Annotated in this window: 119 protein-coding genes, 1 tRNA gene and 1 riboswitch (1 of these 121 running past the window's edge); of the genes, 70 read left to right on the top strand and 50 right to left on the bottom strand. The window is 35.8% G+C overall.

All coding sequences use genetic code 11. The features are described from left to right. The 3 genes from H6W52_RS01880 to H6W52_RS01870 all read left to right on the top strand — a co-directional run. Positions 1-1,433: the 3' portion of a hypothetical protein gene (locus tag H6W52_RS01880; protein ID WP_116096102.1), read on the top strand. Its footprint begins 91 nt before the window's first position; only the last 1,433 of its 1,524 coding nucleotides appear in the window; the start codon falls outside the window, past its left edge; it ends in the stop codon at positions 1,431-1,433. 93 nt (positions 1,434-1,526) lie between these two features. Further along, positions 1,527-1,949 (top strand): transposase, encoded by a 423-nt coding sequence (locus H6W52_RS01875; RefSeq protein ID WP_116096104.1) that lies wholly within the window; start codon positions 1,527-1,529, stop codon positions 1,947-1,949. Between the two features lie 2 nt (positions 1,950-1,951). Beyond that, the gene (locus tag H6W52_RS01870) at positions 1,952-2,275 is read left to right on the top strand and encodes a helix-turn-helix domain-containing protein (RefSeq protein WP_116096106.1); all 324 of its coding nucleotides are present in this window, start codon (positions 1,952-1,954) and stop codon (positions 2,273-2,275) included. A 102-nt stretch (positions 2,276-2,377) separates the two neighbouring features. On the opposite strand, the gene H6W52_RS01865 is transcribed toward H6W52_RS01870, so the two are convergent. Beyond that, positions 2,378-2,614, bottom strand: a complete 237-nt coding sequence (locus H6W52_RS01865; protein WP_116096108.1) for a hypothetical protein — start codon at positions 2,612-2,614, stop codon at positions 2,378-2,380. 127 nt (positions 2,615-2,741) lie between these two features. Continuing rightward, on the bottom strand, positions 2,742-2,936 hold the full coding sequence (locus H6W52_RS01860; protein ID WP_116096110.1) for a hypothetical protein: 195 nt from the start codon (positions 2,934-2,936) through the stop codon (positions 2,742-2,744). A gap of 113 nt (positions 2,937-3,049) precedes the next feature. Between H6W52_RS01860 and H6W52_RS01855 the strand changes: the two genes are divergently transcribed. After that, positions 3,050-3,565 (top strand): thioredoxin family protein, encoded by a 516-nt coding sequence (locus H6W52_RS01855; RefSeq protein WP_116096112.1) that lies wholly within the window; start codon positions 3,050-3,052, stop codon positions 3,563-3,565. Positions 3,566-3,616: 51 nt separating this feature from the next. On the opposite strand, the gene H6W52_RS01850 is transcribed toward H6W52_RS01855, so the two are convergent. From H6W52_RS01850 to H6W52_RS01840, 4 genes are all read right to left on the bottom strand, one after another. Beyond that, entirely contained in the window at positions 3,617-4,012 is a 396-nt protein-coding gene (locus H6W52_RS01850) for a hypothetical protein (protein WP_076395499.1), read from the bottom strand. A 51-nt stretch (positions 4,013-4,063) separates the two neighbouring features. Then, positions 4,064-4,195: a hypothetical protein gene (locus H6W52_RS21305; protein WP_256041157.1), complete on the bottom strand. Its 132-nt coding sequence runs from the start codon at positions 4,193-4,195 to the stop codon at positions 4,064-4,066. A gap of 79 nt (positions 4,196-4,274) precedes the next feature. Next, positions 4,275-4,631 (bottom strand): hypothetical protein, encoded by a 357-nt coding sequence (locus H6W52_RS01845; RefSeq protein WP_116096114.1) that lies wholly within the window; start codon positions 4,629-4,631, stop codon positions 4,275-4,277. 1 nt (position 4,632) lies between these two features. Continuing rightward, positions 4,633-4,797 carry a hypothetical protein gene (locus H6W52_RS01840; protein ID WP_165762972.1) on the bottom strand — a complete coding sequence of 55 codons (165 nt, stop codon included), beginning with the start codon at positions 4,795-4,797 and terminating at the stop codon, positions 4,633-4,635. A 208-nt stretch (positions 4,798-5,005) separates the two neighbouring features. Between H6W52_RS01840 and H6W52_RS01835 the strand changes: the two genes are divergently transcribed. The 4 genes from H6W52_RS01835 (at position 5,006) to H6W52_RS01820 (ending at position 10,301) form a co-directional block, all read left to right on the top strand. Continuing rightward, on the top strand, positions 5,006-6,019 hold the full coding sequence (locus H6W52_RS01835; protein ID WP_116096116.1) for a nucleoid-associated protein: 1,014 nt from the start codon (positions 5,006-5,008) through the stop codon (positions 6,017-6,019). Positions 6,020-6,400: 381 nt separating this feature from the next. Continuing rightward, positions 6,401-8,593 carry an ATP-binding protein gene (locus H6W52_RS01830; RefSeq protein WP_116096118.1) on the top strand — a complete coding sequence of 731 codons (2,193 nt, stop codon included), beginning with the start codon at positions 6,401-6,403 and terminating at the stop codon, positions 8,591-8,593. Between the two features lie 26 nt (positions 8,594-8,619). Continuing rightward, positions 8,620-9,171 carry a biliverdin-producing heme oxygenase gene (locus tag H6W52_RS01825; protein WP_087709151.1) on the top strand — a complete coding sequence of 184 codons (552 nt, stop codon included), beginning with the start codon at positions 8,620-8,622 and terminating at the stop codon, positions 9,169-9,171. Positions 9,172-9,374: 203 nt separating this feature from the next. Further along, complete coding sequence (locus tag H6W52_RS01820) at positions 9,375-10,301, top strand: malate dehydrogenase (RefSeq protein WP_029294870.1); 927 nt, start codon at positions 9,375-9,377, stop codon at positions 10,299-10,301. Positions 10,302-10,402: 101 nt separating this feature from the next. Here the strand turns inward: H6W52_RS01820 and H6W52_RS01815 are convergent, their stop codons facing one another. From H6W52_RS01815 to H6W52_RS01790, 6 genes are all read right to left on the bottom strand, one after another. Next, entirely contained in the window at positions 10,403-11,452 is a 1,050-nt protein-coding gene (locus H6W52_RS01815; protein ID WP_123891930.1) for a C-type lectin domain-containing protein, read from the bottom strand. Between the two features lie 21 nt (positions 11,453-11,473). Then, positions 11,474-12,520: a hypothetical protein gene (locus H6W52_RS01810; RefSeq protein WP_116096120.1), complete on the bottom strand. Its 1,047-nt coding sequence runs from the start codon at positions 12,518-12,520 to the stop codon at positions 11,474-11,476. Between the two features lie 473 nt (positions 12,521-12,993). Next, complete coding sequence (locus H6W52_RS01805; protein ID WP_116096122.1) at positions 12,994-13,749, bottom strand: ATP-grasp domain-containing protein; 756 nt, start codon at positions 13,747-13,749, stop codon at positions 12,994-12,996. An 85-nt stretch (positions 13,750-13,834) separates the two neighbouring features. Further along, positions 13,835-14,371 carry a GNAT family N-acetyltransferase gene (locus tag H6W52_RS01800; RefSeq protein ID WP_116096124.1) on the bottom strand — a complete coding sequence of 179 codons (537 nt, stop codon included), beginning with the start codon at positions 14,369-14,371 and terminating at the stop codon, positions 13,835-13,837. A gap of 3 nt (positions 14,372-14,374) precedes the next feature. Beyond that, entirely contained in the window at positions 14,375-14,698 is a 324-nt protein-coding gene (locus tag H6W52_RS01795) for a hypothetical protein (RefSeq protein WP_116096126.1), read from the bottom strand. Positions 14,699-14,860: 162 nt separating this feature from the next. Continuing rightward, positions 14,861-15,535: a hypothetical protein gene (locus tag H6W52_RS01790; protein WP_123891931.1), complete on the bottom strand. Its 675-nt coding sequence runs from the start codon at positions 15,533-15,535 to the stop codon at positions 14,861-14,863. A 142-nt stretch (positions 15,536-15,677) separates the two neighbouring features. Here H6W52_RS01790 and pafA point away from each other — a divergent pair, with 142 nt between their 5' ends. Continuing rightward, the gene (pafA, locus tag H6W52_RS01785; protein WP_185216392.1) at positions 15,678-17,324 is read left to right on the top strand and encodes an alkaline phosphatase PafA; all 1,647 of its coding nucleotides are present in this window, start codon (positions 15,678-15,680) and stop codon (positions 17,322-17,324) included. A 62-nt stretch (positions 17,325-17,386) separates the two neighbouring features. Here pafA and H6W52_RS01780 read toward each other — a convergent pair whose 3' ends face one another. The 7 genes from H6W52_RS01780 to H6W52_RS01750 all read right to left on the bottom strand — a co-directional run bounded on the left by H6W52_RS01780 (position 17,387) and on the right by H6W52_RS01750 (position 21,903). Then, positions 17,387-17,983, bottom strand: coding sequence for a Crp/Fnr family transcriptional regulator (locus H6W52_RS01780; RefSeq protein WP_123891932.1), 597 nt, complete (start codon positions 17,981-17,983; stop codon positions 17,387-17,389). Between the two features lie 188 nt (positions 17,984-18,171). Then, positions 18,172-18,483, bottom strand: coding sequence for a barstar family protein (locus H6W52_RS01775; protein WP_116096134.1), 312 nt, complete (start codon positions 18,481-18,483; stop codon positions 18,172-18,174). 1 nt (position 18,484) lies between these two features. Beyond that, positions 18,485-19,072: a Zn-dependent protease gene (locus H6W52_RS01770; RefSeq protein WP_116096136.1), complete on the bottom strand. Its 588-nt coding sequence runs from the start codon at positions 19,070-19,072 to the stop codon at positions 18,485-18,487. Positions 19,073-19,082: 10 nt separating this feature from the next. Then, on the bottom strand, positions 19,083-19,583 hold the full coding sequence (locus tag H6W52_RS01765; RefSeq protein WP_116096138.1) for a ribonuclease domain-containing protein: 501 nt from the start codon (positions 19,581-19,583) through the stop codon (positions 19,083-19,085). 299 nt (positions 19,584-19,882) lie between these two features. Beyond that, the gene (gene nadE / locus H6W52_RS01760) at positions 19,883-20,677 is read right to left on the bottom strand and encodes an NAD(+) synthase (protein ID WP_116096140.1); all 795 of its coding nucleotides are present in this window, start codon (positions 20,675-20,677) and stop codon (positions 19,883-19,885) included. Between the two features lie 58 nt (positions 20,678-20,735). Then, positions 20,736-21,263: a GNAT family N-acetyltransferase gene (locus H6W52_RS01755; RefSeq protein WP_185144386.1), complete on the bottom strand. Its 528-nt coding sequence runs from the start codon at positions 21,261-21,263 to the stop codon at positions 20,736-20,738. 4 nt (positions 21,264-21,267) lie between these two features. Beyond that, complete coding sequence (locus H6W52_RS01750) at positions 21,268-21,903, bottom strand: leucine-rich repeat domain-containing protein (protein ID WP_228457506.1); 636 nt, start codon at positions 21,901-21,903, stop codon at positions 21,268-21,270. A 54-nt stretch (positions 21,904-21,957) separates the two neighbouring features. Between H6W52_RS01750 and H6W52_RS01745 the strand changes: the two genes are divergently transcribed. The 10 genes from H6W52_RS01745 (at position 21,958) to H6W52_RS01700 (ending at position 29,351) form a co-directional block, all read left to right on the top strand. Then, the gene (locus H6W52_RS01745; RefSeq protein WP_116096144.1) at positions 21,958-22,941 is read left to right on the top strand and encodes a gliding motility protein GldB; all 984 of its coding nucleotides are present in this window, start codon (positions 21,958-21,960) and stop codon (positions 22,939-22,941) included. A gap of 62 nt (positions 22,942-23,003) precedes the next feature. Beyond that, positions 23,004-23,330 (top strand): gliding motility protein GldC, encoded by a 327-nt coding sequence (gene gldC / locus H6W52_RS01740; protein ID WP_076396489.1) that lies wholly within the window; start codon positions 23,004-23,006, stop codon positions 23,328-23,330. A 49-nt stretch (positions 23,331-23,379) separates the two neighbouring features. Then, positions 23,380-24,558, top strand: coding sequence for a cystathionine gamma-synthase (locus tag H6W52_RS01735; RefSeq protein ID WP_262511413.1), 1,179 nt, complete (start codon positions 23,380-23,382; stop codon positions 24,556-24,558). Between the two features lie 377 nt (positions 24,559-24,935). Next, positions 24,936-25,415 (top strand): nuclear transport factor 2 family protein, encoded by a 480-nt coding sequence (locus H6W52_RS01730; protein ID WP_116096148.1) that lies wholly within the window; start codon positions 24,936-24,938, stop codon positions 25,413-25,415. A gap of 61 nt (positions 25,416-25,476) precedes the next feature. Continuing rightward, positions 25,477-25,917 (top strand): GNAT family N-acetyltransferase, encoded by a 441-nt coding sequence (locus tag H6W52_RS01725; RefSeq protein WP_116096150.1) that lies wholly within the window; start codon positions 25,477-25,479, stop codon positions 25,915-25,917. Between the two features lie 69 nt (positions 25,918-25,986). Beyond that, positions 25,987-26,490 (top strand): DinB family protein, encoded by a 504-nt coding sequence (locus H6W52_RS01720; protein ID WP_116096152.1) that lies wholly within the window; start codon positions 25,987-25,989, stop codon positions 26,488-26,490. A gap of 72 nt (positions 26,491-26,562) precedes the next feature. Next, on the top strand, positions 26,563-26,871 hold the full coding sequence (locus tag H6W52_RS01715) for a GIY-YIG nuclease family protein (protein WP_116096154.1): 309 nt from the start codon (positions 26,563-26,565) through the stop codon (positions 26,869-26,871). A gap of 40 nt (positions 26,872-26,911) precedes the next feature. Next, positions 26,912-27,460 carry an L-threonylcarbamoyladenylate synthase gene (locus tag H6W52_RS01710; RefSeq protein ID WP_116096156.1) on the top strand — a complete coding sequence of 183 codons (549 nt, stop codon included), beginning with the start codon at positions 26,912-26,914 and terminating at the stop codon, positions 27,458-27,460. 100 nt (positions 27,461-27,560) lie between these two features. Further along, a complete protein-coding gene (locus tag H6W52_RS01705) occupies positions 27,561-27,905 on the top strand; it encodes a nuclear transport factor 2 family protein (protein WP_116096158.1) in 345 nt (114 codons plus the stop codon). 24 nt (positions 27,906-27,929) lie between these two features. Beyond that, a complete protein-coding gene (locus H6W52_RS01700; protein WP_116096160.1) occupies positions 27,930-29,351 on the top strand; it encodes a CCA tRNA nucleotidyltransferase in 1,422 nt (473 codons plus the stop codon). 377 nt (positions 29,352-29,728) lie between these two features. Here H6W52_RS01700 and H6W52_RS01695 read toward each other — a convergent pair whose 3' ends face one another. The 3 genes from H6W52_RS01695 to cdd all read right to left on the bottom strand — a co-directional run bounded on the left by H6W52_RS01695 (position 29,729) and on the right by cdd (position 34,407). Further along, complete coding sequence (locus H6W52_RS01695; protein WP_116096164.1) at positions 29,729-30,775, bottom strand: DUF5074 domain-containing protein; 1,047 nt, start codon at positions 30,773-30,775, stop codon at positions 29,729-29,731. A 16-nt stretch (positions 30,776-30,791) separates the two neighbouring features. Beyond that, positions 30,792-32,621, bottom strand: coding sequence for a TonB-dependent receptor plug domain-containing protein (locus H6W52_RS01690; RefSeq protein WP_116096166.1), 1,830 nt, complete (start codon positions 32,619-32,621; stop codon positions 30,792-30,794). A gap of 30 nt (positions 32,622-32,651) precedes the next feature. After that, positions 32,652-32,828: riboswitch (cobalamin riboswitch) on the bottom strand. Between the two features lie 1,096 nt (positions 32,829-33,924). Continuing rightward, entirely contained in the window at positions 33,925-34,407 is a 483-nt protein-coding gene (gene cdd / locus H6W52_RS01685; RefSeq protein WP_076396514.1) for a cytidine deaminase, read from the bottom strand. Positions 34,408-34,506: 99 nt separating this feature from the next. Here cdd and namA point away from each other — a divergent pair, with 99 nt between their 5' ends. The 3 genes from namA to H6W52_RS01670 are packed head-to-tail and all read left to right on the top strand — an operon-like array spanning position 34,507 to position 36,241. Further along, positions 34,507-35,559 carry an NADPH dehydrogenase NamA gene (gene namA, locus H6W52_RS01680; RefSeq protein ID WP_116096168.1) on the top strand — a complete coding sequence of 351 codons (1,053 nt, stop codon included), beginning with the start codon at positions 34,507-34,509 and terminating at the stop codon, positions 35,557-35,559. A gap of 38 nt (positions 35,560-35,597) precedes the next feature. After that, positions 35,598-35,891: a DUF2752 domain-containing protein gene (locus H6W52_RS01675; protein ID WP_116096170.1), complete on the top strand. Its 294-nt coding sequence runs from the start codon at positions 35,598-35,600 to the stop codon at positions 35,889-35,891. A 17-nt stretch (positions 35,892-35,908) separates the two neighbouring features. After that, a complete protein-coding gene (locus H6W52_RS01670; protein ID WP_116096172.1) occupies positions 35,909-36,241 on the top strand; it encodes a CCC motif membrane protein in 333 nt (110 codons plus the stop codon). 71 nt (positions 36,242-36,312) lie between these two features. Here the strand turns inward: H6W52_RS01670 and H6W52_RS01665 are convergent, their stop codons facing one another. Further along, positions 36,313-37,848, bottom strand: a complete 1,536-nt coding sequence (locus tag H6W52_RS01665) for an endonuclease (RefSeq protein WP_116096174.1) — start codon at positions 37,846-37,848, stop codon at positions 36,313-36,315. A 221-nt stretch (positions 37,849-38,069) separates the two neighbouring features. Between H6W52_RS01665 and H6W52_RS01660 the strand changes: the two genes are divergently transcribed. Further along, positions 38,070-38,384, top strand: a complete 315-nt coding sequence (locus tag H6W52_RS01660; RefSeq protein ID WP_116096176.1) for a hypothetical protein — start codon at positions 38,070-38,072, stop codon at positions 38,382-38,384. A 63-nt stretch (positions 38,385-38,447) separates the two neighbouring features. Here the strand turns inward: H6W52_RS01660 and H6W52_RS01655 are convergent, their stop codons facing one another. Both H6W52_RS01655 and H6W52_RS01650 read right to left on the bottom strand, forming a co-directional pair. Beyond that, complete coding sequence (locus H6W52_RS01655) at positions 38,448-38,972, bottom strand: DUF4136 domain-containing protein (protein WP_076396528.1); 525 nt, start codon at positions 38,970-38,972, stop codon at positions 38,448-38,450. A gap of 1 nt (position 38,973) precedes the next feature. Continuing rightward, entirely contained in the window at positions 38,974-39,156 is a 183-nt protein-coding gene (locus H6W52_RS01650; protein WP_029294953.1) for a DUF5522 domain-containing protein, read from the bottom strand. Between the two features lie 40 nt (positions 39,157-39,196). Between H6W52_RS01650 and H6W52_RS01645 the strand changes: the two genes are divergently transcribed. The 4 genes from H6W52_RS01645 (at position 39,197) to hemL (ending at position 43,093) form a co-directional block, all read left to right on the top strand. After that, positions 39,197-39,523, top strand: coding sequence for a hypothetical protein (locus H6W52_RS01645; RefSeq protein WP_076396530.1), 327 nt, complete (start codon positions 39,197-39,199; stop codon positions 39,521-39,523). Between the two features lie 231 nt (positions 39,524-39,754). Beyond that, positions 39,755-40,663, top strand: coding sequence for a 1-aminocyclopropane-1-carboxylate deaminase/D-cysteine desulfhydrase (locus H6W52_RS01640; protein ID WP_116096178.1), 909 nt, complete (start codon positions 39,755-39,757; stop codon positions 40,661-40,663). Positions 40,664-40,678: 15 nt separating this feature from the next. Next, positions 40,679-41,737 (top strand): glucosaminidase domain-containing protein, encoded by a 1,059-nt coding sequence (locus H6W52_RS01635; RefSeq protein ID WP_116096180.1) that lies wholly within the window; start codon positions 40,679-40,681, stop codon positions 41,735-41,737. 72 nt (positions 41,738-41,809) lie between these two features. Further along, positions 41,810-43,093 (top strand): glutamate-1-semialdehyde 2,1-aminomutase, encoded by a 1,284-nt coding sequence (gene hemL, locus H6W52_RS01630; RefSeq protein ID WP_116096182.1) that lies wholly within the window; start codon positions 41,810-41,812, stop codon positions 43,091-43,093. 103 nt (positions 43,094-43,196) lie between these two features. Here the strand turns inward: hemL and H6W52_RS01625 are convergent, their stop codons facing one another. From H6W52_RS01625 to H6W52_RS01615, 3 genes are all read right to left on the bottom strand, one after another. Next, positions 43,197-44,360, bottom strand: coding sequence for a hypothetical protein (locus H6W52_RS01625; RefSeq protein ID WP_194304368.1), 1,164 nt, complete (start codon positions 44,358-44,360; stop codon positions 43,197-43,199). A gap of 198 nt (positions 44,361-44,558) precedes the next feature. Further along, the gene (locus H6W52_RS01620) at positions 44,559-45,770 is read right to left on the bottom strand and encodes a hypothetical protein (RefSeq protein WP_116096186.1); all 1,212 of its coding nucleotides are present in this window, start codon (positions 45,768-45,770) and stop codon (positions 44,559-44,561) included. A gap of 25 nt (positions 45,771-45,795) precedes the next feature. Continuing rightward, the gene (locus H6W52_RS01615; RefSeq protein WP_116096188.1) at positions 45,796-48,264 is read right to left on the bottom strand and encodes a TonB-dependent receptor domain-containing protein; all 2,469 of its coding nucleotides are present in this window, start codon (positions 48,262-48,264) and stop codon (positions 45,796-45,798) included. A 187-nt stretch (positions 48,265-48,451) separates the two neighbouring features. Between H6W52_RS01615 and H6W52_RS01610 the strand changes: the two genes are divergently transcribed. The 4 genes from H6W52_RS01610 to H6W52_RS01595 all read left to right on the top strand — a co-directional run bounded on the left by H6W52_RS01610 (position 48,452) and on the right by H6W52_RS01595 (position 52,610). Then, entirely contained in the window at positions 48,452-49,129 is a 678-nt protein-coding gene (locus H6W52_RS01610) for a response regulator transcription factor (protein ID WP_076396546.1), read from the top strand. A 51-nt stretch (positions 49,130-49,180) separates the two neighbouring features. Next, positions 49,181-50,212: a sensor histidine kinase gene (locus tag H6W52_RS01605; RefSeq protein WP_116096190.1), complete on the top strand. Its 1,032-nt coding sequence runs from the start codon at positions 49,181-49,183 to the stop codon at positions 50,210-50,212. A 132-nt stretch (positions 50,213-50,344) separates the two neighbouring features. After that, positions 50,345-50,941: an IS1096 element passenger TnpR family protein gene (locus H6W52_RS01600; protein ID WP_116096192.1), complete on the top strand. Its 597-nt coding sequence runs from the start codon at positions 50,345-50,347 to the stop codon at positions 50,939-50,941. A gap of 319 nt (positions 50,942-51,260) precedes the next feature. Then, a complete protein-coding gene (locus H6W52_RS01595) occupies positions 51,261-52,610 on the top strand; it encodes an alpha-amylase family glycosyl hydrolase (RefSeq protein WP_116096194.1) in 1,350 nt (449 codons plus the stop codon). Between the two features lie 166 nt (positions 52,611-52,776). On the opposite strand, the gene H6W52_RS01590 is transcribed toward H6W52_RS01595, so the two are convergent. Further along, entirely contained in the window at positions 52,777-52,914 is a 138-nt protein-coding gene (locus H6W52_RS01590) for a hypothetical protein (RefSeq protein WP_157967231.1), read from the bottom strand. Positions 52,915-52,954: 40 nt separating this feature from the next. Between H6W52_RS01590 and H6W52_RS01585 the strand changes: the two genes are divergently transcribed. The 7 genes from H6W52_RS01585 to H6W52_RS01555 all read left to right on the top strand — a co-directional run bounded on the left by H6W52_RS01585 (position 52,955) and on the right by H6W52_RS01555 (position 59,046). Continuing rightward, positions 52,955-53,395: a hypothetical protein gene (locus H6W52_RS01585; protein ID WP_116096196.1), complete on the top strand. Its 441-nt coding sequence runs from the start codon at positions 52,955-52,957 to the stop codon at positions 53,393-53,395. A gap of 114 nt (positions 53,396-53,509) precedes the next feature. After that, positions 53,510-54,304: a thymidylate synthase gene (locus H6W52_RS01580; RefSeq protein WP_116096198.1), complete on the top strand. Its 795-nt coding sequence runs from the start codon at positions 53,510-53,512 to the stop codon at positions 54,302-54,304. 44 nt (positions 54,305-54,348) lie between these two features. Continuing rightward, positions 54,349-54,591 (top strand): hypothetical protein, encoded by a 243-nt coding sequence (locus tag H6W52_RS01575; protein ID WP_116096200.1) that lies wholly within the window; start codon positions 54,349-54,351, stop codon positions 54,589-54,591. Beyond that, on the top strand, positions 54,588-54,893 hold the full coding sequence (locus tag H6W52_RS01570) for a hypothetical protein (protein ID WP_116096202.1): 306 nt from the start codon (positions 54,588-54,590) through the stop codon (positions 54,891-54,893). Before H6W52_RS01575 ends, H6W52_RS01570 begins: the two co-directional genes overlap by 4 nt. Positions 54,894-54,974: 81 nt before the next feature. After that, the gene (locus tag H6W52_RS01565) at positions 54,975-56,294 is read left to right on the top strand and encodes a serine hydrolase domain-containing protein (RefSeq protein WP_116096204.1); all 1,320 of its coding nucleotides are present in this window, start codon (positions 54,975-54,977) and stop codon (positions 56,292-56,294) included. Between the two features lie 4 nt (positions 56,295-56,298). After that, entirely contained in the window at positions 56,299-56,517 is a 219-nt protein-coding gene (locus H6W52_RS01560) for a hypothetical protein (RefSeq protein ID WP_116096206.1), read from the top strand. Between the two features lie 15 nt (positions 56,518-56,532). After that, positions 56,533-59,046 (top strand): M1 family metallopeptidase, encoded by a 2,514-nt coding sequence (locus tag H6W52_RS01555; protein ID WP_116096208.1) that lies wholly within the window; start codon positions 56,533-56,535, stop codon positions 59,044-59,046. A gap of 265 nt (positions 59,047-59,311) precedes the next feature. On the opposite strand, the gene H6W52_RS01550 is transcribed toward H6W52_RS01555, so the two are convergent. Further along, a complete protein-coding gene (locus H6W52_RS01550; protein ID WP_116096210.1) occupies positions 59,312-59,719 on the bottom strand; it encodes a hypothetical protein in 408 nt (135 codons plus the stop codon). 333 nt (positions 59,720-60,052) lie between these two features. Between H6W52_RS01550 and lipA the strand changes: the two genes are divergently transcribed. Further along, positions 60,053-60,919: a lipoyl synthase gene (gene lipA, locus H6W52_RS01545; protein WP_076395321.1), complete on the top strand. Its 867-nt coding sequence runs from the start codon at positions 60,053-60,055 to the stop codon at positions 60,917-60,919. Positions 60,920-60,983: 64 nt separating this feature from the next. Here lipA and H6W52_RS01540 read toward each other — a convergent pair whose 3' ends face one another. From H6W52_RS01540 to H6W52_RS01525, 4 genes are all read right to left on the bottom strand, one after another. Further along, a complete protein-coding gene (locus H6W52_RS01540; RefSeq protein WP_116096212.1) occupies positions 60,984-61,523 on the bottom strand; it encodes a lipocalin family protein in 540 nt (179 codons plus the stop codon). A gap of 320 nt (positions 61,524-61,843) precedes the next feature. After that, complete coding sequence (locus tag H6W52_RS01535) at positions 61,844-62,578, bottom strand: LytR/AlgR family response regulator transcription factor (RefSeq protein WP_185216390.1); 735 nt, start codon at positions 62,576-62,578, stop codon at positions 61,844-61,846. Between the two features lie 42 nt (positions 62,579-62,620). Beyond that, entirely contained in the window at positions 62,621-63,337 is a 717-nt protein-coding gene (locus H6W52_RS01530; RefSeq protein ID WP_116096216.1) for a hypothetical protein, read from the bottom strand. Between the two features lie 7 nt (positions 63,338-63,344). Then, a complete protein-coding gene (locus H6W52_RS01525) occupies positions 63,345-65,045 on the bottom strand; it encodes a histidine kinase (protein WP_241277896.1) in 1,701 nt (566 codons plus the stop codon). A gap of 208 nt (positions 65,046-65,253) precedes the next feature. Between H6W52_RS01525 and H6W52_RS01520 the strand changes: the two genes are divergently transcribed. The 4 genes from H6W52_RS01520 to H6W52_RS01505 all read left to right on the top strand — a co-directional run bounded on the left by H6W52_RS01520 (position 65,254) and on the right by H6W52_RS01505 (position 69,249). Then, positions 65,254-66,639 (top strand): vWA domain-containing protein, encoded by a 1,386-nt coding sequence (locus H6W52_RS01520; RefSeq protein ID WP_157967232.1) that lies wholly within the window; start codon positions 65,254-65,256, stop codon positions 66,637-66,639. A 122-nt stretch (positions 66,640-66,761) separates the two neighbouring features. After that, positions 66,762-67,115 carry a hypothetical protein gene (locus H6W52_RS01515; RefSeq protein WP_116096222.1) on the top strand — a complete coding sequence of 118 codons (354 nt, stop codon included), beginning with the start codon at positions 66,762-66,764 and terminating at the stop codon, positions 67,113-67,115. 263 nt (positions 67,116-67,378) lie between these two features. Then, a complete protein-coding gene (locus tag H6W52_RS01510) occupies positions 67,379-68,053 on the top strand; it encodes an SIMPL domain-containing protein (protein WP_116096224.1) in 675 nt (224 codons plus the stop codon). Positions 68,054-68,064: 11 nt separating this feature from the next. Further along, positions 68,065-69,249 (top strand): VWA domain-containing protein, encoded by a 1,185-nt coding sequence (locus tag H6W52_RS01505; protein ID WP_116096226.1) that lies wholly within the window; start codon positions 68,065-68,067, stop codon positions 69,247-69,249. A gap of 203 nt (positions 69,250-69,452) precedes the next feature. Here the strand turns inward: H6W52_RS01505 and H6W52_RS01500 are convergent, their stop codons facing one another. Then, positions 69,453-70,658, bottom strand: a complete 1,206-nt coding sequence (locus tag H6W52_RS01500; RefSeq protein WP_116096228.1) for an NAD(P)/FAD-dependent oxidoreductase — start codon at positions 70,656-70,658, stop codon at positions 69,453-69,455. 111 nt (positions 70,659-70,769) lie between these two features. On the opposite strand from H6W52_RS01500, the gene H6W52_RS01495 reads away from it, so the two are divergent. Continuing rightward, the gene (locus tag H6W52_RS01495) at positions 70,770-71,150 is read left to right on the top strand and encodes an STAS/SEC14 domain-containing protein (protein ID WP_116096230.1); all 381 of its coding nucleotides are present in this window, start codon (positions 70,770-70,772) and stop codon (positions 71,148-71,150) included. 175 nt (positions 71,151-71,325) lie between these two features. Next, positions 71,326-71,670 (top strand): mannan-binding lectin, encoded by a 345-nt coding sequence (locus tag H6W52_RS01490; RefSeq protein WP_116096232.1) that lies wholly within the window; start codon positions 71,326-71,328, stop codon positions 71,668-71,670. Between the two features lie 51 nt (positions 71,671-71,721). Here H6W52_RS01490 and H6W52_RS01485 read toward each other — a convergent pair whose 3' ends face one another. Then, positions 71,722-72,924 (bottom strand): MFS transporter, encoded by a 1,203-nt coding sequence (locus H6W52_RS01485; protein WP_185144387.1) that lies wholly within the window; start codon positions 72,922-72,924, stop codon positions 71,722-71,724. 160 nt (positions 72,925-73,084) lie between these two features. Here H6W52_RS01485 and H6W52_RS01480 point away from each other — a divergent pair, with 160 nt between their 5' ends. Next, on the top strand, positions 73,085-73,948 hold the full coding sequence (locus H6W52_RS01480; protein ID WP_185216388.1) for an AraC family transcriptional regulator: 864 nt from the start codon (positions 73,085-73,087) through the stop codon (positions 73,946-73,948). A gap of 393 nt (positions 73,949-74,341) precedes the next feature. On the opposite strand, the gene H6W52_RS01475 is transcribed toward H6W52_RS01480, so the two are convergent. Then, on the bottom strand, positions 74,342-74,818 hold the full coding sequence (locus tag H6W52_RS01475) for a hypothetical protein (RefSeq protein ID WP_116096236.1): 477 nt from the start codon (positions 74,816-74,818) through the stop codon (positions 74,342-74,344). Between the two features lie 114 nt (positions 74,819-74,932). Here H6W52_RS01475 and H6W52_RS01470 point away from each other — a divergent pair, with 114 nt between their 5' ends. The 13 genes from H6W52_RS01470 to H6W52_RS01410 all read left to right on the top strand — a co-directional run bounded on the left by H6W52_RS01470 (position 74,933) and on the right by H6W52_RS01410 (position 93,912). Next, a complete protein-coding gene (locus H6W52_RS01470) occupies positions 74,933-76,183 on the top strand; it encodes a CinA family nicotinamide mononucleotide deamidase-related protein (RefSeq protein WP_116096238.1) in 1,251 nt (416 codons plus the stop codon). Between the two features lie 91 nt (positions 76,184-76,274). Further along, positions 76,275-79,673: a glycosyltransferase gene (locus H6W52_RS01465; RefSeq protein WP_116096240.1), complete on the top strand. Its 3,399-nt coding sequence runs from the start codon at positions 76,275-76,277 to the stop codon at positions 79,671-79,673. Between the two features lie 326 nt (positions 79,674-79,999). Continuing rightward, complete coding sequence (locus H6W52_RS01460; protein WP_116096242.1) at positions 80,000-82,027, top strand: M13 family metallopeptidase; 2,028 nt, start codon at positions 80,000-80,002, stop codon at positions 82,025-82,027. A 520-nt stretch (positions 82,028-82,547) separates the two neighbouring features. Then, positions 82,548-84,647 carry a M13 family metallopeptidase gene (locus tag H6W52_RS01455; RefSeq protein ID WP_116096244.1) on the top strand — a complete coding sequence of 700 codons (2,100 nt, stop codon included), beginning with the start codon at positions 82,548-82,550 and terminating at the stop codon, positions 84,645-84,647. A gap of 157 nt (positions 84,648-84,804) precedes the next feature. Beyond that, positions 84,805-85,353, top strand: a complete 549-nt coding sequence (locus H6W52_RS01450; RefSeq protein WP_087709032.1) for a type VI secretion system contractile sheath small subunit — start codon at positions 84,805-84,807, stop codon at positions 85,351-85,353. A 21-nt stretch (positions 85,354-85,374) separates the two neighbouring features. Then, positions 85,375-86,736, top strand: coding sequence for a DUF5458 family protein (locus H6W52_RS01445; RefSeq protein WP_116096246.1), 1,362 nt, complete (start codon positions 85,375-85,377; stop codon positions 86,734-86,736). Positions 86,737-86,811: 75 nt separating this feature from the next. Next, positions 86,812-87,264 carry a hypothetical protein gene (locus tag H6W52_RS01440; RefSeq protein ID WP_116096248.1) on the top strand — a complete coding sequence of 151 codons (453 nt, stop codon included), beginning with the start codon at positions 86,812-86,814 and terminating at the stop codon, positions 87,262-87,264. Between the two features lie 136 nt (positions 87,265-87,400). Continuing rightward, positions 87,401-88,444, top strand: coding sequence for an A/G-specific adenine glycosylase (gene mutY, locus H6W52_RS01435; RefSeq protein WP_116096250.1), 1,044 nt, complete (start codon positions 87,401-87,403; stop codon positions 88,442-88,444). A gap of 635 nt (positions 88,445-89,079) precedes the next feature. After that, on the top strand, positions 89,080-89,637 hold the full coding sequence (gene gldD, locus H6W52_RS01430; protein ID WP_087709026.1) for a gliding motility lipoprotein GldD: 558 nt from the start codon (positions 89,080-89,082) through the stop codon (positions 89,635-89,637). A 28-nt stretch (positions 89,638-89,665) separates the two neighbouring features. Next, positions 89,666-90,589, top strand: coding sequence for a PfkB family carbohydrate kinase (locus H6W52_RS01425; RefSeq protein WP_116096294.1), 924 nt, complete (start codon positions 89,666-89,668; stop codon positions 90,587-90,589). 87 nt (positions 90,590-90,676) lie between these two features. Continuing rightward, a complete protein-coding gene (locus H6W52_RS01420) occupies positions 90,677-92,047 on the top strand; it encodes a peptidylprolyl isomerase (protein WP_116096252.1) in 1,371 nt (456 codons plus the stop codon). Between the two features lie 126 nt (positions 92,048-92,173). After that, positions 92,174-93,118 (top strand): NAD(P)H-dependent flavin oxidoreductase, encoded by a 945-nt coding sequence (locus H6W52_RS01415; RefSeq protein ID WP_116096296.1) that lies wholly within the window; start codon positions 92,174-92,176, stop codon positions 93,116-93,118. A gap of 17 nt (positions 93,119-93,135) precedes the next feature. Then, positions 93,136-93,912, top strand: coding sequence for an alpha/beta fold hydrolase (locus H6W52_RS01410; protein ID WP_116096254.1), 777 nt, complete (start codon positions 93,136-93,138; stop codon positions 93,910-93,912). 105 nt (positions 93,913-94,017) lie between these two features. Here the strand turns inward: H6W52_RS01410 and H6W52_RS01405 are convergent, their stop codons facing one another. Further along, positions 94,018-94,635 carry a hypothetical protein gene (locus H6W52_RS01405; protein WP_116096256.1) on the bottom strand — a complete coding sequence of 206 codons (618 nt, stop codon included), beginning with the start codon at positions 94,633-94,635 and terminating at the stop codon, positions 94,018-94,020. Between the two features lie 34 nt (positions 94,636-94,669). Next, on the bottom strand, positions 94,670-94,969 hold the full coding sequence (locus H6W52_RS01400) for a rhodanese-like domain-containing protein (RefSeq protein ID WP_116096258.1): 300 nt from the start codon (positions 94,967-94,969) through the stop codon (positions 94,670-94,672). Positions 94,970-95,089: 120 nt separating this feature from the next. Here H6W52_RS01400 and queG point away from each other — a divergent pair, with 120 nt between their 5' ends. From queG to H6W52_RS01380, 4 genes are all read left to right on the top strand, one after another. After that, positions 95,090-96,034: a tRNA epoxyqueuosine(34) reductase QueG gene (queG, locus tag H6W52_RS01395; protein WP_116096260.1), complete on the top strand. Its 945-nt coding sequence runs from the start codon at positions 95,090-95,092 to the stop codon at positions 96,032-96,034. 349 nt (positions 96,035-96,383) lie between these two features. Next, the gene (locus H6W52_RS01390) at positions 96,384-97,067 is read left to right on the top strand and encodes a TIGR02117 family protein (protein ID WP_185144388.1); all 684 of its coding nucleotides are present in this window, start codon (positions 96,384-96,386) and stop codon (positions 97,065-97,067) included. A gap of 6 nt (positions 97,068-97,073) precedes the next feature. After that, positions 97,074-97,721, top strand: coding sequence for a murein L,D-transpeptidase catalytic domain-containing protein (locus tag H6W52_RS01385; protein WP_116096262.1), 648 nt, complete (start codon positions 97,074-97,076; stop codon positions 97,719-97,721). A 251-nt stretch (positions 97,722-97,972) separates the two neighbouring features. Then, positions 97,973-99,271: a cryptochrome/photolyase family protein gene (locus tag H6W52_RS01380; RefSeq protein ID WP_116096264.1), complete on the top strand. Its 1,299-nt coding sequence runs from the start codon at positions 97,973-97,975 to the stop codon at positions 99,269-99,271. Between the two features lie 20 nt (positions 99,272-99,291). Here the strand turns inward: H6W52_RS01380 and H6W52_RS01375 are convergent, their stop codons facing one another. Together H6W52_RS01375 and H6W52_RS01370 are read right to left on the bottom strand one after the other, a co-directional pair. Further along, the gene (locus H6W52_RS01375; protein WP_116096266.1) at positions 99,292-99,786 is read right to left on the bottom strand and encodes a hypothetical protein; all 495 of its coding nucleotides are present in this window, start codon (positions 99,784-99,786) and stop codon (positions 99,292-99,294) included. Positions 99,787-99,995: 209 nt separating this feature from the next. Next, positions 99,996-100,295 carry a helix-turn-helix domain-containing protein gene (locus H6W52_RS01370; RefSeq protein WP_116096268.1) on the bottom strand — a complete coding sequence of 100 codons (300 nt, stop codon included), beginning with the start codon at positions 100,293-100,295 and terminating at the stop codon, positions 99,996-99,998. Positions 100,296-100,453: 158 nt separating this feature from the next. Here H6W52_RS01370 and H6W52_RS01365 point away from each other — a divergent pair, with 158 nt between their 5' ends. Together H6W52_RS01365 and H6W52_RS01360 are read left to right on the top strand one after the other, a co-directional pair. Then, complete coding sequence (locus H6W52_RS01365; RefSeq protein WP_116096270.1) at positions 100,454-100,684, top strand: hypothetical protein; 231 nt, start codon at positions 100,454-100,456, stop codon at positions 100,682-100,684. Between the two features lie 86 nt (positions 100,685-100,770). Next, positions 100,771-101,025, top strand: coding sequence for a hypothetical protein (locus tag H6W52_RS01360; protein WP_116096272.1), 255 nt, complete (start codon positions 100,771-100,773; stop codon positions 101,023-101,025). Between the two features lie 193 nt (positions 101,026-101,218). Here H6W52_RS01360 and H6W52_RS01355 read toward each other — a convergent pair. Both H6W52_RS01355 and H6W52_RS01350 read right to left on the bottom strand, forming a co-directional pair. Next, positions 101,219-101,298, bottom strand: a tRNA-Leu gene (locus H6W52_RS01355). Between the two features lie 79 nt (positions 101,299-101,377). Then, on the bottom strand, positions 101,378-102,145 hold the full coding sequence (locus H6W52_RS01350) for an MBL fold metallo-hydrolase (protein ID WP_185216386.1): 768 nt from the start codon (positions 102,143-102,145) through the stop codon (positions 101,378-101,380). A 54-nt stretch (positions 102,146-102,199) separates the two neighbouring features. Here H6W52_RS01350 and H6W52_RS01345 point away from each other — a divergent pair, with 54 nt between their 5' ends. Together H6W52_RS01345 and H6W52_RS01340 are read left to right on the top strand one after the other, a co-directional pair. Beyond that, a complete protein-coding gene (locus H6W52_RS01345) occupies positions 102,200-103,627 on the top strand; it encodes a nicotinate-nucleotide adenylyltransferase (RefSeq protein ID WP_087711500.1) in 1,428 nt (475 codons plus the stop codon). Between the two features lie 12 nt (positions 103,628-103,639). After that, positions 103,640-104,089 carry a GAF domain-containing protein gene (locus tag H6W52_RS01340; RefSeq protein WP_087711498.1) on the top strand — a complete coding sequence of 150 codons (450 nt, stop codon included), beginning with the start codon at positions 103,640-103,642 and terminating at the stop codon, positions 104,087-104,089. 208 nt (positions 104,090-104,297) lie between these two features. On the opposite strand, the gene H6W52_RS01335 is transcribed toward H6W52_RS01340, so the two are convergent. The 4 genes from H6W52_RS01335 to H6W52_RS01320 form a co-directional block, all read right to left on the bottom strand. Continuing rightward, the gene (locus H6W52_RS01335) at positions 104,298-105,035 is read right to left on the bottom strand and encodes an ABC transporter substrate-binding protein (RefSeq protein ID WP_116096276.1); all 738 of its coding nucleotides are present in this window, start codon (positions 105,033-105,035) and stop codon (positions 104,298-104,300) included. Between the two features lie 26 nt (positions 105,036-105,061). Continuing rightward, positions 105,062-106,384: a magnesium transporter gene (gene mgtE, locus H6W52_RS01330; RefSeq protein WP_076395417.1), complete on the bottom strand. Its 1,323-nt coding sequence runs from the start codon at positions 106,382-106,384 to the stop codon at positions 105,062-105,064. Positions 106,385-106,755: 371 nt separating this feature from the next. Then, entirely contained in the window at positions 106,756-106,905 is a 150-nt protein-coding gene (locus tag H6W52_RS01325; protein ID WP_157967233.1) for a hypothetical protein, read from the bottom strand. A gap of 289 nt (positions 106,906-107,194) precedes the next feature. Continuing rightward, positions 107,195-107,746 (bottom strand): pyruvate decarboxylase, encoded by a 552-nt coding sequence (locus tag H6W52_RS01320; protein WP_116096278.1) that lies wholly within the window; start codon positions 107,744-107,746, stop codon positions 107,195-107,197. Positions 107,747-107,919: 173 nt separating this feature from the next. On the opposite strand from H6W52_RS01320, the gene rpsO reads away from it, so the two are divergent. Then, complete coding sequence (gene rpsO, locus H6W52_RS01315; RefSeq protein WP_076395421.1) at positions 107,920-108,189, top strand: 30S ribosomal protein S15; 270 nt, start codon at positions 107,920-107,922, stop codon at positions 108,187-108,189. A 230-nt stretch (positions 108,190-108,419) separates the two neighbouring features. Then, a complete protein-coding gene (locus tag H6W52_RS01310; RefSeq protein ID WP_076395423.1) occupies positions 108,420-110,684 on the top strand; it encodes a polyribonucleotide nucleotidyltransferase in 2,265 nt (754 codons plus the stop codon). 668 nt (positions 110,685-111,352) lie between these two features. Here H6W52_RS01310 and H6W52_RS01305 read toward each other — a convergent pair. The 3 genes from H6W52_RS01305 to H6W52_RS01295 form a co-directional block, all read right to left on the bottom strand. Then, positions 111,353-112,078: a hypothetical protein gene (locus H6W52_RS01305; protein WP_116096280.1), complete on the bottom strand. Its 726-nt coding sequence runs from the start codon at positions 112,076-112,078 to the stop codon at positions 111,353-111,355. Positions 112,079-112,339: 261 nt separating this feature from the next. Next, positions 112,340-112,660: a hypothetical protein gene (locus tag H6W52_RS01300; protein ID WP_116096282.1), complete on the bottom strand. Its 321-nt coding sequence runs from the start codon at positions 112,658-112,660 to the stop codon at positions 112,340-112,342. A gap of 218 nt (positions 112,661-112,878) precedes the next feature. Continuing rightward, positions 112,879-114,732 carry a hypothetical protein gene (locus tag H6W52_RS01295; protein ID WP_185216384.1) on the bottom strand — a complete coding sequence of 618 codons (1,854 nt, stop codon included), beginning with the start codon at positions 114,730-114,732 and terminating at the stop codon, positions 112,879-112,881. Positions 114,733-114,862: 130 nt separating this feature from the next. On the opposite strand from H6W52_RS01295, the gene H6W52_RS01290 reads away from it, so the two are divergent. Next, on the top strand, positions 114,863-115,252 hold the full coding sequence (locus H6W52_RS01290) for a hypothetical protein (RefSeq protein WP_185216382.1): 390 nt from the start codon (positions 114,863-114,865) through the stop codon (positions 115,250-115,252). The last annotated feature ends 91 nt before the right edge of the window (positions 115,253-115,343 follow it).

Genomic DNA, 115,343 nt, shown 5'->3' with positions numbered 1-115,343 from the left:
CTCCACAGGCAACATTAGATATAAGAGGAAAGAATGATACAGGCTCTTTAGGGAATTCGATACCTGGAGCAGTAAGTGCAAACGATGGTATTTTGGTTCCAAGAGTAAACTCTTTGGCTACCAGTGGAAGTACCAACGGACAATTAGTATATCTGATAGCAGATGCAGGAACTTTTACAAAAGGATTTCACTATTGGAATGGGAGCGTATGGACAAAATTGGGAGCTACCAATATTTATGAGAATAATGGTATAATAGGATCTGGAAGAACTGTGGGTATTACTGATAATGTAAACTTTGATACTAACACTTTTGTGATTAATGGTACAAATAATAATATAGGTATAGGTACAAATGCGCCAAATACAAATTCTATCTTAGATATGTCATCTTCAGATAAAGGAATTCTTATTCCCAGAGTTAATTTAACTTCAAGCACACAAGATTTGAATGGAGATGGAGATAATAATGTTGCCAACCAACCAGAAGGATTGCTGGTTTTTAATTCTGGAAGCACATTAGAAAAAGGATATTATTTTTGGAATGGAACAGAGTGGAGAAATATAAAAAATTCCTCATCAGTGGCTCCAGGCATATCATCAATAAATTGTCTTAGTACTGTGCTTTCTCCTAAAACTTATGTAGCAGGCTCTCCTTACATTGGTTCCATGTCAGTTGCATACACAGGAGGTAATGGAGCATCATATGGAAGTGGGACTCCAATATCTTCAACAGGAGTCACTGGCTTAACAGCAACACTGAGAGCAGGTACATTAGCCGTTGGAGATGGAATGTTGATTTATGATATTACAGGTACTCCAAGTGGCTCCTCTCCATCTACAGCTAGCTTTGATATTCCGGGTATATTTGGTGCTTCAGGGTGTACCGCAGTAGTTGGAGCCGGTAATACTTTTTCTATTGGCGAAACACAGTCTTTTGCAGCTACTGTTAATGCGACATCCTTTTTCACAAATTCCCCTACAAATGCAAGAAAAAAAGCTACAAATGCAACCGGATCAATAATTAATGTCTCTGAGCAAGTTTCGTACGATTTTCAAACATCTACTGTACAATCTAAATATATTGTTATAAATGGCTTAAGATTAGACTTTATGGAAACACCTTTTTCTGCAGGTTCTATCGCTCCGGTTTTGTTTAATACGAAAAGTACATCTGTTACATATTCTATATCGGCTTTGTCCACAAATGATCAATTTGTTGCTGGTGCTAATAGTGTTTTGCCAGCAGATACATATTCTTATAGAGTTGATGGGAATGATAGTTTTTCTGTGCAATCCGGAGCAGGTGGTAATAATGAGTATGTAAACGCGATGTTAACTTTTTCAACAGGTGAATGGTATCAGATAACTTATTTTGCTACAAGAGATGCTACTAATATTTATTTTTATTTCACGGCTCAAAGGCTGAACTAATTTTACATTATTTATTTTAATTTTTCTATAGACAGAAATATCAATACTAGCGTAATATATAATTGAAAGTGCATCATAGAAATTTAAAAGTATATGAATTTTAAAGATATTCACATAGGAAATCTCATCGCAAAAAAGGTAGCTGAAAGCAAAATAGAAATACTGCGTATCTGTAATTTTTTAGATTGTTCAGAAGACGAAATTCAGAAAATGTATCAGTCCAAAAGTCTGGGATCTGAAATTATTTTGAAGTGGAGTAAGCTTCTGGAATACGATTTTTTTAGGCTCTATTCACAGCATTTAATTCTATATGCTCCCCCATGCAGAGAAAATAGAATTATAAAGCCTAAAAATACTGTACTTCCGCAATTTAGAAAAAACATATATACTAAAGAAATTATAGAATTTATATTAGAGCTGATTGAGAATAATAGGAAAACGAAACATCAGGTTATAGAAGAATATAAAATTCCTAAAACAACCTTATATAAATGGATTACAAAATATAAAAAATAGAAATGACACGACCTGATTTTAAAAAAATTTATTATGATATGATCGAAATGAAATATCAGAATCAAAAAAGTGAAAAATGTACGCGTATTTTACAGAAAAAATGGTTGTCAGTATTAGATATTATTGAACTTAATCGGCTTATTGTTGGGTTTAGTGATAAAGAAGTAAACTCATTCAACCAAAAGCACAAATCTTATGATGTAGATACTATATTAGAAATTCTTCGTTACCAAAGAGAAAATAATTTGAATAACACACAATTAGCCAACTACTTTAAAATAAGTCGTAATACAATTACCAAGTGGAAAAAATATTACCTTAAATAAGAGTAATTGTTCATATAATTAATTTTAATAAGCAATGTTTGATAAATGAAAAATCAGGTAAAATCCCTTCTTTTATGCGAAGGGATTTTTGCTTTCCGGAAATTATTTTCCGGAATCAATATTTTTAATTTTATTCAAAAAATATTCTACACTTCTTATTTTCAAGGTTTTATAGCCTTCATTATTAATGCTTTTCAGTTGAGCTTTAGTAAAATTATCTGTTTTTTCTTTTGAAATAGAATCTCGAATGGAAATAATTTCCTTTGCTGCATAGATTTCATCCATCAAATGGGTCGCAATATTATCTTTTTTTACGACACAGCCGTTTACATATTTCATTAATACAGGATGATTGTTATAATATTGATAGATTTCAAGAAATCGTTTATCGTTTCTTTTAAAAAGTTCTTTTCCGGAATATAATCTTAAAGAATTGCTTCCGTTTTTTGCCAGATAAAAAAGCTCATCATTGGTAGCATTTTTTTGCTAATTTTCTGAAATCATCATACAGTTTACTCCTTTCACCACCGATTCCGATGTGTGAAGATTCTGCATACTGTATTGTATCTAAAGGTTTGGCTAACATTTTTACTTTTTCGGAAATCTGCGCTTCACAAAAGATAACTGTAAAAAGTAGGAAGATTGTACTTTTCCACTTCATTTAAAATATTTGTTTACAAAAATAAAAGAATTGGAGGTAATTTAATTTTTTGCCTGAATATTTTAAAGCACAGAGAAAATGTTTACATTCGTAGAAATTAAATCAGATCCAAAATGAAAATTTCTAAAATCCTCTTATTTTTAGGCTTATTATTATTCCAGTTACATTTTGCTCAGGAAAAAGCGGATGTCGTCTTAAACAAAGCGCTTACCGAAGCTAAATCCAAAAATAAAAATGTTTTGCTGATGTTTCACGCTTCATGGTGCAAATGGTGTCACGTCATGGAAAAGAATATGAATCTACCGGAAACAAAGCCGATTTTTGATAAAAAATTTGTTACTGCCTATATAGATATTCAGGAAATGGGCGAAAAGAAAAAGCTTGAAAATCCGGGTGGGGAAGTATTGATGGAAAAATACAAAGGCAAAGAAGCCGGACTTCCGTTCTGGCTCGTTTTGAATCCGAAAGGGGAAGTTCTTGCAGATTCTTTCAACGATAAAAACGAAAATCTGGGCTGTCCGTCAACTGCTGAAGAAGTAGATGTTTTTGTAGCCAAACTGAAGAAATCTTCAAAGATGAACGACAAAGAACTTCAAACGGTAAAACAGACTTTTTTAAAGAAGAATTAAAAAGTTTCGGCGAAGCCTTTGGCTTCGCCGAAACTGTGTTTAAAAATTAATTTATTTCCCAAAAAAGATCTTGTCCTGCTTTCGCTGATCGTTGTAGATCACCTGAAAAGTGACGGGCATATATTGGTAAAGAAGTTTCCAGTGGGAAATCTTAGCGTGCTTTTTAAAGCTTTCAAAAGACCGCACAAAAAGATTTTCGATCATATCTTTCACATAAGAATCTCCTCCTTTATAGATCATTTCCATCAGTTTGATGTGATGGGCAATGATATTCACTTTAGATTCGTGAAGAAGCTTTTTAAGATAATTAATGGTCGCCTGCATAATCCCGGCAAAATTATCCTGTGAAGACAATTGGGTAATTTCTGTGCGAAGGGGTGGATAGAAAAATTTTAAATACTCACTCGCTATTTTTTGATTAATAGTTTGCATCCGTACATTCATCATAATTAATATTTTTCGTAACACTTTCTATTGCGGCGAAAACTGTACCAAAGTTTACAGAATGGCTGCAAAAACAAAAACTCCTACAATTACAGCGATGTGCGTTGCCAGAATTTCAATATTGTGTCTGTTAGTGGTGGTTTGAAGCGTTTTCCAGTCGGAAATTCTTCTTATTTTAGATTTCATAAACAGTTGATTTTTAATGAGGTTTTTATTTTTAAATTTTAGTGCATTTGTAACAAGATCTTCAAAAAATGTAATAAACTCAGATACCGTGGTTGTAGATTTGTCTGGAATAGACCGTCTGAAGATCCTTGGAAATATGACTAAAGATCATTTTTCGGTACTCCTCACTGCATAAAACGGTAGAATTGTCCAGTGAATAAATAAACGTATGTTCCACAGCATTTTTAAGTACGGCATCTCCCTTTCTGTAAATATCATCCATTTTTTTCAGGCATAGAAACAGAATATTCCGGTCATTTTGCTTAATTCTGTCTTTAATATTGTCTGTAAACGTCTGAATGACACTGTAGGAATTTTGTTTTCTGTTTTGTTTCAGCTCATTTTCAATCTCGGGAATCACTTCTTTGATTTCCTGTGCAGCTTCTAAATAGTTCATATTATTGTTGATTAAGTTCTAAAATTTTAATAAATGCTCCAAAAGTGAAAACTGCCAAAAATGCGACAATCAGAAGATGATACGGTTTCAGCCACTTCGGAGTTTGCGGTCCTCTGCTTTTTAATCTTCTCAGCTTATCAATTCTGTTCAAAGTTTTTAAGTCCATATTCTTATGTTTTGAGAATGATGCTGCCAAAGAAATGCCTTTGAATTTTAATTTAATTTAAAGTATTGATTATTAATGTTTTGTTTATTTGTTTTGATTTTAAAAATCCTTCAAAATCTTATCATAATGATAGCATATTTATCATTATGGAAATCCTCGCGATTGTCTGATTTAATTAATATCTTTGCAGTCCAAAAATATTCAGGAAATGTTTTCAAAAATCGTAGTACATAGAGTCGGAAATAAAATCAACGGAGAATCTTTAACGCTTTCTCAGGAAGAATTGCAGTTGGAAGAAGGAATGGCGGAACTGCTGGAAAATTACTTCTTAGGTTCCTTTAAATCAGAAGAAACCTTCCATTTTTACAGTGATTCTTATCTGGTGAATAATCCGGTGTACAGTTCTGTTTCCGAGATTTTTGATGACAAGTCAAAATTCCTCTGGGAATCTGAAAACATCGCCAAACATCTTTTCGAAGCCGCTGAAAACCCAAGAGTTCAGGGCGGAGAATTGTTCATTGTATATTTCGAGGACGAAAGAGAAGGAACAGAAAGAGTAGACAAGATCGGAATTTTTAAGACCGAAAAAAGAGAATCTTTCCTTAAAATTGCTCCCAATGACGAAACTTTCGACATCGAAAAAGATCAGGGAATCGGTTTGTCTAAAATAGATAAAGCGGCGTTAATCTATAACAACGATAAAGAAACGGGATACGTACTTTCTGTTGTGGATAACAACAAAAACGGGAATATGTATTACTGGTTCGAAGATTTTTTAAAGGTAAAACAGCGCGACGACGAATATTTTCATACGCAGGAAGCTTTAATGGTGTATAAAGATTACATCACGAAGCAATTGCCTCAGGAATTTGAAGTTTCCAAAGCAGATCAGGCAGATTTTTTAAATAAATCGATCAATTTTTTCAAAGAAAAGGAAGAATTTAAGCTTGATGAATTTGCTGCCGAAGTTTTGGGCGACGAACACGTCATAGAAAGTTTCAACAACTTTAAAACCGATTACGAACAGGATATGCAGATTAACATTGCGGAAGAATTTCCCATTAGTGAAGCCGCAGTAAAGAAAACGCAGAGACATTTTAAAAGCATTATTAAATTAGACAAAAACTTCCACATCTACATCCACGGCGACAGACAGAAACTCGCTCAGGGAGAAGATGAAAACGGAAAATATTATATGCTTTATTTCGAAAAAGAAGTATAACTACAGGAATTTATTTTCAACGAACTGAAATTTCCCAGGAGTAGAAAAGCCCCAATAATTTAAACATATCCCTGATTTTAAATATTTATAATCGAGGATATGTTTTTTTTCTGTAAAAATAAAAGTGTTTTGATGCGTTTTTAGGTAGATTTTCCGGATTTATACTAATTGGGAAAATTTATAACGATTTATGGTTAAATTTAGTTAACGATAATTATGATAGTGTTGGTTTTAAATTTTCTCTATATCCGATGAACAGAGAAAAATATTCTTTAAAACCCATATTCTGCTGAAATTTTATAACTTTTTGTGGTATGCGTTTATAGAGAAAAAATCCGAATGGATAAAAAAAGTCGTATATTTGATAGGTCAAAATATTATATGAATTTTGTTGAGTGTCATGAGGAGCCTATCCATATTCCGGGCTACATACAAAGTTTTGGTTATCTGATTGGCATTGATGCAGGGTCTCATTCCATAGCTTTTTTTAGTAAGAATATTGAGGATATATTTAATATCGAAAATGCAAATATGCTTTTTGATAAGAAGCTTACGGACTTTCCGGAAAGCTTTAAAAGCATTATAGAATCTGAGATATACAACTCTTTAGCCGACTTTACCAGAAGAGAAAACGAAACATATTTTGACAAGATCTTTATTGATGGAATAGAGTATCATTTCTCAGTTTTCAGAAGCAAAGGGAAAATTTTCCTTGAATTTGAAAAAGTGATCATTAATCCCAATAAAAGAATTTCCAACAAATACGATAATTTCTACATTATTGAAGATGAGCAGGAAATTTGGGATCAGCTTTTAAATACCCTCTCAAAAATCGTGAATTACGACCGAATGATGATTTACAAATTCATGATGGACGGCTCCGGAAAAGTAATCGCTGAGAAAAGAGATGAAAACATAGAGAGCTATCTCGGTCTTCATTATCCGGAATCCGACATTCCGAGACAGGCAAGAGAACTTTATCTTAAAAAAAGAAAAAGAATTTTCAGCAACGTTCATTCGGAGACCATTCCTATATACAGTAAATCTGATGAAATAATAGATCTTACTTATTCCGGATCTCGCGGAATGTCGCCTATTCATGCGCAGTACATTAAAAATTCAGGAGCGTCTTCCAGTTTCAGTATATCTATTATTATTGATGATTATCTTTGGGGACTGGTTACCTGCCAGAATTCCGAACCGAAACACATTGATCTTGAAGACCGTGTTCAGGCAGGAATTTTTACGGCTTTGGCGTCCAATGCCTACTCGTCATTCAGATCAAAAAAAGAACTGGAATACCGGCTGTATCTTAATGAAAAATGTTCCCGATTAAAAGAAGAATTCTTAAAATACAACAATCTTTTTGATTCTTTAATTGAGAATAAATCTGAAATAAAAGATCTTCCCGAAGCAGACGGACTGGCAATTGTAGCAGATGAAAAAATCGTTACGGAAGGAGAAACGCCCGATGAGAGTATTATTGAAAATCTCATACAGTGGGCGCACAAAAATATAGACGAAAATATCTATCTCAGCAGAAGTTTTCTGAAAGACCATGGAGAAGAAATTGGTCTTGACGAAAAATGTGCAGGAGTGGCTTTTTATTTTATTGAAAAATCTAAAAATAATCTGCTGATCTGGTTCCGTAAAGAATTTGATGAACACATCGACTGGGCAGGAAATCCTGAAAAGAAAATAGATGTGATTGTGAAAAACGGAGAACAGACACAGGTGGTTTCTCCAAGAACGTCTTTCCAGATCTTTACCGAGGACATCAAAGGAAATTCTAAAAGATGGAACTCCAGAAACGTTGCCGCATTACAGGCAGTTCGTGATCTGATCCTTGAAACGTCACATAAAAATTACATTACCATTAAAAGGCTTAATGATGAGCTTAAAAAAGTAAACGAAGAACTGGATAGTTTCTCTTATACGATTTCCCACGATTTGGGAACTCCGCTTACGGTAATGAAACTGAACGCCCAAATGCTTCTGAAAAGTCTTACAGACGGTTCAGACAAAAGCAGAAACAAAATCAATTCCATCATCGAGGAAATCGACAATATGGCGGAAATGATGCATGATGTACTCCAGTTGAGCCGTGCCAAACACAGCGAAATAGAACTCGAAAGGTTACAGACGGCACAAACCATCGCGAAGATCTCTGAAAATGCTAAAATAACGTTTGATACTTCAGAAAGCGAAGTGGTCATTAATGATTGTCCCGATGTTTTTGCCGATAAAACAATGCTTCATCAGGTATTTTTAAACATCATCAATAACGCCATAAAATATTCTTCCCATCAGGAAAAACCGAAAGTAATTATCGGCGGAACGGAAGAAGAAGACACGGTAGTCTACAGAATTACAGACAACGGAATCGGAATTCCTGAAGCAAATAAGCATAAAATGTTTAAAATTTTCAACAGGATGGATAATGCGAAGAAGTTTAAAGGAAACGGAGTAGGGCTATCCATCGTACACAGAATAATGCAGAGACTTGGCGGAAGCGTAGATTACGAAAGCAGTAAAAACGGAACTACTTTCATCCTCACCTTTAAAAAACCTTAATTAAAAATTTACTTTAAAATTCCGGTATGGTATCTGAATATCTAAAACAAAATACGGCAGAATTTCACGATGCCGCAGAAAAACTTTTTAACTCTAAAAAAATATTCGACAGAACTTTTACACTGGAAGATTATAAAAAGATCATTGGCAGAAATTATCTTATGCTTCTTCATTCCGAGGATAAAATTTTCAGCCGTCTTTCTGAAAAATTCTCAGAAAAACTTCAGCTTGAGGAAAGAAAAAAACTTCCTTTAATTGAGCAGGATCTTAAAAGTCTGGATCTCGATCATCAAAAGGCTACTGAAGAATTGAGTTTTTCCAGTGAAAATGAAGCTTTGGGAGCAATGTATGTGATCGAAGGTTCTACCCTGGGAGGAAATGTTATTGCAAAACAGCTTTCCAAAACAGAAGGATTTGATGATGTTACTTTCAATTTCTTCGGCTGTTACCGCGAAAATACAGGATCTATGTGGAAGAATTTCAAAGAAGTTCTGGATCGCGAAGTTTCTGAAAAAAATTACGATGAAGTTTTATCTGGAGCTAAAAAACTGTATGCATTTCTTCTAAACGTTCATTAATAGCGATTTAAAATATAAATATCACTTTTAAAGATAATTAAATTCCTGAAAGATTGCCCAATTTTTCAGGAATTATTAAATTTGGGAGTTCTCATTTGTAAACCAAATGTGGATAAACAATTCAGATAAATAAATTTTAAAAGTTATATTATGAAACTGTAAAGTTCCATAATACCATTAAAAAACAATAAATTAAGTATATTATGAAAGTAACTGTAGTAGGTGCAGGCGCTGTAGGAGCAAGCTGTGCAGAATACATCGCAATGAAAAACTTCTGTTCAGAAGTAGTTTTAGTAGACATTAAAGAAGGTTTCGCAGAAGGTAAAGCAATGGATTTGATGCAGACAGCATCGCTTAACGGATTTGATACAAAAATTACCGGAACAACAGGAGATTACAGCAAAACTGCAGGTTCTCATGTAGCGGTTATTACTTCAGGGATTCCAAGAAAACCGGGAATGACGAGAGAAGAGCTAATCGGAATCAACGCGGGAATCGTAAAAGAAGTTACAGAAAACTTAGTAAAACATTCTCCGGAAGTAATCATTATCGTGGTTTCTAACCCAATGGATACAATGGCTTATCTGGTACACAAGACTTCAGGTCTTCCTAAGCACAAAATCATCGGAATGGGTGGAGCATTAGATTCTGCAAGATTCAAATACAGATTGGCTGAAGCGTTAGAAGCTCCGATCTCTGACGTAGACGGAATGGTAATCGCTGCTCACAGTGATACCGGAATGCTTCCTCTATTAAGCAAAGCAACAAGAAACGGAGTACCTGTAACAGAATTCTTAGACGCAGAACAGCAGAAATACGTTATTGAAGAAACCAAAGTAGGAGGTGCAACGCTTACCAAATTATTAGGAACTTCAGCTTGGTACGCTCCGGGAGCAGCAGTTTCTGTAATGGTTCAGGCAATTGCTTGCGACCAGAAAAAAATGATCCCTTGTTCTTTAATGCTTGAAGGTGAATACGGACAAAATGATATCTGCCTTGGTGTTCCTGCCATTATCGGAGCAAACGGTGTGGAAAAAATCGTAAACGTAACGCTTACTGCGGAAGAGCAATTGAAATTTGCTGAAGCTGCGAATGCAGTAAGAGAAGTGAATGGAGATTTGAAGTTTTAAGTAAACTCATATTTAGATATAAAAAAGGCTGTTCTCTGTTTTGAGACAGCCTTTTATTTTTGGTGAATTTAATAAAGTTGTGAATTCAGAATTTTCAGTTTTTAATCTTCATTAAATTCTAAAATAACCTGATCAAAAGCACTCAAATTAAATGTAGTAGAGGTTCCTATTAAGTCGTTCCATTGTCTTGAGGCATTACCTGATGTACTGTAAATATGGCAGGATCCCTCTGTTCCTCCACTATTATTAGGTTCACCGCTTGCAAAGAAACTTTGAGGGGTTGAGTTTGGAGAAGTCGTCCAGTCAATCGTCCAGTCTTCACCTGTGATCCATGTAAATTCTGTGGAGTTTCCAGGATAAGCCACTTTGTTATATCCGATCCAGATATTGTTATTAAGATTGTAACCTGTTGTGTTTGCTAAAATATTGGTATTAATATATGTTCTTTCTGCATTGGAAGTAATGGTAACCACATATCCTCCTACCTGCTTCGCAAAAGTAAAAGTATCATAAAAGTTTTTGCCCCCTCCAAGCTGATAAGCACAGTAAGTATGTCCGTTGGAACCTGTTCCTGACCATTTCTTGCATCCTCTTTCTGAAACACTTACCCCTCCGAATGTTGCAGGAACAGCTCTTTGTGAAGTTTTCACAGGAACGTATCCCAAAATAGATGTACTGAATCCTGCTGAACCAGATGATGAGGAGTTTCCTGAAGTAAGCAAAGATACTACCCAGGTTGTGCCCGAAGTTGCCCCTGTATTTTTAATTACAGCATAGTAGCCTGCAGGAATCGTGAAACTTGCCTGAGCTGTTGCTACATTGGAAACATCTATTTTTTCAGTACCATTAGGGGTAATCGTAACATCGAAAGCACTTCCGTTTCTTATTTCGTACACTCTGCCGCCAAATGTAGCAGGTGAGGCTACGGCTGCAGGAAGAGACCATGTTGCAGCGGCGGTTCCTCTATAATCCAGATATTCGTCAGTAGATAAAAAACTATATGAAGTGGCTGTACTCTGTTTATAAGGAGTAGCAAAAGATCCTTTAACATCTAAGGTACTTCCGGGAGTATTGGTATTAATACCTACCTGACTATTCACTATCGAAAAAATGGACAATAAAAAGCTTATAGTTATAATTTTATTTTTCATGTTTAATTTATGTTTTATTGTTTAGTCTTCATTAAATTCTAAAATAACCTGATCAAAACTCACACCTCCGCTTACCGTAAGACTTCCTGTAAGATCATTCCATTGTCTTGAACTGTTGACGGAAGTTGGGAAAATATGGCATGAGCCTTCCGTTCCTCCGCTGTTGTTGGGTTCCCCGGTTGCAAAGAAGTTTTGCGGGGTTGAATTTGGAGAGGTCGTCCAGTCGATCGTCCAGTCTTCTCCGGTGATCCATGTGAACTGATTGCTGTTACCGGGATACGCCACCTTGTTATAGCCTATCCAGATGCTGTTATTAAGCGAGTAGCCTGTTGTATTTGATAAAAGATTGTTGTAAATAAATGTTCTTTCCGCATTGGAAGTAATTGTAGAAATATATCCTCCCACTTGTTTTGCAAAAGTAAATGTGTCGTAGAAGTTTTTTGCACCTCCCAACTGATAAGCGCAATATGTATGACCATTTGCTCCTGTTCCGGACCATTTTTTACATCCTCTTTCTGTAACGGAAACTCCTCCAAAGGTTGCCGGAACCGCTCTCTGAGAAGTTTTAACAGGAATGTACCCTAAAATTGATGTACTGAAACCTGTAGAATTTGCAGAACTGCTATTGCCTGTGGTAAGAAGTGTTACAACCCAGGTTGTTCCGGAGGTGAGCCCTGTATTTTTAACAGTTGCATAATATCCTGCGGGAATCGTAAAACCAGACTGATTGACCGCTGTGGTGGAAACATCTATTTTTTCCGTACCACTAAGATTAATTGTTACATCAAAATTACTTCCGTTACGGATTTCATAGATTCTTCCTCCGAAAGTTGCCGGTGATGCTAAAGCTGCCGGAAGAGTCCACACAGCAGCAGAGGTTCCTCTGTAGTCTAAATAGTGATCTGAATTTAATAATGAATAGGTGGTTGCCGTTACGGCTTTGTAAGGTGTTGCAAAAGATCCTTTAATGTCGAGTGTGCTTGCAGGATTGCTTGTATTAATTCCAACTTGTGCATTACAAATAAATACAATACCCAGACTTATTACTGAAATAAATTTGTTTTTCATTATCATATTTTTTTACAATTGTAAATATATAAATAATATGATAAATTATTAATATTTTATTAGTTATTTTATTATAAATGTTTGTTTAATTCACAAAAAAGTGTATTTAATTATGTTAAATCACTATTTTTTGAATTTGTAAAAATGTCAAAAATGTGCTTTTTTACGACCTTTTTATTAATCATATAATATAAAAGATGTAAATAATTTAAATGTAATTATTTATGTAATTAAATATGAAATCTGTATTTTTTTAATTTTAAACCTGTTAAAAGTGCTTTTTTTACTAAAGAATTAAGTGAAAAATAAGAAAATATTGATGTTTGTTTTTATCAGAAAGTCACTGTCCGCAATTTTTACTTTCAAAAAAATGGAATTTGAGCTGAGTGAAATTAAAGATTAGATAAATTTAAACACCATTCCGAACTTAAAAGCGGTTGAGCTTAATAATAAAGGATAAATAAAAAATAACTCTATAAATTAAGGTTTGAAATGCTAAAGAGTTCTTTCCATCTGTTTATTAAAAGATCTGTATAAATATCCTTTTCCAGACCATAAGAACCCAATGCAAAGCCGTCATTCCACTCAACTAATGCAGTTTCTCCGTTTTTCAGAATTCCGAAATCAATTCCGTATGCCTTCGTTCTTTCATCTGAATTTTCGAAATCTTTAATAGCATTTTTTACCGTGTCCATGTTCGGTTTAAGATTTCTCTCTCCGCTGTAATTTTTTATTCCCACGATTTCAGAATGATTCACGAAAACCCGAAACTCAGAAAGCCATTCAACAACAGATGAACAGAATAACGCCGTCTCTTTTGAAAATGATTCAAGGCGGAGAAGATCATGTTGTGAATTGATGACAAGTCCTGTGAAAAGTTTGGTTTTAAATTTCGGTTTTACAAAAGTGTTTAAAGAGTATTCATGACTTTGCATCATGAGTTTTTTCACAGTTGTTTCCCAAACACTTCGCTTTAAATAATGCCTTAAACTTTTAGGGTAAGATGAGGTGAATGGAGTGATCCCCAATCTTTTGAAAATATATACCATTGCTGAATGATCTCCGACAATCAGCGTTTCTTCACTAAGCTGGATGTGATTTCGATGTAATTTTTTGATGGTAAAAAATTCGCAGTCAACTCCTCTAGATTCCAAAACAGTTCTTACCTCCAGAAATTCAGGTTCTGTTTTACCATTGCTGTACTCCTGAATGTAAGCTTTTGTAATCATTAGCGGTTCTAAAATTGTTAGTTGTTTGTGGATAACTTTTAAAAAATTGTGGATAAGTTAAATTTTAACAGAAAGTGAAAATTTATTACATCAGCTCAAAGCTCATAAATAAAGCCGTTTCAGTGGAGTTGCTATATAATTTTGTATTAATTCCTGTAAATTGAAATCCGGCTTTCAGAAAAAATTTTATTGCAGGATAATTGGTATTGCTAAGTTCCGCTTCCACAATTCTGCATTGCAGATTCCGGGCTTCACGGTTGATATTTTTGATCAGTAACCTCCCGAGATTCTGTCTTCTCAACTCCTTATTGATCCAGATATCTTCAATAAAAAGACTGTTGTTTTTCTTCCGGTAGTCGCAGATGATCCATCCGCACAGCTTTTCATCATCAAAAATGCCGAACGAATGACCTTGCTGAATAAGATCGTTAAAACTGGTGATGTCATCAATTTCCGGATTCCCAATCTTTTTATAATGCTGTTTTTTTTCTCTCAGATTAAATTCAAAAGAATTTGCAGTTTCGATGGTTGAAACCACAAAAATCTTTTCAGTTTCGTAGCTTTTATAATCAGGATCAGGAATGAAATTTTCTTCAAATATTTTTAGTTTTCTGATTTCCATGAATTAAAATTTAGAATTCTGGGCATGAAATCTGCTTTTTGTGGCGTACAGCAAAATCTGAATTATAACAAGAACGGAAATCACAACAATTCGTATCATGGCATTTTCCGAAAATCTTTCCCGAATCACTTCCAGATAATTGATCTTTTCAATGGTAAATTCCTTAAGCTGATCTATATTACTGAAAGCATTTACCTTTCCCACTTCAGAATTGATTTCGGCTTCATTCAGCGTTGCTGCAACATTAATGAGGTTGATATTGCTGATGAACAGCCAACCGAATAGCAACAGAGATACTGAAAAAAGAAAGGGTCTGATAATTTTCATGATTAGATATGTTTTTGGGATGCAATAAGTTGTGTTTTTACGTTAATTTCAAAGCTAATTAAAATTGATTTAATTTCAATAAAATAATGAAAATGTTTTTTTAAAGAAGTTACTTGAAAATAATATTGTTGTAAATTCTGAAATTTGATCATTCCATCAGAATCAATTGATGATCATGAATTTTTTACAAAAAACATCTTTGTCTTTTTCAAAATAATTAGGAGAAGTTTCTTTTAATTGATGTCTTGTAAGTTCTGTAATTACTTTGTAGTTAGAATATTTAACAATATTGTACTTGGTAATTCTATAATCGAAAGGTAGATCGATTGATGCATATTTAACTTTTTTATCTTCGAATTGATAATAATTAATGATTTGTTTTCCGGGATAAGAATGTCCTACATCAAAAATAATTTTACCTTCATCCAGAATTAACGGATAATTTTCTGTGAAATATATTGTTTCATTATCTTCATTAAATAATAGAAAATCATCAACTTCAAATGCATTCAGTTTGAAAATGTAAAAATTTTTTTCTTTTGTAATGAGAAAAATCTTTTGTCTTTGACTACAATAAGAGATTTCTGAAATTTCTCCTTTGGAAAAAGTTTTAGCTTTGATGCAATGAGTGGAAATCTTATTAGGAAATTTTTTCTGAAATTCTGTATAAAGTTTCTCATTTTCTTTTATTAACGGTTTTTGGGGTAATATAACCGTATCTTTTAATGATGAAAAGTAATCCGACTGATTGATGAATCTTATAGAAGTATTTGCACTGGATTCAATGTTGAAATTAAAATCATCACAATCAAATGGAATATATTTTTGAGCAGACAATTTTATGAACGGAAAGGCTATTAAAAACAACACAAAATATTTCATAGTTATTAAGTCAAATTAGAACTTTAAAATTAATTATAATTTCACACATCAAAACTTTCAAAACCCTTAAATTTGTGGTCAATAAAAATTTTACTGGATGCTTAGGAAAATTTCGGTTGCGGCGGCTGCTTTTTTGTCCGTCATTACAATCAATGCGCAGAAGAACAAAAATTCTCAGTTGGAAAGACCAAAACTGGTAGTAGGTTTGGTTGTGGATCAGATGAGGTGGGATTATTTATACCGTTTTTATAACAAATACGGCAACGACGGCTTCAAACGACTTTTAAATACAGGATATTCTTTAAATAACGTTCATATTCCCTATGTTCCTACCGTTACAGCTTTAGGGCACACTTGTATTTACACAGGTTCTGTTCCGGCAATTCACGGAATCGCAGGAAACGACTGGACGGATAAGGAAACCGGGCAAAAGGTCTACTGTACCACAGATGAAAGTGTAAAGCCTGTAGGAACAGCCAACGCCAAAGTAGGAAGTCATTCTCCGAAAAATCTATGGTCGACAACGGTTACCGATGAATTGAGACTTGCTACCAACTTTCAGGGAAAAGTGATCGGTGTTTCTTTAAAAGACAGGGCTTCCATTTTACCTGCAGGACACACACCGAACGGAGCTTTCTGGTTTGATGATTCTACAGGAGACTTTATCACAAGTTCATGGTACATGAATGATCTTCCACAGTGGGTAAAAACATTCAATTCTCAGGATTTACCGGATAAATTGGTTGCCAACGGCTGGAATACCTTGCTTCCGATCAATCAGTATACAGAAAGTTCTCCGGATAATTCTTCATGGGAAGGATTGTTGGGAAGTGCCAAAACGCCTACTTTTCCTTACAGTAATTTAGCTGCTGATTATCAGGCTAAAAAAGACAATATCCGTTATACACCATTCGGAAATACATTAACGCTGAAATTAGCGGAAGCCGCAATTGAAGGCGAAAAATTAGGAGGAGACGATGTGGTGGATATGTTAGCGATTAATTTGGCATCAACGGATTATGCAGGACATAAATTCGGTCCGAATTCTATCGAAGTGGAAGATGTTTATCTGAGACTCGATAAAGATTTAGCCCAGTTTTTCAGTTATCTGGATTCCAAAGTAGGAAAGGGACAGTACACGGTTTTCCTTTCGGCAGATCATGGTGGCGCCCATTCTGTAGGATTCTTACAGGAACATAAGATTACTACAGGTTTCTTCGGAGACGGAATGGATAAAAACGTCAATCTTAAGTTAAAAGAAAAATTCGGGGTTGATAAACTGATCAATGCAGTGGATAATTACCAGATTTATTTCGACAGAAAATTACTGAAAGAAAATAATATCAAGTTAGAAGACGTTGTAGATTTCACGGTAAAAGAAATTGAAAGCGATCCTTCAGATTTGTATGCTGTTCCGGTAAATAAAGTTTCGGAAGCTTCTATTCCGGAGCCTATCAAGCAAAGAATCATCAACGGAATCAACAGGCAGAGAAGCGGAGATATTCAGTTGATTTCACATGATTCCATGCTTCCTCCGTATTCAAAAACAGGGACAACGCACAGTGTATGGAATTCTTACGACTCGCATATTCCTTTAATATTTATGGGATGGGGAATTCAACATGGTGAAAGCAATAAAGCGTACTTCATGACCGATATTGCACCTACCGTTTCTTCATTGCTTAAAATTCAGTTTCCAAGCGGAAATGTAGGAAATCCGATTACGGAAGTGATTGGAAAATAGTACTTTCCTTTAAAGATAAATGATAAAATCCTTAACCAAAAAGTTAAGGATTTTTTTTGTTTTTAAACGTAAATTTTACTGTTGTCTATTTTTACAATGTTTTGCTGCTCCATTTTTTTAATTGCGCGGATTACGGTTTCTATCCGCATTCCTGTGAGGGAGGCTAATTGCTGTCTTGTATAAGGAATCACAAAGGAAAATTGTTCTTCAAAACCAAAATGAGCTTTTACATGAGACATAATAAGGGTAAGCTTTGTAATCGGATCTCTGAAAGAAAACGGTGCAGCAGTGATATGTCTGTAACGCATACGGTCTGCGGTGTAAGAATACATAGTGAGAAGAAGTTCAGGTTTTTCTAATAAAAGTTGTAAGAATTTATTTTTTTCAAGTCTGATGATTTCACAATCTGTAATTGCAACTCCGCTTACAGCATATTTTTTATTGTGGAAAATATACGTTTCGGCGAGGCAATGACCATCAAAAGGAATTCCATGAATAAATTCTTTGCCGTCTTCCAGAAAGCTGCTTATTTTTACTGTTCCGGTTTTTATCTGCAGATAATATTTCGGAGTGCTTTCTTCCTTAAAAACATAATCTCCGGAATTATAGTGTTGCATTTCAGCGCCATGAGAAAACAAAAGGTTTTCACAAATGATCATAAGTTTTTTAGTATTAATTTGATCTAAAGTTAACAATTTGTAAAGTGTATTGAAAATTTATTAATACCACATAGATGCCTTAAATATGCCTTGATTTTAAGAAATGAATCATTGCTATTGGTACTTTTTTAAGATTAAACTTTAATGCATAAAAAAACCGCAGATTAATCTGCGGGCTGTATATTGTTTTATTCTTCCTCTTCGTTCAGGTCGTCTTCATCATCTTCATACTGTTCGAGAAAATAAGTGAAAGTAAAATCTTCCGTTTCTTCTTCCGCATCTTCAAGCGTGAGAAGAAGATCTTCAAAAATTTCCAGCTGATCGACCGTCATATTTACAAACTCAATGTGAAGGGGCATTTCCAGTTCTCCTGTAATTACATCAGAAAGTGCATCCAGATTATCTCCGAAATGCTCAGGAAGTTTGATCTTTTCTTTCAGTTGGGCATAGAAATCTTCATAATCTCCGATGTCCGTAAAATCTATATATATTGTACTCATATCAATTAAATTTCCAGTTTTTACTTATTAGAACATTTTTACATTTTTTGCAAAAGTCATTTTCTTCGTTTGTAGGATTTTTGCCTTCTGCGTCTCTCATAAAACATATTTTTGTAGGGCAGTGTTTTAAGCCTTGTGTGTGACCAAGCTCATGAATGGCAATTTTAAAAAACTGTTCATTAGAATTTTGTTTGTTTAATCTGAAGTCGGATGCAACGCAGGCTTTTCCGGGTCGGAATCCTAAACCCATCACTCCGAAATCTTTTATTTTTCCTTTCGTTACACTTATATCTTTTGAAGTTAATCCAATGGTAATAAAGTCATCTTTCGTTTCTTTATTTAAATATGAAATGATAGAATCAGCTCTATAGCGGTTTCTTGGTTTGTAATAAGTATTCTCAGGAAAATCAATCGGCTTCAGAATTCTCACATTCGGGCAAATCTTTCCTATTTCTTTGGCTATAAAGTTTACTTTTTCTGTTTCAATATCTTTAAATGGCTGGATCAAAATTGTTGTTTCCTTGCCTTTTTCTATAATTTTCTGCTTTTTTTCTGAACATGAAAATACTACAAGCAAACAGAATAACATATGATAAAAATTACTGCTTTTCAAAACTCTTATAATGGTTTTTCGTCAGATAAACATCACCGTCTTTCGTGAAAACAATCCGGTCTGCATTTCTTTTTCCACAATGATAGTTCACATCGGCTTCAAAATACTTTTCTCCTTCAGGTAACGTTCTTTCCCTGTTGCTGAACTTATCTCCGCCAATTGCTTTTCCCGGCAAAACCTCACACAGATTTCCTTTGGAAGGATTCCAGCCCATATTTCTTGCTTCATTTTTGGTGATGTAATACTCAGGAAGCTGATGATTTTTTTTAACATAAGCAATAACCCTTTTTTCTTCCGTCAACTCATCGATAGATTCCTGACTCGAATATGCCGAACCCGAAATCTCAGAACTGCCGTATTCAATTATTGGATTTTTAGAGGAAATTTCCTTTTTATCCGCAATGAAGTTGTTATAAACGTACATTACAGACATCCCGAAAAGAAGCCCTAAACAAATGAAAAATACAGATCTTATTTTACCATTCATAGTATTAAATTAAAAAATGTAATAATAAGTTTGTTTAAACTTTTATTAAACCGCAAAAGTACAAAAGACAATCTTAAAGCGAATTTCTATAATAACCAAAGCGCTCAAAAGAATAAAAATCAAAGATTTTTAAAAACTATTGTGAACTTTTTCATTTATAATGATCAACTTTAAATAAAATTTTAGTTTATCTTTTGTCACTTTTGCGGTTAATTCTGAAATAGTTTAAACAACTTTAATGTATCAATCTATCAGTTTAGCAATCCATTGTTACATTGTTAGACTGATATATTGTTAAATTAATTAGTTCTCCAGTCTTCCGGAATATCGCAGATCGGAATCGGAACCATTTTATGTTTTGCCGCTTTATGCATTCTGTCGAAAATCTGGAAAACTTCTTTATCTCTGCCTTCGTAATCTTCTGCTGTTTTTGTTCCGTATTCTTTCTGGATTTTTTCCAGTTCAGGATAGGTTGCCCCGATTTGGTCTTCGTCCGTTCTTTCTGCATCCCAAAGTCCGTCCGTAGGAATCGCATTCTGAATGCTTTCAATTAAATTTAAAGCTCTCGCTAATTCGTAAACTTCCGTTTTATAAAGATCCGCGATTGGAGAAACATCTACACCGCCGTCGCCGTATTTGGTGTAGAAACCAATTCCGAAATCTTCCACTTTATTTCCTGTTCCGCACACTAAAAGTCCGTGAAGCTGACCGAAATAATATAAATTAAGCATTCTGAAACGTGATCTTGTATTCGCAAGAGCCAGATTGTTATTGGGATTTCCTTCTGAATGTGCGCTGACAATATTTTCAAAACTTTCGAAAACAGGAGTTAAGTTAACGGTTTCTGATTTTACATTTGGAAATTTCTTTTTCAGATCCTCAATATGATCCTGCGCTCTGTTTACCTGATCTGCTTTTTGACGGATCGGCATTTCCAGCGCAAGAACTTCAAGCCCTGTCATCGCACAAAGGGTAGAAACGACACCCGAATCCACACCTCCCGAAACTCCGATTACATATCCGTTTACTTTTGCTTTTACGGCATAATCTTTCAGCCAGTTTACAATATGGTCTATAACTTTTTGTGTCTGCATTGTTTATATTTTTGTCTGTTTTTATTTAAAGGAATTCAAAATTAAAAATTCTGAATGTTTATTTGATGTAATTTTTATGTTGAAGCTCATACCAGAAGCAGATTCCGTCCGGTTCAGTGAATTCGCCGGTTTTTTCGAAGCCTAATTTTCTTAAAATATGATTGGAACCTTCGTTTTCAGAATGAGCATGAGCGTAAATGGTTTCAGCTTTCAGATCATTAAATCCAAAATCAAGCGAAGCTTTTGCCGATTCCAGCGCATAACCTTTTCCCCAGTATTCCGGGATGAAACGATAGCCGAGATCGTAAATGTTATTGTAACCGTTTATTTCCTGAGTAATTAATTTCAGTCCGCTCCAGCCGATCAGCAGCCCGGTTTCTTTTTCAATTACAGCAAGTCTTCCGACACCGTTATCAAGATATTGCTGCTGAATCATTTTAATTACATTTTCAGATTCGGTGATGTCGGAAAGAGGAGGCATTCCGATGTATTTCATCACTTCAGGATTGGAATCAAGAATAAACAGACGTTCTGCATCTGTTTCTTCAAATTTTCTCAGAATAAGTCTTTGTGTTTCTAAATACATAAAATTACTGTTGCTGAAATCCGAAAATCGTTACATTGGCTGCTCCTTTTTTAATGTCTGTTTCCTTGATCGGATTTTTCATCACGTTTAAGGTTTCCAGATTCATATTTTGGGAAATATCTAATTTTTGAATCAGATTATGCTCAAGATTTAACTTTTTAAGATATTTAAGCGAGCTTAGATCAATGGTCTTTATTTTATTTAAAGATACGGTTAATTGATCAATTCTGGGCGTCGTTTTCAGCGAAATATTTTCAATCTGATTGTTGTCGAGATACAGTGAAGCCAGAATTTTTAGATTTTCTGCCTTAAAATTTGAAATTTTACATCCTGTACACGAAAAAAGCTGGAGATGATCCATATTTTTCAGGGAAAGATTTACAATGCTGTTATCATCCAGTACGATCATTTTTGCATTTTTAAAATAGGGAAGATCTTCTGCATTTGTAATGCCTTTATTCACTAAAAATAAATTTTCAATTCTGTCGGCTTCAAACTGATTCATTTTTCCGTCTTTGTTCAGATCAAAATTTTCAATCACCGCTTTTTCAAGATTTTTATCCTTAAAAATGAGGCTTTGACTGTAAAAACAGGATACAGAGAAAATCAGAATGAGGATCGGAATTATTTTATTTTTCATCATTACATTATGTTTAAATCCGTATTTTTGTACACTTAAATTTCATGTAAAAGTATGAAGATTTTCAGAATTACTGCACTTTCTTTAGTATTAATTTTAGGATTGAATTCCTGCAAAAAAGAATCCGGGAATCAATGGAACGTAGAAATTACAAGTCCGGCGGAAAAAGTAGAAATTACAGATATTTCCAAGGAACTTTACGATCCGAATGTTTCATCGGAAAGCTTTAAAGCTAAATTTCCTTGGTTTCAGGGAACGGTAAGCGATGCAGATTTTGCCAAAAGAAGAGTAGATGCTGAAGAAATTAAAATTTACCAGGAAGCAGTCGCAAAAATAGATCAGAAAAAACTGCAGACCGATCTTCAGGATTTGTTTTCGCACATCAGATTTTATTTTCCTTCCTTTAAAAGTCCGAAAGTATTTTTATTTTCATCGGCTTTGCAGATGGTTCAGGATCCGATTTTTTATGATGCGAAGGGAAATCAGCTTTTTATTGATATGACAGGCTTTATGGGAGACGGAAATCCCAATTACAAAGGACTGGAAATGTACTTCCAGAAATCCATGAACCCGAATAATATTGTTCCGAAAGTTGCACAGATTTTCGCGGAAGGTTTTGTAAAAGAATCTCCGGATCATCAGAAATTTATCGATATGATGATTCTCAACGGTAAAATCATGATTCTTAAAGATGCTTTTTTACCCACATATCCGGAATATCTGAAAATGAACTACACCCAGAAGCAGTATGAATGGGCAGTTTCCAACGAAGCTAACATCTGGAATTATTTCGTGGAAAATAATATCATTTTTGGAGACGATCACAGATTGGAAGACCGTTTTATCGCTCCGGGACCATTCTCGAAATTTTATACAGAAATTGATAACGAATCTTCTCCGCAGATTGCCATTTTCACAGGATGGCAGATCTGTAAAGAATATCTGAAACAGAAACCGGAAACCAAACTTCAGGATTTCTTAGGATTGGATGCAACGGTGATCTTTAACCAGTCGGGCTATAAACCGAAAGTAAAATAAAAAGTAATACGCTGAATGTAAAATATTCGGCAAACAATATATAGTAGAATAAATAGAAAATTATGAGAAAAACTCAGATTACGATAGATGTAGAACTGGATGAAAACCACATTCCGGAAAATATCACCTGGAACGCACAGGACGGCGGAATTGAAAAAGAAGAAACAAAAGCAACCATGATCTCCGTTTGGGACGAAAAAAATATGGAAGCTTTGAGAATTGATCTCTGGACAAAAGAAATGCCGGTGGATCAGATGAAAATGTTCATTCATCAGGTGCTTGTTTCTATGGGAAATACCTACCAAAGAGCAACAGGTGAAGAAGATGTGGCACAATGGTTGGAGCAGATGGCAGAAGAGTTCGCAGTAAAATCGGCGATAAAAATGTAAAAAAAGCGGGATGATGGAAGCCTGATGTTAGAAGTTTACAAAAGCATCCATCTTCCATCATCCAGCCTCAAATCAAAAATATAAAACAATGAATTTTAATACAAAAGTAATACACGGAGGACAGCATCACGAATCTGCAACGGGTTCTGTGAATGTACCTGTATTTTTAACGTCTACCTTCGCACAGAAAAGTCCGGGAGTACATTCCGGTTACGAATATTCCAGAGCGGCAAACCCTACAAGACAGGCTTTGGAAGACTCTTTGGCAAGCATCGAAAACGGAGCGAGAGGTCTGGCTTTCGGTTCCGGTTTGGCGGCAATCGACTGTGTTTTAAAATTATTAAATCCTGGAGATGAAGTGGTTGCAGTAGACGATTTGTACGGAGGAACATACAGAATGTTCACCAGACTTTTCGAAAAATATCAGTTGAAATTTACCTTCGTGAATTTTGATGATGTTTCTAAAATCAATGACGTTATTACAGATAAAACAAAACTAATCTGGATTGAAACGCCAACCAATCCTTTAATGAAATTGGTTGATATTAAAGCAGTTGTTGAAGTTGCTAAAGGAAAAGATATTCTGGTTGCAGTGGATAACACTTTTGCTACACCTTATCTTCAGAGACCAATTGATTTGGGAGCCGATATCGTTATGCACTCTGCAACAAAATACTTGGGAGGTCACTCCGATGTTATTGCGGGAGCTTTAATTGCAAAAGATGCCGAACTTGGAGAAAAACTTCACTTCATTCAGTTTGCAAGCGGAGGAATTTTGGGACCTCACGATTCTTATTTGGTGTTGAGAGGAATCAAAACACTGGCTTTAAGAGTTCAGAGACATTCTGAAAACGGAATGGCGGTAGCGAAATACCTTGATTCTCATCCTGCTGTAGATCAGGTAATTTACCCGGGATTAGAATCTCATCCGCAACACGAACTGGCAAAATCTCAGATGAAAGATTTCGGGGGCATGGTTTCCTTCACTTTCAAATCAGGTAAAAAAGAAGATGCCATCAAATTTTTAGAAAGAGTAAAAGTATTCACTTTAGCTGAATCTTTAGGTGGAGTAGAATCTCTTGCCAATCATCCTGCTTTGATGACTCATGCTTCCATTCCAGCAGAAAAACGTGCAGAATTGGGAATTACAGACGATTTGGTTCGTTTAAGCGTAGGAATCGAAGATGCAGAAGATCTTATCGCAGATCTGGAAAGAGCTTTTTCTTAGTTTCAAAACAATTTATAACACTTTGCCATTCTGTATAGAACGAATTGGAGTAAAGAATCTAAATAGAATTTATTTAAATTTTTGGAGCTATTTCCCGCTTTCCACTATATCTTTTGCTACGCTTTGCTTCACAAAAGGATGCCGTTGCAATCGTGGCTAAGGTTGTAGTCAATTCTTTCAGTATTTGAAAAATACGATTAAAGTTTGTCATCCTGAAAAGATCTTTAGATAGTGTTAGAAAGTCGCTTGAAAAAATTAGAGCCAAGATTCCTGTGGAATGACAAACATTAGAATAGAAATTCAAAAATTTATTAAAAAAGATTCTTCCTAACGTCAGAATGACAGAGTGTTGAACAACATTTTAAAATAAAAACAAAATGAGAAAGATCCAGATTTTATTCCTGTTAATGGTAAGCCAGATTGCCTTTTCTCAGGTTAAAAATACTGACGAACTGTACAAAACGGCGAAAAAATTAGACAGTCTGATTTTCGATATCGGATTCAATAAATGCGATCTTTCTCATTATGATTCTATCGTAAGCGAAGACTTGGAATTCTACCACGATAAAGGCGGAATTACTTCCGGAAAAGAAGCCTTCAAAGCCTCCATTAAAAACAATATTTGTGGCGGCCCCAACAAAGTGAAACGCGAACTGATTCCAAATTCTATGAAAGTATATCCTTTATACAACAATAATGTTCTGTATGCTTTTATTCAGGAAGGAGAACATGATTTTGCCGAATTTTACAACGGAAAATGGAATAAAGGAAGCCGTGCAAAATTTACCATTCTCTGGATTCTGGACGGAAAAGACTGGAAAATGAAACACGTTCTCAGCTACGACCATCATTTATAATCTACTTTGTTAAAGCTTTATGAAGTTTTTTTGTGCTTTGACAAAGTTTTAAACTCCCATTATGACAAGAAAAGCCCAACTTGCAGATGTACAGCAGTTATCTGAACTGTTCGATCAGTACAGAATTTTTTACCATAAAGATTCCGATATTCCTGCTGCGGAAAATTTTTTAACAGAAAGAATTGAAAATAACGATTCCGAAATTTTTGTTGCCGAAAATGAAGGGAAATTAGTCGGTTTTGTTCAGTTGTATCCGTTATTTTCCTCCACAAGAATGAAAAGATACTGGCTTTTGAATGATTTGTATGTGAATGAAAATTATCGTGGAAAAGGGTTTTCAAAACAACTGATTGAAGCATCCAAAGAAATGGCAAAATCAACCGATGCCGCCGGAATTCTACTGGAAACCGGAAAATCCAATGATATCGGAAACAAGCTTTACCCAAGCTGCGGATTCGAAATCTACGATGAAGTGAATTTTTACGAATGGAAGATTTCATAATGTAACAGTTACGAAATCTTAATTGTTATTAGATATTACTCATTACCAATTACTTATTATTCATTATATATGACTGATTTTCAAAAATACGTTCAAAGATATTTAGATTTAATTCCCTCAGAAAACTGGCTGGAAGAACTGAAAAGATCCGGAGAAAAAACGGTTGAAATTTACTCAAAGCTTTCAGAAGAACAATCTCTTTTTGCCTACACCGAAGGAAAATGGACGCTGAAAGAACTCCTTCTGCATTTATCCGATACCGAAAGAATCTTTCAGTACAGAATATTGGCTTTTGCAAGAGGCGACCAAAATGAATTACCGGGTTTTGACGAAGAATTATATGCGAAACAGTCTTTCGCGAATGAAAGAACACTAAGTTCATTATTGGAAGAATATCAACTGATCAGAAAATCGTCTCAGATTCTTTTGGAAACTGCAAATTCTGAAGCCTTAAAAAATGTAGGATCCGCCAACGGAAACCAAATTTCTGCCGAAACCATCGGGAAATTGATTGTTGGTCATAATATTCATCATCTTAATATTATTGAGGAAAGGTATTTGCCGAAGTTGTAAAGTTTTTTAATTTTATGTCATTGCGAGGAGCGAAGCGACGAAGCAATCTCATAATTTTAAAGATGAACACAAATGAAACCAGGCTTTGTTTATATTATGACCAATAAAAACAATACGGTTCTTTACGCTGGGGTAACATCAAATTTACCAAAAAGAATTTATCAGCATAAAGAAAAGATTTTTGAGCTAAGCTTTACATCTAAATATAATATTGACAAACTTGTCTATTGGGAATCATTTCAGGAAATAGGAGATGCTATTTTTAGAGAAAAACAAATTAAAGCAGGTTCGAGACAGAAAAAAATTGATTTAATAAATTCAATTAATCCGGAGTGGAGAGATTTAACAGAAGATATTAAAGATATTCTCAATCCTTTTTGAGATTGCTTCGTCGCTTCGCTCCTCGCAATGACAGAAAACAATGGAAAAAATAATAGAAATTTTAAAATCCGGCGGCACAATTCTTTACCCAACAGACACCATTTGGGGAATTGGCTGTGACGCTACCAATGTAGAAGCCGTAAACAAAATATTTGACATCAAAAAACGGGAAAAAAACAAATCCATGATCATCTTGGTGGAATCTGAAAAAAGATTACAGGATTTGGTAGATGTTCCGGAAATGGCTTGGGAAATTATTGATCTGAGCGAAAAGCCCGTAACAATTGTTTATGAAAACCCGAGAGGATTGCCAAAAGAATTGTTGGCTGAAGACGGAAGCATCGGAATCCGTCTGGTAAAAAACGACTTCTGCAAAAAACTGATTACAAAACTGAATAAACCTTTGGTTTCTACTTCTGCCAATTTCAGCGGTGAAAAAAGTCCGTTAAAATTCTCGGATATTTCTCCTGAAATGATTGATCTTGTAGACTATGCAGTAGAAGAAGACCGCGAAAAAGTTTCAAAATATTCGGGTTCGTCGGTAATAAAAGTCTGGAGCGACAACAGGATAAAAGTTCTGAGAGAATAATCGACCTTTATCATATATTTTAAAGTCTTATTCATCCGCATCGGCAGGATTTCTTTTTTTAGTTTTATCTTTGCAGAACTTCAATCTTAAAACAATTGCGATGGATCATCAAAAGTTTGCTGAAGAATGGATCAAAGCATGGAATTCGCATGATTTGGATACTATTTTATCTCATTATTCAGATGATATAGAGATCGTGACGCCGATGATAAAATTAGCAACAGGAGGAAAAGAAAGTTCACTAAAAGGAAAATCTGCGGTTCGCGAATATTGGAAGACAGCATTGGAAAAATATCCTGATCTTCACTTCGAACTTATAAAATCTACGGCAGGAGTAGATTCTGTGGCTTTATTTTACAAATCCATTATGGATAAACATGCGATGGAAGTGATGTTTTTTAATGAAGATGAAAAAATTAATAAAATGTATGCTCATTACGATTAATGAACGACATTAGTGTATTAGAAAATGAAAATTAACCTTACTCAAAATAAAAATTTAAAACTTTTCAAAATTATTTCGGAGGTTGCAGCCCGAAACAACCAGTCTGTGTATGTCGTCGGAGGCTACGTACGCGATCTTTTGATGAAAAGAAAAGCATCAACGGATATTGATTTTGTGACCGAACAAAGCGGTATCGAGCTTGCCCAAAACGTAGGAAAAGAAATCGATCCGAAAATGAAAGTTTCGGTTTTCAAAACGTATGGTACAGCGATGATCAAATACAAAGATCTTGAGCTTGAATTCGTAGGCGCAAGAAAGGAAAGTTATACCGAAAACAGCCGTAAACCGGAAGTGGAAGGCGGAACCATTGAGGACGACCAGAAAAGAAGAGATTTTACGGTGAATGCCATGGCAATTTCGTTAAATCAGGATAATTTTGGTGAACTAATCGATCCCTTCAATGGAGTAGATGATCTGGAAAAAGGAATTTTAAGAACGCCTCTGGAACCTGCACAAACCTATTCTGATGATCCTTTGAGAATGATGAGAGCCATCCGTTTTGCTTCTACGCTTCAGTTTCAGATCGAAGAAAATTCTCTGGAAGCCATTAAGCAGGAAGCCGAAAGGATCAAAATTGTTTCGATGGAAAGAATCATGGTGGAATTTAATAAAATCATGCTTTCCAAAAAGCCATCTATTGGTCTGAAATTAATGGAACAGACGGGTTTAATGAAATTAATTATTCCTGAACTGATTGATCTGAAAGGAGTAGAAGAAGTGGAAGGACAAACCCATAAAGACAATTTTTACCATACTTTGGAAGTGGTAGACAATATTTCTGAAAACACCGATAATCTGTGGCTTCGTTGGTCTGCATTGCTTCACGACATCGGAAAAGCACCGACCAAAAAATTCGTTGAAGGAACAGGATGGACATTCCACGGACACGAGTTTTTAGGCTCAAAAATGGTAAAAACATTATTCCAGAGACTGAAACTGCCTTTAGGTCCGGACATGAAATATGTTCAGAAGATGGTAAAACTTTCGTCTCGACCGATTGCTCTGATTACCGATGATGCTTCGGATTCTGCGTTGCGAAGATTACTGTTTGATGCAGGAGAAAATATGGAAGATCTGTTTACCCTTTGTAAAGCCGATATTACGACCAAAAATTCTAAAAAGCAGGAGAAATTCAAGAAAAATTTTGAATATGTTGCTGTTAAGATTAAAGAAGTTGAGGAAAAAGATCAGGTAAGGAATTTTCAGCCGCCAATTTCAGGAGAAGAAATTATGGCAATGTTTAATTTAAAACCGGGTCGCGAGATCGGAATTTTAAAGGAAAAAGTGAAGGAAGCCATTCTGGAAGGCGAAATTGGAAACGACAGCGAGGAAGCGAGAACTTTCGTGATTGCTGAAGCGGAAAAGCTTGGATTGACACTTGCCTAAATGCTTTTCGGGACATTTGATTATATCATTTTAGTATTAATTTTCCTTGTCAACATTGTTGTCTGGAAGTTTAAAATAATTAAAAAACGCAACTGGATTTTATATCTGGTTGCGTTTTTATTTTTTGGATTTGTTATTCAGCTTTTATCTGTTGATTTTGAAATTGAAAAAGCGACAAAAGATCAGCCAATTGTTGATAATTTTACATTGCTTTATACCTATTTCAGGTTTCCTGTTTGGTGGTTTGTGGGTATTCTTCAGCTTCTTATTTTAAGGAAATTTATTAACTGAGTATTTTAAGCATAATTTTATTTCTTTGTATTGTATAAAAGAAATGATAAACATTCAATTCTTACTATAGCAAAGACCTTAAAAAATTAATTCACATAAGCAGCATTAGATCCGATTCCTGTTACGAATTTTTTCAGAACTGTTCCTGAAGTGTTATATACTGTAACTTCAGATGGAGCGGTAAAACCTTTTACATCGGCTGCAAAGATTTTTCCGTCTTTTACAGAGAAGCCATACAGCGTAAAATATTGTCCTCCGTCTACAAAATTATTGATTAGAGGGGCAGAAGGAGCCGTTGTCGAATTCATATCCATTGTATAAATCTTGTTCGAAGAAGTAAAGTAATATTTTCCACCATCAATTTCAAGATTTCTTGCATTGGCGATACCGGTTAAAGTCGTAGTTTTTGTAATCGTTCCTGCAGGAGAAATTTCATAAATGTAAGAATTAGATGCTCCTGAAGCAATTACATACACATTGTTATTGTAACTGATGGTTTTTTCGATTTCACCATTTGGAACAGAAACTGTGTTGATGATCTCATTGGTTGAAGTATTGATTCTTGTAAGCGTACTTCCGTAGCTGTAAGTAGCATTCTGCACAAATACCGTTCCTCCTGCTTCTACCACTCTTTCCGCTGTAGAAGTGGAAGCGAAAGGAATTTTCTTCACAAAAGAAAGATCAGAAAGCTTGTAAACATTCACATATTTTCCTCCGTTATACTTATCGTTAGACACATAAAGATTTCCGTTGCTGATCGTCATATATCTCGGATTATCCAATTGTGCTGTAATTTCTCCGGTTTTTTTGAAATTATAACGGTTAACAACCTGTACTTTATTAGAATTGTTCAGAAGCAAAAAAGCTCTGTCATCACTGAATGTGATCGTCTGCAAAACATCACCCAGATTTTCATTATTATTTTTCTTATAAATATCGTTTTCCAATACAGAAAGATCTTTAGAAATAAAAGAAACACTCGCTGTAGGTGTTCCGAAGTTCCCTTCATTCGCAATAAAATATCCGTTTTCATAATCACCTCGCGACGGCATTACATATTCATCATCACTACATGAAACATTAATCACAAGGATCAAAGCCAGTAAAAGCTGAAAAAGTCTGTTGAATTTCATAATATAATAATTGATTTTAAAAATTTAAGTTGATGTAAAAACTGTAGTTTCTTTTAGGTAAAGGATAATAAGCCATCGTTTCATAGATCTCGTCGGTAATATTATTTACCCTCAATCCTAAAGTATACTTTTTGGCAACCGTTGCAGACAATCCTGCATTCAGGACGAAATATGGTTTTATAAGATAATCGTTATTCTCATCAGAAGTGGTAAAAGTCTTACCCGTAAACATTCCCTGAACATACAGATTCATAAATCGGTACTGATAATCTGCATTCCCGAAAACCTTATGAAGAGGAACATACATCAGCTGATTTTTCGTCTCAAGATCTACAGATCTCGTATAGCTGTATCCCGTATTTATTTTTAAAGAATGTTCTTTAGAAAACTTGTGCTGAAATCCAATTTTAGACTCAAGACCATAAGACTCAACATTTCTTACGTTTCTTGGTGACCAATATCCCATAGAAGTGGGAATCCATTGGATCATATCCTTTATTTTCATGTAATAAGGCGTGAGACTCAAAATGAATTTTCCGAACGCCAATTCGTGGCTCATTTCAGTCTGCAAAGACGTTTCAGATTTCAGATCTAAATTTCCACCCGGATTCCAGTAAAGATCATTAAAAGAAGGAAACCTGAAATTCTTTGAAAAACTTGCCCCTAAACTATACCAGTCAGAAACCTTCCATTTGCCTGAAAAAGAATAGAGTAAAGGCGATTCTATATTTTCAATAAAATCCTTCTTGATTCCGGCTTCCAGTCTCAGCTTTTGGGTAGGGAAATATCTCAACAATCCTGCAACAGAATAAATATTTCTTCTTACATTCTCAATTCCGGATTGATAGCCCTCTCCTTTATTGATCTGATACTCCCCGATAAGATTAACATTCAGTTTAGGCGTGATGAAATAATTGAAATCATCTTTAAAAATTAGGATTTTTCCCGTTCCGCCACTGGTTTTAGGAGCATCAAAAACTCCGAAATACTGGAAGTTTTCTTCCGTGTAAGCCGCTTTCAGGCTGTTTGAAATCGATTTTGAATTCACATCGTGGGTAAGAAGGCTTCGGAAAGTCTGCGCTGCATATTTCGTCCGGTTGCCGTTTTCCGTGAAAATAGGATAATTCTGTTCCGCGTCGTACAACTGACTTTGCCACGAGATTTTCTGATTTCGGGCAATTTTGTAACTGAAGCCAATGTTCGCTGTACCGTTAAAATATTTACCGTTTCGGTTGATATACTGCTTTTCAGGAACCTCATAATTATTTTGACTGATGAAATAATTTCCGGATGCCTTAAAACTGAAATCCGCATTGCTGAAAGAAGTTTTGAAATAATTCTGGAACGTCTCATAAGAAGCCACTTCACTATGTAAAGTTGCATGAAAACCCTCATTAAATTTCAGCTCATTGTTAAGGTGAATACTTCCTCCGATCGCTCCGCTTCCGTAAACCACACTTCCGCCGCCGGCTTTCACTTCAAGCGCATCGTAGCCGAAAATCGCGATATTATTAACATCTCCCTGTCCTAAAAGAACAGAATTGATGTTAATCCCATTCCACACAAAAGCAGTTTGCTGCGCCGTTGTTCCCCTGAAAGAAGGTGAAGAAACCGCACCGCGGCCATTTTCCTTAATATAAACAGGCGACTGAAAACGTAACGTTTCAGATAGATTAGCGGAATTTTTTTCGATGTCTTTGGGAGTAATTGTAGTAACCGGATGAAAAAGTTTTGCCTTATTCATCTGATTGTCAAAAACATAAACGGTGTCAATAGTTTTCTCCTGCGCGTAAAGAAAACAACCGTATGATGCAAAAAGCAGTACTAAAGATCTTTTTAATGCCATTCCTATTTTACTTTTCCTCCGAAAGCAATGTTTTTAAGATTACATTTTGGCAGGTCTCCTGACTTTCGCTTTCTACACCTTCCCGTTTTCACAGTGGTTTATCGTAGAAATCTTATATGCGATTTACAGTTGCGGGGACAGTTTGGGATTTTCGCCCAATTCCCTTTTCATTCCAAATTAATGGAAACCAAAATTTTTGCAAAGATAACTTTTTTAATTTATTGACAAAAAAAATACCCATTAAGTATCTTTTTAATAAAACAATGATTTGTTGCATTACATACGAAAAACAATTTCAGAAGCTATTTCCAGCTTTCGCTACTCGCTTTTTTTGGATTCGGCGGCGGCTTTTGCCGCCGCCGAATCCAAAAAAGAGCTCAGACATGCCGCTCAATCTGGGCTAGGAAAATAAAACCGCAGAAAATAAACAGCTTTATAAAATTCAGATTCTATTGAAAAATAAATAATTATTTTAAGTAAAAATTATTTAAAATGTATTAAAATCTTACTTTAAGTTTCTTTAAACTCATTTTAAATTTAGCCGCAAAAAAGACAAAAGACTTTATTGGATTTATTTAAGTATTTCAAAAGTCTGCAAAGAGAAAAAATCTTTGATCTTTTAAACTTATGTGCTCTTTTTTCTATTGAAGGATTAAACTTAAAAAACTAAAGTGTTTAAATCTTTTGTGGTAAAAAGCATAAACAAGTTTTTTAATTACTTTAAAATAAGCATCACTAAGGAAGAAAATCAAAGATTTTCAAAAACTAATGGGTTCTTCTATTTTAAATACGCATCATTTAAAATCTTATGTGATGAAAGAAAGTCCCTTCTTAAAAAGCTTTCCCTTAAATCATTAAAATACAAATGAAAAATTCAGACAGAATTTAAGAGTCTGTTTAAATTTTTTTAAAATAAAAATACTCTTATTGAAAAAAAACTAAGGCGAAAGGTCTGATAAAAGTTCTATTCTTTTAAGACGCAAGGAGAAAATTAAAAATTTTCTTTTATAATGCTGATGAAATTTTATCGCAGATAAAATCCTTGTCCCTTAAAGCATAATATTTTAAACAACTTTGCGATTTTGCGAAAATCCAACCTGAATTCTTATTTACTATTATTTAAACATTTTAAAAGTCTGTTTAAACTTTATTTAACCGCAAAAGTCACAAAAGATCTACTAAATTTTTTATTTAAAGTTGATTTTTATTCTTTTGAGCGCTTTGATTATTCTGGAAATTCACTTTAATATTATCTTTTGTCCCTTTTGCGGTTAATTCTGAAATTAGTTTAAACAAGTTTTAACTATAAAAAAGTACCGTCAAAATAAAACGGCAGAAGATCCTTAATAGAATGTACCTTCACCACCTCATCATTCAGATTAGAAAAATAAAGCTCAATATTTTCATTCTGCTTCGTTTCATATTCAATAATACTCTGTCTGCACGATCCGCATGGCGGAATCGGCGGATTTTTCTCAGAAAACTCCTTCGGTCCGCCTACAATAAAGATTTTCTTTATTTTTTCAGACGGAAAATTTGCCCCGATCCAGAACAAAGCAGTCCTTTCCGCGCAAAGTCCCGAAGGATACGCCGCATTCTCCTGATTGTTCCCGGTGTAGATCTCTCCGTTTTCCAGAAGCACAGAACAGCCAACCAGAAAATGAGAATAGGGAGCATAAGCATTCTCGCGCGCTTCTTTCGCTTTTGCAAATAATTTTTTTTCTATATCGTTCAGTTCGCCTTTATTGTTAAAATATTCGTAACTGATATGAGTTTCTTTTTTCATATATTGTGGGTTTAAAAAAAGGGGGATAAATTTACTTTTTTTTCATGAGGTGGGCAACACCATCACATTCTTTAAAAATTTTAAAAATCAGATCAAAAAATGTTATACACTCCAATCAGATTCAGAAATGTTGAGTTGAAAAACCGTTGGGTAATGTCTCCAATGTGTATGTATTCTTCCGAAAACGGATTAGCCAACGACTTCCATTTTGTGCATTATGGAAGCAGAGCGCAGGGCGGAACCGGACTAATCATCCTTGAAGCAACGGGAGTAGAACCGCGCGGAAGAATTACCAACCACTGTATGGGAATCTGGAACGACGAACAGGCAGAAAAACTCCAGAAAATTGTAGAATTTGTACACCAGAACTCAGAAACCAAAATAGGAATTCAGCTTGCGCATGCCGGAAGAAAAGGATCTGCATGGAACAATGTACAGATCCCGATTGAAGAAGGCTGGGAAACCATCGCACCAAGTCCGATTCCGTATCATCCGACCGAAAGAATTCCACATGTTTTAACCATTGAGGAAATTAAAGAACAGGTTGAAAACTTCAGACAGGCAGCAAGAAGATCTGTAGATGCAGGTTTCGATGTCATAGAGATTCACGCGGCACACGGTTATCTTATCCATCAGTTTTTATCACCGCTTTCCAACATCAGAACCGATGAATACGGGGGAAGTTTCGAGAACAGAATACGGTTTTTAGTTGAAATCGTAGACGCCGTGAATGAAGAATTAAATGAAAATGTAGCCTTATTTGTAAGAATTTCCGGAACAGAATATGCAGAAAACGGCTGGGAAATAGAAGACAGTGCTGAGCTTGCTAAAATCCTTAAAAATCATTCGGTAGACTTGGTTGATGTTTCCAGCGGAGGAAATATTCACGGAGTAAAAATTCCGGTTCACGACGGTTATCAGGTTCCGCTTGCGTCACAGGTGAAAAATGAGGCAGAAACAAAAACAGGAGCAGTAGGATTAATTACAAAAGTCAATCAGGCAGAGGAAATTCTGCAGAAAGGAGAGGCAGATTTAATTTTTATTGCCAGAGAAAGTTTAAGAAATCCTTACATCGCCGTTCAGGGTTCCTTTGAAATGGATGAAGACTGCTTCTTTCCGCATCAGTATTTAAGAGCAAAAATTTCTAAATAATTTTTTTATATATTTGAGAATCATAACCCTGTATTAGAATGAAAATAGAAGACTTTATGCTGCCTTGTCCCATCAAGAAATTCTTTGGAATCGACTGTTTTGGGTGTGGAACGCAGAGAGCTATTGTCATGGTTTTTGAAGGCAGGTTTGGAGAAGCATTTCATATGTTTCCTGCGGTATATACTTTATTGCTTTTTTTCGGAACGGTTTTCCTAAATTTTGTAGACAGAAAACGGAATTACAGTAATGTTTTAGTTTTTCTTGCCATCATCAATGCAGTTATTATGGTGACTTCTTATTTTTATAAACATTTATACTTACCTATACATTAATCAATTAAATTATAACTATGGATCAACAAAAATTACCTAACGCAACGGCGGTATTAATCTTAGGAATTGTATCAATTGTCGGATGTTGTTGTTACGGACTTCCGGGACTTATTGCAGGGATCATTGCATTGGTACTGGCTAAAAAAGACGGAGAACTTTACAGAAAAAATCCCACGGCTTATTCAAACTACGGACAATTGAATGCCGGAAAAATAATGGCAATCATCGGAATTGTATTAAGTATTTTATATGTAGTTTACGTTGTTGTCATGATCTCTACTCTTGGCTGGGACGCTATGAAAGACCCGCAACTGATGCAGGAGAGAATGAGAGATTTGATGGGACAGTAATTTCTTATTAGTTTAAAAATAAAAGCCTTCTTTCAATCGAGAGAAGGCTTTGTTATTTCTTAAAGAAAAATTTATTTCACAATAAACTTCAATGAAGAAGCATCTAATTTTAAAATATAAATTCCCTGCTCCAGATTTTTAATTTTAATAGAATTTTTACTGTTTTTAAAAGGCTGATCGATTGTCTGCATTACTTTTCCGTGAAGATTGTAAATCTCCGCTTTCTTAATATTCTGCGTTTCCCCTTTTACAAAAATTTCATTATTGGAAACAGGATTTGGCGAAATCTGTAATGTATTCTGATCTGAAATTAATTCAGAAGAAATACTTGGAGCCTGTCTTGCCGTTCCAGAATAACAGGTCCAGCTCAGATTATCAATAGCAACTCTGTTGGTGGTAGAATTGTTTTCTAAAGTTATAACGACGTTCCCCGAAACATTAATATTGCTGATAGTGGTTGTTGTCGCAGAAGTATTGTAAGGTACGGTTCCTACCGATATTCCGTTTACTTTAACGGTGAAGGTGTCATTAGAACCTGTAAATTTCAGTTGAGTAGTTATCGTCAAAGATCCGATTCCATTCGCTGAACTGCTTGATGTTAATGCGCCATCTCTAATAGTGATTGCTTTGGTGGAAATCGTCTGATCTGTTCTGGAATCTGTTGCTGTCCATGTAATACCATTATTTGTCCATGTTCTTGTGAGATAAGATGCTGAACTTTCAGAAGGAATGGTCTCAAATGTTTCGTTACCGCAGCTTGACGAGCTTGGTGGAGTAGATGTACCTCCGGAACCAGAAGCGGAGCCCCAGATTTGGGTCACGTAGTTAGGATTATCGATAAAAGGATTTCTGTTTCCCTGATAAGTATAAGAAGCATTGTTTCTGTTAATTTCCGCCTGAGAAACGGGATCCTGATTATGCCAAGCCAATAAAACATTCAATTCCCAAGTCTGCAAACCCGGAAAAGCAGAACTGCCCAACATATTTCCGGATGTAAACGTGGAGAGTTTGCTTTGGTATCTCGTCACAAAATAAAATACCATTCTTGCTACATCGCCTTTAAATTCATCAATAGGCTCGAACACTGTTCCCGAGAAACCTGAAGAAACAGAATTTCCAAGCTTAGAACCGTTTTTTGAAGTAAACGTTGCAGTTCCCACCTTTCCGAAAGGATAATTAGAGCGCATTCCGTTTACTTTTCCGTCCGTAGCTCTGATAAAATGGATATCTGAAACCATAGGAGAGGCTTCATTAAAAAAGCTCTGAGGAATAATATGTTCACGGTTATAACAATTTCCTTCCACCGAATACGTTCCGCACTGGTTGGTAACCGGTGTAAATTTGTAAGGATCTGTACCCACAGGTTTTTCCGAATAAATGTCCAGAATAGAACCATCATTCTCATAGTTCTTGTCGATGTCAGTGGTTTTGTACGCCGTCCAAAGTCCGTTATAGCCTTTGTCCAGATGTCCATTCGTGATAATAGTGCTTAATGCCGTTTTTAATGAAGCTCCGGAAAGTCCGTTTGCCGAATTGTAATATCCCGAAGGAGCCTGAGCATTTGCTAAAACAGAAGCAAATACAGCCATTAGTAAATGTTTTTTCATGTCAAGATTTTAGACTTTAAGATTACTATAAATTTATCAATAAAAAATTACGGAATTGTTAAATTTAATTATGCATAGAATTATATCTACTGTTAAATCTTTGCTTTTGTTGAGAATGAGCCTGTTTTGAAGGTCTCTTTTAGATTTTATGAATTAAAAAAAGATAATTTTCATCCTGCGCTTTGGCAGATATTTTGTGCTGTTCTTTATAAATCACCATTATGAATCACAAAATAAAAATCGCACTGGCATTAATTACCGGTGGGACTTTGGTTTATCTTAGCCGAAAGATGAAAAACTCAAAGAATGAATCTGAAATTTTCACAGGAGAAGACGATAACACCTATCAGAAAAATGAAACCTATTTTACAGCAGATGGTAAAATGTACAAAAACGGAAAAGAAGTCCACCTCAAAACCCCTGAAATTTCAGAAAAATCTGTAAACCGAAATTTCCGGAATGAAAGGATTCAGAAAAATTACGATACCCATCCACAAAACGTCGGCTATCATCATAAAGGAACCAGACATCATTAATTCAATAAAAAAGTCAATGCAGTAATTGCATTGACTTTCTTATATATTTGATTGATTTATATCTTATTTCATCGGAGGATAATTCTTCATGATCTCCGCCATGATCTCAGGAATTTGCTTTTGTTTCGCTTTAGGTCTGTCAACAGAAATTCCGCTTCCGATTCCCTGCCAAACCAGTTTGTTGGTTTTTGCATCTACCAGATCCACAATAATGGCTCCTTCATTATAGTTGCTCGTCCATGTTCTGTTCATGCCGATTCCCCATCCGAAAGGTCCGCCCCAACCCCATGCTCCGTAAGGTGAAGTCGTGGTAACGTCCGTTACTTTTTTATGGTTGGCTTTTACATTTACAATCAGATCAGGATTTTCTCCGGATTGAAGACCTTTGCTTTGAAGCTGTCTCGACAGTTCATTCAAAACTCTGTCTTTATCAATATCATTCAGTTTTAAATCATCAATTCTTAATTTATAAGTTTTGTATGAATTAAAATTTGCTGTGTCCGCATAGTCAGAACGTACGTTGAAAGGACTGCATGACGTTAAACCCAAAGTAGCCGAAGCTAACAGTAAGAAGATATATCGCTTCATTTTATTTATTTTTTTTATCGTTTTTAATAAATGTGTCGGTCTTTTTATCGTATCCGTAAGGACAATGTCTACAGCCACTTTTACAGCAATGTCCTCTCTTCAGATGAAACTTTTCCGTAAAAACCTTATACCCCTGCTCGTTGTAGTAAAAGTCTTCACCTTCTTTGATGTCAAAAAGTGCCATAGGTTAAATCTCTAAGTCAAAAAACTTTATATTTGTTAGTATGATAATTATATGCCAAAAGCCTTTAAAAAAATTAAAAATCAACGGCATCGCTCTGTTCCCTTTTATCTTCATTAGGAATCCCGAAGATAAGAAAAATAAAATATTGATTAATCATGAAAAAATACATTTAAGACAACAGTTGGAAATGCTCATCATTTTCTTCTATATTTTTTATGTAATCGAATATTATTACTGGTTTTTTAAACTGAAGAACAGTTATCAGGCGTACAAAAGAATCTCCTTTGAAAGAGAAGCTTATTCCAACGAACATAATTTGAACTATCTAAGGAAAAGAAAATTCTGGAGTTTCAGAAAATACCTTTAAAATCAGGAAGGGTTAAAGGATAATAGTTGTGGGAGATTAGATTTCCGGTAATTCGGCATAAAATTCCCCTCCTCTGGAGGGGTGGCGAAAATTCGAAAGAATTTTTGACGGGGTGGTCAAATATGTAAAAATAAAATTAACCCATCCTTATATTCAATGATAAACCTCACCTGTCCAAAGCAAGACTAAACACCCAAAAAACACTATTTTTGTAAAATAGATTCAGCCTAAATGGTATTAAATATTCCATCCAAAAAAATCCCGATTCAGGAAATTCCTCTTGGTAAAAAAGTGAGACTTTTCATGAAAAGGGAAGATTTAATTCATCCTCAGATTTCAGGAAATAAATACTGGAAGCTTTTTTTCAATATTAATAATTATCTGTCCGGAAATCCGGAAAAACCCTACATCATTACTTTTGGAGGTGCATTTTCAAACCATATTTCTGCCGTTTCAGCGGTTGGAAATTTATCAGATATTCCGACTTTAGGGATTATAAGAGGAGAGGAGCTGAAAGACAAATGGCGCGACAATCCGACTTTACTTTTTGCCAGAAGAAACGGAATGAATCTGAAGTTTGTAACGAGGGAAGAATATCGCCACAAAGAAAAACTGACTGAATTTTTACAAAAAGAATTCCCGGAAGCGCTCATCGTACCGGAAGGAGGAACCAATGAAGCCGCTGTAGATGGCGTAAAAATGATGCTGAATGACGATACAAAAGATTTTGATTATCTTTGCACCGCAGTAGGAACAGGAGGAACGGTTGCCGGAATTTTAAAATTCAGTGAAGAAAATCAGAAAGTTATAGGTTTTAAAGCGGTTGACGATGATTCACTGGAAAATAAAATCGTTAAACTAACTTCTAAGAAAAATTTTGATCTAATAGATTCAGATTTTGGAGGTTATGGCAAAATAAAGGACGAAAATGTCCGTTTTATTAATGATTTTAAAGAGAAATACGGAATTCCGCTGGAGCCGGTCTATACAGGAAAGATGATGCAGAAAATTTTCGAATTAATAGATGAAGATTATTTTCCTGAGAACAGCAAAATTTTGTGCTTCCACACCGGCGGTTTGCAGGGGATTGAAGGAGCCAATTTGCTTTTAGAAAAACAGAACAGAAATTTAATTATATAATTCAAATTGAAAAACATGAAAAGACTTTTCACCATCGTAAGCCTTTTAGTTTTATCAAAATTCTCAGCTCAGACCTGGGCAACCGAAGATCAGTACATCCAGAAATTTGCAAAATATGCAGTGGAAGAAATGGAAAAATATAAAATTCCCGCTTCTATCACGCTTGCACAGGGACTTTTGGAAACAGGAGGCGGACAAAGCCGATTGGCTCTGGAAGGGAAAAACCATTTCGGGATTAAATGTAAGGAAGACTGGACCGGAAAAACAATGAAGCACACCGATGATGCTCCGAACGAATGTTTCCGTGTTTACGACGATCCGAGACAGTCGTATGAAGATCATTCCATCTTTTTATCCACAAGAAAATATTACGCCAATCTTTTCAATTTAGATATGAAAGATTACAAAGCGTGGGCAACAGGTCTTAAGAAAGCAGGTTATGCAACAAATCCCCGATACGCTTCCATATTGATCGGAAAAATTGAAAGGTATAAATTGTACGAATTCGACAATACCAACTCAAAAGAAGCTTTATACGCCGTTCTGAAACTATATCCGGATCTGAAAGACGACAGAACTTTCATGGCTCAGCTGGAACCGGAAAAGTATACCAGAAAAGTAAAAGAACCTGTAACCGTTGAGGTTCCTTACAAACAGACTTCTTACGCTCAGCAACAGAAAAGAGTGGAAAGAATTAAAACAAAAGCAGAAATTCTTAATACTATTCTAATAAAAAGTCATCCAAATGACGGATTAAAGTACATCATCATTCCTGAAGATACCAACGTAGAATTCATTGCCAAAAAATTCAAAGTCAGTGAAAGCAAACTCATGAAATGGAATGAACTCGAAAGTGATGTTCTGAAGAAAAATGAAATTGTTTTCCTTGAATCTAAAAATTCTGACGGAATTACTGCAACCTACAAAGCCGAAGCTGGCGAAGATATGCATGATATCGCCCAGAAATTCGGAATTAAATTAAATAAATTATACGCCAAAAACAGAATGGATGAAGGACAGAAACCTTCCGCCGGACAAGTAATTTATTTGATTGATAAAAAACCCAGAAACTAAAATTTGTTGATGGTTGATAGTTGTCGGTAGATTGTTAAGCCACAACTATCAACTTTCAGCCAACAACGACATATGAAATACCAAAGAAGTTCAGCTTTATTCGAAGAAGCTTACAAATACATTCCGGGAGGTGTAAATTCTCCGGTGAGAGCATTCAAATCTGTAGGAGGAGTGCCTGTTTTTATGAAATCTGCAAAAGGAGCCTATCTTACGGATGCGGATGATAATACGTACATCGATTACATCAATTCGTGGGGACCCGCAATTTTAGGACATACACATCCCGAAGTTTTAGAAGAACTGAAAATTCAGGCTGAAAAAGGATTTTCTTTCGGAGCTCCGACAGAACTGGAAACAGAAATTGCAAAATTCATTACAGAAAACGTTCCGAATGTAGATCAGATCAGAATGGTTTCTTCGGGTACGGAAGCTTGTATGAGCGCGATCAGATTGGCGAGAGGTTTTACAGGAAGAGATAAGTTTATAAAATTTGAAGGCTGCTATCACGGTCATTCAGATTCATTTCTGATAAAAGCGGGAAGTGGTGCAGCGACTTTCGGAAATCCGAATTCTCCGGGCGTAACGGCTGGAACGGCAAAAGATACTTTACTGGCAAGATATAATGATTTTGAGCAGGTTGAAGATCTTTTTAGACATAACCAAGGCGAAATTGCAGCGGTAATTATTGAGCCGGTTGCCGGAAATATGGGCTGTGTTTTGCCGGAAAATGAATTTCTTCAGAAATTAAGAACAATCTGCGACGAAAACGGAGCTTTATTAATTTTTGATGAGGTGATGACAGGTTTCAGATTAGCTTTTGGAGGAGCTCAGGAACTGTACAATGTAAAAGCAGATTTGGTAACATACGGAAAAGTGATCGGAGGCGGACTTCCGGTAGGTGCTTTTGCAGGAAGAAACGAAATTATGGATCATCTGGCTCCAAAAGGAGGCGTTTATCAGGCAGGAACTTTAAGCGGAAATCCTTTAGCCATGAGAGCCGGACTGAAAACTTTACAGTTGATTAAAAATGATCCGGAATTCTTCAACAGACTGGCAAAAACTACGGAAACTTTGGATTTTGAAATCGGCAAAATTTTAAATGAAAAAGGAATTGCCCACAAAATCAACAGAAAAGGATCTATGATGTCGGTATTCTTCCATATTAACAGGGTTTCTAATTTTGATGAAGCTCAGGAAGCCAATCATGCATTGTTCAATAATTTCTTCCATCAGATGCTGCAAAACGGGATTTATCTTCCGCCAAGCGGTTATGAAACGTATTTCATCAGTGATGCGATTAAAGATAAAGAAATTGATATGACGCTGGAAGCAGTAAGAAAATTTGAATATTCTTAGTTGAAACAATATTGAAGGAGTAGATTTATTTCTGTCCTTTATTGAAACAGAATCGGCTTCAGATTTATCTGAAGCCGATTGTTTTATGTTATACAATTAATTTTTACTGTAAAGAAGACCAACCGATTGCCCAAGCCGGATTTCCAAGCTTATTTCCTGCCCCAATTGCATCTGTTTTTTCGTTGTAGGTATTGCTTAAGAGTGTTACACTGGAACCTGAAGTTGAGGTAGCAGTTACTTTATTCGTAACATTTGTATCGAAAAAAGCATCTTTAATTTTACTTTGTCCGTTAATATAGGTCACAGTCGGATCACTTTCAATAGAAAATCCGTTGGTCCAGTTAGAAACCACTACATTTTCAAAACTAGCATACGTTCCGGAATACAATCTGATGGCTTTGGATTCTCCCGAAGCTCCGCCCAAAAGCGTCACATTTTTAACAGTAGGGCTGGAAACTGGAGTTGCAGCAGGATTCGAAGCATTGTTAAGTCCTTTTATTGCGGCATTTCCAGAACCGTTTGTTTTTCTTTTAGTAAAAATATTGGTAGCGGTTCCGATCCATCCGTCTGTCCATACAAAGGCATCATCCTCGTTTCCTATGGAGACGATGTTGGAAAGATTTACCGTTCCTCCATACATCTGGATTCCGTCTTCTGCGCTATTAATCAGAGCAATATTTTCTACCTTCGTATCACTTCCTACCCCAAAAAGAGAAAGTCCGTTGAATTTTACATTGGTTGAAAAACTTACTCCTGCGTTTTCAATTTTCACATACGTCAGAGAACCTGAATTATCTGTTGCCGAAGTTCCTCCGTAAGCGGAATTTAAAATTTCCGAAGCGTTGGTTGTACCGGTATTTACAGGCGCTTTTCCGCAGATAACAACGCCGCCCCAACTTCCCGAAGTCTCTGTGGAAGATCTGAAGGAAACAGGAGAATTAAAGGTTCCGTTCGCAAATAATTGTCCGCCCTGTTCTACCAAAACATAAGAAGCTGCACCCGCTGTTGCAACAATTCTCGTTCCTGCCGGAATAACAAGTTTTCCTCCGTTTTTTACAGTAACAGCACCATTAAGTACATATACTTTTGTGGCATCCAGTGTTACAACCTGTCCACTTGTAACTTCCCCTTTGAAATTACTTGGATCTTTTGCAATTCCTACAACCGGAATAGTTGCAACGTCCTCATCTTCTTTATTACAAGAATGAACAACGAGCGATGTACTGATAATAAAAGCTGCTAAAATATGCTGAAAGCGGTTTTTCATAATGTTTTTAGATTTTACTTCTTTAAACAGATTTTTAAAGATCTGTTTATTTGAAAAGACCAAATTACCATTTTTCTTCTTATTTTCCCAATTGTATTTTAATGAATATAAAATTGTATCTGTTCATGAAAACGGCATCGGAAAAATCTTTCCGATGCCGTTTTTTGAATTTAATATGAAGAAACTAATTACTAACTATTAATTCATCGCGTCAGTCGTATCAAAGCTGGAAAGCCCTGTCCATCCTTTAGCCCAGTCTGGTAAAGCAGTACCGTTACCTGCACCTACTGCAGAATTGTTTTCTGTAAAGATCGAAGTGATGTCTACCGCAGTTCCCGCTGTATTTTTAGCTTTAGATTTTGTCGTAACATTTACAAATCTTAAGTTTTTGATGTAAGAAGCACCCTGGAACCACGTTAAAGTTCTGTCCGTTTCAAAATCAAGACCTGTTGTAAAGTTGGCTAAAACGATGTTATCAAACTGACCGTTAGAACCTGCTCTTACTTTCATCCCTTGAGATTCTGATCCTGCAGTGTTTCCTAAGAAAGTAGCATTGTTGATCATCGGATTAGAAGCTCCGTTTCCGAAAGTTGTGTTAGGATTTGTATCCTGAGTATCGGCTTCGATACCTCTGTTTCCTGGCTCAGCAGCAGTTTGGTATGCTTTCATTCTGGCAGCATAAAGGTAGTTTACTGTTCCTCTGTATCCTTCCGTCCAGTCGAAAGAATCATCTCCGACACCGGTTACCACAACGTGATCCAGATTTACATTTCCACCGAAACACTCAATACCATCATCTGCACCTGTTGTTACATACACGTAAGAAATTGTAGTTGCACTACCAACTCCGAAAAGAGAAAGTCCGTTGAATTCTTTTTCAGGATTGTATTTGAAACCACTGTCTTTAATTACAAGATATTTAATGATACCAGAATTATCAGCAGTATTTGTTCCACCGTATGTTAAATCTCCCAATTCTGAAGTAGAAGTACCTGAAGAAGTTCTGTTCGTAGGAGCGTTACCTAAGATAACAATTCCTCCCCAGTGTCCTTGTTTGTGGGTAGTACCTTCAAAAATTACCGGATTAGAAGAAGTTCCGTTTACGAAAATTTTACCCCCTCTGTCTACGATAAGGTAGTTTGCACCTTCCGCTACCGTAATTCTTGTTCCTGCAGGAATGATAAGGCTTGCGCCGCTTTCTACCATTACCTTACCGGTGATTGTATATACTTTTGAAGGATCTAATGTTATAGTGGTTCCGGCAGCAATATTTCCTTTGAAATTGCTCGGGTCGATTGTCGAAATTGTGTCTGTTGTATCATCATCAGAGTTGCTGCACGAAACGGCAACGGATGAGAATGCCGCAGTTAACGAGAAGAAAAGAGCAGCTTTTAAGATTGTTTTTTTCATAACTTTTTATAGATTTTTATTTTTATTAAAATTTATATGATAGATTTAATCCTAACTGACGACCTTTCGTGTAGTCTTTGTGGATAAATGTTTTCGTGGTGTTTTCCTGTTCGATTTTAAAGTGAGGGTTCAGTAAGTTCTTTGCAGAAATCCCGATTCCGATTTTATTTAAGGTAAAGCTTAAGTTCATATCCAGAATATCTCTCGGTACTTCATAGAAGTTTCCGATGAATCCTGTTCCTACAGAATAAAGGCTTTTACCGATATGAGAATAAGAAACTACAAAGTCTAAGCTGTTTACATTATTCCATTTATAGTTATATCCTACGTTTACGTTGGCAATAAAATCAGCAACTCCCTGGATTTTATCTTTTGGTGTGTTGAATACGATTGTTTTCCCTCCGTTATTTTTAGCAATTTCGTTTTCAGATTTAAATTCCTGCTCAGAATGCATATAAGTTGCATTAAGGAAAGTGTACACTTTAGAATTATTCCACGAATAAAGGTCTTTTCTGAATTCAGCTTCTGCTCCTACAATATATCCCCAATCTGAAATGTTGAAATACGTCATGTCACTTGGTGCAGAACTCGCATAGCTTGTTCTTGCAATCGCGTTCTGGATGTATTTTCCGAAAGCTGTTACAGAAATAAGCTCTCCCGATTTCGGAAACATTTCCCATTTAAGATCTAAATTGTAATTGTCCGAAGGATTCAGGAACTGGTTTCCGTAAGTATTTGTCGTTACATCATAATAAGCAATCGGAATAATTTCTTTTGCCTGTGGTAAAGTATATGATTTTGAGAAAGCCAATCTTAAATTCTGCTTGTCATTAACGCTGTATTTAGCATTTAAAGCAGGTAAGAATTTATTGTATTGCTTATTCTTTTTACCGTCCTGTGCAATTGGATCCAACCATTTCATCTGCATATCGATATAATCGAAACGACCTCCAACCTGAACGATGAATTTATCTGAAAGTGTAATATCCACATTCGCTAACCCTGACTGAATATTCTGTTTTGCAGTATAATAAAAAGGATTAAACAACTTATCAATCGGCTGGAAAGTAATGTAAGAGAATAAAGAGTTGTTTCCTGCATTAATATATCCGTCGATATTGTTAGGATCTACTGGTACCACATTGCTGAAGTTCATACCGATGGTTGTATTTTCAAACCTTCTGTCTTTATACTGTCCGTCGTATCCTAAAGTTACTTTGAATTTTTCAAAAGTCTTGGTAAGATAAGCGTGTCCTAAAACCGTATTATCTTTCAGCTCATCAAAATATCTGTGGTTGTTGATCGCGCTTCCTGCAATAAGCTGAGAGTTTGTGGCATCGATCGTATTCTGAAGACGATCCGGTCTTTTGCTGTTAAGCATATTATAACCTAAAGCCCAGTCTGCAGACCATGTTTCACCCAGTTTGTGAGTACCCAGTAACTGATTTACCCAGGTTGTGGTAATTTTATTATCCCCTCTGTTGATGATTACATTTCTGTCTACATCATAAGAATATCCCTGATAAATTTTTGCCGACTGATCTGAAGAGTGAATGTAGTTGGATGTAAAGCTGATTCTGTGATTCGAGTTGATTTTATATCCTACATTAACTAAAGCAGTAGTATTTGTCTTATAATTAAAACGTTCTACATTCGTATAGTTTTTACTTGGCGTATTATCGAAGAAATAATACCCTTCCTGTCCTTGGCTGTATTCGTAAGAATTTTCAAATCCTGCATAACCAAATAATGAAAGCTTACCGAAAGTAGCCCCACCTTCAATATTCATATCTGTATTAAAAGGATTTCTGGCATTCTTGAAATTCCAGTTTGTCTGGAAAGGATATTTCTGATAAGGATTTCCTTTGGTGAAAGTAGTTTCTTTGTATCCGAAGAATCCGGGTGCTCCGTCCTGAACTTTGAAATCTTTTTTATCGAATGTCTGAAGATTGATGCTGCTTCCTAATCCTACCTTAAAATAAGGCTTTCCGGTGTGCTCTTTAGAAACAATGTTTACATTCGCTCCGCCGAAATCACCAAGCATTTTAGGATTATAAACCTTATCTAAAGAAATATATTCGATCATTGAGGTTTTGAAGATCTCAAGATTGATGTTTTTATATTCCGGATCGTCCGATGGAATCGGCAGTCCGTTTAACGTTGTGCTGTTATATCTGTCACCAAGACCTCTTACGAAGATCTGTCCGCTTCCTTCCTGCTTAGTCGTTCCGGTAGCTTTCGTTACAGCCGTTGCAGCATCTCCTACACCTTGCTTGGCAAGCTGTACAGAACCTACACGCTCTATAACTTCTACAGATTTTTTTTGTAAATTGATAAGGTTGGCTTCAGTTCCTTTTTTAGTAGATCCTTTAATGACTACACCTTCGATTTTCTTTTCTTTCTTTACGGTGTCGTTCTTGGTCTCTTGAGCGTAAAGTACAGTTCCCGATGTTGTTAAAAACAATACTGCGATACTCAGTTTTCTAAAATTCATTTCTTTTTTACTATATTCTTTCGGTGCAAAGGAATAAAGAATTGATGGGGTAAATGGTTTAGGGAAATTTAATTTTTTCTTAACTAAACATTAAGAAAAGAATATAATTGTTAACTTTATGTGAACGATACCCGTTTTGTTAAACAGTGATTAAAATATTATTAACTTTGACTCGTAAAAATTAAAAATGAACCAAAAGAAAATCCTCTTAATCGACGACGAACTGGATATTTTAGAGATTCTGTCTTACAACTTGGAAAAGGAAGGCTACGACATTTATACAGCCACTAATGGAAATGAAGGTATCGACAAAGCAAAGGAAATTGTTCCGGATCTGATTTTATTGGATGTCATGATGCCCGAAAAAGACGGTATCGAAACTTGCCAGGAACTTAGAAAAATTAAAGAACTGCAAAAAACTTTAATTGTTTTTCTTTCTGCAAGAAGCGAAGAATTTTCACAACTGGCAGGTTTTCAGGCAGGTGCAAACGACTACATTGTTAAATTAATCAAACCGAAAATTCTGATCTCCAAAGTAAACGCTTTATTGCAGTTAACTTCTCAGGTTTCAGACAACTCAAAATTAATTGAAATCGGAGATTTAATAATCGATAAAGACAACTTCAGGGTTTCTAAAAACGGACAGCAGTTTCTGCTTCCTAAAAAAGAATTCGATCTTTTGTATTTATTGGCTTCCAACACAGAAAAAGTTTTCAAAAGAGAAGAAATTTTGGAAAAAGTCTGGGGAAATGACGTGATCGTGGGAGAAAGAACCATCGATGTCCACATCAGAAGACTAAGAGAGAAACTGGGAATCAACACGATTCAGACATTAAAAGGAATTGGGTATAAACTTATTGTTTAATACTCAATTTCAATTTCTTACCTTTACATCAACCAATAAAACTTTGTAAAATTGAAATTTTACAGACTCACCCTCGTCGCCTCTTGTCTTCTGACATTGGTGATGTTTCTTTTAGTAATCATTTTCGATTCACTAAAAGACATCTATTACAGTACACCATTCTTTAAAATCGGACTGATCATTTGTCTTGTCCTGATTTTTATCATCAATTATATCGTATTGGAACTATTGTTCAATTATTATGGTAAAAAGCAGGTTCGTGGTCTTTCACAGCTTTTGCCACAGGAAATTGTTCATGATGATGATGAAAATATTACCATTAAAGAACTGGGTGAAAGATTTTCAGACCTTAATCAGCGAAAAATCACCGAGCTGGATATGATGAAAGAAATGGAAAGCTACCGTAAAGAATACATCGGAAACGTTTCCCACGAACTGAAAACACCTCTTTTTTCCATTCAGGGATACGTAGAAACTTTGCGCGACGGCGGAGTGGATAATCTTACCATCCGCGATAAATATCTGGAAAGAATAGATAAATCGGTGGAACGTTTAATTGCCATTGTAACGGATCTTGATATGATCAACAGGCTTGAAGCCGGCGAAATTAATCTTACAGTCTCAAGATTTGACGTTAATCTGTTAATCAAAGAAATTTTTGATCTTCTCGACTTAGAAGCGGAAAAACACAACGCAAGTCTGCAGATTCAGACTTTGCAGCCGCAGATTTTTGTGGAAGCAGACAAGCAGAAGATCTCACAGGTCTTTATTAATTTAATTTCAAACGCCATTCATTATGCTAACAGACAGGAAGCGAAAGTAGTGGTAAAAACCAGCGTCCTTAAAAATAAAGTTTTAATCGAAGTTATAGACAACGGAATGGGCATCAAATCCGAAAGTCTGCCAAGAATTTTTGAAAGATTTTACCGTGTGGAAACCAGCCGAAGCAGAAGGGAAGGAGGTTCCGGGCTTGGTCTTGCCATTGTAAAGCATATCCTTGAAGCGCACAACGAAAACATCACCGTGGAAAGCGTTTATCTGGAAGGAACAAAATTCAGTTTCATGCTGGAAAAAAGCAAATAATTTTTGCAAAATGTATGAAAAAAAAATATTTTAAAAAATAATGAAATATTTTTTTGTCACATCTCATTTATTTTATATTTGCAACAGAGATTTATCATAATAACAACGGCAAAAAAAGTAATTTAAAAACTGATGGTTTATAAAATCCGCGTAATATTAGATGCAAAAGAAGATATTTTCCGGGATATCGAAGTAAAAGGGAAACAGACGCTTTGGAACTTACATTTAGGCATTAAGAGTGCATTCAGCTTGCAGGGAGACGAGCTTTCCACTTTTAATCTGCTTGAAGAAGACGGAACAATTGTAAAAAGCGTTCCGCTAGAAGATATGAGTGACGATGGCGACGGAGAAATTATGTCGGATGTGTACATCGATGAGGCATTCGAAAATGCAGGAGATAAAGCTCAGTTCCAGTACGGACTTCTTGACCTTTGGGAATTTTTCTGTGAATTGGTTGAAGTTATCGACGAAACAAAAGGCGTTAATTACCCGATCACGGTTTACAGATTTGGAAACGTTCCTTTGAAAGCGCCTAGCAAAAACGGAAGTGGAGGATCCAAAAAGAAATCGGCAATGCCATTAATGGATGATGATTTCGGGTTCGATGACTTTGGAGCTACCGGAAACTTTGCAGACGAAGATGATGATGCTTTTGATGATGAAGAAGAAGAAGAAGACTACAACGACGATGCTTTCGATGATGAGGACGACAACGATGATGAAAGATAACCGGAAGGATTTCTAAAAATATACAGCCCTGAACATAAGTTTGGGGCTTTTTTTGTGCAGTAGTATAATCAGGAGCTGTTTCGCGCTTTCGCTACTCGCTTTTTCGTTTTTTTTCGGCGCGGCAGCGAAGCTGCCGCGCCGAAAAAAAACGAAAAGAGCTCAGACATGCCGCTCAATCGCGGCTAAGGTTTCAGACATTTGTACAAAACAGGTCAGAATACAACTTACTACATACTTTAATTTAATTTTCTGTACAAAATTAGAGACTCAGATTTCCGTTTTTTCGATCACAATCCCTATTTTTGTTAAAAGAGAATTAATGAAAAAGTTAATTTTAATCGCTGTAATAGGTTTAGGAATCATTTCCTGTACCACGCAAAAAGCTGCAAAAAACATGACGGATTTACCTAAAGACTGGAAACACACCACAAACATTTACGAAGTAAACGTAAGACAATATACAAAAGAAGGAACCTTCAGAGCATTTGAAAAAGAAATGCCGAGACTCAAATCAATGGGCGTAAAAACACTTTGGTTCATGCCAATCACTCCAATTGCACAGCAAAATAAAAAAGGAAGTCTGGGAAGTCCTTATGCCGCTTCAGATTACACCTCCATCAATCCCGAATTCGGCACTCTGAATGATTTCAAACACATGGTGAATGAAGCACACCGGTTAGGCTTTAAAGTAATCATAGACTGGGTTGCCAACCACACCGGTTGGGATCATATCTGGACAAAAACCCATCCCGATTTCTATTTAAAAGATCCGGACGGAAAATTCCATATCGCTTCCGGAATGGATGATATTATCGAACTCGACTATAAAAATCCGGAAATGCGTCTCGCAATGATAGATGCCATGAAATACTGGGTAAAAGAAACCAATATCGATGGATTTCGTTGCGATCTTGCTTCCTGGGTTGAAGTAGATTTCTGGCAGCAGGCGCGTCCTGAAGTGGAAAAAGTAAAACCACTTTTCTGGCTGGGAGAATTCGATGAACTCGAAAGTCCGGAATACGGAAAAGTTTTTGATGCAAGCTACTCGTGGAAATGGATGCACAAATCAGCCGATTATTACAAAAAAAATGAACCGCTTTCAGAACTTACGGATCTTCTGAGAAAATACTCTGCAATTGGAGACAGTTCAATGAGAGCGTGGTTTACAACCAATCACGACGAAAACTCATGGAACGGAACAGAATATGAAAAATATGGTGTCATCACAAAACCGATGGCTGTATTCTCTGCAACCTGGAACGGCGTTCCGCTGTTATATTCAGGTCAGGAATTACCCAACATGAAACGTCTGGAATTTTTTGAGAAAGATGTCATCAAATGGAGCAACGTTTATCAGAACGCAGACTTTTATAAGACACTCCTCAACTTAAAATCTTCTAATCCGGCACTGCGAGGAGGCGATTCTAATGTTACCACGTATCTTCTCAACACAACCGCTAACGACAAAATTTTAGCATATGTAAGAAAAAACGGAAACGATGAAGTTTTAGTTGTTTTGAATATGTCTAAAGATCCTGTAAACTTCTCTATTGAAGACGGACACCTTTCCGGAAGCTTTAAAAATATTTTTGAAAAAACAAAAAGAGACTTTAACAGCGGAAAAGATTTTAATTTCAAACCCGGAGATTACGCGGTTTTTGAAAAATAAATTCCTGTAAAATCTCCGCTTCTTGGGCGGAGATTTAACTTTAATGAGCGTATTTTAAACTTAATTTACTTCGTTTTATTTGTTTAAGATATAGTTAGGAGATAAAAATTCTGTTTAAACTTTTACTTAACCTCAAAAGCCACAAAAGATATACTAAATTTTTTATTTAAAGTTCATCATTATCAATGAAAAAGCTCACCATAGTTTTTAAAAATCTTTGATTTTTATTCTTTTGAGCGCTTTGATTATTCTGGAAATTCGCTTTAACATTATCTTTTGTCCCTTTTGCGGTTAATTCTGACATTAGTTTAAATAAGTTTAAAATATAAAATGAAATTCTGTAGATGGAAAAATCAAAAATATTAGAAGCAGTAAAAAGCAGAATTGCTGAAAAAATTCAGAAACTTGAAAAACTGATCGAAGAAACGCGCGCTTCGAACAACGATACCAAAAGTTCAATGGGCGATAAATATGAAACCGGACGCGAGATGCTTCAGCAGGAAATCAATAACCTGCAAAGACAACTGAATGAATCTTTAAATCAGCAATTCATTATTCAGAAAATATCATCAGATCCAATTTCAAAGGTGCAAAACGGAGCTTTGGTAAAAACAGATAAAGGTCTTTTCTACATTTCGGCATCGGCGGGAGAAATAATGGTAGACCAACAGAAAATAATGACGGTTTCTGTAGAATCGCCTTTGGCAAAAGCAATGTACGGACTAACTGAAAACCAGAATTTTTCTGTTAATAATGTTACTCAGAAAATTGTGGAAATATGGTGAAAATTCATTAGAGTGAAAAGCTTCTTTAACTTCAATAATACTTTTTTCCTAACTTATGATAGCAGAAAATCATTAAGATTTTTCTAAATTTGAACCTCAAAATAATCCTTCGAAATGCAAAATTACCTAGACCTTTTACAACATATTTTAGACAACGGAACCGATAAAACCGACAGAACCGGAACCGGAACGAGAAGTGTTTTCGGTTATCAGTTAAGATATGATTTGTCTGAAGGCTTTCCTTTGGTAACCACTAAAAAAGTGCATTTGAAATCCATTATTTACGAATTATTATGGTTTCTGAAAGGAGATACGAACATCAAATATCTAAAGGACAACGGAGTTTCGATCTGGGACGAATGGGCAGATGAAAATGGCGATCTTGGCCCCGTCTACGGAGCGCAGTGGAGAAGCTGGAACGGAGCGGATGGAAAAATTGTGGATCAAATTACCGATGTTATTGATCAGATTAAAAAAAATCCGGATTCCAGAAGGCTCATCGTTTCTGCATGGAATGTTGCCGAAATCCCGAACATGGCTTTAGCACCGTGTCACGCCTTATTTCAGTTTTACGTGGCAGATGGAAAACTATCGCTTCAACTGTATCAGAGAAGTGCCGATGTTTTTCTGGGAGTTCCCTTTAACATTGCAAGCTATGCATTATTGCTGATGATGGTTGCGCAGGTTTGCGATCTGGAAGTTGGAGATTATGTTCACAGTTTTGGAGATGTTCATATTTATAACAACCATTTTGAGCAGGTTAAAAAACAACTTTCCAGAGAACCAAGACCACTTCCTATCATGAAGCTAAATCCTGAAATTAAAGATATTTTCAGTTTCGATTTTGAAGATTTCACGCTGGAAAATTATGATCCGCATCCGGGAATTAAAGCACCTGTTGCAATTTAAAATATTGCCATAATTTCATTAACTTTGATATAAATTCAAAATATATGGAAATTAAAATCAGTTTAGACGAATATGCAGATGTGGCTTTCATTAAAAAACTTTTGTCGCAGATAAAAGGTATTACCCATATTGAAGTTTCAGAAGATCATAAAACCTATTCCTGGGAGGAAATTGAAAGTTCCGAATATTTTGCAAAAGTAATGGAGCAAAGTGAGAATGACTACAAAACCGGGAAAACTCAGGAATTAACAGACGATTTATTGAATGAAATTTTTAATAAAAAATGAAAATAACAATTTCAGAAACTGCGAGAATATCGTTGATTGAAATTATTGATTTTCTAAATGCCAAATGGACTGCAAAAGAAATTGCCGTTTTAGAAAACGATATTAAAAAATTCAGGCAGACAATGATGGATAATATCGTAAAACATCCATCTTTAGAAAATTTTCCTGATATAAAGTATACCCTTATCGGCAGGAACCAGATTAAGATGATGTATGAAATTAAAGCAGATGAAATAGTTATTAAATTATTCTGGCATTGCAGGCAAAATCCAGTAAGACTAAAATATTTTCTCAGTAAATAAAGAATAAAGTGAAGCCGAAAACTTCACTTTTTTTGTAACATCTCCTGAATTTTTTCAACTTATTCAGCAAATCTCAAAAGTATGTTGAAAAAGTTACTTTTCCTGTCTGTCATCAGTCTTTCAACGACTGCATTTTCTCAGGCTAATGTGAAGCAAAAATTAGCCGCTTACATAGATTCTTTGTATGCACATCACAAAATTATGGGAAGCTTTGCCTTTGCAGAAAACGACCGTCCTACCTTTGTGAAAGTTGTGGGTTTTGCAGATGCAGAAAAAAATCAGAAAGCGAATGTAAATACCCAATACAGGATCGGATCAATCAGTAAAACATTTACTGCCGTTTTGATTATGAAAGCTTTTGAGGAAAAAAAGATTTCCTTAGATCAGAAACTTTCAGAATTTTATCCTGAAATTCCAAATGCTGAAAAAATTTCCATCGAAAATCTACTGCAGCACAGAACAGGAATTCATAATCTGACCAGTGAAGCAGAATTCTGGCAGTACAACACCAAACCTCAGACAGAAAGCAGCTTAATCAGCATTATAAAAAAATACAAAAGCGATTTTGAACCCGGTTCAAAACACGAATACAGCAATTCCAATTACATTCTGCTCGGTTTTATTCTCGAAAAAATTTACAAAAAACCGTACGCCGTTTTGCTGAAAGATAAAATTACAAAACCTTTAAAATTAACACTTACAGAAGTTGGAGGAAAAATAGATCCATCGAAAGATCAGGCAAAAGCTTACCAATACATCAACGGAAAATATGTGGCTTCATCCGAAACGGATATGAGTATTCCGATTGGCGCAGGAAATATCATCTCTACTCCAAGAGATCTCCTCACTTTCATTCTTGGTCTCGAAAACGGAAAATTAGTGAAGAAATCCAGTCTTGAAAAAATGAAAACTTTTGTGGATGATTACGGATATGGCTTGGTGAAAGTTCCTTTCGACAAATATTCGGGATTTGGTCATACCGGAGGAATAGACAATTTCAGTTCCGCACTATTTTATTTTCCGGATCTGAAAATTGCCACCGCTTTCAGCACCAATCAGTCGGAAATGGATACCAATGACATTTCCATTAAAATGATTGAAACTGCTATGGGAAAAGATTTCGAAATGCCAAGTTTCAAAACCTATGAAATTTCAGAGAATGATCTTCAGAAGTTTACAGGAACTTATTCCAGCAAAGATGTTCCGTTAAAGATTAGCATTTTTATTGAAGATAAAAAACTAATGGCTCAGGCAACAGGACAAAGTGCATTCCCTTTAGAAGCAATTTCCGAGACAAGCTTTAAATTTGATATGGCAGGAATTGTTATAGATTTCTATCCCGCAAAAAAACAGTTTGTCATTATTCAGGGAGGAACAAAAAATAAGTTTACAAAAGAATAAAACAATGAAATATTTAAAAATAAATACCGAAGAAACTGCCGATCTTGAAGCACTGAAAAATGCAATTCTTCAGATGAAAGGCATAGAATCCATAGAAATTATCGACGAAGAAAATCCGGAAAGCGAACTGAAAAAAGTTTTTGCCAAAACCAAAGAACAGTTCAAAAAAGGAGATTACGAAACATTGGTAAACGATATTTTTGATATTTTAACTAAAAAATAATTTAAGAAATAAATAATGAAAAAAGCCATTTTATCGATTGCTTTACTGGGCGGAATTTTATTTTCCGCAAATGCAGCCGCACAAACCGAAACTTCGGGAAGAGAAAAAGTATACAGAGCCACTCATACCAAAGTAACGGAGCTGAAACACACGAAGCTAAAAGTAAATTTCGATTATCAGAAAGAACAGATGAACGGGGAAGAATGGCTTACAGCCGCACCTTTTTTCTATCCGACCAACGAACTGACGCTTGATGCAAAAGGAATGCTGATCCATGAAGTAGCGTTGGATATCAATGGAAAAAAATCTCCTTTAAAGTATGATTATAAGGATGATGTTTTAAAAATTACTTTAGACAAAACCTATCAGAAAAATCAGGATTACACAGTTTACATCAAATATACAGCACGCCCGAACGAAGTAAAACAGGAAGGAAGTGCAGCAATCAGTGATGCAAAAGGTCTATATTTCATTAACGCACAGGGAACAGATCCGGATAAGCCAACACAAATCTGGACGCAGGGTGAAACGGAATCTTCTTCTGCCTGGTTCCCGACCATTGATAAATCCAACCAGAAAACAACGCAGGAAATTTACATGACGGTTCCTGATAAATACGTAACACTTTCCAACGGATTGCTGAAAGATTCTCAAAAAGAAGCAAACGGTTTAAGAACCGATCATTGGGTGATGGATAAAAGACATTCTACCTATCTTTTCTTCATGGGAGTGGGAGAGTACGCTATTGTAAAGGATAAATGGAAAAATATTGCGGTAGATTATTATATAGAGAAAGAATACGAACCGTATGCAAAACAGATCTACGGAAATACACCGGAAATGATCGAGTTTTTCTCTAAAAAATTAGGCTACGATTTCCCATGGTCGAAATACGCTCAGATTTCCGGAAGAGATTATGTGAGCGGAGCGATGGAAAATACAACAGCAACGTTACACGGAAGTGATATTTTACAGAAACCGGGGCAGCTCATCGACGAAAATACATGGGAAGATACCATTGCCCACGAATTGTTTCACCAATGGTTCGGAGATCTCGTAACGGCAGAAAGCTGGAGCAATCTTACGGTAAACGAATCTTTCGCCAATTATTCCGAATACCTTTGGAACGAATACAAATACGGAAAAGATCAGGCAGATTATCACCAGATGAAAGATGTAAACAACTACATCCATAATCCTGCGGATTTCAAAAAAGATTTGGTAAGATTCGATTACGATTCCCGTGAAGATGTTTTCGATTTGGTAACGTATCAGAAAGGTGGAGGAATTCTTCATATGCTGAGAAACTATTTAGGAGACGATGCCTTCTTTGCAGGAATGAACGATTATCTGAAGACCTATGAATATCAAAACGGAGAAGCACATCAATTAAGATTATCTTTCGAAAAAGTTTCGGGAAGAGATCTGAACTGGTTCTTCAACCAATGGTATTTCGGAAGCGGACACCCGAAAATTAAATATTCTTATACTTTCGAGCCGGTTAAAAAACAGGTTGCCGTAACCATAGAGCAGACGCAGGAACAGCCTTTCCAGTTTCCTCTGGCAATCGATGTGTATGATAACGGAAAACCGAAAAGATACAATGTTTGGGTAAATGCAGAAGCAAAAAATACCTTTAATTTTGATGTTTCTAAAAATGCAGATCTGGTAAATATTAATGCCGACGGAATTTTGGTGGCAGACATTACCGATACCAAAACACCGGAGCAATATGCAATGCAGTATGCGGGATCAAAAGAATTTAAAAGCAGATATCTTGCAGTAAGCGGAATCAAAGATCAGGTGGGAAAAAATCCGGCAGCTACAAAATTACTGGCAGCCGCTCTTAAAGATCCGTTCTTCAGAACGAGAATAAAAGCGTTGCAGTTAATGGATTTATCAAATCCTGAGCAATTTAAAGCGATGGGAGCAGAAGTAGAAAAATTAGCTTCCAATGATCCTAAAACTTTAGTACAGGCTGCAGCGATTTCGGCTCTGGCAAAAACGAAGGATAAAAAATACCTTCCGGTTTTCGAAAAAGGAGTAAATGCCGTTTCAAACGCAGTGAAAGGAAGTTCGGTGAGCGCTATTATTGAAATAGATCCCGCAAAAGCAAGTACTTTAGCCGATAAGATTGATCTGGAAGGCGCTCCTGAAAATTTGTTGTCTAAACTTTTACCGGTGATCGTTAAAAATAAGGTGACCTCACAAATGTCGAATATTGCGCAGGTAGCCGCATTTTATCCTTTCATTAAATTCCAGAATCCTGAACTGGGCAAAAGTGCGGAAGAAGGCTACAACTGGATTATGAGTTCTGATAATCTGAAAGCGACAGAAAGCATCACCAAAATGCTTAATCAGGCAAAAGGACAGATCGGGAACAATCCTCAGGCGAAAATGATGATCTCCCAAATGCTGAAAGACGGTCTTGCCAAAAAAATGGAACTTCTGAAACAGAATCCTCAAAATGCAGCAAGCATCAATAAGCAGATTGACGCAATTAACAAATCCATTGAAGATTTTAAATAACCTTTGAAAATTATATTGAAGTTGTTTAAACTAATTTTAAATTTAACCGCAAAGGGTACAAAAGACTTTATTGGATTTATGTAAAGTATTTCAAAAGTCTGCAAAGAGAAAAAATCTTTGATTTTTTAAACTTATGTGTTCTTTTTTTCCATTGAATGATTAAACTTAAGAAACTAAAGTGTTTAAATCTTTTGTGGTAAAAAAGTTTAAACAAATTTATTAAAAAAGCACTTCTGCAAAGAGGTGCTTTTTTACTTTAATGTCATCAGATATAAATTTTTTCCTTTGTTTTAGGCAGCAGAATTTCTCTTCTTTTTTCCTGATTTCTGTTTTGCAGATTGATTTTCATTCCTTTTTTAATAAAGACTTCTTTCTTCGAATTTCCGTATTCTTTTTTGTTGGCAACCTCCTTTTCGTAAACAATCTTTCCTGTAGAAAGATTAAAGTCTACCGTTGTCCAATATTCTTCAGGTTTTCCGCTTTCAGAGAAAAAGCCGATTAACTCAAAATGACCGTTCTGAAATCTGTACTTGTCTGTACCGCCCCATTTCCAGCTGCTTCCGCCGTAATGGCTAATTTCCAGAATTCCGTTTTTTATCTCGGTTCCCTGATACGGATCGCCCATCATTCCCCCGTCGTTACTTCCAAGAATTGCTTTTCGGGATTTTTCCAAAACAGTCCATTTATTATTTACCTTCTTCAGAATCTGAATTTCGCGGACATCTCCGGAATCGCTGTTGGTCGGAATATCATAAACTAATACTTTTTCAGGGATTTTATCTCCGTCAAGATCACCCTCAACAGTTTCATTGATCTTTGAATTTTTCGGCTGAAATTCTTTCTGCGCAAAACAGAATGTGCTGGAAAATAAGGGCTAGAATGCAGAATGTGTTTTTCATAAGATATTTTATAGTTTAAAATTACTGAATTATATGTTTCATCAATGCCTGTCTTTGATTGTTTCGATAAAAAAATCACTAACTTTGAACCTCAATTTGAGAAATAAATGGAGAATTTAGTTCAGGATACTACCGTTCAGAAACCAAAATGGATTCGTGTAAAACTTCCTACCGGAAAAAACTACCGAGAACTGAGAACTTTGGTTGATAAATATAAATTAAATACCATTTGCCAGAGCGGAAGCTGTCCGAATATGGGCGAATGTTGGGGAGAAGGAACAGCTACTTTCATGATCCTTGGAAATATCTGTACCCGAAGCTGCGGATTTTGCGGGGTAAAAACCGGAAAACCGATGGATGTAAACTGGGACGAACCTGAAAAAGTGGCACGTTCCATTAAATTAATGAAGATCAAACACGCTGTTTTAACATCTGTAGACCGTGATGATCTGAAAGATATGGGGTCTATTCTCTGGGCAGAAACCGTAAATGCAGTAAGAAGAATTTCTCCGGGAACTACGATGGAAACTTTAATTCCGGACTTTCAGGGGATCACAAAACACATCGACAGATTGGTAGATGTAGCTCCGGAAGTAATTTCTCACAACATGGAAACGGTAAAACGTCTGACAAGAGAAGTGAGAATTCAGGCAAAATACGAAAGAAGTCTTGAGGTTTTAAGATATTTAAAAGAAGCAGGACAAAGAAGAACAAAAACAGGAGTAATGCTTGGTTTGGGCGAAACAAAAGAGGAGGTTTTCCAGACGATTGAAGACATCAGAAACGCAAATGTGGATGTAATTACTTTAGGACAGTATTTGCAGCCTACAAAAAAACACCTTCCTGTAAAAAAATTCATTACTCCTGAAGAATTCGATGAATTTGGGGATTTTGCAAGAAGTTTAGGATTCAGACATGTTGAAAGTTCGCCTTTGGTAAGAAGTTCTTATCACGCAGAAAAACATATTCATTAAAATAAAAATCGCTCCGTTTTTGGAGCGATTCTTTATTTGGTTTTGTCTGATATTTTAATTCAGATTAATTATGTTTAACCCAGATTAATTTATCTGTATTATAACCTACATTTTTTGCTTTTTCTAAAAATCTCTGGCGGATGCTTTCAGGGATTTCTTTTGTTCGGGACAGAATCCACAGATATTCAAGATTGTTTCCCATGACCAAAGCGTACTGATAATTATCGTCGATATCTACCACATTATATCCTGCCCAGATCGGCTTAAAAAAAGAAACTTTAAGGCGTGCCTCATCTTCTTTTCCAACGAATCTTGCTTCACCAACGGACTCTTTCCATTCTTTTTTAACGTAGTTGTACCCTTTGTTGTCTACTTTTATCGTTCCGTTTGGGTTTTTAGAGTAGGTTGCCGTTACATTATCCATGTTTTTCTCGAATTTGTAATCGAAACGGGCTATTTCATACCATGTTCCCAAATATTTATCTGCATTAAAATTCTGCACAGCCGTTGCTCCTTTAGGAATTCCTACGGAACATGAATTGAGAATAAATAATCCTAAAATACCCAGAGAGACAGGGATTGCTATTTTCTGAAAAGTCTTCATAATAGAAATATTTTTGTAGTCGTCCTGAAAAGTTCAAAAATGATGCCTGAACGATTGGTAAGAAGTTTTCTAATAATCCCTTCGACAAGCTCAGGGTGACATCTCGAATACTAACCGCAATATTTTAAAATTGTAAGAAGCTTATCGAAGCCTTTATTGGTAAAAGGGATAAGTCAATTCTTTTAATGTTGAATCTTTGCAGCCCGACTTGAACGGAGCTCTTTTTGTGAAACAAAAAAGCGGGAGCGGAAGACATAAATGAGAGAAAAGTGAAGGCTTTTATCGAAGTTTACAAACGAAGTTTTAAGCTGCCCAAAAAATCAGGAAAAAACTTTCAGAAAATTGTCTTTGAAACTTCCGGAAACTTCAATTTCGGTATGGTCGGAAAGGGTTACAGTTCCGCTTTTGTGGTAAGATTTTACAAAGCCTGTGTTGATGATGTGTGAACGGTGAACTCTTACAAAAGGATTTTCCAGCAGGTCATCGAAATGCTTTAAAAAGCGGCAGACCATTTTTTTAGAACCATCGGTAAGATACACCTGCGTGAAATTTCCATCTGCCTGAAGTCTTACAATGTCTTCTGTTTTCACCACATCGAAACCCTGCAAAGTCGGGAGAATTAATTGTTGTTTTTCGGGTTTTAATTTTAAATTTTCGAGAAGGATTTTGTTACGGTTAAGTTCCTCTTTGCTTTCCAGACTTTCTGCCACTTTATTAACCGCTAAAATAAGCTCCTGAATGTCAATTGGTTTTAAAATATAATAACTTGCCGATTTATTAAGAGCCTGTAAAGAATATTGTGAAAATGCCGTGATAAAAATCGTTTCGTAGGAAAATTCTTTGGTTGCTTCCAAAACATCAAAAGCATTTCCGAAAGGCATTTCAACGTCCAGAAAAACCAGTTGAGGCTGTTTTTCGGCAATCAGCGGAACGGCTTCTTTGATATTTTCGGCTTCACCAAAAATTTCAACCTGAGGACAGTATTTGGTGAGATAATTCCTCAGAACATCTCTTGCAATCAATTCATCGTCTACAATTACAGCTTTTATTTTCATACTTTTAGGTTTTAGGTGGCAGATTTTAGGTTCCGGGAAAGATTATTGATATTTTCCGTTAGAGAATTTTAAAGTTTTGTAGGTTGTTTTTGAGGTTTCAAAGTCTTTGCAATTGCCCTTTATCAGTTTTGTTCTCCTGTTTATATTTTGTGTCTTGATGATAAGATCTGTAAAATTAGCGGTTGTTTTTTTGTCGAGATCTATTGTGGAAGTGGTCTCATGAAACTCTCCTGCACATCTTGTGTCCCATTCTCCGCCGTACGAATACACTTCGAATCTGTTCAGAATTTTTTTCAGGCTTCCGTTTTTCCTGTAAAAAAGAGAAAGCTCTTCTGTTGAATAAGGATTCGGCTGGCTTTGTCCCCGAAAACTGGCTCTGATTCCGAAAGCACGGATGTCTTTGCTTACTGTATATAAACCTGTATCAATTGTTATTCCGCTTAATCCGACTGCATCGGATGTAATTTCTTCGGGATCGTAATACTTATTTTTAATATTGCCTTTTTCGTCAGTAATCAGGATATAATTTCTTACAGTGTACATTCCTTCATCTTCCTGTCCATCGAAAATAGGCAATACAACGATGTAAGAATCTTTCTCATTCGGCATTTTCTTTTCTGCGTAAAATTCTGTTCTGATCTGTGATTTGTTTATTTTCAGTGCTTTAACAACAGTTTCAAAACGGGAAGAATTGATTTCCTGTCCGAACATCATGAAAGATGAAATTAAAAATACAAAGGCTAAAATTTTTCTCTTCATTCAGTGGTTACATTAAATTCAATTTCAAAATCACCAAAACGCCGGAATTGTTTTCTTTATCTTTCACAGTGCACGAAATCTCTTTTTTATACAGATCATTCAGCAGATCGATTCTTTCAAGAGTGTTTTTCATTCCGCGACCTTTTCTGGCTTTCTGATGCTCGGTTTTCTGCTTTTTGCTTTCCTCAATCCCGATTCCGTTGTCTTCAACGGTTATTTTGAGCTGTTCGTTTTCTTTTTCAAAACTTAAATTTAAAAATCCTTTGGTTGTTCTGTAACGTAAACCATGCCATATTGCGTTTTCTAAAAATGGCTGAACCAGCATTCCCGGAACTTTGAGACTTTGTGTGTTTAAACTTTCATCTACATGAATTTCATAATCAAATTTATCGGCAAAACGTGTTTTTTCCAAAGCCAGATAATTCTGTAACAGATCCAGCTCCTGCTGAAAAGGAATGAAATCTTCGGTGGAATTTTCCATCACGCCGCGCATTAATTTTGAAAATTTGGTTAAATATTGGTTGGCTTCCAGTTCATTATTGGTGGCTATAAAATGATTCACAGAATTTAAGCTGTTAAAAATGAAATGCGGATTCATTTCGCGGCGCAGCGATTGTAAAGCGATTTTTTTATTCTTGATCTGAACTTTTTTGAGTGTTCTGAAAATGAAAATAATTAACCCGATTAAAACAATCAATGCAAAAATCAAACTGTAGTTGAAAACATTTTTCTTGCGGATCAGTTCATCCTTCAATTGTTTTTCCTTTTCCAGTTGGGCAATTCGCTGTTCGGTATCTTCAAGGATTTTTTCATCGACCAGACTTTTGTCTTTTGAAACCAGATCCGGCAGTTTTCCGAGAAAATCACGATATAATTTGACAGAAGCATCCGTATTTTCAGAAACGTTGTAAAGACTGTCGAGTTTTTTTACACTTTTCTGCGCTTCCAGTGTATGACCTTTTTCAAGCGCGATTCCGTATGATTTTTTTAAAAGATCGATGGCTTCTTTCGGATCATTTTTTTTGATGTAAATATCGGCAAGCTCCTGAATCTGTTCCACCTGCTTTTTTGAATTTTTTTTAACGAAATCTTCTTTTAAAACGGTCTTTTTTGCTTCAATCGCTTTGTCGAAATTTTTATTTTCAACGTAAAAATCTGTTAATTTCTGGTTGATTTCCAATGCCTGTTGCGGTGCTTCTTTTTTAGAAATTTTATAGGCATTCGTAAGATTTACCTCCGCTTTTGGAATGTCATTCTGCTGAATATTAATATCCGCCATCTGCGTGTAATTCGCAGCCAGTTCGCCTTTATCTTTTTCCTTTTCGTTAAGCTGGATATTGTTCTGAATGGCTTCTTCTTTAGCTTCCGCAGAATTTACGGAAAGTCTCGTCACGTCATTGGAATTCAAGGCACGGCTTTTAGAATAACTTACTTCTGCCGCTCTGTTGTAATTGCTAATGGCGGGAGAAATTTTATTCTGCTTTTCCTGAGACTGTGCCAGTTTTCGGCTTGCCTTTTCAATATTCGGTTTGTCGTTTAATTTTTCGTAGATATTTTTTGCTTTGGTGTAATATTCTTCACTTTTCTGAAAATTTCCGTTGTTGAAAAACGATTCTCCGATGTTGTAGTAAGAATCTGCCTGTGAAGATTCGTCTTTTGTATCGACCGCTTTCTTCAGTTTCTTCGTCTGAAACTGAATATCTTCCACAGTTTTGTTGCTTTGAGCATAAAAAATATTCCCAAAGATGAATAAACAAAAGATGGCGAAAAGATGACACATTTTCATAAAACAAAGATATACATATATATAATGTGCAAAAAATTATTCACCCAGTGAAATTCTTCATTCACCAAGTTTCGTATTTTCTGCGGGATTTATGAGGCTAAGTTTGTGGCATAATTCAAATGTAATCATCATGAAAAATTTATCTTTCCTAAACAGAAGTACATTAGTTTACCTTTTCTCTTCAACATTTCTTTTCAATATCTCAAAAGCGCAGTTAGGAGTTTCTTCAGGCTCTCTTTCCCATACGGTGAGCAACGGTCTTTCAAGTGCAAATGAAAGTGGATTTCTTAATGAAAACACGATTATTGTAGAAGATTTTATGAATTACCACAAACATCAGATTAAAATTCCGAAGAAAAATGAAGTGGCTTTAAACATTGATTACGACAATGCAATTCTGAATTCAGACGACAATTTTTTACTGCAAATCGGGCTCGCAACGCAAAATGTATCGGCTAGAGAGAACTCCAACAAAGTAAATGTTTCTCTGGTCATTGATAACAGCGGATCTATGGGTGGCGGAAAACTTGAAAAAGTAAAAACGGCACTCAAAGTTTTTATAAAAGGATTGAAACCTGAGGATCTCATTTCTATTGTAAAATTTGATGATACCGCTAATCTTGTTTTAAAATCATCAAAAATAAAAGATGTTGCCGCAAATTTAGATGCAATTATTGAAAGTATTTATCCTGCAGGTTCCACCAATATTCATTCGGGGATGATGATGGGTTATTCTGAAGCGCAAAAACACAATACCAAAGACTACAACAGCAAAGTAATTCTTCTTACCGACGGAATGACAAATTCCGGAATTACCGATCCTGAAACAATTCTGAAACAGTCGAAAGAATTTAATGACAGAGGAATAGACATCAGTACGATCGGAGTCGGACAGCAACTGGATTTTGATCTGTTAAGGAGAATCGCCACTTACGGAAGAGGTTCCAATTATTTCATCGGAGATGCTGAAGAAGATATTCAAAAGACCTTTAAAGATGAATTGGAAAGCCTTTTATACAATATTGGAAAAAAGCCGAAACTAACGATCAATCTTCCTGAAGGAATGAACATTAAAACATTTTACGGTTATCAGCCAAAATATATTTCTGATCATGAAATAGAAGTAGAACTTGAAAATTTAGATTGCGGACAAACCCAGATTTTCCTGATGGAAGTTGAGAAAAATGAATTAGAAAATTCTTCAGTTACGGCTTCTCTGGTTTATGAAAAGAATGATGAAGTGAAAAATATTTCTTCTAAAAAAGAATATGATGAAATGACGGAAACAACTCAACAAGAATTAAAGAAAAATTTTCAGATTGCTAAAATGACGACAGCACTCAAAAAAGCAGCAAAAGATTTTTCACAAACCAATATGGGAAATAGCAAAAAATCCATGCAAAACATCATCAGTTATTATCAGTCTTTCTGCGATAAAAACGACGAAGATCTGAAGAGAATTTATAATATCGCCTTAAAATATTCATCCGGACAACGCACAAAATCTTATTATTAAATCTTAAGACTCTTTTGTTCTTTTACTGATCGCTATATGAAAAAATTGTAATATGAAAATTGAAATTCTGTTAACAATCAACCATTTAGCAATACATACCTTTGCTAAAACCAAACATAACTATGAAAAAACAGTTTTACTTTTTTCTTTTACCTGTATTGTTCCTGCAGAGTTGTTCGTTTCTTGAACAGAACAATTTCATTGAAACCAAGATCATTTCCAGCGATCTCAATGAAAAAATTGTTTACAAATTTTATCAGACCGGACTTAATGATTACAAAGTAGATTTTTACTCGGTAGATCAGTCCGGTTCTACCAAACTTTTTGAGCATGATATCGACGATGCGCTTGCAAATTCAGATCCGTATCATATTTCGGAGAGTAATGACGAAATTATCATCCGTACCACACTTTTTTCCGAAGTGAAAAGACTGGTCACGCCAAGCGGAAAATCAATTATTCTCACCAACAGATAAACAGTTCTTTTCAGGACTGTTTTTTTTATTCATCACAAAACATTATTTTCAGCTATCATTTGCTGAAAGCTGTGCCGTTTAGAGCGAAGAATATTCACAATAATTTCAATGAAAATCTTTGCGAGCATTGCGTTAAAACAATCATCATTTCCAATTTTTTTGATTTCACCAAGCCAAACCTTCATTTCACCAAGTCTCCCGATTTTCAGTTTTAAATCTGGGTAATTTTACTCTAGAAGTTTAAAATTAAAAAAAAGAAAATTATGAAACTGAGACATTTTTTACTGATCGGATTATTCCTGATGGGAGGTCTGATCAACGCACAGGAAACAAAGAAAAATTTCATTGAAGTAACCGGAATTGCAGAAATGGAAGTAGAGCCGGATGAAATTATTTTCAATCTCGGAATTAAAGGAGATAACAAAAATCAATTGGCAGACAACGAGAAACAGCTTTTTGAAATCCTTAAAAACAACGGAGTAAAAAACGAAGACATCAAATTCAAATCGATGTATCAGAATATTTATTCCAAAACGAAAATTTTCACTAAGAATCTTCAGTTTAAGGTAACAAAGAAGACCGATATGGGAAATCTTTTTGAAAGCCTGAACCAGAAGTGGGTTAACAACATCAATATTGCGGAAATTAAAAACACAAAAATCACAGATTTCAGAAAAACCGTAAAAATTAATGCCTTGAAAGCGGCAAAGGAAAAAGCAGACTATCTTCTGGAAAGTATGGGAAAAAGAACCGGAACTCCGCTTGAAATTATAGAAATTGAAGATTATACCAGTGATATGATCATGCCGATGAACTTCAAAGCTAAAGTATCCAATATCCAGCTGGAAGCAGCAGATTCTAATGTAGATTATTCTTTTGAAAATATTGATAATATCAAGCTGAAATACAGCATTAAAACAAAATACGAAATCCTTTAAAACACAAAATCATGACAGCTTTTAAAATTTTAACATTAGCAGCCGGAACCGCCGCTTTATTCGGGGTACAAAACTCAAAATTTGAATATAAAGAACCGGCGGTTCAGAGAACAGTGGTTCAGAATGTTGATAAACCTTCAGAAACGAGTATCAAAGAAAATAAAATTCAGGTGGCATTGCTTCTCGACACTTCCAACAGCATGGACGGACTGATCGATCAGGCAAAATCCCGACTCTGGAATATCGTGAATACTTTAACGACCTTAAAATACAACGGCAAAGCGCCACAAGTGGAAATTGCTTTGTATGAATACGGAAATGACGGTTTACGAGATGAAAATTACATCCGGCAGGTAACTCCTTTAACGCAGGATCTGGATCTGGTTTCCGAAAAACTGTTTGCTTTGAGAACCAACGGCGGAAGTGAATATTGCGGAGCCGTGATCCGTGATGCCTCAATGAATCTGAAATGGGATGACAATAACCAAAGTATGAAGCTGATCTATATTGCGGGCAACGAGCCTTTCGATCAGGGAAGAATCAGTTATAAAGAAGTCATTCCGACAGCGAAGAGAAAGAATATTTACACCAACACAATTTTCTGCGGAAGCCGTGATGAAGGAATCCGGACTTTCTGGCAAAACGGAGCTTCTCTGGGCGAAGGAAAGTATTTCAATATCGACAGCGACCAGAAAGTGATTTATATAGAAACACCTTACGATGTCAGAATTTCAGAATGCAACACCAAACTGAATGACACCTACATTTATTACGGAAGTTACGGTTCGGAATTTAAAAACAAACAGATGCTTCAGGACAAAAATGCCGAAGTACAGTCGGTTTCCAACGCCGTGGAAAGAACGGTTGCAAAATCCAAGAAAAATGCCTACAAAAATGATCATTGGGATTTGGTAGACCGCGCTGAAAAGGATGTAAACTTCATGTCGGACGTAAAAGCTGAAGAACTTCCTGCCGAATTGAAAGGCAAAAGCAAAGAGGAAATTAAAAAAGCGGTTGCCGAAAAATCTGCCGAAAGAGAAAAAATTCAGAAAGAAATTGAAGTATTGTCTAAAAAAAGACAGGATTTCATTGATGCCGAAATGAAAAAACGAGGAAATTCTGAAGCCGATGATCTTGGAAAAGCAATTGAAAGGTCTGTTCTGGAACTGGCAAAGAAAAATGGTTATAGCCTGTAACTCATTATCAGCAGAAATTAAATTTAAATATCTAAAGTGATTAAAAACTAATAACCATTAAAGTTGAATGAAGAAGAAATGTTGTTTTCAAAGTTCCGACAACAAATATTTTGAGTGTGGTGATCCGCGGCAATTTTTGCCGCGGATTTTTCATGGTTTCGGCGAAGGCGAAGCCTTCGCCGAAAAATTGAAAAATTTCAAAATTATCTCCCAAATTTAAAATACTTTGATAGCAGATGCTTTTTACCTTTCATAAATTGAGAAACCATTTCCATTCCGGTAACCGAAAACGTAATTCCGTTTCCTCCGAAACCCAATATGAAATAAGAGTTTTTAAAATCCTTATGTTCCCCGATATAAGGCAGCCCATCCTTAGTTTCGCCAAAAGTTCCTGCCCAGACAAAATCTGTGTAGAAATGATAATCGGGTTTTATTTTCTTCAACGTTTTTAAAATCTCCTTTTCTTTCTTATTTAAAAGAGAATCCCGTTTTTCAGCATCATAAAAATCTTCATCGCCGCCTCCGATTAGCAGCCTTCCGTCATCCGTTGTCCGCATATACATATAAGGCTCATCGGTATTCCAGACCAGCGTATTGGTGATGTTTTTAAATTTTTTTGGATCAATTTCAGAAACAATGGCGTAGGTACTTTTTAAATTTACAAAATGTTCTTTGATAAGATTTTTACTTTCATAACCAATGCAGTAGATTACTTTTTTAGCCTTGATCTGAAAACCGGAATCCACTGTAATTAAATTATACCCTTTAAAATATTCAACATCTGTCATTTCTGTTTTGTCGAAAATTTGTAACCCTTTCTTTACATTTACCTTAAATAATTCATGTGCAAACTTAAATGCATCAATACTTGCTCCCTGTTCAGATAGAATTCCGCCATATGTATTTTCAAATCCGAACTGTTTTGAAACCTCATCACTTTCAAGCCATTTTACTTTGAAACCTGCATCTTTCCTTGCGTTAAATTCTTTCTTCAGCCATGCAACATCCTTTTTCTTGGAAGCATAATACAGAGATTTTTTTCTCTTAAATCCCGAATCCGACTTAATTTCCCCGGTTAATTTTTCAAGCTTATCAATGGAATCCGAACACGCCTTATAACTTGCTACAGCTCCTTTTTTTCCTATTTTTTCAATAAGTTCAAAAAGAGGAACATCTATTTCATACTGAAGCATGGAAGTAGTTGCTGAAGTACTTCCGTTACAGAGTTCGCGTTTATCAATAAGGATTGTTTTATATCCTTCAGACATCATTTGGTGAGCTGCTAAACTTCCTGTAATTCCGCCTCCGATAATCAGGACATCACATTCTTCATTGGATTTTAAAGAAGGATAAGAAGAAATCAATCCGTTTTTCAAAAGCCAGAAAGGTTCATTAGATTTAAGATCCATAGTACTGTTTTTCTCTGTATAAACAATAATTGCGCCTTTTATTCATCTAAAATTAATATTGGTTTAATATTTGTTTTCACCCTTCAATCAAACCACATTAAAAATAATAATATGATAACAATTATTCCAGAGGCTCCGGAAAATGTTGCAGCATTCAACGCAACAGGAGAAGTGACGAAAGAGGATTTTGAGAATCTTGTTTTACCAAGGGTAAAAGCAAAGATTGAGCAATTTGGAGAACTGAATTATTTGATGTATCTTGACACAGATCTGGATAATTTTACAGCCGGTGCATGGTTAGAAGATGCACTTTTAGGACTAAAAAATCTAACCAAATGGAACAGGGCTGCAATTCTAACGGATAATCAGAACGTACAGAATTTCACTGAAATCTTCAGCGTACTGATGCCGGGAGAATTCAAATCCTTCCCGAAAGGAAATCTTTACAATGCAATGTACTGGTGCAAAAACGGGAATGAAGTAGAAGCGTAATCTGCTTATTATAAAAACAACGGAGGACTGTCTTTTTTAAGGCAGTCTTTTTTATTGATCTGAAAATTAAACTGTAAGTATAAATACTTAATTATCAATTTGGTACATTCTACGTAAAATATTTCTCATTATTGTGATTACATTTGTAATGTTAAACAAACAAAAAACTAAAATCATGTCAACATTCAAAATCAACATCATTGCGGGACCACTTTGGAGCAATGACGAAGCACAAAAATTAGGTCCGCGTATCGCGGCAGCACACTTAGGAAAGTTTACCGGACAATGGACTACCATTGTTGAAGGACAGATGAGCGTTATCGAAGTTGAGCTTAATACTCAGCCTACAGGAGACTCTGAGTATACTTTAGATGTTTTGGCAGGTCCTATCTGGAGCGACGAAGATGCTAAAGAAGTTTGCCCATCCATCTGTGCGTCTTACGGAGGAACATGGAACGGACAATGGACTACTGTTGTAGAAGGCAAAATGAGCGTTTGCGGATGCACATTTAAATTCTAAAAACTACAAATTATGAAAATCGGCAGTTTCCGGAGGAAACTGCCGATTCTTTTATTGATCACAGGAAACACAATCCGTCATCATTTCTTTTTCTTCCGTTTTTTGTGAACTGTATAACTGTTTGTATCGGAATGCAATCATCAATCCTATACACGTCATTCCTACACCTACCAAAGAAGGATAATTGAAGGAATAACCATTTTCTAAAGGAATACCTCCCAAAAACGCTCCCAATGCATTCGCACAGTTAAATCCGGCCTGCATAAAAGCGGCAGCCATCATCTCGCTTTTAGGGGCGGCTTTCATCATCATAATATTAATGGGTGCAGCAACCGACATCGACAGTGCGCCGCAAACAAAGGTAAGGACTAAAGATATAGTTTGATATTCTGAAAGGAAAAATACACCCACCAAAGAACTCATCATTAAAAAGAGTAATAACACACAGGTTTTCTCGGGGCTTAATCGGTCAGACAAATATCCGCCGACTAAATTTCCTACAACCATTCCGGCTCCTGCAAGAATCATCACATATGCCATCTGATTTTCTTTAATCCCCGAAACAACGGTCATCAAAGGCGTAATGTAGCTAAACCATGTAAATAATCCTCCAAAACCAATCGCAGTAATCATTAAAACCATCCACGCCTGCTTTTTCTTCAAAAATTTCATTTCTTCCATGAAGTGAGTATTTTCATTGGTTTCAAGCATAGGCAGCCAGAGTTTTAAAAATAATAAGGCAAATAACCCGATCACAGCAACAATGGCGAAATACCATCTCCAGTGAAATGCATGACCGATATACGTTACCAGCGGAACCATCGCGAGATTCGCAACCGTAAGTCCTGTAAACATCAGCGATATATAGAACGCTTCTTTACCTTTTGCGGCTAATCGGGTGGCAACCACGGTTCCCACTCCAAAAAATGCTCCATGCGGGAGTCCGGAAAGGAAACGGATGATCATCATCGTGTTATAATCCGGAGCAATTGCCGATAATGCATTAAACAGGGTAAAAATCATCATTAGAACAATCAAAACCTTTTTTGGCGGAAATTTTACAGAATATCCAATTAAAATCGGAGCTCCTACAACCACTCCGAAAGCATAAGCCGAGATTAAATGTCCCGCTTGCGGAATGCTGATCTGTAAACTTCTTGCAATATCGGGAAGCAGCCCCATAATGGTAAATTCTGTGGTTCCGATTCCAAGACCGCCTATTGCCAACGGTATTATTCTTTTATCTATCTTCATTTTAAAATCCTTTTAACGATCCTGAATAATTTATTGTTTCTTTTAAAGTGCAAAAGTCGATAGAAAAAATCATTTATACTTTAACGCAAATGACTCAAGTTTGCTCTGTATTAACTTTTTTAATTAATTTTGAATTGAATATTAATCAAAAGAGAACATAATGAAAATTCAGAAAGAAAATATTGAATTTGAAGAGGGGAAATCTTTTAAGCTGTTTTCACCATCCCTTAAAAACTGTTTCTTCTGGCATTATCATCCTGAAATAGAGCTGGTTTATGTAGAAGCTTCCAACGGAATCCGTCACGTCGGTAAAAATATTTCAGACTTCAAAGACAGCGATTTATTGCTCATAGGTTCCAATGTTCCTCACCTTAATTTTGATTATAAAATTCAGACCGAATGCAGACAGATGGTTTTGCAGATGCGCGAAAATTTCCTTCAGGAATATATTATGCCGATTCCGGAATTCGAAAATATTAAAAAACTGCTGGAACGTTCTTATTTGGGGTTATCTTTTTCAGGACAAACCAAGAAAACAGTCGTTGAAAAACTGCATCAGATTAAAAACGGAAACGCCTTTTATTCTTTTATCGGGCTGATCGAAATTTTGCAGATTCTTGCCGATTCCGAAGAAGTAAAAGAGCTGAACTGCGAAGATACCCGCATCAAGTGGTTTTTAAATGATAAAATCCGGATGGGAACTATTTACGATTATATCAACGAAAACTACGACAAGAATCCCAACGTCAATATTATCGCAGAAAACGTGAATTTAAGCACTCCCGCATTCTGCCGTTATTTTAAAAAGCAGACCAATATGACCTTTACAGATTTTGTCAATAATTACAGGATCAATCAGGCGAAATTATTATTGCTCCAAAACCACTGCGTTACAGAAGTCTGTTTTCAGGTAGGTTTCGAAAGCCTTTCATATTTCAATAAATTATTCAAAAAATATATCGGAGAAACGCCTTCCGCTTTCAAGAAAAAACATTTGAGCGGTGAGGAAAACAGTGCAGTTTAAAACTAAGTTTAAACTCATTTTAAATGTAACCGCAAAAGATACAAAAGACTTTATTGGATTTATTTAAAGTAATTCAAAAGTCAGCAGAGAGAAAAAGTATTTGATTTTTTTTAAACTTATGTGCTCTTTTTTCACTTAATTATTCAACTTAAGAAACTAAAGTGTTAAAATCTTTTGTGTTAAAAAAGTTTAGACAATTTTACTGATATTTAAAGTCTGATTAAACTTTTATTTAAAGTTGATCATTACAAATCAAAAAGGTCACAATAATTTTTAAAAATCTTTGATTTTTATTCTTTTTGAGCACTTTTGGTTACTATAGAAATTCGCTTCAACATCGTCTTTTGTGCCTTTTGTGGTTAATTCTGAAAATAGTTTAAACAAGTTTTTATTTTAAACCAATCCTTTGTATTCTTTCCACTCTTCAAAACGATAATCGATAACCTGCTTCATGAGATCGTAATTTTCGTACGTATCTTCGATGTGATAAAACGTTTCGTATTCGTAATCATGTTCTTCCGCTTTTGTATCGAACAGATTTACATAATCATCTGCGAAAGAGCTGAATCGGTTTCCGAAATCCGTGTCGTCTTTGTAATAATCATGGGCAAAAGCATTTCCTGTTTCGTTCAGATCATATTCAGAAAACTTTCCGTCTATGAAATCCATGATGAATTCAGCGCCGGTAATTTCTCTTCTTTTTAAACTTTGAATTTCTTCTTCATGATCTTCTTTAAATTCTTCCGAGATGAAATCGTTATTAATACACCAGTTCAGAAACATTCCGGTGTGGGTTGCTCCGTTTTTTATTGGAAGTTCTTCAGGAAAATCGCTACCGTAATGCCATGAAGCATCATCATATTTAGACATATTGAATGATAGTTTTAAACAATTTTATCCAAAAATAGAAAAAATCAATTTATATTGCCCGTCACAGGGAAAATTCCGTCATTTGTATAGAAAATTTTTTTTCGACTCTATTATATGAAAAATGCCGTTCTGATCACCATTGGTGACGAAATTCTTTCAGGAAGCACCGTAGACACCAATTCTAACTTTATTGCTGCCGAACTGAAAAATATTGGGATAAAAGTTATACAGATTTTTACCATTTCAGACCAGATTGAAACCATTAAAAAGACCATCTCTTCTGCTTTTGAGTTGGGAGATATCATCATAACAACCGGAGGTTTAGGCCCTACAAGAGACGATAAAACCAAAAAAGCCATTGCCGAATTTTTCAATGACGAAATTGCTTTAGACGAAGAAACTTTCGCTCATCTGAAAGCTTATATGGAAAGACGCGGAAGAATAGAAATTCTGGAAAGAAACCGCGAACAGGCTTTTGTCCCTACAAAATCCAAAGTGTTCCAGAACCATAACGGAACTGCACCCTGCATGATGATGGAAGAAAACGGAAAACTGCTTTTCAGCCTTCCCGGAGTTCCTTATGAAGTAAAACCTTTAATTAAAGATCAGATTGTTCCTTATTTAAAAGATAAATTCAGTCTGCATTACCTTTCCACGAGAATTGTTTCCATAGTCGGAATTCCCGAAAGTATTCTGGCAGACAAAATTGAAAACTGGGAACTTGCCTTGCCGGAAAACCTTTCTTTGTCTTATCTTCCTGTAGGAACCCGCGTTAAACTGAGACTCACGGCAAGCGGAGAGGACGACAGTATTTTGCAGCAACAGTTGGAGGAGGAGATCCAGAAGCTACTTCCTTTAGTAAAAGATCATGTAATTGCTACCTCACAGGATAAAATAGAAAAAATCCTTGCCGATATTTTAACAGATAGAAAATTGACTTTATCTACCGCTGAAAGCTGTACAGGCGGAGAACTCGCAAAAATGATTACTTCTGTTTCCGGAAGCTCAAATTACTTTTTAGGCGGCATTGTTTCTTATGCTACAGAAAAAAAGATCGATATTCTCAAAGTAAAAAAAGAAACCGTAGAAGAATTTACGGTCGTAAGTGAGCAGGTCGCTGCGGAAATGGCAGAAGGCTGTCAGAAACTGTTCAATACAGATATTTCTCTGTCTACAACCGGAGTTGCAGGTCCCCGAAAAGGAGAGGACGGAAAGGAAGTGGGAACTGTTTTTTACACCATCAGAATTAAAGATCAGGAAGTGACTTCAAAATTGTATATGCCGCATCTTGATCGACTGGATTTTATGCACTTTGTATCCCAGAAAGTCATTCAGGATCTTGTTGCCCTTTTGGTGAATAATTGATTCATAATCAGTTAATTTTTTAATTTTTTTTTAATTAATTCTGCATAGGTTTTTCACGGTTTTTGACGTTCATGAGAAAAATATCAAAATCGTGGAAAACTCAAAGCAGATTTTTCAGACTGACAGCAAAAAACGCTGGAGAAACGTTCAGTGGGGAAGCCGAATCTTTATCTTCATTGCCATATTGCTTTTTCTGGCACTCGGTCTTATGATAAAATGGGACAGAAGCCCCAAAATTCCTTTTAAAGAAGATTACAAAGCCGTTATTACGGCAAGCAAACCTTATCTTCAGGAAAACAGAATTTCCAAAGAATATAAAGGATTCCGAAGTTTCATTTCCGAAAAAACAATGCACACCAACCTTGCTAAAATCGAAAAAGCAAGAGCCGAAAGACTAAAAAACCAAAACAGAAACTGGGCGCAATTTCCGGGCGGGATACGTTCTGCATTCTATGTGGCATGGGATCCACAGTCTTTAATGTCCCTAAAAAGAAACATTAAACACATCAATCTTGTTTTTCCGGAATGGTTTTTCGTCGATCCGAAAACTGGCGATCTGAAAACCAATGTGGATTCGGCAGGATATAAAGTCATTAAAAGAACAGGGGTTGCCGCAATGCCGATTCTCAGCAATAACTTTGAGCAGGAATTCCATTCTGAGGGATTGGGAAAAGTGCTGAAAGATCCGAAAAAAAGAACCCAGCTTATTCGGAAATTAACCTTTCAATGCCAGAAACTCAATTTCAAAGGAATCAACATCGACTTTGAAGATATGAATCTGGATTCTGATGAAAACCTCATCGCTTTCATGAAAGAGCTGTCCGAAACTTTTAAGCAGAATAAATTATTGGTTTCCATGGATATCATGACGGATAATGACGATTACAATATCCGGAAATTAAATCCTTACGTAGATTATTTCATATTAATGGCGTATGATGAATATGCAGTTGAAAGCGATGCAGGACCTGTTTCCTCCCAAAAATGGATTGAAGCACAGACTGAAAAAATTTTAGCCAAAACTTCATCCAACAAAATCATTTTAGGTTTGGGAGCTTACGGATACGATTGGAGTACAGACAAGGAACAGAATAATTCCGTGACGTATATGCAGGCAATCACCAAAGCGAGTGCAAGCAAAGCGAAAATTAATTTCGACGACAATACTTTTAACTTAAATTATTCTTACACAGATTCGAAAAACAATACACATACCGTATTTTTCAACGATGCTGCTTCTATTTTTAATACGATGCGTTTCTCTACCGAATATCCTCTTGCCGGAACAGCACTCTGGAGACTGGGAAGCGAGGACAGCCGGATCTGGAATTTTTACGATAAAGATCTTACTTTTGCAGGATTATCAAAATTAAATTTAAAAACCCTTGAGAATGTAAAAGGTCAGACGATGGTCGATTACATTGGCGACGGGGAAGTTTTGGATGTTCTAAATACGCCTCATGACGGAAAAATTGCCCTTGAGATTGATCCCAAAGAAAAAATCATCACCGATGAAAATTATGTAACCTACCCAAGTTCTTACGAAGTTAAAAAATATGGAGAAGCTCCACAGAAAGAACTGGTATTAACTTTTGATGACGGTCCCGATGAAACCTACACTCCGCAGGTTTTAGACATACTGTCAAAATACCACGTTCCGGCTGCCTTCTTTTTGGTAGGATTAAATGCCGAAAAAAACCTTCCTTTGGTTAAAAGAATTTACAGAGAAGGTCATGAAATTGGCAATCATACATTTACCCATGAAAATGTGGCAAAAGTGAGTCCCGAAAGAGCCTTACTGGAAATGAAACTGACAAGATTATTGATCGAATGTATCACAGGACATAGTACCATTCTGTTCAGAGCGCCTTACAATGCCGATTCTGAGCCAACAACTTCGGAAGAAATTGTTCCGGTTGCATTGGCGAGACAGCAGAATTATCTTGATATTGGTGAAAACATCGATCCCGAAGACTGGCAGCCGGGAATAAAAGCCGATGAAATTGTAAAACGTGTTTTAGCAGGTGTAAAAGCCGAACGCGGAAACATCATACTCCTTCACGATGCAGGAGGTGAAACCCGTGAAGAAACCGTAAAAGCATTGAAAGTTTTAATCCCGACATTACAGAAACAAGGATATCATTTTACCAATCTTGCCAGTATTCTGCATAAGAACAAAGCGGAACTGATGCCTTCCATACCGAAGACAAGAGCATATTATGTAATGCAGCTTAATCTTCTTTTGGCGACCATTATTTACGGAATCAGTCACTTTTTAGTAGCCTTGTTTACCATTTTTATCGCATTGGGACTCATCAGATTGCTGATTATGTTATTCTGGGCATTTAAAGAACGAAAAAAAGAGAAAAAATTACGAGAATTTCCCGTTTTAGAATCCTATCCGAAGGTTTCAATTATTGTTCCAGCGTACAATGAAGAAGTTAACATTGTTTCATCATTAAACAATCTGTTAAAACAAACCTATCCCAATTTCAATATTATTCTGGTGGATGACGGAAGCAAAGATTCAACCTACGAAAAAGCAAAAGAAGCCTTTTCTGATCATCCGAAACTGAAAATTTTCAGCAAAACCAACGGCGGAAAAGCAACTGCTTTAAATTTCGGGATTTCACAAACCGATGCGGAATATGTGATCTGCATAGATGCCGATACAAAACTGGAAAAAGATGCCGTAAAGTATTTAATTGCAAGATTTTTAAACTCAGATCCGGATGAAAAAATCGCAGCCGTGGCAGGAAATGTAAAAGTGGGAAATACCGTAAACTGGCTTACAAAATGGCAGTCCATTGAATATGCAACCAGCCAGAATTTTGATCGTTTAGCGTATGCGAATATCAATGCAATTACTGTAATTCCCGGTGCCATCGGAGCTTTCAGAAAATCTGTAATTGAAGAAGTTGGCGGATATTCTTCCGACACTTTAGCCGAAGACTGCGATATTACCGTTAAAATTTTAAGAGAAGGGTACACCGTTGCCAACGAAAACCGTGCAGTTGCCGTGACAGAAGCTCCGGAAAGCGTAAAACAGTTTTTAAAACAGCGTTTCAGATGGACGTACGGAATCATGCAGATGTTCTGGAAACAGAGACAGACTTTCCTTAACCCGAAATACAAAGGTTTAGGACTCTGGGCAATGCCGAATATTTTACTCTTCCAGTACATTATTCCGTTCTTTTCACCGCTTGCCGATGTCATCATGTTTTTTGGAATTTTATCCGGAAACGGAGGAAAAATATTCAGTTACTATTTAATTTTCCTTTTGGTGGATGCATCTCTGGCTTTTATTGCGTTCATCATGCAGAAAGAGAAATTGGTAAATCTGCTGTATGTAATTCCTCAGCGTTTCGGATATCGCTGGCTGATGTATATTGTACTGTTCAGAAGCCTCCGAAAAGCGCTGAAAGGCGAAATGCAGACTTGGGGATTTTTAAAACGTACCGGAAATGTAAAAGAAATTGCAACGTCTTAAATTCATGATTGTAAAAAAGTTGTCTTTCAGAAATAAGTGAAACGCCTTTGTTTATCTTAAATTTTTCAAACAGAGTTTTTAATAATTCCTTGTCTGGCATTGCGTTTAAATTATCGCAGGGGTAAACAACATTTTTTAATATTAAATTACCTAACTAAACATAGACAAAGACGTTTCACTTAATTTCGAAATACAAAGATTGATAAGAAGAGATTTTCAAATTAAAAATTAAAATATAAACTGATCTTAATAATTAATTAAATTTGTTTTCATAAAAAGTAACGAAATAAAAAAAAGTTACACTTATTGTATAAATTGTAATTATAATGAAAAAATTAACGCTTTCTCTGCTTTTAATAGGAGGAATTTGTTCACAAACCGTGAATGCTCAGGCGACAGACAAAGGTTTAGACCTTAGCTTGATGGATAAATCAGTACGTCCGCAAGATGACTTTTATAACTATGTGAGTGGAACTTGGATGAAGACTGCCAAAATTCCTTCCGATAAACCAACTTGGGGAAGTTTCAACAAACTGGCTGAAGATACAGATAACAACTCCATGACGATTCTGAACTCTCTTCTGAAAGATAAATTTGCTGACGGAACAGAAGGCAAGAAAATTCAGGACCTGTACGCAACGTACATGAACATGGCAAAGAGAAATGCAGACGGTATCAAACCGATTCAGGCAAATCTGAATAAAATTGATGCCATTAAATCCGTTGGAGATCTTCAGAAATATTTAATCTCTGTAACCAAAGAAGGAGAAAACAACTTCTACGGATGGGGAGTAGATGCAGATCTTAAGGACTCTAAAATGAACGTTGTTTATCTTGGTGACGCATCTTTAGGTCTTGGAAGAGATTACTATCAGAAAGTAAACGAAAAAAACACAGAAGCTTTAGCAGAATATACAAAATATGTTGCTTCTATGTTAAAAGAACTAGGATACAAAAACGCGGATGCTGCCGCTAAAGGTATCGTAGATTACGAGAAAAGCATCGCAAAAACATATTTAACCAACGAGCAGAGCCGTGATAATACACTTCAGTACAATCCGCAAACAATGGCTCAGCTTTCAGCTTTGGTAAAAAATGTAGACCTTCCGGCTTATCTTAAAGCAGTTGGCGTAAATACAGATAAAGTAATTATCGGAGAATTAGGGTATTACAAGAATTTAGATAAATTCATCAATACACAGAACCTTCCTGTGATTAAAGATTATCTTAAATTCCACATGATCCACGGAAGCGCGGCTTACCTAAGCGAAAAATTAGGTGATATGAGATTCGCTTTCTATGGTAAATATTTAAGAGGACAGCAGGAGCAGAGAGCTTTAAATAAGAGAGGATACGAATTAATTAACGGATCTTTAGGAGAAGCTTTCGGTAAATTATACGTTGAAAAATATTTCCCTGCAGAAGCGAAAGCACAGATGGTTGAGCTTATCGATTACTTAAAGAAAAGCTTCGCGGTTCACATCAACGGATTAACGTGGATGTCTTCTACAACGAAGGAAAAGGCAATGGAAAAGCTGAATAAGTTCACGGTAAAAGTGGCTTATCCGGACAAATGGAAAGATTATTCCAAATTAACCATCACGCCGGAATCAAAAGGCGGAAATCTATATGCCAACCTTCAGAATATAGCAGAATGGCAGTACAACAAAGATTTAGCTAAAATCGGAAAACCGGTAGATAAAACAGAGTGGGGAATGACACCGCAGACTGTAAATGCTTACTACAACCCGGTAAACAACGAAATCGTTTTCCCTGCTGCAATCCTACAGCCACCTTTCTTCAATCCTAAAGCAGATGCTGCCGTGAATTTCGGAGGAATCGGTGCGGTTATCGGTCACGAAATGAGCCACGGATTCGATGATTCTGGTGCACAGTTCGATGCAGACGGAAACTTGGTAGACTGGTGGACTCCGGAAGATAAAGCCAACTTCGAAAAAGCAACAAAAGCTCTTGCCGCACAGTACGACAAATACGAGCCAGTAAAAGGAACGTTTGTGAACGGAACCTTTACCAACGGAGAAAATATTGCGGATTTAGGTGGCGTAAACATCGCTTACGATGCTCTTCAAATGTATTTGAAAGACAAAGGAAATCCGGGAGTTATCAGCGGTTACACACAGGATCAGAGATTCTTCCTGAGCTGGGCTACGGTATGGAGAACTTTATCCAGCGAAAAATACATGATCAATCAGGTAAAAACAGACCCGCATTCTCCGGGATATTTCAGAAGTTTCGGTCCTTTAACCAATGTTGATGCTTTCTACAAAGCGTTTGATGTAAAAGAAGGAGACAAATTGTACAAAAAACCGGCAGAAAAAATTAAAATCTGGTAATCACCATTTCAGATACAATCAAAACCGTTCAGCAATGAGCGGTTTTTTTGTTTTTTTTGGAGCTTTTTCGCGCTTTCCGCACTCGCTATTTCCTGGGTTTCGGGGCGGCGGGGCCGCGCCGAAACCCAGGAAATGAGCTCAGACAATTGCTGCAATCACGGCTAGGATTTCAGTCATTTTTTTCAGCATCAGGAAAAATGAATAGAAATTATCCCTGGTTCAGAAAATTCCTGTATCATTTGCGGAGTGAATAATTTATCCTTGTCGAAGTACCTTTACGAACAAAAAAATCAACGGAATCATTTTGAAAAGAAAACTTCACGCTCCTCACGTGAAATACTAAACAATTTGTTGTCTTACTCAATCAAAATCAAATATCATTTTAACTGCAAAACAAAATCAGATAATAAAAATAGCAAGTTTTATTTACATCCTTTTCATCAATTATTATTTATCACTTATCATTTATAAACTAATTTGTATATTTGATAAGTTTGTGTAAAATCAAAAACAATTTTTAATGAAAAAGCTAAATATCGGAGTACTTGCCTTTTCAGGTTTGGTATTTTTAAATTCATGTGGAACAACAAAAACTGCCGATACCCAAAAGCCTGAACCGGTAAAAGGAGTTGAAATTGTACAACCGGAAAAAATGGAAGCAAAAGAAGAAGGATTAAACCTATCGTACATGGATAAAACTGTTCGTCCCCAAGATGATTTTTTTAGCTATGTAAACGGAAACTGGGTAAAGACCACTCAGATTCCTTCCGATAAAGCAAGTTGGGGATCTTTCAATGCACTCAGAGAAAATGTAGACGATGCTTCTTTGGACATCCTGAACAAAATTTTATCAGAATCTTATCCTGAAGGTTCCGAAGGACAGAAAATCCAGAATTTGTATGCCTCATTTATGGATACCAATAAGAGAAATGCAGAAGGACTGGCTCCGATTAAAGGAGATCTTGCAAAAATTGATGCCATTAAAAACATCGGCGATCTTCAGAAATATCTGCTTGAAGCAACAAAAGTAGGAGACAATTCTTTCTACGGATGGAGAGTAGGTGCAGACCTGAAAGATTCTAAAATGAATGCAGTCTATCTAGGCGGCCCTGATCTTGGACTGGGAAGAGATTATTACCAGAAAGTAAATGAAGCCAATACCAAAACGTTAGCAGAATATCAGACCTATGTCGGAAAACTATTCGGCGTTTTAGGCTATAAAAATTCAGAAACTTCGGCAAAAAACGTGGTGGATTTCGAAAAACAGTTGGCAAACTATTTATTAACGCTTGAACAGAACAGAGATGCCAATTTAAGATACAATCCTAAAAACGTATCAGAATTGCCGGCTTTAGTTAAAAATATCAATCTTCCGAAATATCTTAAGGATGCCGGAGTAAATACCGATAGAGTCATCATCGGCGAGCTGAAGTATTACCAGAATATGGATTCCTTCCTTACCCAGAAAAACCTTCCTTTACTGAAAGACTATCTGAAATACCACTTAATCAATGGAAATGCAAGCAATCTTGATGAAAATTTAGAGCAGATCAGATTCGATTTCTACTCCAAATATCTTCAGGGACAGAAAGAACAGCGTCCGATGAACAAAAGAGGGCTTTCTTTGGTAAACAGTGTTCTTGGAGAAGCCTTCGGGAAATTGTATGTGGAGAAATATTTTGCACCGGAATCAAAAGCACAGATGGAAATGTATATCGATTACATTCTAAAATCCTTCAAGACACACATCAACGAGATGGATTGGATGTCTCCGGAAACAAAAGTAAAAGCACAGGAAAAATTATCAAAATTCACTGTGAAAATTGCTTATCCGGATAAATGGAAAGATTATACCCAGTTAAAAGTAGAAGCTCCGAAACAAGGGGCAACCTTATATTCTAATCTTCAGAATGTTTCAGCTTGGCAGTATCAGAAAAATTTAGATAAAATAGGAAAACCGGTAGACCGAACGGAATGGGGAATGACGCCGCAAACCGTAAATGCCTATTACAGCGGATCAAACAACGAGATCGTTTTCCCTGCAGCCATTCTTCAGCCGCCTTTCTACAATCCAAAAGCCGATGCAGCCGTTAATTTCGGAGGAATCGGAGCCGTTATCGGTCACGAAATTTCTCACGGATTCGATGACAGCGGTTCAAGATTCGACGGAGACGGGAACTTAAATAACTGGTGGACCGATGCAGACCGTAAAAACTTCGACGCAAAAGTAGCACAATTGGCAGCACAGTACAGCGCTTATGAACCGGTGAAAGGAAGCTTCGTTAACGGGAAGTTCACGAGTGGCGAAAACATCGGAGATTTGGGAGGAGTTGCAGTGGCTTACGATGCACTTCAGATGTATCTTAAAGATCACGGAAATCCGGGCTTAATCAGCGGATTTACTCAGGATCAGAGATTCTTCATGAGCTGGGCAACAGTCTGGAGAACAAAATCCACAGATCAGTATATGACCAATCAGGTAAAAACAGATCCGCATTCGCCGGGAATTTTCAGAGCATTCGGTCCGTTGGTTAATCAGGATTCTTTCATCAAAGCATTCGACATCAAACCGGGAGACAAAATGTATAAAGCTCCGCAGGACAGAATAAAAATTTGGTAAGACAAGCCAAAAATTGTTAGAAATGAAAAACGCATCAGAAATGATGCGTTTTTTTATTTAATTTTTCATAGTTTAGTGACATCACAAAATATCAGTTTTTAGTTGATATTTAATTTAAAAAGTTAATATTTCAAGAAAAATCTTAACAAAATTTTGTATGTTACAGTTTTTTTTTAAATTTAAACATTGGATTGGTCAGCTATTTGATGCTGATAAAGACAATACACACCAACATCAGAAATCTCAAAATATTAATAATATGGCAATGTTTAATTATGGCGTTGGCGGAAATGAAGTAAAAGTAGACGCCAATGAAGCTATACAGCAGATTCAGGAGAATAAATCGCTGATAGTAAGCCAGCTTACAACCGACGAATCTTACGTCCCTGAAATTGTAACAGGATTAAAAACTGTGGACGACGTCTTCAAACATTTCCAGCCTTCTGTAAGCGTTCAGCACGAAACGGAGGACGGTAATGTAGTGGAAGAGGAGTTCCGTTTTCAGAATCTTGCGGACTTCACCCCGAAAAATCTTACTCAGAAATCAGATTATTTGCAGCAGTTAAGCATGGAGCAGGAACAGTACAACAAAATTGTACGCCAGCTTAAAACCAATAAAATTCTGCGCAATATGCTGGAAAACGATCAGACAAGAGCTGCATTCGTGGAAGTACTAAAAGAAGTGGCACAGGAACTTGAAAAATAATCTAAAGACGTTACATTAATCATGGACAGTAAATTACAGGCAGCTGAAAACCAACAACAGGGACAGCAGCAACACGCAGGTCAGCCAAAAGGTAATCCGCTTGCCGAACTCAATAAAATCGGAGGTTTTGGTTTTGTAGAATCCGTTGTAGACGGAATCGCAAACATGAACCCCACCAGAAAAGCCAGAAAGGAAATCTTCCTTAATGACAGCAATAAAGCAGAGGAAAGAAAAGAACTTCTCCAGAAAATCAATCTTTGGGTAAACCTTCTGGAAAGCAATGATTCTGCGGATAAAATGGCAGAAACATGCAAAGCTAAAGCTCAGGCTGCCGATCAAAATTTAAAACTAAATCTTAAAAATACGCTTGATGCAGTCCGTCAACTAGAAACAAACTACAGGACGGTCGCTCAATTCTACAAAAATACCGAGCTTGATAAAGTTGATAACGTAAGTATTGTTAATGCAAGTTTAGATCAGGTTTCAGATTTGGATAACCCAATCTTTATCGATGCCATTGCAGAAGAATTTAAGAACTATTACGACCGTTTAGATCTTAGAGACAATTACTCTATTTTAGCAATTCCGGGATATTTGGGATCCAATAAAGTCATTGAAAAATGGGCGAAAATCTGTAACGAAAACAAAGTAATGATGGTAACGGATTTTGCGAATCTTGATAAACCGGATGACGTGGTGGATTTATTCCATTCTGCCAATCTTACAGGAGGAGAATTGCACAGAAGTAATGTCATCATGACCTGTAACTGGTTGGTTGGACGCGGAAAAGCGGAAGAAGTAGGAGAGGAGGAAAACGTAGAACTTCCGCCATCAACTTCACTTGCCGGAAAAATTCATAAAACATTAATGTCTCAGGTTGCAGCAGGTAAAAAGCACGGAAACATCAATGAAGTGGATGCCGTAAAATTCGAATTAAAGAAAAGCGAAATTTCCCAGTTGGAAAAAATGGGACTGGTTCCCATGGTGAACGAATACGGAAAAATCATGGCTTTCTCTGCAAAAACTCTGTTTACAGGAGACAATATCGGACTTCAGACCTATTCTGTCGTTCGCGTATTCGATTATGTAACTAAAGTTTTGCTCGATTTCCTAAACAGAAGAGCTTTCGAAAACTGGAACGCAAGAAACGAAGATGATTTGAGAAGACAGATCGTAACCTTCCTTGACGGAATTAAGGGACCGGATAAACTGATCGAAAAATTCAAGATTGTTCGTTTTGAGCAGGATAAAGTAAACAAAGACAGAGTTTGGCTGGATATTCGTCTTACGCCTTATTTCCCTACAAAAAGTTTCGTTATCAAATTAGACGGACATAAAGGAGACGACGGAAACGAGTGGGATGCGGAGTATCTTCAGGACTAAATTTAAACCAATCAATACACAAACCGATGCAATTTTTCATCGGTTTTTTTCTACCAAATCGTTAAAAATAGAAATATGAAAGGCAGGTTATTTTACTTTTTGCCCATAATTTTTGTGATTTTCAGTTGTGAAGATAAAAAAGTACAGCAAAATCATCCCATTGATCTTTTCGCCGACGAAATAAAAGAAGGAAAAGCTTACATCATGAAACCGCAGGAATGCTTTGATGAAAGTGATATGGTGGTTTCTTCATCAAATATCAAACTCATCGATCAGTCTCAAGGGCGTGGAAAATCTATATTTATTTACAGAGTTAATAATGGCAAGGTAGAGAAAACGACTAGAGATTCTATTGTGGATTTTCCGTTCAGTTTTCTGTCTAATCAACAGTTAAAATTCAAAAAAGACTCTGCTTCCTATATTTATCTCAAAAAACTGGAAGGTTACCGCTTCATCGCAAAAGAAAAACATTTAAAATACCAGTGGCTGAAAGCGGCTCCTGTATATTCCGTTCAAAAAGAAAATTAAATTATCTTTGTATTTAATAAACAGATGCTTCGACAAGCTCAGCATGACATTTCTAATACTAGTCGTTTTATTAAAAGTGAATTTTTAGCGTTGTCATGCTGAGCTTGTCGAAGAATAAAATGTAGCAGACAAATCTTTGGAAAAAACAAAACAATCAGACTTCAGACACATCGGCAATAAACTTCTTAACTGGTATAAGACAAATGCCCGCGATTTATCTTTCAGACAGACCAAAGATCCTTATAAAATCTGGATTTGTGAGATCGTTTTTCAGCAGACCAGAATTGCTCAGGGATTAGGACATTATAATAATTTTGTTCAGCGTTTTCCGGATGTAAAAACCCTTGCCGAAGCAGACGAAAACGAAGTTTTACTGTATTGGAAAGGATTAGGCTATTATTCCAGAGCGATAAATGTTCATAAGGCGGCGCAACAGATCATGAACGATTATAATGGCGTTTTTCCTCATGAATACGATGAAATCTTAAAGTTAAAAGGAGTCGGAAAATATACAGCCGCTGCAGTTTCCAGTATTTGTTTTGGGGGTAAAATTCCGGCTGTGGACGGAAACTTTTATCGTGTACTGAGCCGTATTTTTGCAGATGATTTTGATATTTCAAGTTCAAAAGCTTTTAATTATTTTTCTGAACTCGCTCATTTAATTTTACCTGAAAACGTCGGTGATTTCAATCAGGCGATGATGGATTTAGGTTCTGAAATCTGTAAGCCTAAAAATCCTCTTTGCAGCGAATGTCCTTTGAATGAAGACTGTCTGGCTTTTTCCCTGAATAAAGTTTCTGAATTTCCGGTAAAAACAAAAAAAGTAAAAGCCGCTGATTTGGAACTGAAATATTATTTCGTTCACAGAAATGGTCAGTTTTTAATTCAACAGAGAAAAGATGATTTCATCTGGAAAAAGTTATTTGAATTTCCACCTGAAATTTCTGATGATTTAATTCCGTTTATCAAAAGTGTAAAAAATGTAAGCCATAAACTCACGCACAAAAATTTAAGCATAGAAATTTTTAATGTAGAAGTAGAATCAGAAGAAATATGGCACAATTTCATCACTCAAAATAATTACATCATAACCGATGTTGAAGGTTCACACGAAAAATCCTTCCCAAAACCGTTGGAGAATTATATCCAGAATTATGAAACGGCATACAGAATTTTGTAATTCGATGTTCGGTTTGTCATTCTACGAAGGAGAAATCTGATTAGCATTACTTAGATTCTTCACTCCGCTCCGTCCTGAATGACAAAATATTATTTATTATCATAGTTAAAAATGGAAAATCATTCATATATCTATCATTTGCTGAGTGAAACGCCTTCGCGAACGAAAATATTCACAATAATATTCAAAAAAGAATTGCGCTCTTTGTGTTAAAAAGATTCTTCACTCCGCTTCGCTATGTTCTGAATGACAAAATGATTTCTTCTTATTATTGAAAGATAATTATTTATGCATTTATCATTTGCTGAGTGAAACGCCGTTGCGAACGAAAATATTCACAATAATATTCAAGAAAGAATTGCGCTCTTTGCGTTAAAATAGATTCTGCACTTCGCTCCGCTCCGATCAGAATGACAAATGCTGCATAATGTAGAACAAGCCATTATCTTTGTTGTCTTAGTTAAGTGAAACGCCTCTGCGAACTTAAAAACGAAAAGCTGTTAAAAAAAATCTTCGCGTTCTCCGCGTTCAAAAAACAAAGCCTCCAAAAACAAAATTCAATCTCAATCTCAAAACCCATTGAAATCCCGAAATTTGTCTTCCGAAATCTGAAATCTAATTTGTACTTTTGCAAAATGTTTAAAAACGCCATTTTTATTTTTGCAGCCTTACTTTTGGTATCTTGCGGAAAAGATCCCGTTCCGAAGCCTTACGGAGAACTTCGACTGGAATATCCCGCACCGAAATATCAGAAATTCGAAAACAACTGTAATTATACATTTGAATATTCAGATTTTGCAAATATTACCGACGCAAAAAAGCCTTGTTGGTACTATCTGAACTATCCGAAAATGAAAGCCAAAGTTTTTGTAACGTATTACCCAATACAGAATGATTTTGCAGCCCATATTCAGGAAGCAGAAAAAATGGTTTATGAACATACCATTAAAGCAAGTGCAATCGACACAAAATCTTTCGAATATCCTGAAAAAAAGGTATACGGAAATTTTTATGAACTCAAAGGTCAGAGCGCTTCTAATCTTCAGTTTTACATTACAGACAGTACCAAACACTTTGTGACTGCCTATTTATATTTTAACACAAGACCGAAACCGGATTCTTTGGCTCCAGCGGTAGATTATATCAAAAGAGATATGAAACATCTGCTGGACACATTTGAATGGAAAAAATAATTTACTTTTAAAATACTTTGAAAAAAATATGAAACTTTTAGTTGTAGGAAGTGTTGCGTTCGACGCAATCGAGACGCCATTTGGAAAAACAGATAAAATTTTAGGAGGTGCAGCCACGTACATCGGGATCACTTCATCCATTTTGGGCGTTAAGTCCGGAATCGTTTCTGTGGTAGGAGGAGATTTTCCGCAGGAGTATCTTGATATGTTCACAAACAGAGAGGTTAATGTAGAGGGAATTGAAATCGTAAAAGAAGGGAAAACATTCTTCTGGGCAGGAAAATACCACAACGACCTGAATACAAGAGATACTTTGGCAACTGAAGTAAACGTTCTTGAAAACTTTGATCCTAAAATTCCGGATTCTATGCAGGATGCAGAGATCTTATTATTAGGAAATCTTCACCCGGGAGTACAGCTTTCCGTACTTGAAAAAATGAACAACCGTCCGAAGCTTGTTATTCTTGATACCATGAATTTCTGGATGGATACAGCTTTGGAAATACTAATGCAGATGATTGCCAAAACAGACGTGATTTCAATCAACGATGAAGAAGCAAGACAGCTTTCAGGAGAATATTCTTTGGTAAAAGCAGCTAAAAAGATCCACGAAATGGGACCGAAGTTCGTTATCATTAAAAAAGGAGAACACGGAGCTTTGCTTTTCCACGATCATAAAGTATTTGCTATTCCGGCTTTACCATTGGAAGAGGTCTTCGATCCTACCGGAGCGGGAGATACTTTCGCAGGAGGTTTTGCCGCATATTTAGCCAAAAAAGGAACATTCGATTTCGAAACCATGAAGTCTGCATTAATCGTAGGTTCGGCAATGGCTTCTTTCACGGTTGAGAAATTCGGGACAGAAAGAATTCAGGAAGTAACCGAATCGGATGTGTTCGGAAGACTGAAGCAGTTTAAAGAATTAACGACTTTCGATGTAGAAGTACAATAAATACCTCTTTTTAAGAAATATTTATAATAAAAAATTTAGTGTAATTCATTAAGAATTCTAAATTTGCAACTTGTTTAAAATAGTAAAATGATAAATAAACTTAAGATCACTTTTCTTTTTGGAATTTTCATCATGTTGTTTGGTGCAAATATGATGAACGCTCAGTTAAAACAGGGAGATTTAGTGGACGGAATTGCTGCTGTTATCGGTGATGAAATTGTATTGGAATCTGACGTTAACGAGCAGATGAATTATGCAAAACAGCAGGGAGCTTCCAATATAGATAAGTGTGAGTTTTTGGAAAACTTACTGAATAATAAGCTTTTGGTATACGAAGCGAAAAAAGATACCCTGATTGATAACCGTTCTGCGGCAATTAAAGAACAGGCAAATGCAAAATATCAGCAGTTGCTTTCTCAGTTTCCTGACGAAAAAACAATGTTGGCTGCCTATAAATTCAGAAATGGGTATGAAATGAAAAATGCGATCGAAAAAATCGATACAGACCAATATTACGGACAGGCTAAAATTCAGAGAATTACAGACAAAGCAGACGTTACGCCAAACGAGGTAACCGATTTTTATAATCTCTATAAAAGTCAGCTTCCCGAGATCAAAGATGAAGTTTCACTATCTCAGATCATGATGTACCCTAAACTTACCGAGGCTCATAAAGATGAACTCATCAATAAGCTGAAAAAGATCAAAAAAGATATCGAAGGAGGAGAATCTTTCGAAAGTCAGGCAAGGATTTTCTCTGAAGATAAAGGAACCGCTTCCAACGGAGGTTTAATGAAAAACATTTCCAAAGGACAGATGGTAAAACCTTTTGAAGCAGCCGCTTTAAATCTTCAGGAAGGAGAAATTTCAGAACCTGTAGAAACAGAATTCGGATATCACTTAATCCAGCTTATTAAAAAATCAGGTAAAATCTACGAGGCAAGACACATCCTTTTAATGGCTGTTCCTACGGATGACGAAATTAAAACAGCAAAAGCTAAGTTAGACAGCATCAGAGGTTTAATTGTCAACGGAAAAATGACATTCAAAGATGCTGCCTTCAAATTCTCAGACGATAAAAGAACGAAATTCAATGCAGGAATTATTCCGGGAGCAGACGGATCTAATAAAATCGAAAGAGAAACAGTTCCGGGAACAATCAGCTATGAATTGGCAGGTTTAAACAAAGGAGACATTACGAACGCTTTCGATGATATGGATGAAAGAGAAAGAAAAGTGGTAAAAATCGTAAAAGTAGAAGATGTAATTCCGGCTCACCAGATTATTCTGGAAACAGATTACGACAGAGTAAAGCAGATGGCGCTGAACAAAAAGCGAAATGAAATGATCGAAAAATTTGTTAATTCAAAACTTCCGACAACATTCATCTCCATCGACGGACGTTACGATTCTTGTAACTTTAAAGCCAACTGGAAAAGAGATTCAATTAAAAAATAATCATCAAAACCTTCAGAACTTCAGAAGGTTTTTTTATGCCCAAAATCTTCTGAAAACCGCTATTTTTATTATTTTTACAGCATGAGCAGTTTCATAGATTTTAATTCAGCAAAAAAGCTTCACCAGATGAATTCACAACAAAATAAAATTACACAACTCTTTAATATACAATATCCTATCATTCAGGCAGGCATGATCTGGCATTCCGGATGGAAGCTGGCTTCTGCCGTTTCCAATTGCGGCGGTCTCGGATTAATCGGCGCAGGAAGCATGTACCCCGATATTTTAAGGGAAAATATCCAAAAATGTAAGCAGGCTACAGACAAACCTTTCGGGGTAAATGTTCCGATGTTGTATCCTAATCTGGATGAAGTAATTCAGATTATTCTGGAAGAAGGAGTGAAGATCGTTTTCACTTCAGCCGGAAACCCCAAAACATATACCGAAACTTTGCAGAAAGAAGGTCTGAAGGTTGCACACGTCGTTTCTTCAACAAAATTTGCCATGAAATGCGAAGAGGCAGGAGTAGATGCCGTAGTTGCGGAAGGATTTGAAGCAGGAGGTCACAACGGAAGAGACGAAACCACTACATTCTGCCTGATCCCGAATGTAAGAAAACATATTTCCAAACCGCTGATTGCAGCAGGAGGAATTGCTTTAGGTTCCCAGATGAAAGCAGCCATGATTTTAGGCGCAGACGGCGTTCAGATCGGTTCCCGATTTGCAGCTACTTTAGAAGCAAGCGCTCATGAAAACTGGAAAAATAAAATTACAGAACTTCAGGAAGGAGATACCCATCTTACCCTTAAAGAACTGGCGCCTGTAAGAATGGTTAAAAATAAGTTCTTTAACGAGTTGGAGGAGATCTACAACGTCGGAAGAAACAAAGAGTCTCTAATCGCTTCTTTAGGACGTGCAAGAGCCAAAAAAGGGATGTTCGAAGGCGATATGGAAGAAGGCGAACTCGAAATCGGGCAGGTTTCTGCTTTAATTGATGAAGTTCTTCCGGTAGAAATCGTTTTTCAGAATTTACTGAAAGAATTTAACGAAACCAATACGCCAAGTTTATAAAATTAATCTGAAAGTTGATGGAAGGAAGAATTATTAATGTCAATGGAAAAAAACTTTATACAGAATATCAAAAAACTTTTGAAAATAAACCAACCATCGTCTTTTTGCACGATTCCTTAGGCTGCACTCAGCTTTGGAGAGAATTTCCGGCAAGACTGGCTTTGCAGATACAATGTAATGTGTTGATCTATGATCGTTTAGGTTATGGAAAATCTTTTCCTATGCTTACCTGTGAAAGAGTAAACAATTATATGGAGCAGGAAGCCGATCTCCTGAATGATCTGTTAAAAGAACTGAATATAAATGATATAATCCTTTTCGGACACAGCGACGGCGGAACAATTGCCTTGATTTTCGCAGCCAGATACCCCGAAAAAGTCACCGCAACTCTTTGTGAAGCCGGACATATTTTCGTAGAAGAGATAACCGTAAAAGGTGTAAAAAATGCTTTTGAAGCTTATAAAACCACCAATCTTCCGGAACGTCTCGCAAAATATCATGGCGATAAAGTTGAAATGATGGTAAAAGCTTGGACGGAAATCTGGTTAAGCGACAGATTCAGAAGCTGGAATATTGAATACCTCCTGAAAGATATCACTTCACCTTTGTTATTTATTCAGGGAGAAAATGACGAGTACGGAACACTGGATCAGGTGGAAAAAACAATTTCTCAGGTAAGCGGAACCGCAGAAAAATTCATCATCCCAAACATCGGACATACACCGCACAAAGAAATTCCGGATGCGGTTCTGCAAAAATCTACAGAGTTTATCTCCTCAATTATAAAGGGATAATACTGAAAAATAGTTGGTGAAATTTAAGCAGCATTATATTCCCCTCCTTTGGAGGGGTGGCGAAAATTCAAAGAATTTTTGACGGGGTGGTCAATAAATGCAAAATCAAAGCCCATCAATTTCCATCTGAATATTCGCTCTCGCAAGATCCTCATACTTTTCTTTAAAAATCGGGGTTTTAAAAATATCCTTCTGCTCCAGAAAATGTTTTAAAACCTTTTTTCTTCCCGGTTTATAAAGCAAATCGGGATAGATGGAATATTCCTTCCGGATTTTTTTCGTGTAATCAAAATATACTTCAGAATCTTTTCCGAGAATCGAAAGATCGGCATCCAGAAGATAATTGGTATCGCTGTCTTCAGACAAATGATGCGATTTGGTGGCAATAATCTGCTCCGAAATTTTTTGAATGAAATAAGAGTCTACATTAAGTTTTTTCAGTCTTACCGCAGCAAACTCAGCACTTTTTTCTTCGTTTGATTTTGATGAAGCATCATAAATAACATCATGGTAAAAAACAGAAAATGAGAGAACAGAAAAATTTTCAATTTCATCTTTTACAGCATCCAGTTCAGAGAACATATTCTCCAGATGCTCAAGATTATGATAATGCCTCCCTTTTTCAGTATATTTCTTTTCAATTTCAGACCACAGATCTCCAATAAGATTTTGATCTTGGGTGTAAAAAAGACTGTTTTCCAGAAATCTTTCTTTCAGGTTCATTTTCAAAAATTTTCAGATAAAAAAAAGGAACTTTTTAAAAAGTTCCCTGATTTGCTTCCAGATTTGCTTTCAGCTCAGCCCAGCCACCGCCGTTGTAGCCGTCTTGCAAACCTTGAGAGTTAAGATATTCCAAAGCCTTTCCGCTTCTGTTTCCGCTTCTGCAGAACAAAATCACCGGCTTATCAATAGACAATATTTCTTCTTGTCTGTCTTCCACTTCTCCCAAAGGAATATTTTTAGCACCCTCTATGTTTCCGTCCATTTCCAGTTCCATAGGTTCACGAACGTCAATTAATGCATAATTTCCTGATTTTATAACTTCTGATAAAGACATAATATATTAATATTTAGAATTAAATTATTTGACGGGTATATGAAAATTGCCTGTGAAGCAATTCTCTGAATTAAGTTCAAACAAATTTATAAAATAATATTAGTTTTGCACTATAAAATCATGACTTCAAACGCAGAAAAATATACACAGCTTATAAAATCCAAGGCAAAAACTTTTGGATTTCAGAATTGTGGGATCTCAAAAGCAGACTTTCTTGAGGAAGATGCAAAACCACTCGAAAACTGGCTGAAAAATAACTTTCACGGTGAAATGAAGTACATGGAAAATCATTTTGATAAAAGACTGGATCCGAGATTATTGGTAGAAGGCTCCAGATCTGTAATTTCTCTTTCCTACAATTATTTCCCCGAAGAAAAAATTTCTACTCTCGAAAACTTTAAAATTTCGAAATATGCTTATGCGGAAGACTACCATGAAGTTATTAAAGATATTCTGCGATCGATGGTTGCAGAGCTTCAGGAAGAAATCGGGGAATTCGGATTTCGTGTTTTTGTAGATTCTGCGCCGGTTCTGGAAAGAAGCTGGGCGAGAAAATCAGGAATCGGATGGGTAGGAAAAAACGCAAATTTAATTACAAGACAAAGCGGCTCATTTTATTTTTTAGCTGAAATAATATGCGATCTGGAACTTGTTGCAGATCATCCCGTAACCGACCATTGCGGAACGTGCAGGAAATGTATTGATGCTTGTCCCACCAATGCGATTGTTTCCGAAAAACTGATTGACGGGAGCAAATGCATTTCTTACGCAACCATCGAGCTGAAAGATTCCATTCCGGATTATTTTCAGGACAAGATGGACGACTGGATGTTTGGCTGTGATGTTTGTCAGGACGTCTGTCCGTGGAACCGTTTTTCGTCACCTCATCAGCAAACCAAATTCAAACCGAACGAATCTTTAAAAAACTTTAAAAAAGGAGAATGGAAGGAGCTCACGCAGGAGCTGTTTTCCGAAATTTTCCGCAAATCGCCTGTGAAGAGAACAAAATTTGCCGGTCTTAAAAGAAATATAGAGTTTCTGGAGAAATCTTCACAAAATAAGTGAAATCATTTTGGCGGATAAACCCTTATCTGGAATTGTTGAAGTTCCAGAGTAATAAGGTTGAACGCCCATTCCTTAAATGGATTGTTTAAGGAGGGAAAGATGGCAGGTAAGAATTTTAAAAAATTTTCAGACTAAAAAAATGTATTCTGAAAATAAAATTTGTTAAAAATCAGCGTTTTTTCTGTATTCTTTTTGGGGCTACTTTTACTCTTACTTTAAATCTTTTGTTGGATTTCATGTTTTTGTGCATATTTTTGAATATTTGGTACTTAAATTTAGCGAAAATTCCGATTGAAACAAATACTTTTGCGAAAAATTATTAATTAAATTTTATTAACTTTAAAAAACCATGAACGTGAAAAAGATGTTACTTCTCATTATAAAAGCCATAGGAATTATTGTTGGAATTGTTGCTCTGTATGTCGCCTTAGGCTACTTTTTACCATTCATTGAAGTTTCAGCGAAGGATGACGGACAGAAGAAAGAAATTCCTGTTTATATTTATACCAACGGCGTTCATACAGATATTGTAATGCCTGTAAAAAATGATGTACAGGATTGGAGCACAAAAATTCCGTTCAGCAATACGAAATCCAAAAGTACAGATTACAATTATGTAGGAGTAGGATGGGGAGATAAAGGATTCTATCTCGACACTCCGACGTGGGCAGATCTTAAGTTTTCGACGGCTTTTAAAGCCGCTTTCTGGCTTAGCGAATCGGCAATGCACTGTACTTTCTATAAAACCATGAAGGAAGGCGACGACTGTAAAAAAATTATGATCAGCAAGGATCAGTATAAAAAACTGGTAGATTTTGTAGATGCTAAATTTGATAAAGACCAAAACGGAAACTACAATCTGGTTCCTACAAATGCTGTTTACGGTAATGATGATGCTTTCTATGATGCACAGGGAAAATACAGCTTCCTGAATACCTGCAATACCTGGGCAAATGATGCTCTGAAAGCGGCGGATCAGAAAGCGGCATTCTGGACACCTTCAGATTACGGAATCTTCTTACATTACAAATAATTTTCTGTGAATTTTTTAAGTTGGATAACGGCATTTCTGTTCCTGTTATCATGCAAACAGGAAGCGGAAAGTACCATCAAGCCACAGATTTCAGAAATCTCAAAGCAGGAAAAGAAACCGGAAATTGATTTAAATAAAACAAAATCTAAAGCCGAAGAAGCGCTTACATTCTGCAAATCCAGCAAATTCAATACAGATTTTTGTATTCTGATTGATATGAGTCTGCATTCCGGAGTGAAAAGACTGGTTGTGTGGGATTTTAAAACAAACTCTGCTTCAAAAAAATATCTGGTTGGTCACGGCTGCGGAGAAAACCAGTGGAGCAGTGACGAATCTAAAGACCATCCGATATTCAGCAATGAAGACGGAAGTCACCTTTCATCACTTGGCAAATACAAAATTCAGGGGAGAGGTTACAGCGACTGGGGAATTCATGTAAAATATCTCATGCAAGGTCTGGAAAAAACAAACAGCAATGCGCTGCAACGATTCATTGTTTTTCATTCCTGGAATCTGATGAGCGATGAAGAAGTCTTCCCGAAAGGTTCGCCCGAAGGTTGGGGCTGTCCTACCATATCCAATAATGCGATGAAAGAAATAGATCCGATGCTTCAGAAATCTAAAAAGCCTGTTCTGATGTGGATTTATGATTAAAAATTTTGACTTATCCCCTTAACTAATAAAGGCTTCGACAGGCTCAGCCTGACAATGTAAAAATATTGCGGTTAGTATTCGAGATGTCACCCTGAGCTTGTCGAAGGGACACTACTAGAGCACCGCCTTCTAATTGTTGTTATCCAATATTGATTAAAGGAATAAGTCAATGAAAATTTTTAAATACAATCTCTTTACAATTAGAAAAATTAGTCTGATTTTTGTAGTGAAAACAGGGTTAACAAATCATTATGTCTAAAAAAGAAAAAGTAAATATTTTCTGGTTCAGAAGAGATATCAGACTGGAAGATAATACAGGATTATTTCATGCACTTGAAGCAGGTTTAAAAGTAGTTCCGGTTTTTATTTTTGATAAGGAAATTCTAAATAAACTTGAAAATAAATCTGACAGAAGAGTAGATTATTTTTATCAGGCTCTGGAAGAAATTCATACTGAGCTTAAAAAACATAAAAGCGGACTGACTGTTTTTCATGATAAACCTGTTGAAGCTTTCAAAAAATTAATTAAAGATTTTGAAATCGATACGGTTTTCTGCAACAGAGATTATGAACCACAGGCAATAAAAAGAGACGAAGAAATACAGGATCTGCTGAAAAAAAACGATGTTAATTTTCAGGATTTTAAAGATCAGGTTATTTTCGAAAAGGATGATGTGGTAAAAAATGACGGTAAACCTTACACTGTTTACACTCCTTATTCCAGAAAGTGGAAAGAAAATTTCAAATCTGTCACTTTCAAAAAAATGGAGGTCGATTTTTCAAAATTTCATCAATATTCATCTTCAAAATTTTTAACGCTTAAAGATTTAGGCTTTGAAAAAACAGATCTGGAATTTAAAAAGCCTTCACTGGAGAAAAAGATTATTGATGATTACGATCAGTACAGAGATTTTCCTGCACTGGATCATACAACCCATTTAGGAATTGCCCTTCGTTTCGGAACTGTTTCCGTAAGAAGATGTGTGGAATTTGCACAGAAGCACAATGAAGTCTGGCTGAATGAGCTGATCTGGAGAGAGTTTTTTATGCAGATTTTATATCATTTCCCGAAAGTGGTGAACCAGTCTTTTAAAGAAAAATACGATAAGATCGAATGGAGAAATGATGAAAAAGAATTTAAAAAATGGTGCGAAGGAAAAACCGGTTATCCAATTGTAGATGCAGGAATGAGGCAGCTTAACGAAACCGGCTTTATGCACAACAGGGTAAGAATGGTTGTTGCGAGTTTCCTTACCAAGCATCTTTTAATCGACTGGAGATGGGGTGAAGCCTATTTTGCAGAAAAACTTCTGGACTATGAGTTGTCCTCCAACAACGGAAACTGGCAATGGGCTGCAGGATGCGGCTGCGATGCGGCGCCTTATTTCAGGGTTTTCAATCCATCGGAGCAGACTAAAAAATTCGATAAAGATTTAAAGTACATCAAAACATGGCTTTCCGAAAAAGATATGAACGCAGAACCAATTGTGGAGCATACTTTTGCAAGAAAAAGAGCTTTGGATGTGTACGGTAAAGCGGTGAAAGAGTAGAATCGGAAGCTAATTGAAGGTTATTTTTGTATGCCAATTTTCTTCAATGCAGCATTGTTCAGATAAATTTCATCAAAAAAAGTAAGAGATTCAATATCTTTGAAGTTTTGGAATGTCTTTTCAGTTTTATTGAACGAAAGTTCGATTGAAGTATTGTAAGAAGCGACGATTCTCACCACAGAATATCCGTTGTAAGCAATTTTAAATCCTTCGAAAAGGCATTTTTTTTCGGCCTTCTGATAGATTTTATATTCTTCGAAGACCTTGCTTTCTTCGTCGTTTCTTTTTCTGGAGTTGTGCTCGAGAGATTTCCAGGACTCGTAGTTTCTGGGTTCTTTTAGGATTTCACCTGAAGAATCTACGGGAACAAACATTCCTAAAGTAAGCTCCTTTTTCAAAAGATTGGCATAATTGTTCATGAGTTTAAGCGTCTGAAGGTCTGCATATCCTTCATGGGAATAATACTCGATGACAAAATCTGTCATAGGAATCAGTTTATGAGAAGCATTCGTCATATTTGTGATTTTTTGAGCAACTAAGTTTTTTAAATTTCGAGGTGCGAAGATAAATAAATTGTTAAAAAGAGGAAAACTAATTTTGTTTTAATTGCCAAAAGAACTGTCGGTCTTCAATTTCCTCAGTTACAGAAAAATAAAAACCGGAAAGACTATTTTATGTTAATTTTTCCGGTTGATGTATTTTGATGATTAATCTTTAGAGAATATTACATTTCTTTTTGCAGAATCTCCACAATACGATCTATAACTTCCTGTTTTTTAGTTTTTTTATTATAAGGTGCTTTCGGCTCAGAAACAATGCTTTCTCTGTTCTTATCAAAAAGTGCATACAGATCCAGATCCGGATGTTTTTCTAAGTACCAAACCAGAAAATTGAGTGGGATTGCATTTTTTCCTGCAAAATAAAGCTGGATCGCCTGTGGAGTCATGCCGTATTCGTCTGCGAGTTCTCTCAAAGTTTCTCCTTTTGATTTGCTGTACTCGCGTAACTTCTCGTGAATTTTCATATCGAATAATTTCTTCTTTTTAATTTTAATTAATAAATAATTGTTAAAATTTCAATTAATTATTGTTTTTAAATATATATTTGTATATTTGTTTCATAATTCTCCCAAAGAGAGAAACACAAAATTACGAAAAAAGGTTAAACAAAATATTTATTTGTATGAGCAAATTGATATATCCCTATCAGAACAGTATTAATGAAACATTTGATTTTATTAATCGATGGCTTCCAAAGCGCTACACAGGTTCTGTAAATATTTTACTGAAAAAATCTAAAGATCCCGATTACATAAGAAAAGTTAAGAACAGGAAGTTACAAGACGAAGCTGTTATTGATGCACTGTACAAAGTTTCTTTGTTCAATAAGATACAGGTAGAGAATGAGACATAAGTTTAAATTCTGAAAACACAATTATTTGATGAAAAAATATATTTAGCTCTTTAACGGGCTGTTCCACAAAAAAACACACATTTACCATGGAAAATTTCGAAACACAGGAAATCATTGTTACAGAATGCTTTAAATGCGGCAGAAGATTTGAAAATTATTTCAATGCTTCACCCTGCTGTACATCTATTGTTGTAAAAGTAAATGAAAAGGGAAATCCTACAACCATTACTTTTTTAAGTTCACTATCAAAACCTCGCTACGAATTGTTTGAAGAATTTTCAGAACACGAAGATCGTGATATTATGAAGGAGTCTGAAAATAATGATGTTTTAGTACAATAATAACACTCATCGGTTTTTGAATTTACCCGAACCTAACTTTAATATAAGAAAAGTTTTTTTAGATTTTAATAAAAAGAGTTTGTCCTGAGATTGGGACAGGCTCTTTTGCATAGGTAAGCTTTAAGATTGATTGTTTTTGACCACCCTAAAAAGCAAAAACCTCTAAAAATCAAATGATTTCAGAGGTTTTTTGTACCCAGGACCGGGATCGAACCGGTACTCCTAAGAACTGGTGTTTGAGACCAGCGCGTCTACCAATTCCGCCACCTGGGCAAGTGTGTTACCTTGTTTCGAATCGGTGTGCAAATATAGAAACTTTTCTTTATTCTCCAAAGTTTTTTAAAGAAAAATTTTAAAAAATAATCTCCAAACCATCGTAGGCAAGGTGCATTCCGGATGGAAGTAGTTTATCTTCAACGTCATGCAATCCCAGATGATGACTGATGTGGGTTAAAAATAATTTTTCGGGTTTCAGTTCTTCAAATAACTTAATAACATCAGGTAAAATAAAATGAGCAGGATGAGGATCAGACTTCCGGATGCAGTTTAAAATCAAGACATCGAGATTTTTTAATTTTTCTTTTTCCGTTTCAGAAATAAATCCGGCATCCGTTATATAAGCCAGTTTTTTAAATTTATAACCGAAAACGGGAATTTTAAAATGAATGACTTCAATCGGGGTAATTTCTGTATCTACAACTCTGAATGGTTTATTTTCAATTTCATGAAGTTCAAAAGCCGGAGCTCCGGGATATTTTTCGTCCGCAAACGCATAAGGAAAACGGTTTTTAACTTCGTCGGCAACTCTTGAAGAACAGTACAAAGGAATATCTTTTCCGGTTTTGAAAATAAGAGGACGCATATCATCAAGACCGATAACATGATCATTATGTTCGTGAGTAAGCAATGTAATATCTACACGATCTTCCTGATTGGTAAGCATTTGCTGCCTGAAATCGGGTCCGCAGTCGATAAGGATTTTTTGGTCTTCATCGGTCGTTATCATCACAGAAGACCGAAGACGACTGTCTTTGGGATTACCTGAAGTACACACTTCACAACTGCAGCCAATCACAGGAACACCCTGCGAAGTTCCCGTTCCTAAAAATTTCAACTTCATTTTCTTTTGAGGTTGGTTTAATTTTGGTAAATTTACGAAAAATTTAATGTCCTAATGTATCAGAAACTAACTCCTAAACAAAAAGCATTAACAATTAATCTAGATCCTACTATTTATGGTACTTTCGCAGAAATTGGAGCAGGGCAGGAGACAGTCCGACACTTTTTTAGAGCAGGGGGAGCTTCCGGTACAATTGCTAAGGCGATGTCGGCTTACGACAAAGATTTTAGTGATGCCATCTACGGAAAAGAGGTAAAAAACAGATACGTTACCCAAAACAGACTTCGAAAAATGCTTCGCTATGAAGTAGCCCTTATCGAAGAAAGAATTTCCAGAGAGAGTAACCCCAACAGAAAATATTTTTCTTACGCTAATACTGTTACCACCATTAATTTCGATAAAACAGTTAAAGGTCACGGTTGGGTAGGAATCCGTTTTCAGGTAAAGGAGAACGAAGATTACAATGAAATCGTTATTCACGTAAAATTCAAGGAAAATGATGCTACATTGCAGCAGGAAACCCTTGGAAATCTTGGGGTAAATCTTATTTTCGGAGCCTTTCATTACTACGACAATCCACGAAATTTAATTGAATCTTTATACGACGACGTTGCAAAAGACAATCTTGAAATTGATATGATCGATTTCAGCGGACCTGCTTTTGCGTATGTGGATAACAGACTGATGTCTTTACAGTTGGTTAAAAACGGAATGACCGATGCGGTAATTTTCAATTCTGAAGGAAATAATATGCTTCCTGCAGATATTTTGTATAAAAAAAATATTTTTGCGGTAAGAGGAAGTTTCAGACCAGTAACGAAAGTGAACATTGATATGCTTCAGAATGGACTCAATATGTTCATGAAAGAAGTAACCTGCACTGAGGATGAAACCGAAGTTTTAATAGAAATTACCATTTCAAACCTTCGCGCCGACGGAGACATCAATGAAAGAGATTTTCTCGACAGAGTAGATGTTCTCGGCAAATTAGGATATACCGTAATCGTATCTAATTATTCTGAATATTACCGACTGATTGATTATTTTGCGTCTTACACAAGCGGAGAAATCGGCGTTGCAATGGGCGTGAATAATCTATTGATGGTATTCGACGAAAAATATTATAAAAATTTATCAGGAGGAATTCTGGAAGCTTTCGGGAAATTTTTCAGAAACGGGATGAGAGTGTATCTGTATCCATATAAAGATCCGGAAACTCACGAATTACTGGATTCCGATAACCTTAAAGTGGAAGAAAACCTTAAGGAACTTTACAAATATTTCAAGCATAACAACCGTATTGTAGATATTACCAATTATAATCCGGAATTTTTGGAAATTTATTCCAGAGATATCCTGAAGAAAATCGGATGCAATATGAAAGGATGGGAAAATCAGCTTCCGGAAGGAGTGGCAGAGATGATAAAAGAGCGTGGAATGTTCGGCTACAAAGAAGAACTTTCCTTAAAACAATTTTCTTAAAACAGTAAAAAAATGTCAGAATTAAAAAAACGACTTTCGTCTATTCTTGAAAGTCCGAAACATAATACAGAAGAGAAACTTCAGAAAGTGTGCCACCTTTTGGATCAGGAAATATCCTATTTCAACTGGACGGGTTTTTATTTCAAAAACGGAGATAAAGATGAGTTGAAACTGGGACCTTACGTTGGAGCTCCTACGGATCACACCATCATTCCTTACGGTAAAGGAATCTGCGGTCAGGTTGCCGTTTCCAATGAAACGTTTGTTGTTCCCGATGTACATGAAGAAAGTAATTATTTAAGCTGTTCTATCGATACTAAAGCAGAAATCGTGGTTCCGATCTTCAAAGACGGACAGAATATCGGTCAGATTGATATCGATTCTCATACGATTGATCCTTTTACAGAAGAAGACAGAGAATTATTGGAATGGCTGTGTAACGAAGTTTCTAAAATTTTGTAAAAACTCTCGCTTTTAAAGTGTGTAAAATATAAGACTCCGGCTCGAAGAGCCGGAGTCTTTTGTATGATAGGATAGATCAAAATTTCCTTTCGAAATGGTATCAATAGAAATGGACTGTAGTCCGTTTTCATAAACAAATGAATAAATCGGCTTTAACCAAAACTTAGAAAATCTATAAAAAAAGAATGAGTGCCAATTCGTGAAAAAATTAGTGAAATTCGTGTTTAAGATCAGAAATAAGTTCCTTAAAATAATTTTCACACTTCGCAATGTGCGTTCCGTACCAGGAAAAAGCCTCTCCGTCTACAATCATTATTTTTTTACCAGGATAAAACTTCTTTAGTTCCTTAATATGTTTCTCTTTAAAAGGAAAAGGTTCGGAAGAAAGCATTATGAGTTCTGCTTCCGCAAGATCTTCCGTCTGAATAACAGGATAACGTTTCCGATCTTTAAAAATATTTTCAAAACCGATCTCACCCAGAATTTTATGAATAAAAGTATCGGAACCTATCGTCATATAAGGATTATTCCAAATTAAGTAGGCAACTTTTATGGGGTATTCAATTTTTGAATGGTTGAGAACATCATAGATTTTAAGATTAAAAAGCTGTGCTTTTTCTTCACGATGAAATATTTTGCCTAAATTTTTAAGCATATAATAATTGTCCTCAATATTTTCAACATTGGTGACGATTACCTTGAAGCCATGCATTAAAGCTTCCACCTGTTCTTTTACATTTTCTTCCTTGTTTGCTAAAATAAGATCAGGCTGCAAAGCTTTTATTTTTTCAATATTGATATTTTTTGTACCGCCGATAACCGCTACATTTTTTACTTTTTCAGCAGGATGAATACAGAATTTTGTTCTTCCTACGACTTCTTTTTCCGTTAAACCTAAATCAAATAAAGCCTCCGTAATTGAGGGAACCAAAGAAACTACCTTCATTGTATAATTTTAGATGTCGCCTAAAATTACAAAAGTTTACCCGTTAAGAAAAGTCCTGCGACCGAAAAATAAATGATTAATCCCGTTACATCTACCAAGGTTGCCACAAAAGGAGCTGAAGAAGTTGCCGGATCGAGTTTTAATTTTTTAAGAATAAAAGGAACCATAGAACCCGAAAGTGTTCCCCAAAGAACGATCATCACCAGAGAAACCCCTACACTTAATCCAACAAAAGCCCAGTGAATTCCATAGTCGAAAAAACCTGCTTTATGCCAGATCATAATTCTCAGGAAACCGATGATTCCTAAAATACCGCCCAATGATAAACCTGTGAAAATTTCTTTTCTCATCACGTACCACCAGTCTTTCAGAGTGATTTCCTGAAGTGCCATCGCTCTGATAATCAGAGTTGCAGCCTGTGAACCGGAATTTCCTCCGCTGGAAATAATCAAAGGAACAAAAAGTGCGAGAACAACCGCTTTCTGAATTTCATCTTCAAAATAGCCCATCGCCGAAGCCGTAAGCATTTCAGAGAAAAATAAAATAATCAGCCACATTCCTCTCTTTTTTACCATTTCGATAAGAGAAGTCTGCGTATAAGGAACGTCTAAAGCTTCCAGTCCCCCGAATTTCTGGATGTCTTCCGTATTCTGCTGCTCAATCTGGTCGAGAATGTCATCAATCGTTACAATTCCTACCAAAACTCCCGCTTCTGTAATAATAGGAAGCGCAGCACGGTCATACTTTTCGAAATACTGTACCGCATCCTCTTTAGTCGTCGTTGTGGTAATCGCAACAAAATGATTATCCGTAATTTCTGAAACCAAAGTTTCTTCTTCTGCCAACAAAAGACTTCCCAGAGCAATATCGTCAATCAGTCGGTTTCTTTCGTCCACAACGTAGAGATAATTCATCGTCTCTACTTTACTTCCCACTTTTTTAATCTGCTGAAGACATCTTTTAATCGTCCATTCTTTACGGATCTGGATGTAATAAGGCGTCATAAGACGGGCAATAGAATCCGAATCGTAACCTAATAATTTAAGCGCGATTCTGCGTTCCTGCGGATTAAGATGATTGATGGAATACTTAATAAGTTCATCCGGAAAATCCTCAAAAAGAGCCGTTCTGTCATCCGGCGTCATCGCATTCAGGATTTCTGAAACTTCATCACTTCCGATGCTTCTGATGGTTTCTTCCTGAAAATCGGGATCAAGATGCGAAAAAACATCTGCTTTGTATTCTTTCGGAACTTTCAGGAATGCCAAAAGCCTCTCGTCCGCGTGAAGTTCGCTAAGAGTTTCGGCAATATCGGCAGGGTTGAAGATAAGTTCGTCTTTAGAATTCAAAACGTCAAATTTTTAAGAGTAGTGCAAAAATAGCCCAAATTTTTAAAATTGCCCAAAGAACTGCAAAATTTAAGGATTATTTAAATTTCTGAGAATAAAAAAAGCATCTGCAAAAAAGCGGATGCTTTGAAAAAATTAAATTTCAAAAGTAATAGATTATTGTTTTTTTACGGCATTGCTGAACTTTACCATTCAGCATGCATTCTCAAACACTATGGTTCAATGCATGCATACATATAACACGCATAATTGCAGCAGTATCCACCGAAGCAATGCGAATTTTTCGTGCACTGTACCAAAGCAGCCCCATTAATTTTCTCCTGCTCCTTTCTCGTTAGTTTCTTTAGATTTTTCACAACAATCTTTTTGGGTTAAACTTCTGGACAGTTGTAATAGACACAAACATTTTGACAGCAGGATCCTCCCGGACATTCAAAATGGTAATGACATTTTTGAAGACCTCCGCCGTTGATCTTTTCCTGCTCTTTTCTGGTGAGCTTTTTCAGGTTTGAATTTTTCATATTATTTAGATTTAATGTAAGTTAAAAATACAAAAAAGGTTTTAATTATTCACCTATAAATGAAAATTAAGTGATTTTAATTCGTTGGATTACTGATGAATATATTTAAATAAAAACAATTCAATAAAAAAGCACCTGCAAAAACTGCAAATGCTAAGAAATTTCAATTGAGATAGTTTGAATGAATTGTTTCAGACTAAATTAATAAAATATTTTTAATTATTCACACAGGTATGAATTTAATTTTATAAGATTCAATGATTTGCATAATAGTTTTAACTGCCGGAAATTAAAATCCGGATTCAGCAGAAGGTTTAATTTTTTTTAGCTGTTTTAAAATTCCTTTGATGGCTCCGTTGGTTCCTATTTTTACAGAATTTACAGTAGAACCAAGCAATCTCATGTTCTTTTTATACGTGTCATAATCCGTCTCGGTAACCAGATTGCCTTCTGCATCAAATAGTTTCATGCTTACCACGACCTGATTGGAAAAAACGTATTTTCCGATTCCCACTTTGAAATATTTTACTTTCGGAACAATGGCAAAATCGGCATCGTTGTTTTTACAGTAATCCCAAACGGTCTGCTTGTCTATGCTGTCAAAAGAAATCTGGGTTTCCGTTCTCAGCATTTTTTTTTTTCTTTCGCTTAAATTATCAGAAACTGCGCTGAAGAAAGCCGTATTGGTAGGTTCTTTAATTTCCTGAAGGTCGGGTTCTACCTCAGGATTGAAATATAAAACTTTTTTGATCTTGTTTTCATGGTTTTTCTGAGCTTTTAATAAAGAAAAACCTGCAAAAAGAGCTAAAGTAAAGGTGGTAAATGTTATTAATTTTCTCATCACTAAATTCGTATGCAAAATTACTGCCTTTTAGTGGGGTAGCATAATTTTTTTAAGAAATTTTTAACATTTTTTTCTATCAAAATCAATAAATGAAATCAATAATGTTGGCAGAATAAAAAAATAGTCGTACTTTTGCACCCGTTACATAATAATCATTAAACAATATTGGAATGTACTTAACAACAGAAAAAAAGCAGGAAATTTTCGCAAAACACGGAAAATCTGCACAGGACACAGGAACTGCTGAAGGGCAAATTGCACTTTTCACTTTCAGAATCAACCACCTTTCTGCTCATTTAAAGAGCAATCACAAAGATTACAACACAGAAAGATCTTTGGTGAAACTGGTAGGTAAAAGAAAAAGTTTATTAGATTACCTTAAAAATAAGGATATCGCAAGATACAGAGCAATTATTGCTGAATTAGGTTTAAGAAAATAATCTACAAAGATTTTCACATAAAAAGCAATCTCGAAAGAGGTTGCTTTTTTGTTTTCGTAATCAGAAGTGATTTTCGGTGCAGAATATATGGAAATTATGGGATAGACAGGTAAGATTTTACAGGCAAAAATTTAAAAAAATCATTATAATACATTATCTTTGCAAACGAAAATTTAGACGAAATATAATTAATTAAAGTACTCAATACGGAGTACAACACAAAACAATTTATGAGTGTACCTCAAGCAATTACAGAGCTGATTACTCTTGCAGACGGCAGAGAAATCACAATTGAAACAGGGAAATTAGCTAAGCAAGCTGACGGATCTGTAGTCGTAAAAATGGGCGGAACAATGCTTTTAGCAACTGTTGTAGCCAACAAAGAAGCCAATCCTGGTGTAGATTTTTTACCTTTAACAGTGGATTACAGAGAAAAATTCTATGCAGGCGGTAAAATCCCCGGAAACTTTTTCAGAAGAGAAGCAAGACCATCTGATCAGGAAATCCTTACGATGCGTTTGGTAGACAGAGTTTTGAGACCTTTGTTCCCTGAAGATTTCCATGCGGAAGTTCAGGTAATGATTTCATTAATTTCTTATGACGGACAGTCGATTCCTGATGATTTAGCAGGTTTGGCGGCGTCTGCAGCGATTGCCATTACAGATATTCCTTTCAACGGACCGATGTCTGAAGTACGCGTGGTAAGAATTGACGGTGAGCTTTCTATTAATCCTAAATTCGAAGATCTTAAGAATTCTGACCTTGATATCATGGTTGGAGCTACTAAAGATTCTATCGTAATGGTGGAAGGTGAAATGAAAGAAATCTCTGAGCAGGAAATGTTGGAAGCAATCACTTTCGCTCACGCTGAAATTAAAAAACAAGTTGAAGCTCAGGAAAGATTAGCTGAAAAAGTAGGAAAATCATTCCCGAAAAGAGAATATTCTCACGAAACTCATGACGAGGAAATCCGTGAAAAAGTTTGGAAAGAAACTTATGATAAAGTATATGAAGTAGCGAAAACTCCTTCAGGCAAAGAAGAAAGAGGAGAAAAATTCAAGGCGATCCGTGAAGAATTCCTTGCTCAGTATGCAGAAGATGCGGAAGAGCTTGAAAGAGTAACTCCTTTCGTAAAAGTATATTACCACGATGTGGAAAAAGAAGCGATGCGTCAGATGATTTTGAATGATAAAATCCGTCTTGATGGTCGTGATCCTGAAACGATTCGTCCGATCTGGAGCGAAATCGATTATTTACCGGGAGCGCACGGTTCTGCAATTTTCACAAGAGGTGAAACGCAATCTTTAACGGCTGTAACTTTAGGTTCGGTAAAAGATGCGAACATGGTAGACAGCGTAATGGCAAACTATGACGAAAGATTCTTCTTACATTATAACTTCCCGCCGTTCTCAACGGGTGAAGCTAGACCTTTGAGAGGAACTTCAAGAAGAGAGGTTGGTCACGGAAACCTTGCTCAGAGAGCTTTAGCAAATATGATCCCTGAAGAAAATCCTTATACGATCCGTATCGTTTCTGATATTTTAGAATCAAACGGTTCTTCTTCAATGGCGACAGTTTGTGCCGGAACATTGGCATTGATGGATGCGGGTATTCAGATTACAAAACCAGTTTCTGGTATTGCAATGGGGTTGGTAACTGATGTAAAATCAGGGAAATTCACTGTACTTTCTGATATCTTAGGAGACGAAGATCATTTAGGTGATATGGACTTTAAGGTAACAGGAACTGCAGACGGAATCACAGCTTGTCAGATGGATATCAAAATCCAGGGATTATCAATGGATATTATGGAGAAAGCGCTTTTACAGGCTAAAGACGGAAGAATCCATATCTTAAATAAAATTACTGAAACAATTGCTGCTCCAAGAGAAGATGTGAAACCTCACGCTCCGAAAATGGTAATGATGGAAATTCCTAAAGATTTCATCGGTGCTGTAATCGGACCTGGTGGAAAAATCATTCAGCAAATGCAGAAGGATACAGATACTGTTATTGCAATTGAAGAAATTGGAGAAATCGGAAGAATCGAAATTTCCGGTGTCAGCAGAGAAAAAATCAACGAAGCGATTGCGAAGATCAATGAGATTACTTTTGTTCCTGTAGTAGGGGAAGTTTATAAAGGTAAGGTTGTGAAGGTAATGGATTTCGGTGCTTTCGTAGCGATTGCTAAAGGTACTGAAGGTCTTCTTCATATTTCTGAGATCGAATGGGCTCGTTTAGACAAAGTTCCTTATAACGAAGGGGATGAAGTGGAAGTGAAATTTATGGGTTATGATGACCGTAAGAAAATGAAGCTTTCCAGAAAAGTTTTGTTGCCAAGACCTCCAAGACCTGAGAAGAAAGAAGGTGAGCAAAGGGGACCAAGACCGGAAGGACAGAACAACAGATCTGAAAGACCAAACAGACCGGAAGGACAGAGAAGACCGGAAGGTGAAAAACCTGCGGGAGATAATAATCCTTCATCTGAAGCTTAAGATTATTCTGATATTAACAGATATGAAAACCACCGGATTTCCGGTGGTTTTTTTATGGGGTTTGTCGGTGGAGATAGGGAAAATGAGGTTTCAGATGGCGTTGTGATGATATCGGAGGGGCGAAATTGAATTCCTCCGGAGTTCTGTTGCTGTATGGATGGGTTTTTCTACACAGATATTGCTCCGTAGGAGCAGTTTAAGGAGGAATTATATATTTGACTTTAAAGTTTAAATTGAAGGAATAAAGAATATTGTTTAGAGTTGAAAGAATATAAGTTTCAGGTGATCGAACATAACTTTAAGGAGTAAGAATATTGTTTACAGTTGGAAGAATATAACTTTCAGTTGATCGAATATAACTTTCAGGAGCAATAATATGGTTTACAGTTGGAAGAATATAAGTTTCAGTTGATCGAACATAACTTTCAGGAACAAGAATATTGTTTACAGTTGGAAGAATATAAGTTTCAGTTGATCGAATATAACTTTCAGGAGTAAGAATATTGGTTACAGTTGAAAGAATTTAATTTTCAGTTGCTCCAATATAACTTTCAGCGATCAAAATATAAAAAATATCCTGACTGAATATTCGTCAGGATGTTTTTATTTTAGTTGTTAACTTTTACGGAAAGATTTCTGGTTTTAATCCTCTGTTTTTTAGAAGGATGTTATTCTGTTATCATCGAAAATTTAATTGCCGCTACATTACTGTATTCGGGAGAGGTGGCTCCGTAAAGGCTTTTTACATATTTTTTTACGTTCTGGACGATGGCGTAGAGTCCGGTTCCTTCTGCATACAATATTCTGTTTCTTTCGATGAACTTGAGGTTAAGTTCTGCTTCGGTCTGGTCTACTGACTGAGTGGTGGCTACCAATGATTGTTTGTAGGTATTAAGGGTTGATAGTTTCAGTTCTTCTTCATCCGGTGTATAGGAGGGTATGGTTTCGAGCAACTGTACAAGAATGCCGAAGTTTTCAGCTTGCTGGGTGTAAGACTGTCGGGAAGAGGAAATGATTTTGGGTGCTTCTTTGCCTTCCTCGGGTGTTGTGGCTGGTTTCTTTTTTACCCCCTGTATGGTGCGGTTCAATGATTTTGCCTGATTTAAGGTTCCCTGTGATAACCCGAGAATTTCTAAACGGTTGGTAATTCGGGTACAGTTTGTTTTCAGGTTTTTGAATGCGTCCTGACGAAGAGCAATGGCATTTTTGTTGGCATTACGTTTTTCCTCGACTTCCGTAAGTTTCGCATTGGCAGTGGTGTACAGGTTCTGAAGACTATCGATGGTAAGCTCGGGAACCGGCGGATTGTAAAGGGGATAAACGGAAATCTGCTGAATTAATTTTTGCAGGTTCGCCACATTTTTGGCGTGCCCTACTTCTGATCTTGAAGACATAAATGTTTGTGTTTTTTTAAATTCTTTCAAATTTAAAATTTATTTTGAAATGGTCATTATTTTTGGGTAAATATTTTGTAGTCAGGATATTATGTTAAATTTTGGAATAGGAAACCCTCGCGGTGAGGCGAGGGGTATGTTTTAAAAGTAGAGCTTGTAAAATCTGTTTTTGAGTTTTAAATTATTATTGCACAAAGTCGGGAGACTTTGCAAAGCAGGGTATTGTTTTCGCTTGTTCATTGACATCTTTCAGCCTGTTTTTTAGCTGTTTTCCAAGTTAAAACTTATTGCTTCTTTTATTAATTCATTTAAATCATTCCATTGATTACATTTTTTTAGATAGAATGGTTCCATCCAGTCATAATTTTTTATTATACAAACGCTAAAATATCCTTCAATATCAGATGAAGGATACCATCCAACATCTAATACATTGCCATTTGCCAATTCAACTTGCAGCAAATCTTCTTTTAAATCGTCAATATTATTTTCAATGTTCAGCGATATATCTATTGTACTAAGGTCATCAAATACTATTTTACCTTTATTTCCAATTATTTCTTTTATGTTGAATGATTTCATTGTCGATTAATTTAAGTACCTGTTTAAATATTGCTAAATAAAAGTTTTACAGGTTTTCTTAACTTTTTTAAGCTAAAAGAGGCTTAACTCCTTAATGGTAAAAATAAATTATAAATTTGACACGCCTTAGACAACTCGATTCGTAAAGTTTTCAGACTTTAAGAAAAGGGGTAGTCGTTATGTAAGTTTATATGGGTGCAGAAATAAATATTTATACATTAAAAAAATTGCCAAGATTCCTTAAAGATTGTTTTAAAATAAATATCCATCTCTGAAATTTTTTTATTAGAGTTTAATTTTAAAATATTTATAATATTCTCAGAATTTGCTTCTAATTCGTAAAAAATATTTTCTTTAGAAAATTTACTTTTGTCATCTAAAAATAAATACTTAATCACACAGTAAGCTAGTAACTTGCCTATATACCATTCTAGATGACTCCATAAATTAGAGTATTCACTAATAAATTTACCGCTATGAACAATTTGATTACGATGCAGATATATTCGATCTAGTTGGTAAGCAATTGATTCGCTTGAAGATTCAACTTTATTAAGCCAATATTTCACACTTTCTTCGGAATTAAATTTTTCATTAAGCTGGATGAACTTTTTACATAGTAAATTTGAATTTGCTTTTAAAGTATTGTATGGATCATTTGATTGATCATAGTCCTTAGATAAAAAGTCAAAATATACTTTTAGACCTGTAGTGTTTATATTTAAAATATTAGTATGAATTCCTAAGGTATCAAGATTATAGGCGTTATTCCAATTGGCTTCTGAATATCTCATTGCAAACGCGGTTAATTCTCTTCCTGGGGAACCTGTAGATAATGACTTTGAAACAAAATGTTGAATACTAGAAATATCATTTTCTTTCATTCTATATGGCAATAAAGTTTCTAATGAGGTCCATAATAATGATAAGGAATTTTCAATCGATTTAGATCCTAGCGCAAGGTTATAATAATATAGGCTATCACTTATTTGAGGTATATATGGAAGATTTGAATTTTCAGAGTGATTTAAACCGTAACAATCAGAAATTCTATTTAAGGTTTCAAGTAAAGTACTCTTTCTTTTAGATACATTAATTGGATCTAGTATGAAATTTGATATTTGAAATTTATATTCACCTTTTAACCTCCAATATACCCGATCAAAAAAATCATTGAGAGGTGTAAGATCCATTCGATCTTTTGAAATAACATAAAACTTTAGACACATTTCATATAAATTTCTAATGTAATTATGGGGATCTAAAGTATTGCTTTTAATTTCAAGTGCATCTTCGTATTGCTCTATTTTTATTTCCGAATAGAAACGATCCTTTAATTCTTCATTTGAAGTTAATCTATAAGGAATACTATTCTCATCCAAATATTTTTTTATTGTCTCTATTTCAAAACTATCTTTTTTAGAAATAAGTAAAAACACATAATTCTGTTTTTTTCCATTAAAAAAATTTGTAATTCTTAAGTGTGTTTTTTTTCCACCATTTTGTTTTGCTATATATTTGTAAGCAATGTTACTAACACTAGTTGTGGAATAGCCTATATTTAATATGTAAGGTATTAAGCTATCAATTAATGTATCAATTTTATCTGATTCTCTTTTAAAATGACTAGAATTTAAATCAATCAACTTAAGTTCTTTATAAATATTTAGAAAATACTCCTTATCAATTTGTTTACATTGTATAATAGAGTAATTATATAAATTGAAAAGCCTAGAACTATCATCTTTTAATTTTTCAGCTTGCAAATTTTTATAAAATTCTACAATGTCTGGATAATACTTTTTTAAAATGTAATCATTTATAATACTTGAAGAAAGAATGGGTGATTTTGCTTCTTTTAGTAAGCTGATCAATCTATTAATAGATTTTGTTCTTTTTATTGATTGTCTAGATACTTCTCTGATTTCATAAATGAGCGTAAATCCATTGGTAGTTCTGTGTTTTTTTGATATTATCTCTTGATGATCAACTCTCTGTTTTATCTTTTCTATAAAATATTTTGACAAATCGGTATGTGTATAATTCCAATTCTGATTCTGAGCAACCCACATGGTAAGATATTTTTATAAATATATTATTTCTTAACATAAAAAAATTACGGAAAACCGTACCCTTTAATTATTATCAACCCAATGTTCATTTATTCTAAATTTTTACATAACATTGCAAAAAAAATATTCCATGAAAATTTTCAAATTTATTTCAGTTGTAACTGCAATGGTATTCTTTGGGATTACTGTCAATGCACAAAAAAAGAAACCGGCAGCAGCTTCAAAATCAGAACCTATCGAAATGCCCGCAGGCACAGAAACCCAGTCGATCCCTAATGAAGAAAAATTCACAGATATGATTATGAAAATCAATGAAGCTGTTGTTTTTAAGTATGATAATAGTTATAAAAATGCAGATGTATACATTATGAAGAATGGTAAGGAAACATTGATGTACAAGGTAAAATCCAGTGATACGGGGGTGGATAAAAAACTGAATGCGAGAGTCTATAATAAGAAAGTATACAGCGCTGACGGAAAACAACTTTTATTTAACGTGAACTCGACGCTAAAATATTGAATTATATTTAGTTTTCCTTGCCATCTATGCATTTATCCAGTTCGGGAAATTTACCGATGGTTTTTCCGGATAAAAACAATAGGCGCATATA

This window comes from Chryseobacterium sp. C2(2020) (genome assembly GCF_014218915.1).
Classification (GTDB): domain Bacteria; phylum Bacteroidota; class Bacteroidia; order Flavobacteriales; family Weeksellaceae; genus Chryseobacterium; species Chryseobacterium mucoviscidosis.
The sequence above is the reverse complement of the archived record's forward strand: the minus strand, read 5'-3'. Positions and strand labels throughout refer to the sequence as shown.

Coding starts and splice junctions, on each gene's coding strand:
- H6W52_RS01875 (WP_116096104.1), top strand. CDS start 1,527: ATGAATTTTAAAGATATTCACATAGGAAATCTCATCGCAAAAAAGGTA.
- H6W52_RS01870 (WP_116096106.1), top strand. CDS start 1,952: ATGACACGACCTGATTTTAAAAAAATTTATTATGATATGATCGAAATG.
- H6W52_RS01865 (WP_116096108.1), bottom strand. CDS start 2,614: ATGAAATATGTAAACGGCTGTGTCGTAAAAAAAGATAATATTGCGACC.
- H6W52_RS01860 (WP_116096110.1), bottom strand. CDS start 2,936: ATGAAGTGGAAAAGTACAATCTTCCTACTTTTTACAGTTATCTTTTGT.
- H6W52_RS01855 (WP_116096112.1), top strand. CDS start 3,050: ATGAAAATTTCTAAAATCCTCTTATTTTTAGGCTTATTATTATTCCAG.
- H6W52_RS01850 (WP_076395499.1), bottom strand. CDS start 4,012: ATGATGAATGTACGGATGCAAACTATTAATCAAAAAATAGCGAGTGAG.
- H6W52_RS21305 (WP_256041157.1), bottom strand. CDS start 4,195: ATGAAATCTAAAATAAGAAGAATTTCCGACTGGAAAACGCTTCAAACC.
- H6W52_RS01845 (WP_116096114.1), bottom strand. CDS start 4,631: ATGAACTATTTAGAAGCTGCACAGGAAATCAAAGAAGTGATTCCCGAG.
- H6W52_RS01840 (WP_165762972.1), bottom strand. CDS start 4,797: ATGGACTTAAAAACTTTGAACAGAATTGATAAGCTGAGAAGATTAAAA.
- H6W52_RS01835 (WP_116096116.1), top strand. CDS start 5,006: ATGTTTTCAAAAATCGTAGTACATAGAGTCGGAAATAAAATCAACGGA.
- H6W52_RS01830 (WP_116096118.1), top strand. CDS start 6,401: ATGAATTTTGTTGAGTGTCATGAGGAGCCTATCCATATTCCGGGCTAC.
- H6W52_RS01825 (WP_087709151.1), top strand. CDS start 8,620: ATGGTATCTGAATATCTAAAACAAAATACGGCAGAATTTCACGATGCC.
- H6W52_RS01820 (WP_029294870.1), top strand. CDS start 9,375: ATGAAAGTAACTGTAGTAGGTGCAGGCGCTGTAGGAGCAAGCTGTGCA.
- H6W52_RS01815 (WP_123891930.1), bottom strand. CDS start 11,452: ATGAAAAATAAAATTATAACTATAAGCTTTTTATTGTCCATTTTTTCG.
- H6W52_RS01810 (WP_116096120.1), bottom strand. CDS start 12,520: ATGAAAAACAAATTTATTTCAGTAATAAGTCTGGGTATTGTATTTATT.
- H6W52_RS01805 (WP_116096122.1), bottom strand. CDS start 13,749: ATGATTACAAAAGCTTACATTCAGGAGTACAGCAATGGTAAAACAGAA.
- H6W52_RS01800 (WP_116096124.1), bottom strand. CDS start 14,371: ATGGAAATCAGAAAACTAAAAATATTTGAAGAAAATTTCATTCCTGAT.
- H6W52_RS01795 (WP_116096126.1), bottom strand. CDS start 14,698: ATGAAAATTATCAGACCCTTTCTTTTTTCAGTATCTCTGTTGCTATTC.
- pafA (WP_185216392.1), top strand. CDS start 15,678: ATGCTTAGGAAAATTTCGGTTGCGGCGGCTGCTTTTTTGTCCGTCATT.
- H6W52_RS01780 (WP_123891932.1), bottom strand. CDS start 17,983: ATGATCATTTGTGAAAACCTTTTGTTTTCTCATGGCGCTGAAATGCAA.
- H6W52_RS01775 (WP_116096134.1), bottom strand. CDS start 18,483: ATGAGTACAATATATATAGATTTTACGGACATCGGAGATTATGAAGAT.
- H6W52_RS01770 (WP_116096136.1), bottom strand. CDS start 19,072: ATGTTATTCTGTTTGCTTGTAGTATTTTCATGTTCAGAAAAAAAGCAG.
- H6W52_RS01765 (WP_116096138.1), bottom strand. CDS start 19,583: ATGAATGGTAAAATAAGATCTGTATTTTTCATTTGTTTAGGGCTTCTT.
- nadE (WP_116096140.1), bottom strand. CDS start 20,677: ATGCAGACACAAAAAGTTATAGACCATATTGTAAACTGGCTGAAAGAT.
- H6W52_RS01755 (WP_185144386.1), bottom strand. CDS start 21,263: ATGTATTTAGAAACACAAAGACTTATTCTGAGAAAATTTGAAGAAACA.
- H6W52_RS01750 (WP_228457506.1), bottom strand. CDS start 21,903: ATGAAAAATAAAATAATTCCGATCCTCATTCTGATTTTCTCTGTATCC.
- H6W52_RS01745 (WP_116096144.1), top strand. CDS start 21,958: ATGAAGATTTTCAGAATTACTGCACTTTCTTTAGTATTAATTTTAGGA.
- gldC (WP_076396489.1), top strand. CDS start 23,004: ATGAGAAAAACTCAGATTACGATAGATGTAGAACTGGATGAAAACCAC.
- H6W52_RS01730 (WP_116096148.1), top strand. CDS start 24,936: ATGAGAAAGATCCAGATTTTATTCCTGTTAATGGTAAGCCAGATTGCC.
- H6W52_RS01725 (WP_116096150.1), top strand. CDS start 25,477: ATGACAAGAAAAGCCCAACTTGCAGATGTACAGCAGTTATCTGAACTG.
- H6W52_RS01720 (WP_116096152.1), top strand. CDS start 25,987: ATGACTGATTTTCAAAAATACGTTCAAAGATATTTAGATTTAATTCCC.
- H6W52_RS01715 (WP_116096154.1), top strand. CDS start 26,563: ATGAAACCAGGCTTTGTTTATATTATGACCAATAAAAACAATACGGTT.
- H6W52_RS01710 (WP_116096156.1), top strand. CDS start 26,912: ATGGAAAAAATAATAGAAATTTTAAAATCCGGCGGCACAATTCTTTAC.
- H6W52_RS01705 (WP_116096158.1), top strand. CDS start 27,561: ATGGATCATCAAAAGTTTGCTGAAGAATGGATCAAAGCATGGAATTCG.
- H6W52_RS01700 (WP_116096160.1), top strand. CDS start 27,930: ATGAAAATTAACCTTACTCAAAATAAAAATTTAAAACTTTTCAAAATT.
- H6W52_RS01695 (WP_116096164.1), bottom strand. CDS start 30,775: ATGAAATTCAACAGACTTTTTCAGCTTTTACTGGCTTTGATCCTTGTG.
- H6W52_RS01690 (WP_116096166.1), bottom strand. CDS start 32,621: ATGGCATTAAAAAGATCTTTAGTACTGCTTTTTGCATCATACGGTTGT.
- cdd (WP_076396514.1), bottom strand. CDS start 34,407: ATGAAAAAAGAAACTCATATCAGTTACGAATATTTTAACAATAAAGGC.
- namA (WP_116096168.1), top strand. CDS start 34,507: ATGTTATACACTCCAATCAGATTCAGAAATGTTGAGTTGAAAAACCGT.
- H6W52_RS01675 (WP_116096170.1), top strand. CDS start 35,598: ATGAAAATAGAAGACTTTATGCTGCCTTGTCCCATCAAGAAATTCTTT.
- H6W52_RS01670 (WP_116096172.1), top strand. CDS start 35,909: ATGGATCAACAAAAATTACCTAACGCAACGGCGGTATTAATCTTAGGA.
- H6W52_RS01665 (WP_116096174.1), bottom strand. CDS start 37,848: ATGAAAAAACATTTACTAATGGCTGTATTTGCTTCTGTTTTAGCAAAT.
- H6W52_RS01660 (WP_116096176.1), top strand. CDS start 38,070: ATGAATCACAAAATAAAAATCGCACTGGCATTAATTACCGGTGGGACT.
- H6W52_RS01655 (WP_076396528.1), bottom strand. CDS start 38,972: ATGAAGCGATATATCTTCTTACTGTTAGCTTCGGCTACTTTGGGTTTA.
- H6W52_RS01650 (WP_029294953.1), bottom strand. CDS start 39,156: ATGGCACTTTTTGACATCAAAGAAGGTGAAGACTTTTACTACAACGAG.
- H6W52_RS01645 (WP_076396530.1), top strand. CDS start 39,197: ATGATAATTATATGCCAAAAGCCTTTAAAAAAATTAAAAATCAACGGC.
- H6W52_RS01640 (WP_116096178.1), top strand. CDS start 39,755: ATGGTATTAAATATTCCATCCAAAAAAATCCCGATTCAGGAAATTCCT.
- H6W52_RS01635 (WP_116096180.1), top strand. CDS start 40,679: ATGAAAAGACTTTTCACCATCGTAAGCCTTTTAGTTTTATCAAAATTC.
- hemL (WP_116096182.1), top strand. CDS start 41,810: ATGAAATACCAAAGAAGTTCAGCTTTATTCGAAGAAGCTTACAAATAC.
- H6W52_RS01625 (WP_194304368.1), bottom strand. CDS start 44,360: ATGAAAAACCGCTTTCAGCATATTTTAGCAGCTTTTATTATCAGTACA.
- H6W52_RS01620 (WP_116096186.1), bottom strand. CDS start 45,770: ATGAAAAAAACAATCTTAAAAGCTGCTCTTTTCTTCTCGTTAACTGCG.
- H6W52_RS01615 (WP_116096188.1), bottom strand. CDS start 48,264: ATGAATTTTAGAAAACTGAGTATCGCAGTATTGTTTTTAACAACATCG.
- H6W52_RS01610 (WP_076396546.1), top strand. CDS start 48,452: ATGAACCAAAAGAAAATCCTCTTAATCGACGACGAACTGGATATTTTA.
- H6W52_RS01600 (WP_116096192.1), top strand. CDS start 50,345: ATGGTTTATAAAATCCGCGTAATATTAGATGCAAAAGAAGATATTTTC.
- H6W52_RS01595 (WP_116096194.1), top strand. CDS start 51,261: ATGAAAAAGTTAATTTTAATCGCTGTAATAGGTTTAGGAATCATTTCC.
- H6W52_RS01590 (WP_157967231.1), bottom strand. CDS start 52,914: ATGTCAGAATTAACCGCAAAAGGGACAAAAGATAATGTTAAAGCGAAT.
- H6W52_RS01585 (WP_116096196.1), top strand. CDS start 52,955: ATGGAAAAATCAAAAATATTAGAAGCAGTAAAAAGCAGAATTGCTGAA.
- H6W52_RS01580 (WP_116096198.1), top strand. CDS start 53,510: ATGCAAAATTACCTAGACCTTTTACAACATATTTTAGACAACGGAACC.
- H6W52_RS01575 (WP_116096200.1), top strand. CDS start 54,349: ATGGAAATTAAAATCAGTTTAGACGAATATGCAGATGTGGCTTTCATT.
- H6W52_RS01570 (WP_116096202.1), top strand. CDS start 54,588: ATGAAAATAACAATTTCAGAAACTGCGAGAATATCGTTGATTGAAATT.
- H6W52_RS01565 (WP_116096204.1), top strand. CDS start 54,975: ATGTTGAAAAAGTTACTTTTCCTGTCTGTCATCAGTCTTTCAACGACT.
- H6W52_RS01560 (WP_116096206.1), top strand. CDS start 56,299: ATGAAATATTTAAAAATAAATACCGAAGAAACTGCCGATCTTGAAGCA.
- H6W52_RS01555 (WP_116096208.1), top strand. CDS start 56,533: ATGAAAAAAGCCATTTTATCGATTGCTTTACTGGGCGGAATTTTATTT.
- lipA (WP_076395321.1), top strand. CDS start 60,053: ATGGAGAATTTAGTTCAGGATACTACCGTTCAGAAACCAAAATGGATT.
- H6W52_RS01540 (WP_116096212.1), bottom strand. CDS start 61,523: ATGAAGACTTTTCAGAAAATAGCAATCCCTGTCTCTCTGGGTATTTTA.
- H6W52_RS01535 (WP_185216390.1), bottom strand. CDS start 62,578: ATGAAAATAAAAGCTGTAATTGTAGACGATGAATTGATTGCAAGAGAT.
- H6W52_RS01530 (WP_116096216.1), bottom strand. CDS start 63,337: ATGAAGAGAAAAATTTTAGCCTTTGTATTTTTAATTTCATCTTTCATG.
- H6W52_RS01520 (WP_157967232.1), top strand. CDS start 65,254: ATGAAAAATTTATCTTTCCTAAACAGAAGTACATTAGTTTACCTTTTC.
- H6W52_RS01515 (WP_116096222.1), top strand. CDS start 66,762: ATGAAAAAACAGTTTTACTTTTTTCTTTTACCTGTATTGTTCCTGCAG.
- H6W52_RS01510 (WP_116096224.1), top strand. CDS start 67,379: ATGAAACTGAGACATTTTTTACTGATCGGATTATTCCTGATGGGAGGT.
- H6W52_RS01505 (WP_116096226.1), top strand. CDS start 68,065: ATGACAGCTTTTAAAATTTTAACATTAGCAGCCGGAACCGCCGCTTTA.
- H6W52_RS01500 (WP_116096228.1), bottom strand. CDS start 70,658: ATGGATCTTAAATCTAATGAACCTTTCTGGCTTTTGAAAAACGGATTG.
- H6W52_RS01495 (WP_116096230.1), top strand. CDS start 70,770: ATGATAACAATTATTCCAGAGGCTCCGGAAAATGTTGCAGCATTCAAC.
- H6W52_RS01490 (WP_116096232.1), top strand. CDS start 71,326: ATGTCAACATTCAAAATCAACATCATTGCGGGACCACTTTGGAGCAAT.
- H6W52_RS01485 (WP_185144387.1), bottom strand. CDS start 72,924: ATGAAGATAGATAAAAGAATAATACCGTTGGCAATAGGCGGTCTTGGA.
- H6W52_RS01480 (WP_185216388.1), top strand. CDS start 73,085: ATGAAAATTCAGAAAGAAAATATTGAATTTGAAGAGGGGAAATCTTTT.
- H6W52_RS01475 (WP_116096236.1), bottom strand. CDS start 74,818: ATGTCTAAATATGATGATGCTTCATGGCATTACGGTAGCGATTTTCCT.
- H6W52_RS01470 (WP_116096238.1), top strand. CDS start 74,933: ATGAAAAATGCCGTTCTGATCACCATTGGTGACGAAATTCTTTCAGGA.
- H6W52_RS01460 (WP_116096242.1), top strand. CDS start 80,000: ATGAAAAAATTAACGCTTTCTCTGCTTTTAATAGGAGGAATTTGTTCA.
- H6W52_RS01455 (WP_116096244.1), top strand. CDS start 82,548: ATGAAAAAGCTAAATATCGGAGTACTTGCCTTTTCAGGTTTGGTATTT.
- H6W52_RS01450 (WP_087709032.1), top strand. CDS start 84,805: ATGTTACAGTTTTTTTTTAAATTTAAACATTGGATTGGTCAGCTATTT.
- H6W52_RS01445 (WP_116096246.1), top strand. CDS start 85,375: ATGGACAGTAAATTACAGGCAGCTGAAAACCAACAACAGGGACAGCAG.
- H6W52_RS01440 (WP_116096248.1), top strand. CDS start 86,812: ATGAAAGGCAGGTTATTTTACTTTTTGCCCATAATTTTTGTGATTTTC.
- gldD (WP_087709026.1), top strand. CDS start 89,080: ATGTTTAAAAACGCCATTTTTATTTTTGCAGCCTTACTTTTGGTATCT.
- H6W52_RS01425 (WP_116096294.1), top strand. CDS start 89,666: ATGAAACTTTTAGTTGTAGGAAGTGTTGCGTTCGACGCAATCGAGACG.
- H6W52_RS01420 (WP_116096252.1), top strand. CDS start 90,677: ATGATAAATAAACTTAAGATCACTTTTCTTTTTGGAATTTTCATCATG.
- H6W52_RS01415 (WP_116096296.1), top strand. CDS start 92,174: ATGAATTCACAACAAAATAAAATTACACAACTCTTTAATATACAATAT.
- H6W52_RS01410 (WP_116096254.1), top strand. CDS start 93,136: ATGGAAGGAAGAATTATTAATGTCAATGGAAAAAAACTTTATACAGAA.
- H6W52_RS01405 (WP_116096256.1), bottom strand. CDS start 94,635: ATGAACCTGAAAGAAAGATTTCTGGAAAACAGTCTTTTTTACACCCAA.
- H6W52_RS01400 (WP_116096258.1), bottom strand. CDS start 94,969: ATGTCTTTATCAGAAGTTATAAAATCAGGAAATTATGCATTAATTGAC.
- queG (WP_116096260.1), top strand. CDS start 95,090: ATGACTTCAAACGCAGAAAAATATACACAGCTTATAAAATCCAAGGCA.
- H6W52_RS01390 (WP_185144388.1), top strand. CDS start 96,384: ATGAACGTGAAAAAGATGTTACTTCTCATTATAAAAGCCATAGGAATT.
- H6W52_RS01380 (WP_116096264.1), top strand. CDS start 97,973: ATGTCTAAAAAAGAAAAAGTAAATATTTTCTGGTTCAGAAGAGATATC.
- H6W52_RS01375 (WP_116096266.1), bottom strand. CDS start 99,786: ATGACGAATGCTTCTCATAAACTGATTCCTATGACAGATTTTGTCATC.
- H6W52_RS01370 (WP_116096268.1), bottom strand. CDS start 100,295: ATGAAAATTCACGAGAAGTTACGCGAGTACAGCAAATCAAAAGGAGAA.
- H6W52_RS01365 (WP_116096270.1), top strand. CDS start 100,454: ATGAGCAAATTGATATATCCCTATCAGAACAGTATTAATGAAACATTT.
- H6W52_RS01360 (WP_116096272.1), top strand. CDS start 100,771: ATGGAAAATTTCGAAACACAGGAAATCATTGTTACAGAATGCTTTAAA.
- H6W52_RS01350 (WP_185216386.1), bottom strand. CDS start 102,145: ATGAAGTTGAAATTTTTAGGAACGGGAACTTCGCAGGGTGTTCCTGTG.
- H6W52_RS01345 (WP_087711500.1), top strand. CDS start 102,200: ATGTATCAGAAACTAACTCCTAAACAAAAAGCATTAACAATTAATCTA.
- H6W52_RS01340 (WP_087711498.1), top strand. CDS start 103,640: ATGTCAGAATTAAAAAAACGACTTTCGTCTATTCTTGAAAGTCCGAAA.
- H6W52_RS01335 (WP_116096276.1), bottom strand. CDS start 105,035: ATGAAGGTAGTTTCTTTGGTTCCCTCAATTACGGAGGCTTTATTTGAT.
- H6W52_RS01325 (WP_157967233.1), bottom strand. CDS start 106,905: ATGAAAAATTCAAACCTGAAAAAGCTCACCAGAAAAGAGCAGGAAAAG.
- H6W52_RS01320 (WP_116096278.1), bottom strand. CDS start 107,746: ATGAGAAAATTAATAACATTTACCACCTTTACTTTAGCTCTTTTTGCA.
- rpsO (WP_076395421.1), top strand. CDS start 107,920: ATGTACTTAACAACAGAAAAAAAGCAGGAAATTTTCGCAAAACACGGA.
- H6W52_RS01310 (WP_076395423.1), top strand. CDS start 108,420: ATGAGTGTACCTCAAGCAATTACAGAGCTGATTACTCTTGCAGACGGC.
- H6W52_RS01305 (WP_116096280.1), bottom strand. CDS start 112,078: ATGTCTTCAAGATCAGAAGTAGGGCACGCCAAAAATGTGGCGAACCTG.
- H6W52_RS01300 (WP_116096282.1), bottom strand. CDS start 112,660: ATGAAATCATTCAACATAAAAGAAATAATTGGAAATAAAGGTAAAATA.
- H6W52_RS01295 (WP_185216384.1), bottom strand. CDS start 114,732: ATGTGGGTTGCTCAGAATCAGAATTGGAATTATACACATACCGATTTG.
- H6W52_RS01290 (WP_185216382.1), top strand. CDS start 114,863: ATGAAAATTTTCAAATTTATTTCAGTTGTAACTGCAATGGTATTCTTT.